Raw genomic sequence first — 115343 nt, 5'->3', positions numbered from 1 at the left:
CGACGACGCTGCTGTGGATCCTGCTCGGCTACTCCCTGCTCACCGCGGTGGTCCTGCTCAACTTCGGTCGGCTCAGCGACATGTTCGGCCGGGTCCGACTCTACGTGCTCGGTTTCGCGATCTTCACGGCCGGCTCATTGGTCTGCGGCCTCTCCCAGACCGGCCTCGAGCTCGTCCTGTTCCGGCTCGTCCAGGCGATCGGCGCGGGCTTCCTGTTCTCGAACTCGGCGGCGATCATCACGGACGCCTTTCCGCCGAACGAGCGGGGCCGCGCGCTCGGCATCAACCAGATCTCGATCGTCGTCGGCGCGGTCGCCGGCCTGGTGCTCGGCGGGGTCATCACCTCCACCATCGGCTGGCGGTGGATCTTCTTCGTCAACGTCCCGATCGGACTGATCGCGACGCTGCGGGCCCGCGTCGACCTGAAGGAGCTCGCTCCCCGCGAGGCGACGCCCCGGATCGATTGGATCGGCAACATCGTCTTCGCCGGCGCGCTCACCCTCCTGCTGCTGGGGGTCACCCTCGGCGCGCTCGCGGATGTCTCGGCTCCCGTCGCGATCGCGCTCGTGGCGGTGGGGGTCGCGCTCCTTCCCGTGTTCGCCTGGGTCGAGTCCCGGGTCGCCTCCCCGATGCTGGACCTGAGCCTCTTCCGCAACCGTATCTTTGCGACGTCCTCGATCGCGACGCTGCTCAATTCTCTCGCGCGCGGCGCGTTCCTCTTCGTGCTCGTCTTCTACCTGCAGGGCCCGCCGCGCTACCTCGATCCGTTCACGGCGGGCCTCTTCCTGATCCCCGTCTCGGCCGCGCTGGCCACGTTCGGCCCCGTGAGCGGGTTCCTCTCCGACCGCTTCGGGCCGAAGTGGTTCCTGATCGCCGGGCTGCTCGTCTCGGCGGGCGGTTTCGTCTGGTTATCGACGATCGGCTCGAACGACTCGTTCGTGCAGCTCGCCGCCCCGCTCGTGCTCGTCGGCACGGGGATGGGACTGTTCGCCGCGCCGAACCGGGCGACGATGATGACCGCCGTCCCTCCGAGCCGCCGGGGCGTGGCCAGCGGCGTCGGCACGACCTTCCTCAACACCGGCGCGACGGTGAGCCTCGGACTCACCCTCCTGATCATGTCGACCGTCGTGCCGCGCAGCGCGCTCGAGGTGATCCTCACCGGCGGCACCGTGATGCACGGTCCGGTCACGGTCGCGAGCGGCTTCCTGCAGTCGATCCACCTGATCTTCCTGGTCTCCGCCGGGCTGATCCTGCTGTCGCTCGTCCCCCTCGCGCTGCAGCGGCCGCGCCGCCGCGCCCCGCCCGCGCCGATCGCCGACGCCGGGGATTGATCGCCGACGCTCAGGCCGTGGGGAGGAGCGTCCGGCGCGCGAGCAGCGTGGCGAGCAGGAAAATAACGACCGTCCAGGCCGCGAGCCCGGCGAGATAGACATACGGTGGGTAGGCGTAGTAGGCGGTCCCGAAGAAGTTCTCGCGCAGCACGTTGATCGCGAGGCTCACCGGGTTGTACGTCGCGACCGTCTGCAGCCAGGCGGGCATCGCGCCCCAGGGGTAGATCGCGTTCGAGGTGAACAGCACCGGCAGGTTGATCGCGTTCACGACCGCGAAGTACGACTGCGGTTGCTGGATGAGGAAGCCGAAGGCGACGAAGAGTCCGGCGAACATCGCGGAGACGAGCACGACCGCCACCACGATCTCGACGGCGCCGATCGCGGTCAGCGACTGGGTCACGTCGAGGCCGTTGAGGCTCGCGATGCCCGTGTGGCCCAGCAGGACGGCGAGCCCGAGGACGAAGAACGAGAGCAGCGTCGGCTGGACCGAGCCCGCCAGGACTCGAGAACCGAAGACGGCCCAGGAAGAGGCGGGCGACGCGGCGATCCGCTTGAAGATGCCGAAGAGCTTGTCGAAGATCACGTTCGCGCCGGTGAACAGCGTGCCGGTGAGTGCGACGAAGCCGGCCATGCCCACCGCGAACGACGAGAAGAAGTTCGGCGAGCTCAGGATGTAGCCCGGCGGCAGCGGATGCCCGCCGCCGGTGATGTTGGCGAACCCCTGGCCGAAGAGGGTCAGGTAGAGAATCGGGATCAGCAGGCTCGTGAAGAGCGCCGCCGGGTTGCGCGCGAGGCGCAGAAGCTCGCGCCGCGTCAGCGCGGTGATGGGGCGCGCCATCAGCGACCTCCCCGGCCCATGCCCTGACGCACCTGGCCGATCCGCACCGCCATGTCGGTCGCGGTCGGCCCCTCCTCCTCCCGGAACTCCCGGCCCGTGAACTCGAGGAACACCTCGTCCAGGCTCGGCCGCTTGAGCGAGACCCCGGTGACAGTCTCGCCGGCGCCGGCCGCGGCCTCCACGACCTGTGGGATCATCGCCTCGCCGTTGGCGCACTTGATGCGGTACGCCCCGTCCTGCGTTTGGACCGAGACCACGCCGGCGAGGCCCGAGAACAGGGCCGTGAGATTGTGGCCGGACTCCTTGAGGCGGATCGTGATGATGTCGCCGCCGAGCCGGTCCTTGAGCTCGGCCGGCGTGCCCGTGGCGACGATCTTGCCGTGGTCGATGATCGCGAGCCGGTCGCAGAGATTGTCCGCCTCGTCCAGGTAGTGCGTCGTGAGGAACACGGTGAGGCCGAGCTCCTTGCGGAGCTCCTGGATGTAGCGCCAGAAGCCGGCGCGGCCCTGCGGGTCGAGTCCGAGCGTGGGCTCGTCGAGGAAGAGGAGCCGCGGCGCGTGGACGATCCCCGCCGCGAGCTCTAAGCGTCGGCGCATGCCGCCCGAGAACGTCTTCACGGGGCGCTCGGCGGCGTCGGCGATCTGCATGCGCTCGAGCAGCGAGTCGATTCGCTGATTCGCTTCCGCGGTCGGGACCGCGTACAGCGCAGCCTGAAGCTCGAGGTTCTCGCGACCGGTCAGATCGCTGTCGGCGGTCGACTCCTGGAACACGAGCCCGATCCGGCGCTTCACCTCGGTCGAGTCCTTGGCGACATCGAGGCCGCCGACGCTCGCGCGGCCCTGGGTCGGGCGCAGGTTCGCGGTGAGCATCCCGACCGTGGTGGTCTTCCCGGCACCATTGGGCCCGAGGAAGCCGAACAGCTCGCCCTCGCGGACCCGGAAGCTCACGCCGTCCACGGCTCGGATCTTGCCGTTGTAGACCTTGACGAGCGCTTCGGCGATGATCGGATCGTCCATGCTGACCGGTCGGTCAAGGGTCGGACCAGATAAGGTTGGAACGCACCCGGAAGGCTCACCTCCGGTGGCCCCGAGACGCTCGGGGGCTTCCGGCGACCGCAATCCCTTTCCCCGCCGTTCGGCTCGACCGGGCGATGCGCGTCGGAATCCTCGGCAGCGGTGCGGTGGGACAGGCGCTCGGGCAAGCGTTCGCCCAGAAGGGTCACGACGTCGTCCTCGGAACGAAGAACCCGGGGAAGCCCGAGCTCGCCGCCTGGCAGCGTTCCGTCGGTCCGAACGCCGCGCTCGGGACGTTCCCCGAGGCCGCGGCGCACGGCGAGCTCGTCGTCCTGTGCTGCCTCGGATCGGCCGCGCTCACCGTGATCGACCTCGCGGGACCCGCTCGGTTCGAAGCCAAGATCCTGATCGACGTCACGAACCCGCTCGATTTCTCGAAGGGCAATCCTCCGGGCCTGTTCGTGGGGACGACCGACTCGCTGGGCGAGCAGGTGCAGCACAAGCTGCCCCGAGCTCGAGTCGTCAAGTGCTTCAACATCGTCCCGAACTCGGTCATGGCGAACCCGAGCGTCGGCGGGGAGATGCCGGACATGATGATCGCCGGCAACGATCCCACGGCGAAGTCGGAGGTGGTCTCGATCCTCCGGCAGTTCGGTTGGCCGGGCGCGATCGACGTCGGAGGAATCGAGGGAGCCCGATGGCTCGAGGCGCTCGTGCCGCTCTGGGTGCGCGTCGCGTCCAGCTTCGCCAACTTCCGCGTCGCCTTCAAGGTCCTTCGTTAGCGTGGCCTTCGCGCGCGGCGCGGACGCCGGCGGCCCGTGGGACCCGGGAGTCGGACGAGCTTCCAGATCGTCTCGATCGGCCAGCGCCGCGCCCAGCGCTGGCCGGCCCGAGAGACGTAGGTGCTCTGGCGGGCCCCGACCGCGGACGGTTCGACGAGCCGCTCGACCGATAGTCCGCTCGCCCGGAAGAGATCGATCCATTCCCCGTAGGTGAGCTGGAACTCCGTGGAGCCGGGGGTGCGCAGCGCGTGGATCCCGAAGTAGGGCCGGACGAGCCTCTGCGTCGGCCGCCCGCTGCGCGGGCTCTCGCAGACGGACCGCCAGGGGCTCGCGTGAGCAAAGACGAGGTGCCCGCCGGGACGAAGCACACGGGCGGCCTCGGGGATTGTCCGCCGCGGATCGGCGAACGTCGTCGCTCCGTAGTCCGAGAGCACGAGGTCGAACGAAGCGTCCGCGCACGGCAACCGCTCGGCCCGCGCGCGCACGAGCGCGACGGATCGCCCGGCGGACCGCACCCGGGCGCTCGCCTGCGAGAGCCGCACGGGGGAGAAGTCGACGCCGATCACCCGCGCGCCACGCCGGGCAAGCGCGATCGACCACCAGGCCGCGCCGCATCCGAGCTCGAGCACGTCGCGCCCTCGGACCGGGCCCACCATCCGCAGGGTGTGCTCGGGGATCCGGAACAGGCCCCAGGCCTCCCCGCCGTCGCGGCCCAGGGCGTGGGCGTGCCGCCGTTCGTAGCGTTCGGCCGTCCGCTCCCAGGACGCGAGGTTGGAGCGCGCCGAGTCGGCGCGAGCTGTGGGGCGGGGGCGATGTGAACGGACCGACATGCCCCCGCGGGCTCTCGCCGCGGCGCCTTTAGGATTCGCCCGGAGCGTCCGGGTTTTCGAGGCGGGCGATGCCCGAGGCTCGTATGATAAGGACAGTGCCCTACCCTGCGCGATGGCGGGCCGTGGCGTGGCGGCGCCCGAGCTCGAGCTCGACCTCGGCGAGGAGGCGCGCGCCTTTCTTCGCACCCGCATCCCGGTGACGGCCACGGGGCTCGGGATCGGAAGCGCCTTCATCGGGATCGGGGGCTACCTCGTCGGCCCGCTCGCCCGGACCGGGCCGCTCGCCGACGAGGTCCTCGCGATCCTCCTGATCGTCCTCGGCATCGGGTTGATCCTCCTCAGCCTGCGCACGGGCCTCATCAACCCGGTCATCGCATTACGCGCGGACGCGCGCGGCTTCACCTACCAGTACCGCTGGGGCGCGCCCACCACGCGCCGCTGGTCCCGCGTGGGCCTCGTGCTGGTGCTGGACGACCTCGGCGCGGACCCGCGTTCGACCGCCGAAGCGCGGCGGCATGTGTTCTTCGCGGGTCCGGGCTCGGTCTACGGAAACCTGCCGGCGCAATCGGTCGGCCCGCTCCTCGACCTCGTCCGAGGTCACGATCTCTCAGTCGCCATGCACGAAGTGGACGAGCGTCGTGGCCGCGCGGTCCACCGCATCCGGAGGATCCGGATCAGCCGGCCCCCGGGGCCGTGAGGCGGCCCTCGGGCCGGCACCGTGCTCGCCACGGGCAGCCGGAGCTTTTTTGGTCGGTGGCTCCGTTCGACCGCCGCCCGGATGCGGAACATCGAGGCGCCGCTCGTCCCCGCCGAGTTCTGGAAGCGCCTGTCGGCCCGCATGGCCTCCCAGTTCCCGGGCTTCCGTAGCGAGCGAGCCGTCGCACCGCCGGGCCGCCGCGCTCCGTCCGGGCCCCCGTCCCTCGTGGGCCCCGCCGCCGGCCGGCTCTGGGAGCTCAGCTTCCTGGAGCCGCGGCTCTTCTCGCCCGAGATGCAGGTCGGGATCACGACCTCGGTGCGGCTCATCGACCCACCGGCGATGCCCCACTACCGGATGCCGTGGCTCTACGCCGGAATCCGGCCCCGGGTCTTCAGCCGCGGCTCGGTCGGCACGGACCGGATCCTCGAGCGGTACCGCCAGGGCCGGGGGAGCGCGAAGGGGACCCGAACCGGAGACGCCGACCTCGACCGGCGCTGGGTGGTCTACACCTACGACGCCGGGATGGCGGCCGTCTACCGGGAGGCCGAGGTCCACCGGTTCCTGCGCGCCGCGGCCGCCCTCTCCCCCCACCCCGAGCGGGACCTGCCGACGCTCGCCGTGTACGGCACGGAGGCGACGCTGACCCTTCCCACCACGAGCGAGCCGGAGCGCGTTGCCGGGATCGTCGCCGCGTTCGAGGGATGCTCCCATGTCCTCGACCGGCTCGAAGCGTCCCGGGGCATGCCACCGGCATCGACCCAGCCGATCCTGATGGACCTGCTCCACGACGACGCGGGAATTCCGTTCCCGCTACCGCGCTTCGAGTGTCCGTGGTGCCACCGGATGACGCACCCGCGCTTTCACCCGAACTTCAACACGGAAGTCTGTGAGAAGTGCGGCCAGGCCCTCTACCAGTGGAAGTGAGGGACCCGTCGGCCCGGGCCCAACCCGAGAGTAGGATCACGCCGTGGCGGCGTCCGCCTCGGGTCGGGCCATCAGGGCCTCGACCTCGGCGAGGTCCTTGGTGCGGTAGCCGCTCATGAGGCCCCAGGCGTAGATGCCCGCGGCGATGATCGCCATCGCGATCGTGTCGTAGGGGAACGGGATGTACGGGTTGCCGTTCAACGGCCCGAACGGGAACGTGCCGAGCACCGAGAACCAGGAGAGCACCATCTCGACCGAGAGCAGGACCAGGACCCAGTAGCCCGCGCGCATCATGCGCCTGCCGTCCGGATGGGCGAGCATCGTCGTCACGAGCGTGGGCACCCAAATCGCGAGGAGGAGCACCACGTAGTAGATCGCGAAGGTCATCGTGAGGGTCGAGTTCGAGACCGTGACGGGCGTCGGGCTGAGCGACACGACGTTGCCGATGTAGAGGTTGATGTAGCCCCAGACGGTGTCGATCACCACCACGGCCAGCTGGACGATCCCGATCGCGAGCGCCGTGGACGGCTTGATCCCCAGGTTCCGCGGTGCGTAGAAGAAGTAGAACAGCGGGAGGACCATGAAGATCACCGAGAAGACGTAGAAGAGCCCGCCGAACTCGGACCAGTAGATCACGAGGGAGCCGCCGACGAAGGCGAGGCCGCCGACGACCAGCGCGCCGGGCAACTGGAACGGCCGCTTGATGTTCGGGGCGTGCCAGCGTAGAACGAAGAGGGTCAGCGGTCCCATGAGGAGCGAGATGGTGAAGGCGTCGGTCACGAACCCGGCAAACAGGTACCAGGACGGCAGCGGTATGATGAAGATCCCGCCGACCACCGTCGTCGCGATGAGCGCGACCCAAGGGATCCGGGTCCGGCGCTGGATGCTCAATAGGCCCCGCGGGAAGAATCCGTCCGCGCCGACTCCGTAGACCGCGCGCGTCGCCTCCCCCAGGAACACCCAACCGGTCCCCGACGGCGAGATGATGGCGTCGATGAGGAGGATCGTCGCGAACCCGCCGAGCAGCGCGACGCTGGCCTGTTGCATGACCGTGTAGAACGGCGCCGAGTACAGCGTCGTCGTGACCGAGCTCAGGCCGGCCCAGTCGCCCGGCGCCAGACCGTTCGCGCCCCAGTTGATGGCGCCGATGAACACGACCTGGAGCAGGACGTAGAGGATCACGGCCGCGGTGATCGACAGGATGATCGCCCTCGGCGCGTCGCGCTGCGGGTTCTTCGCTTCGCCCGAGAACTGCGCCGCGCCCCGGAACCCGAGGTAGGCGAATGCGATGCCGGCCGACGGGATCGCGATGAAGACCCCGGGCCATCCGAACGGGATGAACCCGCCGGACACGGTGAAGTTCGTCGAGTGGAAGATCGTGAACAGGAAGATGATCGTCAACACCGGAATGATGAACTTCCACCACGTCACGACCGTGTTGAAGGCGCCGAGGAAGCGCACGCCGACGTAGTTCAGGAAGAAGAATCCAACCAGGAGCAGAACGGCGAAGACCAGGCCGGTCGGAGTGATCAGCCCGTTCGAACCCAGCCACGTCGGCTCGTAGGTGCTCGCATACGTGATGACGGCCTCGGCCTCGATCGCCGGGACCGTGATCGATCCGAGGATGTAGGCGGCGCCGATGATGTACCCGGTGAAACCACCGTGGGTGTAGAGCGGACCGCGCACGAGCTGGCCCGTCTTGTGCAGGGCCGAAGCCGTCTCGGAGAAGCAGAGGGCGATGGCGATCATGAAGATCCCCGCGATGATCCACGACACCACGGAGGCCGGGCCCGCGAGGTGCGAGGAGGCCGCGACGGCGAAGAGCCAGCCCGAGCCAACGACCCCGCCGAACGAGATCATGAAGAGATCTTGAAACGACAGCGCGCGGCGGAGCTGCTTATCGGAAGCGTCCGCGACGAGGACCTGGTCGACGGCCGCGGTTGCGCCCGCCACGAAGCGGGTGGATGAGTTCTTGCTATGTAAATATTGTCGGGATACGTATATCCACGGAGACGCGGGTCGTCGGTGTCCGGGACCTCGCGCTCGACGGGTCGGTTCGCCACGACGTGGGAGGGAAGGAGTAGCCTACGGCCGTCCGCCGCCGAACACGCTCCCCCCCTTCGGTGGAACCTGCCCCGTCTCCGTTCGCCGCGGGCCCGCCCGGGATCCTCGACCGGGATCCCGCGCTCACGCAGGTTCTGAGGAGGAAGTGCCCGGCTCCGGCGCGGCGTCGACCGGGTTCACCGGCGTCGGGGGCTTGCCGAACCCCACGTCCTCGATGTGTTTCCATCGATAGATCGCGATAGAGACCGCCCAACACCCGCAGAACAGCGCGATGATGAGAATCCCGCACCAGCCCCAGATCTCGATGTCGCCGGGCCCATTCGAGTTGTTCAACCAGTTCATCGTGTTCCAGAACCCGAACGGTCCCCCGCTCAGATTGAGCTCCGAGGCGAGCACTCCGAGCAGTTCGATCGTCCCGATCACGATGGCGACGAGGACCGAAATCACCGTCATCGTGAGGTTGTAGTAGACCTTCCGGATCGGCTTCATGAAGGCCCACCCGTAGGCAAAGCGCATCCCGAATCCGTCGGTGGTGTCCGTGAGGACCATGCCGCAGGTGAACATGAACGGCAGCACCATCACCATCCACAGCGGGAACGCGAGGGCGGCCGTCGTCACCGTGATCGCGATCAGAGCGACCTCGGACGCGGTGTCGAAGCCAAGTCCGAACAGCACCCCGATCGGATAGATCTGCCAGGGCTCGTTGACGAATCGGAACAGCTTGCCGAAGTAGCGATTCATGAAGCCCCGCTTCAGCAGCGTCTCGTCCAGCTTCTTCTGGTCGAGCCGGCCCGTCCGGAGTTCCCGGTAGATGAGATAGACCTGCCAGAAGATCAGGAAGTTGATCAGCGCGATGATGTAGAGGAACGCTCCGGAGATGATCGTGCCCAAGATCGCTCCGTCGGCCTCGAAGGCGGGCAGGTTGCTCTCGATGAATCGGCTGGCCACGACCAGCAGACCCAGCATGGCGACGACGATGGTCGAGTGACCCAGGGAGAACCAGGTCCCGACCGTGGTCGGGCGCTTGTCCTGCTGGATCAGTTTGCGCGTGGTGTTGTCGATGGCACAGATGTGGTCGGCGTCCACGCCGTGCCGTAGACCCAGCGTGTAGGCCAGGATGCCCAGCGGCCAGAAGATCGCGTACTGGGTACCGACCCAGAAGGTAAGATAGATCCCGACGCCGGTCGCGGCGGCGATGCCGGCGTAGATCAAGATGACCTTGACCCACTCCTGTCGGGAAAGGACGATCGGGTTCCGAATCTCGGTCGAGGCAAAAGACACTGAGCGTGCCAACCGCGGCGGTTCTTAACTGCTTCGGTCGTATTTCTTAATCGTAACACGCACGCGTCGCGCCGGGTGGGACCCCATCCGTACCATTATGAACGGAGTCGAGCTCGCCTCCCCGAAAGGAGCGGTACGGTGAGGCACCCGCGACGACGAACGCTAGCGGGAGATGTCGCCGTCCCGGCGGCCCATCTGCGGCAACGAAGGGGCGACTACGTGGTGCGCCTGGGCGTTTCCCTCGAACGGGAGCTCCTCGCCCTTCTGGACAGCTGGGTGAAGGAGCGGAACTGCCGTAGCCGGTCGGATGCGATCCGCGCTCTCATTCGCAAGGAGCTCGCGGAACGCTCGCTGGGCGACCCAGGTTCCGATTCGGTGGCCGGCGTCCTGCTCGTGTACCGACATGACACCCCCAATGTCCTCCAGCGGCTCACCGCCGCCGAGCATCGCTGGGGGACGCACGTCCGGTCCTCCTCCCACGTCCATCTCGAGGGCGGCTCGTGCATGCAGCTGATCGGTCTCGTGGGAAGGAGCGACGAGGTGGTCGCCGCCGCTGAGGACCTGCGGGGTGTCAAGGGCATCGCCTACGGCCGATACACGCTCGGCACCCCGGCCGTCGCCGGGGGAACGACGGGGCACGAGCACCCCCATCGCCACGAAGCCCTGGCGACCGATGCGAGATCCCGGGCCGCTCGCGGTCGGTGACCGTCTGGGTTCCGAGCAGCGGTGCGTCGCGCGAACCTTCGAGCTGCGGACCCGTGCGGCGGCCTCGGGAACGATCGTCCGCGATCGGCCCGGCTCGCGCCGGGTCTTGGTATGCTGGCGGCCTTCCGGGATGGCCGCGATCGCGGCTCGAGTCCGCTTCCGGCGTCAGTTCACTCTCGAACTCCGCGGCCCGGGGATGTAGGGTGGGAGTCCGCCGGCTTGCCGGAGAATCGGTGTCGGTCGCTCGAGGAGCCGCGACGACCCGAACTCTTCGGGCTTGCGCGAGTTCGACGAAGGCGAGCGCGTCCGGGACGCAGCCAGCCATCCGATCTCGCCCCGCGACGATCAGGATGTCCCGCGCGTTGCCGGCATCCACCCCTTGGTTCCGGTCGAGCTCTGACCTAATCTTCGACCCCGCCCCGGAAGTCTTCGCCCGAAGCGTCCCGCATGGCGTGAACGATCGGGACCGAGCCTCCCGAGGAAGACCGGCCTCTCGCGTGGCCAAGTCCTCGCCGTGGCCGCTTCCGCGAACGTGTCGGACAGTCGGTAACGGCGCTGCTTTCCTAGAAAGGAGCGGTGGCCCGTTCGAACCCCCGAACGCGGTCGGACCAGTCGCTACGGCGTGGAAGAGAGGTACGGGCAGGGAGCGAATTTTGGTGGCGTAGCGACGGCCGGGCCGCCGCGATCGTTGTGTTCATGTGGGCACTGGGCAGAAATCGCTCTCGGACCGCCCCGAGCGGATTCGTGGTCGGTTGCCGATCGCGGTGCACACCCCCAGGCCGGTGGCCGAATCCAAGGCGTCCTTCAGCTCGCGGGTTCCCACCTCGGCGTACCGTCCGACCGTGCTGTCGTGCACGCTCGGGTAGCCTAAGACGCCGGTGTCGTGGACCTGTGAAGAACCTCGCCGGGGGGTCCGTCCGCGAGGTCGGCGAGGGAGGTCGAGGTCGTCGATGGAGCGCGTCGAGGGACGTGCTCCGCCATCGACGGGGAACGGAATCGAGCCCGATCCGAATCCTCCTGATGAACTTCGACTCCCGTCGCACGAGAGTCACGTTCTCGTGGGGACCTCGGGACTTCGCCCTCACCAGGCGAACCGGTTTCGTCGGCCGTGTCGAACCTCTTGCTCGGTGCGGCGACGGTACCACCAGTACGACACGAACACCGCGGACACCCGCTTCGAAGCATCCCGCACGAATCTGATGGTCCACGGAAGGCCAAAGAGCCGAATCAAGAATCGATCGGTTCCGCACGGCGCCGCGCGGACGACGTGCGTGTTACCATCGAGCTCCCAGAAACGTAGGGTCAGTTCGCGCCGACCCGCCCTCACGTTGCATTTGAAGCCGTCCCCGCCCCAGTACCACCCCTCGAACTCCGCGAGCGGACCGGCGCGGGAGACCACGGACGGCGTCTCGAAGAACGGGGTCGACATCGGTAACCCGAGCTGTCGATTGATCCCCGCGAACAGGACGTTGAACGACGGGACGCGCTCCACGTTGGCCAGAACCGCCCCGCAGATGCCCTTGCGTGGAACGACCGCGAACTCTGAGGAGACGCCCTTCGTCCCGCCGCCATGGTACGCGACCAAGTGACCATGGTAGGCGGGTCGAACCACGATGCCGTAGCCGTAGAAACGGTCCGTGTCGATGGGGATGGCGGGACGGAGCATCTTGCTCACGCTCTTCGGGGTCAGGATCCGCTCCCGGCCGGCTCTCCCTCCGGTGCGGAATATCTCGAGGTAGCGCAGAAGGTCCTCGATATTGGTCAGCAGTCCACCCGCCGGTCGGAGGATCCCGGCCATGCCGCAGTTCTGGGAGGGGACCATCCGCACGCGGGATCGGATTCGTTGTGGTGAGTACAGGGTGGTGACTTCCGGGTAGCGAAGCATGATCCCGGCATCGCAGGTCGTGTGCCGCATTCCACACGGTCGTAGGATTTGCTCGTCGAGATAGTTCTCGTAGGTGCGGCCGGCGCTGCGCTCGATCACCGCCCCGAGCAGCATGAACCCCTCGTTCGAGTAGCTGAACTGATGGCCCGGCGGAGCGATGGGTTGGTACCGCACCGTAGTGAGGTACTCCAGCAGTTGTTCGAAGCTGTCGAGCGGCCCCGCCTCAAGGTCGATGCCCACCCGCCGGACGGAGCGCGCGTCGAAGGACGGGTCGCGGGCGCGCGAACGAAGCTGGGAGAGGTACGTCCCTGCCAACGGCGGCATTCCGGAGGAGTGGGTGAGGAGGTGGTGGAGCGAGATCTTCGCCGTCCAGCGGGGATTCGGACTCCGAAACTCCGGAAGATGGCGCACGACGGGGTCCGTCACCCGCAGGAGTCCTTCCTCTTCGAGCCGCAGTATGGCGAGCGCGGTGAACGACTTCGTGATCGAGGCGATCCCGTACACCGTCTTCGAGGAGGCGGGCCGTCGAAGTTCGCGGTCGCGCCAGCCGTAGCCCCGGGACAAAATCGGTCGGCCGTTCCTCGAGATTCCGAGCGATAGTCCCGGAATCCGGAAGCGACGCATCAGTCGCGACGCGAACAGGTCCAGCGGGGCCGGTTCCCGCATCGCCATCTGAGGGGGACTAGCGTTCGGCCCAAAAGGCTAGCGCCACGCGGGCCCGCCGGAATGGGTAGCCCCGAGCGGATTCGCTGGTATTTTTCTTCAGAATGGGATACAAGCACGGTGCTGCCACCCCCTTGGGGGAGTGATTGAAGCGCTCGATCCGGTCACGGCGAGATGAAATTGGCTTAGCGGGAACTCGTTGCTAAGGCGGACGGGAAGGTCGGACCACGAAGCGCTTCCTCTTTCGCCGCGGTCCCCCGGAAGCCAGAGGTCCGCTACGGACAGCCACGCCGAACTTCGGGGCGGTTGAAGGCGAGAGAAGAATCCCCTCTGGGGGTCCCACGCCCGACTTGAAGTCTGAGATCGCGTAGTCGAAAAGTTCTCCGAGAAAACGTTCCGCCAGGCCCGGGAAGCAATCCTTCATTGTCCTCGGCTTGCCGTCCTCGAATACCTTCTCTGCGAGATGCTTCATTCCGAACTGCATCATCGAAGCGAGAACCGGTATCGCGTCCCGCCCCTTGTCCGTGAGTCTGTAAAAGTACACACGCTCGTCCCTCGGATGGGCGACCTTCTCGATGAGCTGCGTCGCACGCAGCTCCTTTAGGCGTTCAGAAAGAACCCTGGGCGTCAGGCCCGGATTACGGTGCTGAATCAGGTTGAAGGTCGGAGCGGGAAGGAACGCTACGTCTCGAAGGATAATGAACGACCACTTGTGGCCGAGTACGCCTAGTGACGCGCGGATAGGGCAGCCAATCGAACCCTCGGGGCGTGTGAACAGCAGGTAGGGGGCTGGCTGTCCCTTGTTGTGCGCTTGGGGGCCGACGATCACCGGAGGTCTCCGCACTACCTATGAAATAACAAGTATTTGGTCACGGCCGCGTCCCGTCTCAGAGCCTGTCGAGTACTCAACTCGAGCTCGCTATGGTTTTCCGCCGTAGTCGAATAAAATAGTATGGATTCCATAGCCCGTTCGATGACGGCGAGTACCGAGGTCGAGCACGTGGACGTTGTACCCCCTGCAGGAGTCACACGGACGCTCGAAGTTGACGCTTCGGCGAATGACGTCTTCGAGACCGTCTCGACCGCCGGCGGGTTGCGCGGGTGGTGGTGCAAGAACATCGACGGCTCGGACAAGGAAGGTAGCAAGCTGGTCCTGAAATTCCCGAACGACGTGTGGACGCTCAGCCTAGTGAAGGCGACGCGGCCGGCGAGGGTCGAGTGGAAGGTCGTTGACCAGTCCGAAAAGAAGGAGCTCATTGGGACGAAGATCCTTTTCCAGATCGGCTCCAAAGGCGCCAGCCGCTCCGAACTCCGCTTCCTCCACGCGGGTCTGACACCCAAATGCGCCTGCTTCGGCCCATGCGATGGGGCCTGGACCTACCTAATGGGCAGCATGAAGAACTATCTCGAGACCGGCAAGGGCGGTGCCGTATAGAACCGATGAGAGCAGAGAATGATCTTCCGATGCCCGTTGCGTGGTTCGAGGTAACGGGAAAGAGTGGGCAGCGTCTCAGAACCTTCTACGGCGACCTCTTCGGGTGGAAGGCGGCCGATGTCGCTCCAGGCGCGGACTACGGAGTCACCGAGGCGGCATCCCGCGGGATTGGCGGGGGACTGGGAGCAGATCCGACTGGGAACGGGGGCCATCTGACCTTCTTCGTTGAGGTCCCAGACTTCGAGGCGGCTCTTCGTGAGGTCGAGCGGCTCGGTGGGAAGCGGGTCGGAAACCCAACAGCCTTCCCCGACAAGCGTCCCTCGTCGAAGGGTCGAGGAAAAGTCGCGTTCGCCTACTTCACGGATCCTGAGGGCCACCTTGTGGGGCTCTGTCAAGGAATCATCCGGCGCAAAGCGATTTAGGGCCAGTTGGGCGACGCCCTCAGACCTCTGGCTCGGACGCCCGCGTTTGGGGTCAGCGGTTCGGTCGCGACCCCGGCTGCGCCACTGACTCTGAGATCCTGGGGAACGGGAGGTGACTTTGGTCCCGGGCGAGTGATTGGAGGCGATGTTCGCTACGACTTCGGAAGCGAGGAATAGCCCATGTGTTTCCGTAAGCGGAATCGTGTGAATCGAATGACCTCCCCATCGAACACGTAGGACGCGCGATACTCGCCCACACGTGCTCGAAAGACCTCCTTTCCGCCCTCTCGACCGATGGACTTCACCTCACACCAAGGAGGGAGTCGGTGGGGGTTCTCCCTGAGATGGTCCGCGAGCTCCTTGAACCGGTCGGCGATTTCTGGGGGGAGCAGCAAGAACTGTCGCCTCGCCTCGTGGCTCATGTCCACGACGGGCACGCGTTAACCCCTCCGCCGAACGTGCTCCTGGTACACCTGATCGAACGGGATGCCCGGGCCCTTCTCCGCCTCCCGGATCATCGCGCGGACGAACTCCTTCGGGACATGCTCCTCGATGAAATCGATGAGTACGTCGTCCCAGGTCATGTCCCCCTTCTTGAAGGGCTGGAGCATCCTCAGCGTCGACGCATGGATGGAAATCGAGGTCATCCGGTCGGTTGCCATCGCCGGACCTAGGGCCCCTCAATTATTATAATTATAGCCCCGAGCGGATTCGAACCGCTGTCGCCGGCTCCAAAGGCCAGCATGCTTGGCCGCTACACCACGGGGCTGGGGACGCACACGAGGGGTCCGTACTAAAGCGCGAACACCGGCAGCGCCTCCGAGGCTATGAGGGCGGTGCGCTCTCCGTCGCCGTGCGCAAGACCAAGATCCTCGCTACCGTGGGGCCCGCATCCGATCGGCCGGCTCGGCTGCGGGAACTCCTGCGGGCGGGGACCGACGGCTTTCGGCTCAATTTCTCGCACGGGACCGACGCCGAGCATCGCGCCACGCTGCGGCGGATGCGCGAGGCGGCCCGCCAGGCGGGGCGCGACGTGGCCATCGTCGCGGACGTCCAAGGGCCGAAGATCCGCATCGGGGCGCTCGCCGCTCCGGCGATATCGCTCGAGCCCGGGCAGTCGTTGCGGTTGGACGCCGATTCCCGCCCGGGGGACGGTCGCCGGGTCGGGGTCCAGCTGCCGTCGTTCGTCCGGGCGGCCCGGCCCGGCGATCCCGTGCTCCTCGGCGATGGAGTCGTCGAGCTGCGCGTCGAGCGCGTCCGGCGCGGGGCGATCGAGACCCGGGTCATCAGCGGCGGAACGGTGAGCGGTCACGCCGGCATCTATCTTCCCCGCGCCCATCTTCGCGTCGAAGTCTTCGGGCCGAAGGATCGGCACGACGCACAGATCGGATTGCGCGGCGGCACCGACTTCGTCGCCCTCTCGTTCGTCCGGGACGCCTCCGACGTGGTCCGCGCGCGCCGATGGCTCGACCACCAGGCCGGGGGCCGGGAGGTCGGTCTGATCGCCAAGATCGAGCGGCGCGACGCGCTCGACGAGATCGACGGGATCCTGTCCGCCGCCGACGGGATCATGGTGGCGCGCGGCGACCTTGGCATCGAGGTGCCGCTCGAGCGGCTCGCCCTCGAGCAGAAGCGGCTCGTCCGCAAGGCGAACGTCGCCGGCAAGTTCGTGATCGTGGCGACGCAGATGCTGCTCAGCATGATCCACTCTCCGCGGCCGACGCGCGCAGAGGCGACGGACGTCGCGAACGCCGTCCTCGACGGTGCCGACGCGGTGATGCTGAGCGAGGAGAGCGCGGTCGGGGAATTTCCGGTCGAAGCGGTCCGCTGGCTCGCCCGGATCGCCGAGGCGACCGAGCCGGCCTACGACGCGCGAGGGCTGCGCGAGCTGTTGCGGGCGACGCCCCCGGGCGCGCCGAGCGAGCGCTCGGTGGCGGCGGCGGCGGTCACGCTGGCCGAGGGAGTGCGGGCGCGGGCGATCGCGACGCCGACGCACTCCGGCCGGACCGCGCGGACCGTGGCGGCCCTGCGACCCACCGCGCCGGTGGTCGCGCTCTCGCACTCCGCGCCGGCCCGACGCCGTCTCGCGCTCGTGCGCGGCGTGCGGACCCTCCCGGTGCCCGCGCACCGCAATCTGATCGAGCTCCGGGACCACGTCGCGGCGCTGGTGGACTCGACTTCGTTCGCCGGTCCGGGCCCGATCGTGCTGACCGCGGGCTATCCCGTCGAGGGGCGACCGACCAACCTCGTCACGCTCGTGGACTGACCGGACCGGATCCCTCGCGCTCGCCCGGGACCGTCACCACCCCGCGGGTCTCGAAGTAGCGCAGAAATCCGCGCGCGGCCAGGTCATATCCCGAGACCAGGACCGCGCGGTCGTCGGTCCCCGCGCGCGCCGCGCCCGCCGGCTCGACGCCCCGTCGGTCGAACTCGCGCAGCCGCTCGGCGACGTAGTCCGGGTCGGCCCGCTCCCGCGCCGCGGCGAGCGCCACGTCCCGCCAGGCCTCCACGATGCCGCGATAGCGCGCGAGGTCCGCGGCACCGTCGGGACTCGGTCCGAAGTGACTGTAGAGCACCAGCACCGGGTCGAGGCCCCGCATCGCCTCGACGCTCGCGAAGAGCTGCTCGAGATCGAGATCCGGAGGGGGCACCGCCGGGCGCACGCGCGGGCTGTGCTCCAGGCGCACGCCCGCCCCGTCACCCGTGAACACCCCGCGGATCGCGCTATCGAAGAAGGCGAGGTGATGCCGGGCGTGCCCGGGCGTCGCGAGCACGCGGACCTCCCCGCCCCGGACGGGAAAGCGCTCCCCGCCGCGCAGGGCCTGGATCCTCGGGGCCGCGACCGGGACGATCGGTCCCCACAGGGGGTCCGCCGCCGCGCCCCAGGCCCGCCGGGCGCTCGCGATCAGGCGCGTCGGATCGATCAGGTGCGGGACGCCGAGCTCGTGCGCATAGAACGTCGCGCGCGGGAGCGCGTCGGCCAGCGCCCCGACGCCGCCGGCATGGTCGAGGTGGATGTGGGTGACCAGGACGTGCCGGATCGCCGCGCGCTCGACCCCGGCCCGATCGATGCCGGCGAGCAGCGCCTCCCGGCAGCTCGTGGGGCCGGTCTCGATGAGCATCCAACCCTCCTCCTCCGGCACGAGATAGGCGGCGACGAGCCCCTCGGTGTCGCGGAAGTCAGTGTCGATGAGCTGGCGATCGCGCCCGAGCTCCCGGAGGCGCGGACGGGACACGACCTCCTCCTACAGGACCGGCCGTCCGACCACGACTACGGCGAGATACGAGACGACGGCCGCCGCAACGCCGACGACGAAGGCGACGACCCAGATCGCGCTGCTCCAGCGCAGGACCTTCGCGCCGTCGAGGGGGCCGAAGGGCAGGAGGTTGAACACGCCGAAGAACGAGTTGAACCAGGCCAGCAGCAGCAGCCAGAAGTAGAGCGGGCTCGCGAAGAACCACGCCGCGGTCGCTCCCGCGTAGAACGCGGCCGCGAACGACAGGTTCGTGAGCGGCCCGGCGAGGCTCGTCCGGCCCCAGTCGCGGACGTTGCCCATGCCGCCGATCACGGTCGCTCCCGGCGCGGCGAACAGGAGTCCTAGGTAGGCGGTGACCACCGAGAACGCCAGTCCGATCGGCGACCAGCGGAACTCGGCCCAGTAGCCGTGGCGTTGCGCCGAGATCTTGTGGGCGAGCTCGTGGCAGACGAACGCGGTGAGCGCGACGAGGGCGGCGAACCCGACGAGGTCGAGCGGCACGGCGACGATCGAACTGACGCTGCTCCCGGTGAACACCCCGCCCACGAACAGGATCAGCACGAAGTCGAGCGTGAGGACCGCGAACGCGACGCTGATCTGAAGCACCTCCTGGCGGGAGGTCGTGATCCGCCCCCGGGCCGGCTCGGTCGCCGTCCAACTGTACGTGTAGGGGATCCCCGAGCTCATGCCGCCGCCTCCGGCCCGGCCGCGTACGGCGCCACCGGCATCGGCGGGTCCCAGGGGGCTCGCGCGAGCAGGTGCCGCACGAGCTCGACCCCGTCGGCCAGGCGCGGCCCCGGTCGGGAGAAGTAGGCCTCGTCCGCGATGAACGTCCCGAGCGGGGCCCGCACCCCGGCGACGGCGCGACGCAGCGCGGGGGCCTCGAGCTCGCGACGCGAGCGATCGACCGAGAAACTGCAGGGAGACAGCACGAGGAGGTCGGGGGGATCGGAGGAGAGCCGAGCCCAGCCCGTGCGCTCGCCCGGCCGGCCGGACCGCGGGCCGATCGACTCCCCGCCCGCCGCCCGCACGATGTCCGGTGTCCACAGCCCGGCCACGATCGGGGGGTCGAGCCACTCCACCACCGCGACCCGAGCGACGGCGGGACCCGGGGGCCGGGCGCAGCGCTCCCGCAGGCGTCGGGTCAGCGCTCGCGCCGGTGCGGGATCCTCCAGCGCTCGACCGACCGCCTCGATCGACGCAAAGACGCCCGCGAGCGTCCTCGGGGTGAGCGAGACGATCCTCGGCGCCACGTCCGCCCGCGCGCACGCGCTCGCGACCTCGGCATCGGTCACCGAGCAGACCCGACACAGGTCCTGCGTCAGAATCAGGTCCGGCGCGAGTTCGCTTAGGCGGTCGATGTCGAGATCGTAGAGGCTCTCGTCCCGCCCGCGGACGTCCTGCACGCGTCGGTCGATCTCCGCGGAGGAGCGGTCGAGGTCCAGAGTCCGCGGCCGCATGACGACCGGGAGCGAAGCGACCTCGGGGGGATAGTCGCATTCCGCGCTGCGGCCGACCAGTTCCGCGCCGTGCCCCAGGACGAAGACGATCTCGGTCGCGCTGGGGAGAACGGAGACGATCCGCATGTTCGCCGAGGCCCGGCGCAAATCGGTCGGTGCGTTACTTACCTTTGCGGTGTCGCGCGCGCCGGGGCGAGTCCCCGCCGCGCCGGACCACCGGTCGCCGCGGCCCGGCACGGCGAGTGCGCCGGGGACGGTCCGGAGCGGTGCGTTTCGCGCCGCGTCGCCTCGCCGGGCCCCGGGCGGGGGGTCCCGCGGCCTCACCCGGGAGTGGGGGGAGCGGGATCCCCAGATGCTGGCACAGCGCGCGCTCGCGCTCGACGGTCAGCCCGAGGCGACGCGCCTCGGCGCGCTCGCGCTCCGATGCGTCCGCCGGCCCGGTGCGCTCGAGCGCGATGGCGTGCAGGAACCGCAGCTGCGGCTCCTCGGGCGTCCGTTCGAGCATCGCCTCGATCTCGACGCGGGCGGCCGCCCAGTCTCCGAGATCGACCAGCGCAGCGACCAGGTGCGCCCGGACCTCGACCCGCGCCTCGTCCTCGGCCAGGAGCGCGCGGTAGATCGCGATCTCCTCGCGCGGCTTGGCCCGCGCGCCGAGGACGGCCGCCTGTCCGAGGCGAGCGTCGAGATCGTCGGGGCGCGTCGCGCGGACCTCGGCGAACAGCCGGTCGGCATCGTCGAGCAGACCGAGTCCCAGCAGCGAGCGGCCGATCCCGATGCGGGCCGGCAGGAATCCCGGCTTCATCGCGGCGGCCTGGCGGTAGAAGCGCAACGCGAGCGCGGGGACCCCCCAATCGAGCCAGGTCCTCGCGCGGCCCATGACGGCGTCCAGCAGCTGCGCGCTCGGCAACAGCCGGTTCCGCGGTTCGGGCGGACGGCGCGGTTCTTCGCCCATCAGCGACTCGAGACCGAGCTGGCGCGCGAGCTCGGCGAAGCGAGCGCCCTCGATCACCGTCCCGGACCGCTGGAGCACCTCCGCCGTGATCGCGAGCGGGAGGCGACCAGGGGTCAGCACGACCAGCCGGGCGGGGCCGACGCCCTCCCCGGCGATCCGCCGCACCGACTCGAGGGAGACCTGGTCGGGGTCCTCGAGGAACGCGTAGAGGAACCCGTCCTCCGTCTGGAGCACGAGGCCCTCCGCTAGCGGCTTCGCGGCGTCGAGGCGCTGACCCATCGCCTCCACGAGGCCGCCGGCCAGCTGGACGAACGTCGGCGAGGCCATCGAGGTTCGCAAGGCAGGGTTCATTAAATACGTGGGAGTCCACGCGCAGCCGCCGTGGATCTGAACGGTCTCTACCGGTACCTCCGACCGCTCGAGCGTGAACTCGCGCGATCGTACGCCCGGGCCCGGAGCGCGGCGCCCGAGACGGTACGGCCCTACCTCGACGTGAACCGGGAGTTCACGCTGCGCGGTGGCAAGCGCTTCCGCGCGATCCTGGTGCTCGCCGGCTACCATCTCGCGACGCGCCGCCCGCCGACGCCGGCGCTGCCGGCGGCCGCGGCCCTCGAGCACTTCCAGAGCTGGATGCTGGTGCATGACGACATCATCGACCACGCGGAGCAGCGACGCGGTGGGCCCAGCGTGCACCGGGCGGCCGAGGCGATGCACCGGCGCGAGCACCGTGTCGGATCGAGCGAGGAGTACGGGGTGGGCATCGGCATCACGCTCGGCGACCTCGAGGAGCCGTTCACCGTCGACGCGCTGCTTTCCGTGCGCGCCCCCCTCCCCGCCCGCCTGGCCGCCCTCGGCGAGTACGTTCGCATGACGCGCTGGACCGCGTACGGCCAGCTCCTCGACATCCGCAACGCGACGCTCGACCCGGGGTCCGTGACCGAGGACGATGTGCTGAACGTCCACCGCCTAAAGTCCGCGGTCTACACCGTGGCGGCGCCGCTGAGGATCGGCGCGCTCCTCGGAGGGATGCGGCCGGATCGCCTCGGCGACCTGGAGTCGATCGGGCTCGATCTCGGGATCGCGTTCCAGTTGCGCGACGATGTCCTCGGCGCCGGTTTCGACGCGGAGGAGACCGGCAAGAGCCCGAACGATCTGCCCGAGGGCAAGCGCACGCTGCTGCTCGTCAGGGCCTGGGCCGCGGCGAGCGAGGCGGACCGCGGACGGCTCTCGCGCGTCCTCGGCAACCCCAACGCGACGCCGGAGGACGTCGAGCGGGCGCGCGAGGTGATACGGGCGACCGGGAGTCTGGCCTGCTCCGAGACGCGCATCGCCGCGCTCACCGCCCGCGCCCTCGCCCGGCTCGATCGGACACGGTCGATCCCGCCGTCGGCCAAGCCGCTCGTCCGGGAGATCGCCGACCGCCTCGTGCGCCGGCGGTCCTGAGCGCTACTCGTCGCCGGTGTCGGCGGGGCCCGCCGGAGACACCCCGGCGGCCTGGAGCGCCTGGGAGAGCTCCTGCTGCATCGTCGTGTAGCGCTCGCGCAGGTGGCCCTCCTGCCGCTCGAGCGCCTTGAGGCGGACCTCGAGGGTCTCCTTCTCCTCGGTCAGGAGGTCATCGACCTCCTTCTTGCTCTTCGCCCGGACCAGCAGCCCGCCGATCGGGCGGTAGATGACGCCGTCGTCCGCGACGCCCTTGAGCTCCTCCAGGGTGTGCGTGACCTCGCGCAGCTTGAGGTCGATCTGGAGCCGCTGCTGCTGCGCGTTCCCGAGCTCCTGTTGGAGTCGCTGGAACTGCTTGAGGTCGTTCTGAAGCTTCGCCGGCAGCGCCACGGCCCGGCCACCCGACTCCGAACATAAGCGCTTCGGCGGCCGGCATCGCGCGGACGCGCCGAGCGCGCGGGATCAGGCTCCGGGCTCGACCTCCGGAGCCCGACCGGCCCGCTCGGTCTCGAGGGCGAGATGGATCCAGCCGAGGTAGGTGTTCAGCGCCGCCCGCATCGCGCCGGAATCTCGGGCCCGAACGAGCAGTTCGACTGTTCCCGGCCCCGGCCGGTCGACCGCCGCCGACGCGCGGGGCACCTCCCGCCGGGACTCGGGGCCGAGCGCCTCGGCCAGGCGAGCGGCCCGGCGCGCCTCGCCGAGCGCGACGGTGAGTCGCGCCGTCCAGACGCTGGGCGCCGCGGTCATCCGGTGAGGTCCCGCTCGAGCGAGGCCAGGATCCGGTCCGTGCGGGCGCTCGCCGACCGGACGTAGCTCGACGGATCGAGGATCGTGTCGATCTCGGCGGCCGTGAGGTAGCTCGTCACGGCCGGATCGCTCTTGGCCCGTTCAGCGATCCGCGCGCCGCGCCCCGCGTCCCGGGTCAGGCGACGAAGGGCCTCGTGAGCGTCGGCCCGCGCGAGCCCCTTGGCGGTCAGCGCCAGCACGAGGCTCTCGGTCATCGCGGCGTCCGACGCGGCCACGACGTCGGCCATGCGAGCCGCGTCGACGTGCAGGCCCCGAAACACCTCGGTGAGCTTGACGAGAACGTCGTCGGCGAGCACGATCGCGTGCGGCAGGACGATCCGCTCGTTCGCCGAGTTCGCGAGGTCCCGCTCGTGCCACTGGACCATGTTCTCCAGCGGCGGGAGCGCGAAGGCCCGGATCAGGCGGGCGAGGCTGGTGATGTTCTCCGAGACGATCGGGTTGCGCTTCTGCGCCATCGTCGAGCTGCCGACCTGGCTCGCCTCGTCGAACGGCTCGGAGACCTCCGCGATCTCGGTGCGCTGAAGGTTGCGCACCTCGGTGGACAGCCGTTCGGCGGTGGCGGCGACCAGCGCGAGCCAGTTCGTGAACTCCGCGAGCCGGTCGCGCCCGACCAGCTGGGTCGGGGCTTCGTCGGCGGCGATCCCGAGGCGCTGCATCACGCCGGACTCGACCGCCTCGGCGTGGGTTCCGAACCCGGCGCCGGTGCCGACCGCGCCAGCCATCTTGCCGACGAGCAGGCGCGGCCGCAGCTCGTCGAGGCGCCGCCGGTGCCGCGCGACCTCGGCGGCCGCGACCGCCATCTTGTGGCCGAAGCTGATCGGGATGCCGTGTTGACCGTGGGTGCGGGCGATCTCGGCGGTCGCCCGGTGGCGTCGTGCGAGCTCGGCGAGCGTCCGGGCGAGATCGGTGAGGTCGCTCCGCAGGACCGCGGCACACTCCTTGAGCTCGAGTGCTAGCGCGGTCTCGGTGATGTCCGCGCTGGTCGCTCCGTAGTGGACCCACCGTCCGCCGTCGCCGGCGGCCCGCGCGAGCGCGCGCGTCATCGCCATCACGTCGTGGTGGGTGGAGCGCTCGATCTCGTCGACCGTCTCCACCGACACGTGGGCTAGATCCGCGGCGCGCGCGATCTGGGCCGCGGCCTCCGTCGGGATCATCCCCTGCTCGGCCTCGGCGGCTGCCAGCGCCGCCTCGACCTGGAGGGCCCGCGCGAGCCGCGCGCCCCGCGAGAACAGCTCGCGCACCTCAGCGCGGCCGTAGCGGAACTCGAGTGGACAGAAAAGCGAGGCCGCATCGGCCGTCACGTCCGCGGGACCCGGTGCCGGATATATAGGGATAGTGCGGCGAGACGCTGACGGAGGGGCGGGCGCGCGGACCGGGCTCCCTCAGCCCTCGCCGATCGAGCGGAGGAGGCGGGCGAGCCCGCTGCCGAACTGGAGCGCCCGCTTCGGCCGACGCGCGATCGACTCCGGCAGCCCACGGTGGCGCGCCCACCGTCGGAAGAGACCCTTGGGTTCGGGATCCGGCCGCCGTCGCTCGAGCGGGATCGCTTCGGCGGCGGCGACGAATCGCTCGTTTAGGTATGGCGCGCTGATGCGTCTCCCCCGACCGCTCGCGATCTCCTGGGTGAGCGGCCAGTCGCGGTCGAGGGCCGCACGGAGGTCGTACTGCACCCGTCGTCGGGCGCCGTCCACGGAGAGGCCCTGGAAGTGCGCGTAGCCGAGGAAGAGCTCGTCCGGTCCCTGGCCGCAGAGGACGTGGGACGGCGGAGTTCGGCTCAGCGCGATCGCAAGGGCGACCAGGACCGTTCGGGGCGTCAACGGCAGACGCCGCACCTCCGGTGGCACGGTCGCGAGCACGTCGCGGGCCGCGCGCTCGTCCACTTCCTCCGGCGTCCAGGGCAGTCCGAGGGTCCGGGCCGCTTCGGCCGCCGCGGCAAAGTCGGTGGCCCCCCGCGCGCCGACGGTCAGTAGCTGCACGTCGCGACGGGAGCGCAGTTCCCAGGCGAGCAACCCGGAGTCCACGCCGCCGGAGAAGAGCAGGCAGAGTGGAGCCGCCGGCTCGGCGATCGCCTGAAGGGCCGGCGCGAACGCCCGATCGAGCTCGAGATAGAGCCCCTCCTCGCCCGGCGCGGAGGACGCGCGTCGCCCCGCCGCCATCGCTCGCCGCAGGCCGTCAACGCTTATCGGCCGGCGCTCTAGCGGCGGTACGATGGCAACCTCTCCCCGGCCGGCGTCGGAACCTCCGGTGCGTCGTGCCCTGTTCGTGGATCGGGACGGGACGCTCAATCCCGACCTGCACTACCTCAAGGACGCCGACCGGCTCGAGCTGTTCCGCGGGGTCGGCGACGCGCTGTCCCTCGCCCACGACCACGGGTTCCTGGCGATCTGCGTGACGAATCAATCCGGCGTCGAACGCGGGCTCTACACGCGCGAGGATGTCGAGCAGATCCACGCGAGACTCAACGAGCTCCTGCGAGCGCACCGCGCGCGGATCGATGCGTTCTACTACTGTCCGCACGCCCCCGAGCACGCCTGCGCCTGCCGCAAGCCCGGCACGCTCCTGTTCGAGGAGGCCCGCCGCGACTGGCAGATCGACTTCGCCTCCAGCGCGATCGTCGGCGACCGCGATATCGACATCGAGGCCGGGCGACGTCTCGGGCTGTTGACCGCGCTCGTCCCGCCCGTCTCGGTGAGCCCCCCGCTCGCGGGCGCGCCGGAGCGGGCCGACGCCGCGCCGGAGATCGTCGCGAGCACGTTCGCCAATGCGGTGCAGCGCATCCTCGCGCGCGGCTGACGAGGCTCGGCGCTCGGGAAGGCGTTAAGCGCCGCGCCTGCTCGCCCTCGAGGACCGCCCTTGGTGCTCTCGTTCTGGCCGGCACTCGCGGGGGCGCTCGTCACGGTCGCCCTCGCGCTGGGCGCCGTTGCGGCCCGGGCCCTGACGCCGGTCGCCGGCGGGGTCGCCGCCGCCTTCGGCATCGTGATCGTGGTGTTCGCGGGATTCCCGTTCCTGGCGATGATGATTCTGTTCGTGGTGGCGAGCGTCGCCGTGACGCGGTTCCGCTTCGACGAGAAGCGGCGGGCGCAGGTCCAGGAGGGTGCCTCGGGCGAGCGCGGGGTATCGAACGTCGTCGCGCACATCGTGATCCCCACGGGGCTCGCGCTGGCGGGGGGATGGGGGCCGCCGGCGCTCCCGATGCCGGCCCTCGCGGTGCTCTATGCGAGCGCCCTCGCCTTCGGCGCGGCGGACACCTTCGCGAGCGAGCTCGGTGTCCTCGCCGGTCGCGCGCGCAGCATCCTCACGCTGCGACCGGTCCCGCCCGGGACGAACGGCGGGGTCTCGGGGATCGGCGAGGCCTGGGCGTTCGTCGGCGCCGGGACGACGGCGATCGTGGGGCTCGGGCTGTTCCGACTGTTCGCGACGCCGCTGCCCGACTTCCCGCTGTTCCTGATCACCGTCGTCGTCGCCGGTTTCGTGGGATGTCAGATCGACTCCGTGCTCGGCGAGACCCTGGAGAACCGCGGGTACCTCTCCAAGGGATCGACGAACTTCCTCGGCATGCTCGCCGCCGTTGGGATCGCCGCGCTCGTGGTGGTGGCCGCCGGAGGGGCGCTGTGAATCCGGAGCGGCGCCGTGGGGCGGTGGTCCTCCTGTCCGGCGGCATGGACTCCGCGACCTGCCTCGCGATCGCGCGGCGCGCGCATCGGGAGGTCCATGCGCTCACCGTCCTCTACGGCCAGCGGCACGCGCGCGAAGTCCGCTCCGCGCGCGCTCTCGCCCGCCGATTCCGGACCCGGCGGCACGTCGTGGTCCGGGTCCCGATCGCGTCGCTCGTCGATTCGGCGCTCACGGACCGGAGGAGGGCGCTCCCGCGCGGCGGACCGCGCCCTGGCGCGATCCCGGCGACGTACGTGCCGGCGCGCAACACGGTCCTCCTCGCGCTCGCCCTGGGCTACGCCGAGTCCCACGGCCTCGATCGGATCTACCTCGGCGCGAACGCGATCGATTATTCCGGCTACCCGGACTGCCGGCCGGAGTTCCTCCGTGCGTTCGAGCGCGTGGCCCGGCTCGGAACGAGGCGCGGGGTCGAAGGTCGCGCGCGCCTGCGGGTCCGGGCCCCGCTCCTGCGGTGGACCAAGGCCGAGATCGTGCGCGCCGGCGAGCGGCTCGGCGTTCCGTGGGCGCTCACGTGGAGCTGCTACGCGGGCGGGACGCGGCCCTGCGGCCGCTGTGACGCCTGCCGGCTGAGGGCGCGTGGCTTCGCCGCCGCCGGCGTCGTCGACCCGCTCCTCGTGCGCGCCTAGCTCGGCTTGGCGACCGTGCTCGCGTCCACCGGGCTCACCATCGAGGTGCAGAAGGCGCAGCGCTTCGCCGCGAGGGGGATGTCGGACAGGCACTCCGGGCACGGTCGGGTCGTCGGGGGCGCGGCGGCCTTCTTCGCCGCCTGTCGGTCCTGGTAGCGCTGATAGGGCAGCGCGATCGCGAAGAAGACGACGACCACGATCGTGATGAACGTGATGACCGCGTTGAGGAAGGCGCCCTGCATGAACGTGCTGCCGTTGAGCGTGTAGTTCCAGGACTGAAAGTTGAACTTCCCGGCGACGCCGATGAGCGGCGTGAAGATGTCCACGACCAGCGCCGTGACCAGCGCGGTGAACGCGACGCCCATCACGAACGCGATCGCCAGCTGGATCAGGTTCCCTCGGCTGATGAACTTCTGGAAGTCCTCGCGGATGCTCCCCATGGAAATCTCGAGCGGAACCGCCCCCCCGCTACTTGATGGTTCCGCGACCGACGACTACATCGTCTCCAGGCGCGCGACGCCGAGGAGGTCCAGGGCGTTGCCCAGCGCCTGCCGTACGGCCGCGACCAGCGCGATCCGGCTCGCGCGCTCCTCCCCGCTCCGCAGCACGGGGACCGCGTGGTAGAACCGGTTGAACCGGTCGGCCAGTTCGTGCGCGTAGCCCGCGACGGACTGGACGTGCATGGACCGGGCCGCCCGCGCGACCGTGGAGGGGAACCGCGCGAGGATCCGAACGAGCGCCGCCTCCTCCGGATCGGTCAGGCGGCCGGCATCGAACGGGAACGGGCCCGCGTCCTGCTCCGCCTTTCGGAGCACGCTCGACGCCCGCGCGTAGGCGTACTGGAGGAACGGACCGCTTCGCCCCTCGAAACTGAGGGCGTCCTCCCAGCGAAAGGCGACGGGCTTCTCCGGGGCGACCCGCGCGATGTGGTAGCGGATCGCCCCGGTCGCGACGGCCTCGGCGATCCGCTCGAGGTCCGACTCCAGTAGGTCCTCCCGTCGGGAGCGGACCTCGCGGCGCGCCCGCTCGACGGCCTCCTCGATGAGCTGGTCGAGCCAGACGGCCGATCCCTTGCGCGTCGACATCCGGCCGCCCTCGGGGACCGTGATGTCCTGGTACACGAGGTACGTCGGGCGCCGCGCCTCGCCGACCTCGGCGAGCAACGCGTTCAGCGTGCGGGCGTGGAGCTGGTGGTCCTGGCCGAGCACGTCGATGAGGGACGCGAAGCGGGCGAACTTCGCGAGGTGGTAGGCGACGTCGCGCGTCACGTAGAGGCTCGTGCCGTTCCCGCGCTGGAAGATCACCCGCGAGGTCGCTTTGGGAAGTCCGTAGCCGGCGGCGTCGATCGCCCATGCCCCGTTGTCCTCGCGCACGGCGTGCGGCGCCTGGCGGAGCCGCTCGAGGACGCGCTCGACCGAACCGTCCCGCAGGAAGTCCGACTCCCAGACGAACTCGTCGAAGTGGATGTCGAGCCGCGCGAGTGACGCGAGCATCCCATCGAGGATCTGCTGCGTGATCTGCCGGTGGTCCGGTGGCGGAGCGCCACTCTCGATCTGTTGCACTCGGGCCGCGACCTCGGCCTGCGCGTCCGCGTGCTCCTTGAGATACGCGCTCGCCGCGGGATAGGGCCGCCCCCAGCGCCGGTCCGGCTTCTCGCCGGGTTCCTCATGGCCGTCGACCGCCTCGCGAACCGCGGCCGGCCACTGATCGCGGGGCTTCGACCAGATCCAGCTGATCAGCGCGGCCTGCCGGCCCATGTCGTCGACGTAGTACTGCGTCGTGACCGCCGCTCCGCTCGCCCGCACGATCCGCGCGAGCGTGTCGCCGATGATCGCGTTGCGGACGCGGCCGATGTGGAACGGGCCGGTCGGGTTCGCGCTGGTGTGCTCGACGCACGTGGCCGGTCCGGCACGCTCGCGGCGCCCGTAGCGATCGCGGCGGCCGAGCACGAGGCCGAGGGTGGCCTCCGTGAGACGGCGGGGATCGGCGGCGACGTTGAGGTACGCGCCCTTCGCGCGCGGGGGCAGGAGCTGGGCATCGGCCGGGAACGCCCGCGCGAGCGCGCCGGCGAACTCCTCCGCCGGTCGGTGGGCCTCGGCGGCGGCGCGGTGGACGGGGAAGGCGAAGTCGCCCTCCTCCCCTCCGTCCGTGTCGAGCTGGGCGAGCACCTGGTCCGCGGACCAACCTAAGCCGAGGCTCGCGAGCGCGCTCGCGATCCCCCGGGTGGCGGCCTCGACGAACGGAGCCAGCGGGTCGAACGACTCGGAAGGCGGATCCGAAGCGCTCGACATCTCGGCCCGCCGGGAAGCGCTTTAGCGGCCCTCCCGTCTTAACGATTCGCGTATGACGGCGCAGATCCTCGTTCGCTACGGAGAGCTCGCACTGAAGAGCGCGCCGGTCCGCCGCGAGTTCGAGGGAGCGCTGCGCCGCAACATCCTCGAGCAGTTCGTGGTCGAGGGGATCACCGGACGCCTGCGGGCCGACCACGGTCACCTCTACGTCGAGGTGGAGGACGGCGAGCGCGCGGTCAAGGTCCTGCGTCGGGTCTTCGGGATCACCTCCGTGAGCCAGGTCCACGAGGTGCCGAGCGATCCCCGGGCGATCGCCGAGCGCCTGCTCGCGCTCGCCGAGCCTCGCCTTCCGGTCGGCCGATCCTTCGCCGTGCGGGCGCGGCGGACGGGCGGGCGGCACCCGTTCACGAGCCAGGAACTCGCCCGCGACCTCGGCGCCGCGGTCCTCGAGCGGTTTGAGGACCGCGCTCTGAGGGTCGACCTCGACCGACCGGACGTCGAGCTGTTCGTCGAGGTGCGGGGTCCTCGCACCTACCTCTCCTTCGACCGCGTGCGCGGACCGGGCGGACTCCCGCTCGGGGTCGCCGGGCGACTGGTCGCGCTGGTCGACGGGCCACGGGGCGCGCTCGGCGCCTACCTCATGATGAAACGCGGTTGCCGCGTCGGGCTCGTCGCGCTACCGGACGGCGAGCGTCTCGCACGCGAGGTGCTCGGCCGCTTCGACCCGTCGGTCGAGATCGCGACCAGCCCCGCCGAGCCGGGCGCCTGGTCGCAGGCGATGGCGACGCTCTCGGAAAGGTCCCGCGCCGAGGGGGTCGTCCTCCCGCTGCGGGTCGAGGAGTACCCGACCGCCCGGGAGCAGTGGGGCGAGCGCGTGCTGTTCTCGCCGACCGTCGGATTCACGGACGCGGAGGTGGAGACGCGTTGGAGGAGCGCGAGCGGGCTCACCGAGTGATCCAGCGATCCCTCGAGCCCGACGCATCCGCGAGCCCGGCGGAGTCGGTGCCGGCCGAACCGCCGTCGCCCTCGGCCCCCCCGGAATCGACCCCCTCGCCTCCGCCGAGGGTGCCGTCCGAACCCTCGGACGTCGAGCTGCGGCGACGGCAGGCCGCCTGGTTCGTGGAGCGGGCGCGGCGCGAGGAGCTCCGTCGCCGGACGAAGGGCGATGAAGGGACGAAATAGCCGCGCGGGCTGTGCCGGGAAGTGCCGGCCCCGTCCCCCGGCGTGCTGAGTGCGAGCGCGGACGCGCTGCTCCCCGGCGAGCCGGGCGATCCGAGCCAGCCGCCCGCGAGCGCGCTCGGCGTCGACCGGCACGTCACGGGGCTGATCGCGAGCCTCCCGGCGGCGCAGCGCGCCGAGTTCGACTCGCTGTTTCGCGCGTTCGATGGCACCTTCGCGAACCTCCTGCTGACCGGGCGGCTGCAGCGGTTCTCCCGCTTGGAGCCCCGGGCACGGGAGGCCTACCTCGGACGCTGGTCGACGAGCCGTCTCGCGCTGAAGCGCAAGGGGTTCCAGGCGCTGAAGCGCCTCATCGCCTGGTCGTACTTCACCGCGACCGGGCCGGACGGGACCAACCCGCGCTGGTCCGCGCTGCACTATCGACCCCCCGGACCCGTTTCGGGTCTCGACGACCCCCTCGCGGGAATCCGCCCGCGCGTACCGGACCGGGACGTGGAGGAGATCTGCGACGTCGCCGTCATCGGGTCCGGGGCCGGCGGCTGCGTGGTCGCCGACCGGGCCGCGAGCGCCGGACAGCGCGTCGTGGTGATCGAATCCGGTCCCTGGTTCGCGTCAGCGGAGTACCCGCGCACGGAGCGGGAGGGGTTCGACCGGCTATACCTGGGCCGTGGTCTCGTGACGACCCGCGACAGCGCGATCGCCGTGCTGGCCGGCGTCGGCGCGGGCGGAGGGACCACGGTCAACTGGATGACCTGCCTATCGCCCCGGGCCGAGGCGCGGGCGGAGTGGGCGGAGGCTGGGTCCGGCGGGCCCACCGACGGCGAGTTCGACCGCGCGCTCGCCGCGGTCAGCGCGCGCCTGGACGTGTCGCGCGCCGAGAGCACGATCAATCCGCCGAACGACGTCCTGCGGACGGGCAGCCTCGCGCTCGGCTACCGCGAGGGCGTGGACTGGGAGGTGATCGCCCGCAACGCCGTCGGATGCGCCGGTCGCTGCGGCTTCTGCATGTTCGGCTGCCGCTACGGCGCCCGACGTTCGGCCCTGTCGACCTACCTGGTCGCCGCGCTCCGGCACGGTGCCGCGATCTACTGTGGGACCCGCGCGACCTCGATCGAGATCGAGGGGGGCCGTGCGCGCCGGGTACTCGCCGAGTTCCGAGCGGGGGGCGTCCGCCGCGCGGTTCGCGTGCGGGCGCGCGCGATCGTCGTGGCGGCCGGGGCGCTCCAGACCCCGGGGATCCTCCAGCGCTCGGGCCTGCGCTCGCCCGGGATCGGCCAGGGGCTGCGGCTGGACCCGACGACGGCGATGGTCGGCGAGTTCTCCCGACCGATGCGCACGTGGGAGGGGCCGCCGCAGACGATCGCCGTCCGACGGTTCCAGACGGCGGACGACGGCGCCCACGGCCCGTGGATCGAGGCCGCCCCGGCCCACCCGGGCCTCGCGGCGCTCGCGACCCCCTGGCGCGATGCGGCCGACTACCGACGGCTGGTGGCACGGCTGGAGTACGTGGCGACGCCGATCGTCCTGGTCCGCGATGTGGCCGAAGGACGGGTCGGCGCGGACGCCGAAGGTCGCCCGATCCTGGACTACCGGCTGGGCCGGCGGGATCGCGAGAACCTCGTCCGCGGCATGGTCGAGACCGCCCGCATCCTCGCCGCGGCCGGGGCGACGCGCCTGCTGTCACTCCACACTCCTCCCGTAGAGGTCGGCGACGGTGCGTCGCCCGTCCGACCGGCCGAGGTGGACCGGTTCGTCGAGGCGATCCGGTCCGCGGGCGTGAGGGAGCACTCGCTCGCCCTGTTCTCCGCCCACCCGATGGGCTCGGCCCGGGTCGGCGCGGACCCCCGACGCTCGGCGGCCCGGCCCAGCGGCGCCGTCCACGGGGTCGAGGGACTCTGGATCGCGGACGGCAGCCTGCTGCCGAGCGCGCCGGGGGCGAATCCGATGGTCTCGATCCTGGCGTGGGCCGAGCGGGTCAGCGACCATCTGCTCGCCGAGCTCGCCGGAGCGCCCGCGCTCGCCGGATAGGGTTATCTGGCCCGCCCGAGTGGGCGCGGCCGCGTTCCGAGAGTTCCATGCCGCCGTGGGTGATCGAGGGCTCGTTCAACGCGCGACGCGGCTACTGGCAGCCGTTCCGCAAGCAGGTCGAGGCGGCGGACGAGGCCGCGGCCCGCGAGTGGATCCTCTCCGAGATCGGCAGCTGCCACCACGTCAGCCGCCGCCAGATCCGGATCGACCGGGTCGCCGCCGCCGGGTGAGGGGCCTCTCCGCGAGACCGCTCTTCAAATACTCACGATCGCCGGACCCTCAGGATGGTCGAGCCGATCTGGTGGGTCCTTCTCCTCATCGGCTTCCTTCCGATCGCCTACCTGTTCACGAACGCGGCGTTCTCGCGCCGGCGGGCGCCCCGCCAGGGCCGGATCCGTGCGAGCCCCGCTCAGATCACGATCTTGGTGCCGGTGCATGCCGAGCCCGCCTCGACGTTCGCCGCGTGTCTCGACTCGCTCGCCGCCCAGGGCAGCCCGGTGGTGGTCGTGGGGGACGGGGTCGACGAGCCGTACCGCAGCCTCGCGCGGGAGCGCGGTGCGGAGTTCGTCGCCGGCGCGGCGTCCGGCAAGAAGGCCGCGCTCGCCCGGGGCCTCGCCCGCGTCACCACGCCGTTCGTGCTGTTCGTGGACGCCGACTCCCAGTTGCCCCCCGGCGCGGCGGTCCGGCTCGCGGGCTACTTCACCGCCGGCGTGGGCGGCGTCGGAGCGAACCTGTTCGTGCGCGACACCGGGGGGGCCGTGGCCTCGGCCGCGGAGTTCGTCGAGCGCGCCCGGGAGGTCGTGCTGCGGGCGATGTCGTCGCGCGGCAGCGTGCCGTACCTGGACGGCGCCTGCGTCATGCACCGAACCGAGCTGATCCGCGATTACCTGTCCTCGGCGGAGTTCCAGGAGCTTCGGGTGCTCGGCCGGCGAACCCGCCTGGGCGACGACTGGCAGCTGACCGACTTCCTGCTGCGCCGGGGCTACCGCACCGTCAAGGCCTACGACGTGCGGGTCGAGACCGCTCCTAAGGAGTCGCTCGCCGGCTTCGTACGGCAGAACGTGCGCTGGGCACGCTCGAACTGGATCCGACTCGGCTCGTATCTGCGACACGGTTTCCCGCGCGCCGCCGGGCGTTTCTACACGTTCGAGGTGAGCGCGACCTACCTGCTGCCGATCATCACGCTCGCGACCCTGCTCGGCCGCCTGCCGATCGTGGCCCACGCGGCGGCGCGCTCGTCGGCGACGGCCGGCGGTCTCTTCTCCGCGCTCGTGCGCGCCGCCATCGGCCTCCCGCACGACCCGGTCGTGGCCGCGGCGCACATCGCGTCGATGGTCGCGGGGGCGTTCGCCACCGGAGCCTTCGTCGGCGCGGCCGTCGCGTTCGGCCGTCGCCCGGCGCCGCGGGCGATCGCGTGCGGGGCACTCGCGATGGCCGTGCTGTTCGCCACGTCGATCTACGGCCTCCTGACGTTCTGGGTCGAACCGAGATGGGCGGACCCCGGGTCCGACGCCCGTGCCGGCCGACCCGCGTCCCGTCCCACGCGGGGTCCGGCCGCCTTCGCCGAGCCCGGGCGGCCCCGCGACGGCTAGACGTCGGTCGTCGTCCCCTCGGGTTCGTCGGTGACGCGGAGCTGGCCGAAGTGGAAGCGTCCGCCGCGGGCGCGCCAGGCCCGGGCGACGAACCGTCGCTGGGAGTCGAGCTCGGCGACGGAGAAGCCCAGCGCGACGAACCACGCGGCCGGCGCATACAGGAGGATCGAGGCGAGGAACAGCGCCGGGGCGAAGACGACGCCCGGCAGCACGTCGACCTCGAGGATGCTCACGCCCCCGACGATCAGCAACAGGAGCGCCAGCCACAGGAGCGGGAACGGCAGCGAGTCGGTGATCCGCGTGCGCACCCGGCCGGCGAGGAAGGGAGCCGCCGGCGCGAGCAGGAGCCCGAGGGCGAGACCGGCGAGGAGCTCGTCGAGGAAGATGCGCACCGGCCGGGCGACGGCGAGCGCGGGCTCGAGGTCCCCGCGACGCACGATCAGGATCATGAAGATCAGCTCGAAGCCGAGCGCGATCAGGAGCAGGATCCCGAAGCGCCCCCACACCTCCCGCGATGTGTCGCCCCGGGTCGGCGGGTCGATGACGACGTGGCGGTTGAGCACCGGCAGGCGCGCGATCATGCGCAGCACCCCGTAAGTGACCCAGTCGCCCAGGAACAGCGAGGCGAGGTACGCGCTGAGGAACCAGGCGACCGCGAACACCGCGGTGACCGCGAGCAACAGGACCGTGACCCGGGGCAACAGCTCGCTCGTCCAGCGGGCTTCGCCGTGGAAGAACGCGTAGACGAGCGCCACGTAGGCGAGGACAAAGCCGATCGGGACCCAGCCCAGGGCGAGGACGGAAAGTCGGAGCGAGGGAGCCGGGACGGTCGGCGGGGTGCCGTGGGACGGCGGAGGTTCGACGACCACCGGGCGCTTCCGCTCCGGACTGTGCCGGGCGCGCGTTATAAGGGTGGGGTTCCGCCGGTCGGGGCCCACCGGCACCCTGGCGGGCTACAGGTTGGCGAGGACCTCGTCGATGACGTCGCGCGCGTGGCCGAGGGCGACCTCCCGCAGCGCGAACAGCCCGACCCCCCAGGCCTGACGCACGCCCGTATCGGGCGGCAGGGCGAGCTGATAGGGCGTCGTGACGACGTCCACCAGCGCGGGGCCCGGGTGGGCGAAGGCTCCGGTCAGCGCGCCCGCGACCTCTTCCGAGCGCTCGACGCGGAACGACCGGATCCCGGCGGCCTCCGCGATCCGGTCGAAGCGCACCGGCTTGAAGTCCGTGCCGAAGTTGGGTATGCCGGCGACCTGCATCTCGAGCTTGACCATCCCGAGGGTGCTGTTGTTGAAGACGACGACCTTGACGGGCAGCTCGTGCTCGACCAGCGAGAGGAGGTCCCCGAGGAGCATGCCGAGTCCGCCGTCGCCCGAGAGCGAGACGACCTGGCGGGTCCGATCGGCGGCCTGCGCGCCGATCGCCTGCGGGAGCGCGTTCGCCATCGAGCCGTGGCTGAACGAACCGATGAGGCCCCGGCCCGGCGCCATCTTCAGGTAGCGGGCGGCCCAGACCGTCGTCATGCCGGTATCGACGGTGAACAGCGCCGTGGGAGCGGCCAGCGCGCTGACCTGGCTCGCGACGAACTGGGGATGGATCGCCCCGGGCGATCCGAGGTGCGCGACGTGATCGCCGACCTGGCTGCGCGCCGCCTCCGCCCGACGCCGCGCGCTGGAGAGATGGGTCTCGTCCGCATGGCGGTGGAGGCGCGGCAGCAGCGCGGGCAGGGTCGCCCGGACGTCGCCGACGAGGCCGATGTCCAGTCGCGTGCGCCGTCCCAGGTTCTCCGGGCGGACGTCGATCTGCGCGATCTTCGCCCCCTTCGGATAGAAGGCGTCGTACGGGAAGTCGGTGCCCAGCAGCAGCAGCGCGTCGCACTCCTCGATCGCCTGATAGCCGGCGCGCAGGCCGAGCAGGCCGGTCATGCCGACGTCGAACGGGTTGTCCCACTCGACGTGCTGCTTGCCGCGCAGCGTGTGCACGATCGGCGCGCGCAGCGCGTCCGCGAGCGCGAGCACCTCGGCGTGCGCCCCCGCGCAGCCCGCCCCGCAGAACATCGTGACGCGCTCGGCCGCATTGAGAAGCGACGCCAGCCGGTCCAGCTCCTCGTCGCTGGGCCGGATCTGGGGACGGACCGCGGTCAGCGAGGACGGCGCGCTTGGCCCCGCGCACGCCTCGAGCGCGACGTCCCCCGGCAGCACGATCACCGAAACGCCGCGCTTCTGCAGGGCGGTCTCGATCGCGATGTCGGCCACGCGGGGCATCTGCTCGGGGCCCGCGACCAGCTCGCAGTAGTGGCTGCACTCGCGGAACAGGCGCTCGGGATGAGTCTCCTGGAAGAAGGACGTCCCGAGTTCCGCCGACGGGATCTGCGCGGCGATCGCGACGACGGCGGCGTAGCTGCGGTGACTGTCGAACAGGCCGTTGATGAGGTGGAGGTTGCCCGGCCCGCAACTGCCCGCGCACGCCGCGAGTCCGCCGGTCACCTGGGCCTCCGCCCCGGCCGCGAACGCGGCGACCTCCTCGTGCCGGACCGAGACCCACTCGATCGACGCCGACCGACGCACGGCGTCGACGACGCTGTTGAGCGAGTCCCCGACGATCCCGTAGACGCGCCGGACCCCGGCGCGACCGAGAGCATCGACCAGCTCTTCGGCGACCGTCCCCACGGCGACCCGCCCCGCCTCCGCCGGGCGTGGGCCTGCTCAGCCCGACGGCCCTCAAGAGGATTTCACCGCCGGGCCCCCGCGGGGGTGGAGGCGGGGGGGCGGGGCCGCCCGAGCTCGGCCCACCGACACATCCATAAGGCGCCAGCCGAACGACCGGGTCCATGGCCGCGTCGCCTCCCGCCGGTACGGGCATCCCGCTCAGTCGGGACGAACTGCGGTGGTTGCACGATAAGTACGAGCGCCTCGCGACCGAGGAGGCGCAGCTGGCGGGCAGCCGCACGTCGTACTTCGCGGCGATCGGCACCGTCCTCATCACGGCGCTCGTCGTCGCGACGGCCGACCTGTTCGACCAGCCCGTCCTCTACGCGGTCGCGCTGGCGTTCCTATCGGTGCTCGGGATCCTGATCTCCGTGGTCTGGGCGATCCTGCTCCACCGGACCAACGACGCGCAGAACCTCTGGCGAGAGGCCGCGGCGGACCTCGAGACCCTCGCCCCGCCCGTGGCCTCGAACCTGCCCGGGCCGATCACGCTGCGCTCCGGAGAGGAGCTCTCGCTCGACCTGACCCGGCCGTACCTGATGCACCGCGCGCGCTTCGCGCCGGACCAGCGGATCTCCTGGCAGGATCGGGTCGCGCCGGACCGCCTCACCGAGATCCTGCCGCTGACGTTCCTGGCGATATGGATCGCCGTGCTCGTCCTCAGCGCGATCTGGTTCGCGCTGCACCCCTGACGATGGTCGCGGGTCGGCGCCCCGAGGCGCAATGACGGTCCCCGCCCACGCCGATCTGGACCCGCCTCGCCCGGGGCGGACGCGCGCCCAGCGCTATCGCGCGGGCAAGGCGCTGCGCCAGAAGGCGCCCCGATCCGGGCAGGGGCGATGGGCGCCGGCGTCCGACCGACCGGACGTCCTCGACCTGCTCGCGCTCGCGGACCGAGGTCGGATCCGCCGCCTGGTCCCGATCCGCTACGGGCGCATGTCGCTGTCGCCCGGCGCCTTCCTGCGCGGGGCCGCGAACGTGATGGCGTTCGACCTCGCCTCCACGTCGACGACCGGCCTCAAGGTCCAGCTCGCCGGGGACGCGCACCTGAGCAACTTCGGCGTCTTCGCCACCCCCGAGCGCGACCGGGTCTTCGATGTCAACGACTTCGACGAGACCCTGCCCGGGCCATGGGAGTGGGACCTCAAGCGCCTCGCGACGAGCCTCGTCGTCGCCTCGCGACTCAACCGATTCTCACCGGGCAACGGGCGGCGCGCGGCGCTGCGGGCGATGCGGACCTACCGACGGGCCATGCACCGGTACACCGCGGCGACGTACCTCGACGGGTGGTACAGCCGCATCGACCTCTCGACGCTCGGCGAGGAGGTCGCCGCCGAGGGGCGGCGGGTCGCCCGCAAGGCGATCCGCCGTGCCCGCCGGCGCACGGGGCTCTACGCCTTCCCGCGGATCGTCGAACGGGTGCGCGGCGACTACCGGATCCGAGACGACCCGCCGTTGATCTCTCACCAGCCGGGCGAGTACGATGCCCGGAGCATCGCGGCGGTCCTGCGGGCCTACCGGGAGACGCTCACGGTCGACCGACGTCTGCTGCTCGACCGGTACACGGTCGCCGACGTCGCGCAGAAAGTGGTCGGGGTCGGGAGCGTCGGCACGTCGTGCTGGGTCGTGCTCCTGCTCGGGGACGCCGATGTGGGGGACCCGCTGTTCCTCCAGCTGAAGGAGGCGACGCGCTCCGCGCTCGAGCCGTACCTCGGGGCGAGCCCGTATGCGAACCACGCCGAGCGCGTCGTCGTCGGCCAGCACCTGATCCAGGAAGCGAGCGACATCTTCCTGGGGTGGGGGCGCGGGCGATCGCGCGACTTCTACCTGCGGCAGCTCCGCGATATGAAGTTCTCGAGCGAGGTGGCGACCTTCGGGCCGAAGGCGATGGCCGGCCAGGCCGAGCTGTGCGGCGCGGCCCTCGCGCGCTCCCACGCCCGCACCGGCGATGCGGCCGCGATCAGCGGCTACCTCGGCGAGGGCGACGGGTTCGATCGGGCGATCGCGGCGTTCGCCGAGCGCTACGCCGACCAGACCGAGCGCGACCACCGGACCTTGCGACGGGCCATCCGGGCCGGGCGGATCGCCGCCGAGGTCGACGTCTAGGCGCTTCGCGTTCGAGGCCGCGCGGGCTTAAGGCCCGGCCGACATGGCGTCGGCGATGGGCAAGGTCCCGGCCGTCGAGCAGCAGTACTACTACCGCGCCGCGCCCGCGCGGGTGTTCCGCGCGCTCACGCGGCGGGCCGAGCTCGAGAAGTGGTTCGCCGGCACGGCGGAGGTCGACGGGCGCGAGGGTGGCGTCTACCGGCTGCGCTGGTCCGCGACCGCGGCGATGAACGGGCGCGTCCGCGAGTTCGTCGTCGGACGCCGCCTATCGGTCGACTGGCGCGATCGCGTCGCGGGCCGGGCGTACAACACCCGGGTGACCTTCGAGTTGCGCCGCAAGGGCAAGGGGACCGTGTTGCGGGTGCGACACTCCGGGCTCAAGAGCGGCAAACGCTGGGTCCGCTTCTACGGCGAGGTCCAGGCGGGCTGGGCGTTCTTCCTGCTGAACCTCCGATCGGTGCTCGAGCACGGCACGGACCTGCGCGACCCGTCCGACGTGGGCTAGCGCTCGAGCGGATCGCCGTCCGCCTCCGGGAACGGGGCCACGCTCCCGCGTTCGTTTTGATGGCGGGAGGCGTTCCGGGCGCGTGCCGACCTCCCGCCGCCAGCTGGCCGCGGTGATGCTCACCGACGTCGTAGGCTATTCCTCACTGACGCAACGGGACGAGGCGCTCGCGCTCTCGCTCCTGCGCGAGCACGACCGTCTCCTTCGCCCGATCGTCCGGTCGCACGACGGTCGGACCGTGAAGGGGCTCGGCGATGGGTTCCTGGTCGAGTTCGCGAGCGCCCTCGATGCGGTGCGCTGCGCCATCGGCATCCAGCGCGCGCTCGCCCGCCGCAACGCGAGGGCAGGAGACGAGCCGATCGAGGTACGCATCGGGGTGCACCTCGGGGACGTCGTGCGCCGGGGCGGGGACGTGTTCGGCGACGCGGTCAACCTCGTCGCCCGCATCGAGCCTCTCTCCGATCCCGGCGGTGTCGTCGTCTCGCAGCAGGTCTACGACCAGGTCCGCAACAAGCTGACGGCGCCGTTCGAGCCCCTCGGCGCGCCCCCGCTCAAGCACATCGCCGTCCCGGTCGCGCTCTACCGGATCGGGCTGCCCTCCGCGCGCCCGCTCGCGCCGGCGAGCGAGACCGCACGGCCCCGCGTTGCCGTGCTGCCGCTCGCGAACCTCAGCGGCGCGGCATCGGTCGAGTACTTCGCCGACGGGATCACCGAGGAGCTGATCCAGGTGCTCTCGCGGATCGGCGGGCTCCGCGTCATCGCCCGCACCTCGGTGATGCGGTTCAAGCGCTCGGAGCGCTCGCCCGCGGAGATCGCCCGCGAGCTGGGAGCGTCGGCCGTCGTGGAGGGCGGGCTGAGAACCTCGGCCCGCCGCGTGCGCGTGACCGCCCGCTTGATCGACGCGAGGAGCGCGGAGACGCTCTGGTCCGAGACCTACGACCGGGAGATCGGCGACGTCTTCGAGGTCCAGACCCACATCGCCGAGCGGATCGCCGCCGCCCTCGAGGTCGAGATCCTGCGCTCGGAACGGGGCGCGATCGAGCGGCCGATCACGACCGACCCCGAGGCGCACGCCCGCTTCCTGCAGGCCCGCTTTCTACTGAACCGTCGCACGGAGGAGTCGCTGCGGGGCGCCATCGCGGCGTTCCGCGGGGCGCTCCAGCGGGACCCCCGGCTCGCCCGGGCCCACGCGGGCATCGCCGACGCCTACAGCACGCTCGCCTGGCTCGAGTTCGAACAGCCCCGGGCCGCATTCCCGCGCGCCCGGGCCGCCGCCCGCCGGGCGCTCGCGCTCGACCCGTCGCTCGCCGAGGCCCACGCCTCGCTCGGCTTCGTCCACTTCCTCTACGATCGCTCCTGGATCGATGCCGAGAGCGAGTTCCGGCGCGCGATCGCGCTGAACCCCCAGTCGCCGACGGCCCACCAGTTCTACTCCGACTACCTGAAGGCGATGGGGCGGATGGACGAGGCGCGCGCGGAGATCCGTCGCGCCCTCGAGCTCGATCCGCTCTCCCTCGCCATCAACACCGCCCTCGGCCACGTCCTCTATCTGGCGCGAGAGTACGACGCCGCGATCGAGCAATACCGCCGGGCGCTCGCGCTCGATCCGAGCTTCGTCCAGGCGCACCTTTGGTTCGGTCGTCCGTTCCTGGAGAAGGGGCTCTTCGATGCGGCGATCGCGGAGGTCCGCACGGCGGCCCAGCTCTCGGGCGGCAGCACGATGAGCCTCGCCGTCCTCGCCCACGCGCTCGCCTCCGCCGGCCGGCGCGCCGAGGCCCGCCGGATCCTGGATCGGCTCCGCCAGCGAGGTCGTGCCCGGTACGTCCCCTCCTACTGGATCGCGCTGATCTGGGTCGGGCTCGGGGACCGGAGCCGTGCGTTCGAGTGGCTCGCGCGGGCGGAGCAGGAGCGCTCGGCCTGGCTCGCCTGGGTCGGTGTCGAACCGAGGTTCGCCTCGCTGCGCGAGGACCCGAGGTTCTCTCGACTCCTGCGCCGGCTCCGCCTTGCCTGAGCCCGTCCGGGCCCGACGCGGTCGGCGCTACAGCCCGAAGAACCGCCCGGCACCGTAGAGGATCTGGTGGAACGTAAGTCCGAGCGAGTAGAGGAGGAACGCGCCGATCAGCACGATTCCGGCAGCCAGCACCAGGTCGAGCACCACGCCGCCGCGCGCTCCACCGCGAAGCCTCGAGAGTCGGGCCCGGACCGGCATCGCCCGCGCCGGCCAGGACACCAGGAGTAGATGTAGCCAATGCCCGGCGCGAAACCGGCCGTCGCCTACGGGGGGGGAGGCGGCACAGGGGCGGGCGCCGGCGCGTTGCCAGGCGGGGTAGGCAGCGGCGGCCCGCCACCGGCCGGCCCGGGTCCCGGGACCGGACGCCTCGGCCGGAACCTCACGACGAGCGCGACCACCACGAACACCACCCCCACGAGCCCGGCGATCACCCAGTACCCTTCGACGCCGGGCAGCCCGAGGAACGGGGCGCCGGGACCGGGAGCGGCCCCGCCGGAGGGTGGCGGGGAGCCACCGGCGACGGGTCCGCCACCGATGACGCTGATGTTGTTCGTGTCGAGGTTCGGGACGTACAGATCGTCGTTATCGGGGTCGAACGTGGGCGTCTGGGGGGACCCCCCCACGTCGATCACCGCGACGACGGCATCGCTGGTGGCGTTGATCGCGAGGATCCCGCCGCTGCCGCCGTAGAAGCTGTAGCCGGGCACGTACATCTCGCCGTTGATGGGGTCGTAGGTCATGGCGAGGTTCGCGAAGGAGTTCACGCCGGGGCCGATCGTCGCGACCACGGCGTTCGAGGGGCCGATCACCAGGACCTGGTCGGTCCCCCAGAGTATCTCGAAGACGTCGCCGTTCGCCGGATCCACGGTGGGCGGGGCGAGCAGGTCGGCGGTGTTCGCATCGCCGACGGGAATCGAGGCGACACTCTCCGTGCCCTTGAGCACGGTGATGTTGTCGCCGCCGCCGTCGGGCACGTACACCTCCTGGTTGATCGGGTCGTAGGCCGGGGTGATCGGTGCGCTGAGGCCGCCGATCGTCGCTACGACGGTATTGGTCGCCCCGTCGATGACCGATACGTTCGTCCCGTTCGCGCTGTCGAAGTTCGGCACGTAGAGGTCGCCGTCCGCCGGATCGTACACTCCGGTCACGGGCTCGCCGCCGACCGGGACCTGGGTGACGAGCGTGTTGGACAGGGTGCCGACCACCGAGACGTTCTCGAACGGGTACTCGAGGTAAGCCTCGGTCGTGAGGTCCGCGACGTAGAGCTCCTGGTTCGCGGGGTCATAGACCGCGGTCGTCGGCGAGGACTCGTAGCCGGTAGGAATGTTGGCGACCAGCGCGTTGGTCGGGGAATAGGCGCTCACGTTGTCGATGCCGGTGCTGCCGTTCTGGTCGGCGACGTACATCTCGTGGCTCGACGGCGCATACGTCGGGGTCTGGGGGTTCGCGTACGCCCCGAGGAACGAGGTCGCGACGATCGAGTCCGTGGCCCCCGAGACGATCGTCAGGTTGCTCGAGTTGTCGCCCGCCTCGAACCCGAACGTCGAGTCGGGGAAGTAGAGGTCGCCGTTCGCCGGGTCGAAGGTGCCGGCGATCGGCGAGCTGACGAGTGGAATCGTGGTGATCACCCGATTGCCGGTCTGCGCGGGCACGCTCGCGGTCGCGGAGGCCCCTCGATCCGCACCGGCGACTCCGTCGTGATCGGCACCGCTGCCCGCGAGCCCGAGACCCACGACCAGGGAGCCCAGCAGCACCGCGGCGGCGAGCGAGCGAGCAAGGCCGCAGCCATACGGGCCCCGCCGCGGACCCGCGAGACTCCACGCCGTCACATCGGACAGAGCGGGTCACGGGGGAAAGACTTTGCGAGCCGCATCGACAGCCGCGATCGCCCGGAACCCGCGCGCGCGAGACCGCTCGGCTCGGAGCGGTCGACGCTCGGTACCGAGAGTCGTTCGACGTACCGCCGGTCCTCCCCCGCCGGCCGGCGAAGTTCCAAATAGGTGGGCTCACGTGCGCGCCTTCGCTCGGAGCACTACGATGGCCGCGAAACAGAGCGCCTCTCCGCTGGCGCCGGCCGGGAACGCGCCGACCACGGCGCGCACGGCTCCGCAACTCGCGATCCGTCGGCTGGTGGCCGCCGTGCTGTACGTTGTCGCCGGGATCTGCGCCGGCCTCGCCGCGGCCAGCCCGTGGTGGACGTTCTCGGGCACCGGAGTGTCGGTGGTCTCCGTGAGCTTCTATCCGGGCAGCTCGTACTCGGAGATCGTCGGGGCCCATGGAGCCGCCTCCTTCTACACGTACGCGAGCCACACCGACCTGGCGGGACTGGCGAACCTGTACGAGGGCGCGCTGGCGCTGACGCTCGTCGTCCTGATCCTCGCGCTCGTGCTCGGGGCGCTCGCCGTCATGGCCTCCTTCGGGGGCCTGGTCCGGCTGTCGCGCTCGAACGTGATGCGCAACGTCAGCCTGCTCGCGCTCCTCCTCGCCCTGGTCTCGGTCATCGTCGTCCCGATCCTGCAGCCGGGCCTGATCACCGGCTGCGCGAGCTCCGGCGCGTCGATCTGCGGCGCGTTCTGGGGCTCGACCAACGCCAGCGGCGAGTCCACGACCTGGGGTGGCAGTGGAGGGTGGGAGCTCGCGATCGCCGCGACCGTGCTGCTCGTGGCCGCCTGGGTGGTCTGGCGCTCGAGTCGTCACGAGGTCTGGGGTCGGGAGCCGACGACCTCGACGATGCCCCCGGAAGTTCCACCGGGCGCGGCGTAGCGAGGCGGTCCGATGTTCTGCGCCATGGCGTTCGGAGCGGCCAAGCCCGGACAATCGGAGGCACTCGTCGCCGCCGCACTGGATCACGCCGCCGCGCTCCGCCGGCAGCCCGGATGCGTGGCGGCCTACGTACTCGAGGAACGGGGCACCGGCACCCAGGTCTCGGTGTCGATCTTCCAGAGCGAGGCCGATCTTGCCCGGGCCCTGGAGGCGACGCGGCCGGTGATCGCGAAGCACCGGCTGGACGAGCTCACCACGGGCCCCCACTCGTTCCGCCTGTTCGACGTGCGCGGCAATCCCGATGGCGGTCCCGTCCATCCACCATCGCATTCCTGAAACAGCCGTCCCTGCGGCGGCGCGGTCCAGATCGCGCCTCGGTCCGGGTGCGTGGTCACCGGGCCGACGCTCTTCCGGCGAAGATCCAAGGGCACCTCGGCCCATGCGGCAAATCCGCAGTGTGGACCGCGGCGGGGCGCCTTCGTAGCTATACGGCGGAAACGAAGACTCCGGTGATGGATACAGGTCGGTTCCAACCGGTTGCCTTAAGGAGCGAGACCTCGTAAACCGCGCGAGGTCCTCGCACGGGGGTGCGAAAGGCCGGAGGCGCACGGATGATCGCAGGGCATCCCCCAGCGAGGGTGCGAATCCGGGCGCTCGCCATGCTGATCGCCGCGGCGACGATCGTGTCCGTCGGCGCTAACGTGGTCGCGGCGTCGTCGCCGACCGCGGCCGCGGGCGCGCCGAGTGCGAGCGCCGCGCTCGGGGCGCTCCCGAGCGCGGTGACCGTCCCGGCCCCTGCCGTGGCCCCCAGCGCGACGCCCGTGCCCGCCGCAGGGACGGCGACGGCGAACGCGCCCACGACACCGAGCCGCGCCCCGGTTCCGGCGAGTTCGTCCGGTTCCGGCGGGCCCGGCGTCGGTTACGCGGGCAATGGGCTCGATTACGTCGCGGCCTCCGGGAGCACGATCATCGGCAGCACCGTCGGATCCTTCCCGGCGATCGACGGCCTGACCAGCGAGACGGGCGGGTACGGTGTGCCCCCGTTCGAGCATAACGCGTGTGTCGGCGGAACCGGCAATCTGGCGGACTGCTTCGAGTTGCAGATCAACACCAACGTCTTCTGGACCACGAGCCCGTACACCGGCGGCGACTCGTTCCAGGGGTGGGAGCAGTTCCTCTACGGCAACCCCGGCGGTGGCGGTAGCGGGAACGTCTACATCGAGTTCTGGCTGTACAACTACCTCGATGTCTTCTCCAGCTGTCCGGCCGCGCTGCCCGACGGTTCGACCTGGTTCAATCCGTCGATGACGGAGGACTGCACCGTCAATACGATCGGGACCCCCACACCCAACTATCCGATCACCGATCTCGGCGATCTCACGTTCTCGGCGTATGCGAACTACGAGGGCAGCGGCAAGGATGTCTCGCAGCTGTGCTACTCGGGTCCCACACCACCGGCGGATACGTGCTACACCGATCCCGAACCGGACAACGTGCTGAACCTCGACCAGTACTGGAACCAGTCGGAGTTCAACGTCGTCGGCAACGAAGACGGTTCGCAGGCGGTCTTCAACACGGGGACCTCGATCGAGGTATCGAACGTCATCACCGACGCGAGCGGCAGTGCCATCGCCCCGGCCTGCGTTGTCAACGGGACCACCGGGGAGACGAACAACCTGTTCCTCGGGCCCTGCGGTACCACCAGCTCCGGGATCGGGTTCGCCGAGGCGAGCCAGGTCTACTCGATCGCCTCGTTGCCCTCGAGCGTGACCGCGCTCGCCGGGACCACGGCGAAGTTTCCGCTGACCGTGACCACGACCGGGGGGACCCCGGCTCCGGTGACCCTTAGCGTGATCTCCGGCCTCCCGTCCGGAGCGAGCGCCTCGTTCTCGTCCGATCCGGTCACGCCGACCGCGAGCAGCACCCTGTCGATCGCGACCACGACCTCGGTCACGCTCGGCGACTGGACCCTCCTCGTCCAGGGCCAGTTCGGTGTGTTCGACGAGTACGCGCTCGTCTATCTGCATCTCTACGATTTCACCATCACGTTCGCGCCCCCGAGCCAGACGGTGTTGCGCGGGCAGTCGACCTCGTACTCGGTGACGATGACCCTGGTCGCGGGCTCGTCGACCACCGGCATCCCGTCCGAACTCATGGCCGAGTCCGGCCTCCCCTCGGACGCATCGTACACCTGGGGATCCAGCGATTTCATCCCGAGCTTCGGTGGGACCACATTCTCGTTCACCGTCACCGCGCACGGCCCCCCGTCCGGATCGCTCGGCGACTTCACGTTCAAGATCACGGCGACGGATCCCGAAGCCTCGGGAGGCTCGCGCTCCGGCAGCGCGCACCTGCACATCTTCGACTTCTCCGTCGTGCTCACGCCGATCAGCCGCACGACGCTGCGCGGCACGACGACGGTCTACGCGCTCACGCTCACCCTCACGGGTGGTTCGACCACGGTCGCGATCCCGGACATGTCGATCTCGGTCGCCGGCGGACCGACGGACACGACGTACACGCTCAGCGCGGCGACGATGACGCCGACCCTCGTCGGATGCACATCGTCGACGCTCGAGGACTGCCAGACGGTCACGGCCACGACGGCCGGTCCGCCCAGCGGCTCGCTCGGCAATTACACCTTCACGGTGACCGCGAGCGATCCGTTCGGCGGCGCTCGGTCGACCACGCCGCCCGGTCAGCTGCACATCTTCGACTTCACCGTGAGCCTCGCGCCGACCTCGGTGACGATCCCGCAGGGCGGTAGCGTGACCATGACCGTGCATCTGGGCCTGGTGCCCGGCTCGACGACGATCGGCCTGCCGAGCATCTCGATGTCGCTGGTCGGGCTGCCCAGCGACATCGTCGCGGTCGGCCTCCCCGCCACGATGACGATCGGCGAGACCGCCACCTTCCTCCTCGAGTCGTCCTCGGTCGCGAGCTACGTCAGCTGCCCCCAGGTGCACGACGGCGGCGGGCAGTTCCTGCCGGGGGCGAACCTCGCCCACTGCGACCTCGCCGGCTACGACCTCGTGGGGGATGATCTCCTCGCCGCGAACCTGGAGGAGGCCAACCTCGGGTACGCGGACCTGGCCGGCGCGAACCTGTTGGACGCGAACCTCGCGAGCGCGAACGTGGAGGGGACCGACTTCCAGGGCGCGGACCTCCAGAACGTCGACCTCTCGGCCGCCGGGCCGGTCGGCCTCTTCCCCGTCAGCGCCCTCGGGTCCGTCGACGGGGGCTCGCGCGTCAGCGGCCCGACGTTCGTCCTGGTCCTCGGGGAGCTGATGTCGGGCGACGACTTCCAGGGTGCGGACCTCCAGGGCGCCGACCTCGCCTGGGCGGTGCTCACGGGCTACGTCGGGGACTTCACGAACTTCGATTTCGCCGACCTCGACGACGCCAACCTCACGGCCGCGACGTGCGGCAGCCCGAACAACATCACCGCCGGCGGGGTGCAGACCCAGGGGATTGAGAACGTCCCCGCCGCCTGCAACCCGCCGCTGGGGTCGGCCCTCGGTGTCGCCCTTGGCAGCACGCTCGGGACGCCGGCGGCGATGGGACTGGAGGGGGTCGCCCTCGCCGTCGCCGCGCTCGGAGCGATCGTCGCGCTGGCCAGCCGACGGCGGCCCCGACGGCCGTCCCACTCACCGGGCGCCGCGGGGGGCCGCCGGCCCCGTCCGACTCCTGGATCGGAGGGGGCTCGGGGACGAGCCGGCGCCGTCGGGAGCCCGGAATCCGTGCTGCGTCGCGCACGAGCCGCGCAACACCGGCTCGCGTCCCGGGGAGAGACCGACACGGCCCGAAAGCTGTCCGAAGCGATCCGCCTGCTCGAGGGACTCGTGACGTCAGGTCCGGGGCCACGGGCGCCGCCGGGGCCGCCGCCCGCGCACTAGCGGGCCCGCGCCCGGCGTCGCGTGCGCGCTTCCCGTGCCACTTCGGCCAGGATGCGCTTGGTATCACGGGCGTCGGCGCGGACGAGGGCGTCGAGGTCGGAGATCGGCCTCCGACTACGGTCCACGCGGACGTTGACCCAGTGGTCGGGCCAGATCGGTTTCATCCACCGCTCGCGGTGGGCGACCAGGAGCGCGGCCGACTGCATGCCCCGTCGATCGCCTCCCTCCCGGGCGCCGGCCTCGAGCGCGCGGACCATCCGCGCCGCGAGGGTACCGCGCGACCGCTCGTAGGCACGGGCCATGGCGGGCACCACCGAAGCCGCGCGGAGCATGTTGCCCTGGCAGGAGTAGCCCGATCCGACGACGTGCATCGCGTGCGCGATGCACCGCTTTCCGGTCCAGGCAGAAACGCCGCCGCGCCGGTCGACGACCGCGAGCTGTCGGCGGTCCCGACCCGGGTCGGCGCGCGTCAGGCGCCTCACGACCGTCTCGGCATCGAGCCCCCGGCGCAGGAGGGCGAGCCCCTCCGGACCGAAGCGGTAGTTCGAGTCCGCCTGGGTCGCGACCGCGCCCGTGCGCCACTCCGCCCACGGGACGATCGCGCCGACGCTCGGGGGCCAGGTGGAGACCGCAACCCCCCAGAAGTCGCGAGCCGGGTCGCACGCTACGATCGAGAAGGTCCCCCGCGCCCACGGATCGCGCATCGCCGCTCGCGCGGGTCAGCCGCGCCGACCTATCAAGCATTCCCAACGGAGACCCTGCTCGGGACGCCTTCCCTTCGACCGGCATGCGTCCGGGGGTCGGGGTCGGCTCCCGCAGGGGGGCGCCTCCCGCCTACTTCGCTCGGCGGGCCCTCAGGTCCCGGATGGCGCGGGTGTCGTCCTCGTAGGCTGACTGCAGGAAGCCGAGGAAGATACGCTTCGCCTCGGCGCCGTCGAAGACGCTGGACCGGACGTCCCCGAACACGTCGACGCGGGTCACGTTGCCTTCGGGCCGGTACAGCAGGACGAACTTCGTTCCGGCAAAGTCCCCCTCGATCTCCTCGTTGCAGACACAGAAGGGAGGGAAGTCCGTCGACCGGCTCACGAACGTCGACCAGCGGCCGTGTAGCCGCCGTTCGGCGACAACGACGGCGGTCGAGCCGATCGTCTCGCGCACCCGGAAGTTCCGTGCGCTGCCGGAGTGCGCCGCCCCGTGCCCTTCCGAACCGAGGTACTCCCAGATGAAGTCGATCGGCGCGTCGATCAGCGATCCCGTGTCCTCGATGTAGACCATCGCGACCCCGACGCGCCGAGCCCCGCGCGCTACATCCCGCTTTGCGCCGTGCTCTCGCGGAACGCGATGGCGTCTCCGGCCGGACCCTGCGGCGCAGCCGGGCGGCGGTCCGGCGAGCCAGTTCGACCCTGCCACGACCGGGTTGTAACGGTTTTAACGGCCTCGGGCTGAGGCTCCCTCGTGTCCGCTGCGCAACCGACGACCTCGACCCCACCGCCCCCACCGCCGGGCTGGGCCTCCCTCCCGCCGACGACCCGCGCGTCGCCGAGACCGCTCGACTGGTCGATGCTCGCCTTCGGCGCCAAGGCGCTCGGTCTCCTGCTGGTCTTCGTGGGCACGCTCGTCGGTGTCATCGGGCTGAACCCGTCCACGACCCCGAACGTCGGTATCCTGTACGACGCGGTGCTCGTCACACGGATCCTCTGGACGCTCGGCCTGGCTGCCGTGGCCACCGGTGCGGGGATCAGGCTGCGCTATGTCATCGGTATGCCGGCCGGGGAGCTGTCGGATGGACAGTCTCGCGTCGTGCGCGCGGCCCAGTGGCGTAACTCCGCCACGTTCCTGATCGCGCTGATCCTATTGATCTGGATCCTGACGTTCATTCCCGCCTAGGCCGCGTTCCGACGAGGACCCGGGGCCGGAGGGTCGGACACCGCCCCCCAATGCGGCCGGCTCCGGTGCAAGCGCCACGGCGGGCCGGCCCGGGAGGGCGCGCGCCGCGATGCCAGGGCCTGGCGGCCCCGAGGTGGCCGGAGCGACCACGACGCCGCGCTACGGCTTCTTCTCCTCTTCCGATCCCTTGAAGCCCTTCTTGGCCCCGGAGGCGAGCCCCTTCACTCCGCCGACGATGCCTCGACCTACCTTGCCCGCGACCTCGCCGGTCTTCTCCGCCACGTGCTCGGTCTCCGCCTCGGCCCGTTGACCGAACGAGGTCGGTCGACCGCACGCCGCGCACGTCTTCGCGCCGGCCGCTAGCTCCGCTCCACATCCCTCGCACTTCATGGAGGACCTCAACGGTCCGACAGCGGGCGCGAGTAGTTGACCGTTTGCGCTCCGCGGGCGCGCGCCTCCGTCCGGCCATAGACCCTAAGGGCCCAGCGCACGACGAGCGGGGCCGACCGTGAACTCCCCTGCGCCTCGCACTCGGTGGATCGTCCCTCGCGGGTCACAACCATCAAGACCCGGCGACACCGCTCGTTCGTCCATGACCGGGACCTCCGAGTCCGGCGGGATCCCCCGGCCGCTCCGAGCTCGGTGGCGGATCGCCGCGGCGGCCGTGGCCACCGCCGTCCTGGTCATCGTCGCGGTCGCCGTTCTGCTCCCCGCCGGTAAGCCCGCGAACCGGGGCACCGGTGTCCCCACTCCGAACGGCGAGATCCCGCTACTGCCGTCGCCGGGGACCCAGTCCGCGTGCATCACCGGGACCCCGGGCGTCCCGCGTCCGACGCTTCCCCTCCAGGAAGGCGTGCTCCAGGCCAATACCTACAACGTCCCGAGCGGAACGATCGGGCACGTCGGGATGTGCTACGGCGCGGAATCGGGAGAGATGTACGCCTACGCGAACTGGAGCCACGTCGGATCCGCGGGGGGCTGGTTCTCCTATCCCCAGATCACCTACGGCGTGAACGCCTGGCTGGGCGCCGATTCGACCTACACGAACCAGAGCTCGAGCTGGGAACTGCCGCAGACCGTGGGCGCGGTTACGGGCGAAAACGTCTGGTTCACGACGCACTACTCCTTCTCCGCTCCCGCGACCGCCGACGTCGACGGCTACGACCTATCGCTCGACGAGTTCCTCACCGAGAGCCTGCCGCCGGTCTTCGAGGTCGGTCCGTTCGTGGAGGTCGAGCTGTTCCTTGCCCACAACATCAGCTACCCGTTCCAGTGGATCCACTGGGAGACCCCCACCCTCGTGAACTCGACGCTGGCGCTCGAGCCGTGGGACGTCGGATACTACTGCCACGGCGCGGACAACAGCTCCAACGCGAACATCAGCTTCGACTTCTCCTACGGGGGCCAGGCGACGCACGGGCTCGCCGCGGGGGAGCTCGGGGTCAACCTGAGCGCGGTGCTCTCCGAGGTCGAGTCCCTGATGCCCGGCACCTCCTGCTGGACCGGGCCGACGGACGGTTTCGGTGCGTTCCACTGGGACGAGGCCAACCTCGGCTCGGAGGACGGCGCCCTGGGAAACGCCGACTTCAGCTACGACTGGACGATCGAACAGTACTGCATCCACGTGATCGAGGGCGCGGCCGCTTCGACCGAGCTGGGCTGCACCTGACGGCTCCCTACCGACACCGAGTGGCGGCGCGACCGGGGCCTTGACGGCCAGCTCCTTCCTCGATCCGCCCGGATCGGCCCGACGCGGGCGGCGCGATGCGATCGATCGGCTTCCGGTCCTTTAATCCCCGCGACCCCTCGGTGAGGCCGAGGTGCGCCCGTGGTGGCCCGACGTCCGCGTCACGAGCCGGCGCGTCGAGCCGCGGCACTGGCACGGATCGCGTCCGTGATCGCCTCCGTCCCCCGCGGGCGTGTCATCACCTATGGGCAAGCCGCCGCAGCCGCCGGGTTCCCCGGCGGGGCTCGCCTGACGGTCTGGGCGCTCCACCGGTTCGACGGCCTGCCGTGGCACCGGGTCGTCGCGGCGGGAGGAAGGATCGCGCTATCGGGCGTCGACGGCACGGAGCAGCGTCTTCGCCTGCGGCTGGAAGGAGTCGAGTTTCGGAACGGGCGAGTGCGGTTCGATCGCCACGTCGGGAGTCCCCGCCGGAGGCTCGGGCGCGGCCGCGCTGGCGGCCCACCGACCGGACGGCTCGAGGCTCGCCGGGCTACCAGTCGACGGTGGTCCGATCCGACCACTCGCGGACGATCTCGCGTCCGGCGTCGGTGAGCTCGAGCGAATCGCGAGCACCCGCCGGCCGGAGGTACTCTTTCTCCTGCGCCCACCGCAGGTCCGCTCCGAGCCGGTCCGGCACGTCGGCCCGGGTCCCAAAGATGAACAGCTGGAGCAGCCGCACGGCCGGCTCCGGCGAGGACGACAGGACCACGTGGGAGTGGTGACGGCCGAGGTCGCTCAGGATCTCGGGCGCCGCGTCGATCGGGATGCTCCGGATATCGTACGGACAGATGAATCGAGAGGCGTCGCGGGGCTGGTCATCGAACCAGCTCTCGTACTCGAGGTGGGCGTCGGCCGTGTCCGGAGCGAGGTACATCGATAGCGTGTCCCCGCCCGCCGTCATCCCTTGCGGGTGATGGGAAATGTACTCGCGAACCTCCTTGGCGGGACGCAGCTTACCGTGGTCGGGCTCGACCTGCTCGTGACCCAGGGACACCACGCTGCCGGCACGGTCGGGGACGTCGTGGGCCAGGCGTGCGTTGTACTGCTCGGCGATCTTCGGGTCGTGGACGAAGTAGACGGCCGGGGTTCCGGCCGGGGCTCCCGAGAGGAATCGGACCGCATGGCTCTCCTGCTCGCTCGCGTCGGAGTAGATGCCGAGCGCGTGGCATCCGACCGGGAGACTCGCGGGGTCCGTGAGGACTTGCGCCATGAGGAATGAATTCTCAAGCCACGATATTTGTAACTTGCGAAAACAGCGGGCCCCCGTGGCGGAGCGTGCGAGGGCGTCGCGTACGATGGCCGACGGTCGGGCACCACAGCATCGACTCCGGGGAGGCCCTGACCCTAATACGGACCCTCGCCTCGGGGGCCCGAGCCCGGATGCCCGAGGAGTCTGATGCGACCGTCCTGAGGTCGAGCCGCGCGCCGTCCGATCGTCCGCGCCCCGTCCTGGGCGTCATCGTGGCCGTCGTGGCCGTGCTGGTGGTCGTGAGCTTCCTCTATGCGATCGGGGTGTTCAGCCCAGCCGCCCCGGCCTCGAGCCCCGGGACGGGGCCCGATCGCGTGGTCATCAACTCCATCGAGTGGGACCTGACCGGGTCGCTCTGCTCGGGTGACCCGACGCTGTCGATCGCGGCGGGCACCGACGCGCCGCTCGGGAGCTCCATCAACGTCACCGACGGGCTCGTGAACCAGGCCGCGTACGGCACCTGCACCTTCTCGAGCCCCACGGCGAGCAGCGGCTTTCTGGTGACCTCGTCAAACGCGCCGATCACGGTCGGGGCCGGAGCGAATCAGACGCTGCACGTGCAGCTCCAGGTCCCGGCCGCGTCGTGGTCCGGCGTCCTGATCGTTGCGCTGAGCGTGAGCACCGCGCAGCAGTCGCGCCGGATCCGACCGGACCGATCCTGAAGCGAGCCGGGATCGGGCGCCGCCGCGGCGAGCGCCGGGCCTTCGCGCGGGGCGATGGCGGACCGCGAGGAGGGGGTCGCAGCGGTCACCGGGGGCGCGGCTGCGGAGCCGTTCGCCGCACGAGACGAGCCGCATAGAGCGCGAGGGAACCCCCCGGCGTCCTCCAGGCGCCCTGCGCCTCCGGTGGGTGGTGCTGGACGGACGAAAAGACGAACCGAGGCTCGAAGACGCGCGTCACCTCGTTCAGCGAGGGACGATGGGGTGGCCCGTACGATCGGGTCTCCTCTCTCCCGATCCACGCCAGCACGAACGTGCCGCCCGGACGCAGGACGCGCGCGATTTCCGCTGCGTAGCGCGCCCGAAGACGGAGCGGAAGGGAGTGGAAGCAGCCGAAGTCGATCGTCGCTCCGAAGTGCGCACGAGGGAACGGTAGGCGGGTCGCCTCCCCGACCTGGAAACTCGCCCGCACACCGGCGGCCTCACCCCGCGAGCGGGCCGCGGCGATCGCCCCCGGGGCGATGTCGACCCCGAACGCCCGAAATCCCCGCTGCGCCAACCACAGCACGTTCGTTCCAGCACCGCAACCGACGTCGAGCACGCGGCGCGAGGTCGTGAGCCAGCGCTCCCGGACGGCGCGAACGAGCAGCGGCGATGGCCGGACGGAGAACCAGGGCAGCCTCGAGTAGCGGGTCCGCGCGTAGGTCTGGGCCCAGGCCGCGCGCTCGGTCCGAGAGAGACCGGTACGCACACTCGGCCGGTGCTTCGACCGCTTGGGATCCATGCCGATTCTCCGCGGATGACCTCGCAGGACCTTGAGATAATGAGTTTGACCGCCGGCGGTCTCGGGTTCGCGCGAATCGCGCAGGCTTCCGGTCGTCGGGTCGATGCATGTCGGCCGCGTTGCGTTGGCTCGCCCGAAGGGGGTGAACCCCCCGACCGGGTCGGCGTCGGGGCAGGGGACATCCATATCGCCGGTGGACGCGTGTCGGAGCTGGCATGGCACGAGAAGCGCGGCGCATCAGAATTCGTGGCGCGCGGTTATCCGACGTCGCCCCGATCCTCGCCTGCCTCCGCGATGCGTTCGCGCCCTATCGTCGTCGCTACACCGCGGTGGCGTTCTCGGCCACCGTGCTGGACGCGCGCCGCCTCGCCCGCCGCCTGAGGGTTCAGCACGTGCTCGTCGCGACGGACACCCACTCGCGGATTCTCGGCACCGTGTCGGTCCGCCTGAGCGCCGCGTCCCACGCCCGCCTCCGGGGCATGGCGGTCCCTCGCGAACGGCAGGGGACGGGGGTGGCGAACCGTCTCTTGCGCGCCGCGCTGCGCTTCGCCCATCGTCGGGGGTGTCACCGCGTCACGCTCGAAACCACCCCGCCGCTCCGACGCGCGATGCGATTCTACGAGCGCCAGGGCTTCCGGCGCACCGGCCGGTACCGGAACTGGGGTGGGATGCGGCTCATCGAGTACGCGGCGTCCCTCCCGGAAGCGGCGGCGTTGGCAGACGTGCCTCGCAGGCGCGACGTTCGCAGGAAGAAACTCGGCCGGCGAACCGGACGTCGTGGGTCAACCCCCGCGTCGTCGATGTCACCGCGACCCGGCCGGCCGACGCCGTCCGGCCCGGTCAAGGCGCGGAGTTGACGAGGACGGGCCTCCCCGCCTCCTCCCTTCAGGTGCCCGGCGGAGATCGGAGTTGACCCTGCGGCCGTCCCGGGGGGGCGCGACGCACGGTTCTCCGACATCGACCGGCGAACGGCCCTGCCCCGTAAGGACTCGGGCGCAGTGGTCGTACCGGGGCCGGGCGCAAGGCGGCGCCACGAAGAGATTTAGGGGGTCAGGGGAGTCGACCGTTCGAGGCGGGCGTCGTGATCCACACCGAAGGACTCACCAAGCAGTTCGGGAGCGTGACGGCCGTCGAGAACCTGAACCTCGACATCCACGAAGGGGAGGTCTTTGGCTTTCTCGGACCGAACGGGGCGGGCAAGACGACCACGGTCCGGATGCTGTCCAGCCTCATCTCGAAGACCCGCGGCTCGGGCCAGGTCGCCGGATGCTCCCTCGGGGATCCGGCCGACGAACTCCGACTTCGCTCGCAGATCGGTCTGCTGACGGAGAACGTCGGCCTCTACGAGGGCATGAGCGCCTACGAGAACCTCTCGTACTTCGCCCGACTCTACCGCGTCGATCCGGGCCGGATGCGGGAGAACATCGAGCGCCTGCTGCGGATGCTCGAGCTGTGGGAGCGGCGAGACGCCCCCGTGGCGACCTTCTCGAAGGGGATGAAGCAGAAGGTGGCGATCGCCCGCGCCCTGGTGCACGACCCCCGGCTCCTGTTTCTCGATGAGCCCACCGCGAACCTCGACCCGGAGGCCGCGAAGACCGTCCGCGACTTCATCCTCGAACTGAAGAAGGAGCGGCGCACGATCTTCCTCAACACCCACCACCTGGACGAGGCGGAGCGGATCTGCGACCGTGTCGGGATCCTGCGCACGCAGCTCCTGAGCGTGGGGTCCCCTTCCGAGCTCAAGTCCCAGATCTGGGGGGGCCGCACGAAGGTTCGCATGGCGCCGCTGTCCGAAGCGATCCTCGCGGCCGTGCGCGCTCGATTCCCCGGCCGCGCTCTCGAGGTGGACGGCGACACGATGATCCTGTCGGTCCAGGACCCGGACTCGGAGAACCCGGTGCTCGCGCAGACCGTGGTCGCGGCCGGGGGCAACCTGATCGAGCTCACCCAGGTATCGGCGTCGCTCGAGGACGTCTACCTCCGGCTGGTCCGCGAGTCGGAGCCCGCCACATGAGACTGTCCCAGGCCTGGGCGATCACCCGACACGACCTCACGCTCATTCGGCGACGACGGTCGATCTTCGCCGCGCTTATCGCCCTGCCCGTGGGCGTGGCGCTCGGGTTTCCGGCGCTCGTCCACGTCATCGCGGTCCAGAGCCCGCCGGTGGGTTCGGCGACCATCATCTCGTTCGTGGACGCGTTCAGCTTTTGGTTCGTGATCGGTGGGGCGATGCTGCCGACGTCGATCTCCGCCTACAGCATCGTCGGCGAGAAGGTCGAGAAAAGTCTCGAGCCGCTGCTGGCCACACCGAGCACGGACGGGGAGATCCTCCTCGGAAAGGTCCTGGCCGCGTGGCTGCCGTCGATGATCGCGATCTGGGCCGGCGCGGCCGCGTACATGGGGCTCATCGACGCGATCACCCGCGGTCCCCTGGGGTACTACTACTATCCCAACCTCACGATCGTGGCCCAGGTCTTCGTCCTCGCGCCGCTGGTCGCCATTGTGGCGATCGAGGGGTCGGTCGCGATCTCGTCCCGGGTCCAGGACGTACGATCGGCCCAGCAGATGTCGGGGGTCCTGTTCCTTCCCCTCATCATCCTTTACGTCGCGGCCGAGATCCAGGTCTTCCCGCTCGACGCCCGGAACTCGCTTCTCCTCGCGGGGATCCTCGCCGTGATCGGGCTGCTGTTGTTTTCCTTGGGACGGCGTCTCTTCGACCGCGAGACGATCCTCACTCGCTGGAAGTGACGGTCCGCGCCATCGGGGCACCGCGGTGGGTCCGGGGTCGATCGGGGCCGGCGACCCCGGACCCGCGGCTCGCGACCCGACCGGAGTCCTCATGGTCCGAGCTTCGCTCGCGACCGGCCTCCGCGGGCGGACGATCCTGATCGGCCGGATGCGGCCGTTCGTGTCCGGCCGGGCTCGCCGTCGTGCGGTGGGCGGATCAAGATGCTCCGCCAGCCGCATCGGGAGGACGGCCCGAAGTGCTTTGACACTCCGCCTGATTCGATGGGGGCCGGAGCAGGTGGGCTCCGCCAAAGGCATGCTCGCCCCTTGGCGGGAATCGCCCCCGCCAACGTCACGGACCGTGACCGTCGCGCACTGACCGCCCGGGGGCGGCTCAAGAGACAAGCGCCTCGGCACCATCCTGAGCACCGGTGGTCTCATGGGGTCAGCGAAGACATCGGCCACGGCGAAGCCCAGCGCGAAGCGATCCGGTCCGTCGGAGGTAGGTCCTGGCCTGTTCGTGGGTGGCCGAAAGGACGCCAGCGGATTCCCGGGCGTGAAGTTCTGTGTGCTCGACGAGGCGCCCGAGGACCTGTCGTCCACTGAGCACATCCCGATCTACGATGCCGCGTCGGACCGCGCGATCCTTCGGAACCTCGACCGACTCGCGGTCGCGATCGGCGCGGCGCGCTCCGATCGGCGCCCGGTGCTCGTCTTCTGCGGGCACGGCATTCGCCGGTCGCCGCTGGCGGCGGCGTGGTACCTGCATCGGACGGAGGGGATAACGCTCGACGCGGCCTTCGCGCGCATACGGTCCGCCCGCCCCGGGATCGAGACCGCGAGGGAGTGGATCGGCGACCTGTCCGACCTCGAGGGGCCGTGAGGATGCTCCGGCCATGCAGCCCGAGATAGATCCCGACGGCGGATGGGTCGCGCGACTTTCCGATAGATCCGCAGCGGAGGCAGACTCTGCCATCGCGGAGGCCCGGAACGAAACGCGAATCTACTCCTACCTCGCCCGCCAGCACGCACGCGAGGGCCGGGAGTCCTACATCGAGATTGACGCCCCGCTGGAGCTCTACGCGCTCGTGCGGCTGATGCAGCCGGACCACGTGGTGGAGGTCGGTGTCTCCTCCGGAGTGTCGTCGGCCTACCTGCTGGGCGCCCTCGAACGCAACGGCTCCGGCCGCCTCCATTCCGTCGATCTGCCCTCGCACGAAGCCCCGTCCCGCGCGCACCGGAAGCGGACCCGCTTCTCGTGGAGCCTGCCGCCAGGGCGGGCGACCGGATGGGCCGTTCCCCCCCGGCTTCGCCGGGGCTGGGACCTGCGCCTCGGCGACAAGGCGGACGTGCTTCCGCTGCTGGCCGAGCAGCTACCGAGCATCGGTCTCTTCGTGTACGATGTCCCCCACGAATGCGGCGCCACGTTTCGCGAGCTGGAGCGGCTCGATCCCCTCCTCGGTCCGCACGCCGTCGTGATCATCGATCACGGCCCGGGAGGGAATCTGTGCCCCGCGCTGGCCCGTTGGGCGCGACGGGGGAACTCCGAACCCAGCCGGCGCGAAGGGCTGGGTCTGTTCGGCGCCCGCCGAGCCGGATCCCGTCGATCCGTCTCCTAGCCGTCCGGGGCTCCGGTCGAGCGCGTTCCCCGCAACGGGGCTCTACGACTCGGGCGACGGGACCCGATCCGCGGCAGCAGGACCGGGGTCTCCGCACGACCGCTGCGCGCCTTCAGGGCCGAGTAGCTGTTGGCCAGCAGTCGGAGCTGGGCTTTTCGCAGGTGCTCTCCGAAAGTGGACCACGACAGGCCCTCGTTCCGGGCGACCGCGTCCCAACTCGACCGGGCGGGCACATCGAACAGACCGCCCTCGAACGCGGCGACCAGCGACCGAGCTTGTCGGTCCGTGAGACCCTCGAAGAAGTGCACCGCGGCCGCCGGTAGGTCCCGCACATCACCGATGTCGGCCCGGGTGGAGACCGAGAGGAGTTCGAGGTCGCCGAGCCGCCGCACCCGCTGCAGGAACGCGTTCAGGCGCGAACTCGAGGGAGAGACGAGCCGGTAGGTCTCGGTGCCTCCGAAGTAGACGACCGGGTGCAGGACCCAGACCCCGGATTTCCGGGCGATGCCGGTCACCGAGGGCGGGTCGGCCCACTCGAACTCTGCCAGGCTCACCACGGCGTCCTTGCCGCTCTCGAGCAGCGTTCGGGCACGAAAGGAGGCCCGAAACGCCCGCACCACGCGACGTAGCTCTCCCTCGTCAGGAGAGGACGCGACGAAGACATCGCGACGGTTGTCGCACCATAGCAGCAGGAGCGTGCGCGGGAACTCCCCGGAGAGGTCGCAGTACGGACAGGGGTGATGCACCCGGACGCGAGCGTCCACGACGGCCACGACAGCGCGATCGTCGTCCGCGGATAACTGCGTGCAGCCGCCCACGGACGGCTCCAAGCCTATCTCCCGCGCCGGGCATGCCTCCACGGTCCGCGACCCCATGAAGAGGTCCTGTCGGGTGGATTTCTCTCTGGCGCGAGCTCGCCGCCGCCGCGTCGCTTCGATCGTCCGGATCGGGCGGTGGAAGGAGGACAATCTTCGGACCGAGTTCGCGGAGCTCGTCCGCTGGGCAGCGCACCACCATCTGCGCACCGGCCGCTGGATCTTCGTCGACCGCGGCCGCCACCGCTGGGAGGCGTGTCTCGAGATCGGGGGACACCCCGCCTCCGACGGGCGGATCCGTCTGCGAACCCTGCCGTCCGAGTGGGTAGCTACCGTCACGTTCGACCCCGAGCGGATCTCGCCGCGCCTCGTCTACCACGGGCTGATCGATTGGACCCGCGCCCGTCGAAAGGACGGCACGATTCGATCCGTGGGGGCGGTCCGCGAGGTGTACCTCGGTAGCCCTTGGACGAACCGGAGAGCCTGGGCCCAGTGTCGGGTCGAGTTCGTCGTGCGACGGTAGTCGATCGGTCCCAACTCGTCGGTGACCGGCCTTGCCCGGATCGGTTGCCGCGCGAGCGTGCGTTCATTATGTACGCTCCGGATCTCGCCGGTCGGGCGCATGGTTCGATACGAGCACGACGAAGTGTTTCCGTTCCCCCGAGATCGCGTCTGGCAACTGCTGCGCGACCACACGGACGACACGCGAATCTCGCGCATCCACCCCCTCATCCGACAGCAACGAACGATCGGACAGACCGGCGCGTCCACGACGCTCGAGCGCTCGATCGACGCCCGGGGACGGCTGCTGTCGTCCCAGTGGCGATACACCGCGCGACCGCCGGATATGCTTCGATGGGAGATCGTGGCGGGGACGGGACCCTATGCACTCGGCTCCTGGATGGAGAACACCTACTCGGAGGCCGCGGGAGGTACCCGGATCCAGTCCCGTGGGGAGCTGCGGATCACGGTCGTGCCGTTTTTCCTGCCGCAAGGCACTGTCCTCAAGCGCGTCCTCGAGACGATCGACGCCGAGGACCAGACCTATCTGCGGGGCTGAGGTCCTTCAGACCGCCGCGGAAGTCGTCGGCGACTCCGCGCGCTTCAGGATCCGGCTTCGCGCGAGCAGGATCGCCGCCAGGTAGAGCGCGGCCGCGACCGGGGCGCCTACCGCGAAGTCGAGCGTCGAGACTGCGTGGGCCATCGGCACGATCATCACACCGGTGACAAGCGCGAGCAGCTGGACGTCCCCGAGGGTGTACCGCGAGAAGAAACGCATCGCGAGGCCGGCGCAAGCGAGCGGATAGACCGCTGCGACCACCCCCGAGGCCGCGCCCAGTCGGTAGAGTCCGTCCGCGAGCACCGGGGTCGCGACGAACGCGATGGGGAAGAATCCGAGGATCGGGAGGAACATGACCACAAAGAACCCCAGCCCCGCCAGCCCGAGGGGCACGGGGCGGCCGAAGCCTCCCTCGAGAGTCCGGCGCGAATCGGGCCGCGGCATCCGGCGCGCGAGATAGATCCCGCCCAGGACGACCGCGATCGGGAGCGGGTAAAGGGGCAGCAGACTGCGATAGTCGCCCACGATCGACTGGAGCGCGATGATCGCGGTGATCTCTACGAGCAGGAAGGCAATCATCCACCGGATCGCGCCGCGGCTCAAGAAACGCACCGCGCGGGTCTCGGGGAAGATCAGGAAGCCGAGCACGACCGGCACCGAGATGCTGACGACCATGTGGAAGAGCGAGATCTCGGTCACCCAAGGCCAGTTCACGCCAAGCCACCGGCCCAGCCCACCCCCGGGTCCGAGCGGCGGGGAGAGCGGGTTCACTACGAAGTAGGTCTTGGCGAGGAGGCCTTCGTTCACGGCCCCGTAGGCGATGCCGAGGCCGAGCAACGAGGCCCATCCCTTGGACCACGCGACGAGCGCGTCCCGGATCAGCAGGACGGGGAAAATGTAACCGGGCAGCGTGATCGCGACGAAGGGGATCGCCGACATCGGCAGTGCGGCGAACAGCCCCAGGAACGAAGTGGAGCCGGTCAAGAACTCGACGCATGGCGTCAGGGCCGCCAGGAAAAAGATGGGCCAGAGATTCCGCACGAGAACCCGTTGGAGCTACGGGAGCTCGGTCGTATGGACCCATCGGCCGAGGGAGTTCCTCCCGAGGCCACCTACCGGCCCACGGGTCCCTGGTCGGGGACGCCACGTCGGTCGCGCGCGATCACGCGGCCGACGAAGTAGACCGCGAGCAACACGGCTTCGAGGGCGAGGATCGCCGCGGCGCCCGCGTGAGTGAACGGGGCCAGGAGGAGCGGGAGGATCCCCATGAAACCGAAGACGCTGAGAAAGAATAGGCTCGTGGCGAGGCGGTCGACGAAGCTGAAGGTTGGAGCGAGACCGCCCGCTACCTCGAGGAACGCGATCATCCCGACGCTGCTAAGGGCGCCCACGGCCGCCACGTACGTGGTCACGAGCTCGAAGTACTGCTGGCCCGAAAGGTCGCCGATCGGCGCATGGAACGGACCGGGCGAGTCGAGGATCAGGACCAGAGAGGTCAGGACGAGGCCCGTGAAGAACCCCATCACCGTGAGCGCCTGCTGGTGCAGGATGCTTCCCTTCGCGTCCGTCACTCGCCCGCCCTGCCTGGCGCAGCGCCGTCGGAAGATAACGGTCGGGGGCGCGCGTGACCCGTCCCTCCGCGCTCGGTCCTTTGCCCGGCGGCGACAAGGTCGACGAGTTCAACCGCTAGGTTACGGCGTGGCGCCAAACCACCTGGCGAGATCAGGCGCTACTCGCCCGGTCGCCGCGGCGTGAGGGGCCGTGCGGCGGTTCCTAGCGGCGCTGCCCGACCGCGTCGGAGCCGCGCCGGGAGGGACCCTCCGCGGTGTCGGCGAACCCGATCCTGGGGAGGCGGATGGCCAAGAAGTCCCACCCGCCGAGTCCGGCCGAGCGGCCGGTCGCCTTCGCTCCCGCGAGCTGCCGACTCTCGGAGGGCTGGCCGCGGCGTGGGCGCGGCCCGACGCCGGTCACCCGTCGCGTGTCCCGGTGGAACCCATTTCCTTGGCGTACGCTCTTCGGATCGCGGAGGCGTCGTCCCGGAATTCCGTCTCGAGGAACTCGCGGGCGGCGGCCTCGACCTCGGATGCGGGCAGCGTCTTCGACCGGAAGTCACCGTAGACATCGATGCGAGTCTGGTCGCCCGCGGGCGAGTACACGTACACCAGCTTCGAGTCCGCCAGGACCCCCTCCAGCCATTCGGTCGCGACGGCCACCGGCGGGAACATGGAGATGCGCAGCTTATCCGGCGCCCACACGCCACGTAGGTGCCGCTCCGAGCCATACGTGAAGGTGATCTCCGACACCTTGCCGAACGTCGGGCTCCGGGTCGTCGTGTGGGCCGAATCGTGGTCCGCTCCGCCGAAGATGTACTTCCAGACGAAGTCGATCGGCGCGTCGAACAGGCTCCCTTCGTCCTTCACATACACCATCGTCGCGCGCCTCCGCGAACCGTATACCGCACGGACCTACTTGTTCGCGCCGGCGCGGCCGAGCGCTCGGACCGCCCTCCGCGGCCCGGCGGCCGCCCTCGCTCGGGCGAGGGGCGGCGGCGAGCGATGACCGCACCCTTATCTCATGGATGTCATCCAATTCACGTGGCGACCGGGCGCCGTCTCGCGGCCGTAATGTTCACCGACACCGTGGGCTACACCGCGTCCACGCAGGCCAACGAGGGCCGGGCGCTCGACTCGTTACGACAGCAAGCCGAGCTGGTCCGCCCGCTCTTGGCGCTCCACCAGGGGCACGAGATCAAGTCCACGGGCGATGGGTTCCTCGTCGAGTTCGACAGCGCCCTGCGGGCCGTGCAGTGCGCGGTCAACATCCAGCGTCGCCTCTTCGAACAGAACTCCGAGGGCGGTCACGCCCCGATCCGGATCCGGATCGGGGTCCATCTCGGCGACGTCGTGCGCAACGGCGCGGACATCCTCGGCGATGCGGTGAACATCGCGGCCCGCCTCGAACCGCTCGCAGAACCGGGCGGCATCTGCGTCTCGGGGGCCGTCTACGACCAGGTCCGCACCAAGGTGCCGGACAAGTTCTCTAAGCTCCCCGCCCAGGAGCTCAAGGGGCTCCAGTCGCCGATCGACGTCTACCGGGTGGTGCTGCCGTGGAGCGACAATGGTCACCCCGCCGCGGCCGAGGACTCGAGCCCTCCGGATCCCAGCCGGCTCGCGGTGCTGCCCTTCGCGAACATCAGCCCGGACCCCAGCGACGAGTACTTCGCGGACGGGATGACGGAGGAGCTGATCGCGAACCTCTCGCTCGTCCCGGGCCTCAAGGTGATCGCCCGGACGTCCGTGATCGGCTACAAGAAGACCGACAAGTCGGTCGCGACGATCGGCAAGGAGCTCGGGGTCGGCACGATCGTCGAGGGCAGCGTCCGGCGCGCCGCGAACCGGATCCGGGTCACCGTCCAGGTCATCGATGTCGGGACCGAGGAGCACCTGTGGACATCGAAGTACGATGACGACCTCAACGACATCTTCGCGGTCCAGAGCGACATCGCGACGAAGGTCGCCACCTCGCTGCCCCGCAGCCTGGAGAAGGCCCGAGCCCCGGTTCCCACCCTCGAGAAGCCGACCGCGACGGAGGCCTACCTGGACTACCTCCAGGGAACGGCGCTGATGTGGCACCAGGACGAGGACTCGCTGCGGCAGTCGGTGGCGTTCTTCCAGAAGTCGATCCGGACCGACCCGACCTTCGCCCGGGCGTACGCCGGCCTCGCCCGCGCCTACATCGGCCTCGGCGCCGAGGGGTTCACGCCCTGGATGGAAGCCATCAAGCTCGGCCGGGCGGCCGCCGAGAAGGCCTGCGCTGTCGACCCCGACCTCGCCGAGGCGCACGCCGCGCGGGGCGAGCTCGCCTTCATGGCCGACGAGCCGTCCGACGTGCTGAACCGGGAGGTGCGACGGGCCCTCGAGCTGAACCCGAACCTGGCCCAGGGTCACTCGATCCTCACGGCGATGGCGGCGACCTTCGGCGTACGAGAGTCCTACATCCTCCAGGCGGAGGAAGCCTACCACCTCGACCCCCTCTCGACGGAGACGATCCGCCGGCTCGGCGACGCGTACTTCTCCTCGGGTCGCCTCGACGACGCCCTCGCGCACTGGAAGAGGCATGCGGAGCAGAGTCCGATCAACGCCTATCGCGGGCTCGTGGAGTACTACATCTACACCGGGGATCTCGAGCAGGCGGAGCGCAGCGTCCGGGAGCTCGAGCGCATCGCGCCCACGAGCGACAACGCGCTGCTCTGCCGAGGCTACCTCGCCGGGGTCCAGGGCGACCGGGCCACCGCCATGAAGGTGATCGCCCGGATGAGCGAGGCGCGGTACCAGGGCAGCGCGCGCTCGCACAACTCCATCGGGTTCATCTACTACGCGCTCGGGGACCTGGACCGGTTCTTCGAGTGCATGCACCTCGCCGTCAAGGAGCACACGCTGCAGCTCGCGCGAATCCGCCTCTCTCCACTGTTCGCCGGGGCGAGGAGGGACCTGAGGTTCCTCGAGCTCCTGTCGCGGTACTACCTGCCCGACCCCACGACCAAGTGAGCCGGCGCTTCGGCGGACCGGGGCCCGGCGGGACGACCGGCCTCCGGCCGGCCGAGGCGAGGCCCGTGCGCGCCGCTCCATGAGTATATAGGGCGGGTCACCGGTAGAGGAGCGAACGCCGGTGCTGCTGGAGCCCAGCCCGCTGGATTTTACCGAGCTGAGCCGCCCTCCGGGCGCGACCGTCCTGTGGGGCGAGCACCGGGCCGTGGTCAACCGGCTCCTGTTCGCCATGGTGCGGGCGAACGACCCCGAGCCGTTCTGGGTGCAGGTGGTCGCGCCGGGCGGAGCCGAGGGCGCCCCGACCCCCGTCGACCTCGGGTGGATCGCCAAGGAGCGCGCCTACCTCGTGGGCGATCCGATGGAGCTCCAGCCGCACGAGGCGATCGCCAACATGGCCCTCACCTCGCTCTTGAGCGCCGGGGAACGGCAGTCGTCGCTGCTCGCGGACTTTCTCCGGCTCCCCGACGTCACCCAGGAGCTGATCGGCTACCAGCAGGGCAAGAGCGCGGCGCGGGCCCTCGGGATCGCCAACGTCGATCTGGTCCGGCGGTACTATCCCAGCACGCCCGAAGAGGTGGCGCCGTTCCTCCAGGCGATGGTGAAGGGCGGCCTGCTGCCGTTCTTCGGGATCACCACTCGGCCCGGGCGCGGGCAGTGGGCGTTCGACCATTCCTTCGAGGTCCGCGCGCCGAGCCTCGAGCGTTGGGAGGAGGGCGCGCTGATCTGCGAGAAATCCCCCTCGTCGAGCCCGTGGCGAGTCGGCGCCGCAGTCCGACTGCGGGACCTCCCGGCCGCCGCGCGCGCGCTGGGGGGTGCGAGCCCCGGGTGACGGTCGGATCCTCCGACCGCAACTCCCCTGACCGGTGACACGGAGCTCGCCGGGCGTTCCCTGGCGCCCGTCGGAAGGGGGGCGCGCGAAAGCTCGACGCGTTGCCGACGATACTGGCCGATCTCGTTCCCGCGACGGATCCTCGGCCTCACCGGCGGGGCCCCACTCCGATAGGAGTCGCCGCCGCGCGCGACGAGAACGCGTCTCCGTGCCCTGTCCGCCCGCCGGGACCCGCGGGCCGCACTCAGCGAGCCCGTCGGTACTGGTGCAGGACCACGCCGTTATCGAACGTCCAGGTTCGTACGTGCTCGAGGTTGCGCGGACCGGCGAGGCGGCCGAACAGTCGGTTCCGACCCTCGCCGACGATAACCGGTACCACCGAGAGAAGGTACTCGTCGATGAGATCCCGCTCGATGAGGGACCTCGGGAACTCCACGCCACCAGGAACGAGCAGGTTCTGGCCCGGTTGCCGTTGGAGCCGCGCGATCTCTCGCCCCACGTCGCCGCGCACGATCCTCGAGCGGTTCCAGTCCGCCTTCGCCAGCGACCTCGAAAACACGATCTTCGGGATCTCGTGAAGACGGCGTGCCTGTTCCTTCCAGTCCTTGGGCGCGTTCGGGTCCGTGGCCACCTGGGGCCAGAACGCGGCGAACTGCCGGTAAGTTCCCCGGCCCATCAACAGGGCGTCGACGCTCGAGGCAGCGGTCTGCGCGAGGGCCCGATCCAGCGCCTTCCAGTACGTTCGGTCCTGGATGGGAACGAACCCCTGGCGGCTGTCCGCGAGGCCGTCGAGGGTCGTATGCAGTTGAAGGACCACTCGGCGCACCGCGTCCCCCCGCCCTCACCCGTCGACCCCGGGGCCGACCCTCGGCGCTGGCCGTCCGTCAGCTCCAGTACACGACCACGACGACGCTGTGGCTCGTCAGGACGACCACCCCCGAGGCCGGGGTCGGCGTGTAGCTCGAGGTCGTGGCGACCGCGAACGGATACGATCCCGTCGGATCCTCGAAGACGAGCGTGCGCCCGGTCGTCGACTGCGTAAAGCCGTTCATGGTCACCGACCACTCGGTCCCATGGGGGAGCCCGTGTTCGATGAACACGATGTCGTAGAGCGGGTAGGGGACGACGGGGAAGTAATCCCCGCCGTAGGCGATCGCCCCGCTGTCGTTGTAGGGGAGCTCGCCGTACGGGTCCGCGCCCGAGCCGTAGTTCGACCAGAAGTTGCCGGCCACGTACGGGAGGCCGAGGATGCTCCCGGTGAGCCGCCAGCCGTTGACGTACGACAGCAGGAACGCGGGCTGGGGGATGACGTCCCAGCTGTCCGTCCAGGTCTCAGGGACACCGTAGAAGGAGTAGATGCTGTAGGGCGGGCTCACCGCGGTCTGGGGAGTGTCGAACGCGTTGTTGTAGATCAGGTCCCCCGATTCCCACTCCTGGAGGGCCTGGGGGATGCCGTAGTTGAGGATGAACCCCGGGTACGGCGCGGCCGGATCGAGGTAGGTCTCGAAGACGTTGCCCCACAGCACGTTGCCGGCGCCGCCAAAGGTGAACATGGAGATGCTCGAGTCCTGGAACGTGTTCCCCGCGACCAGCGTGTCGGTAGCGTTCCAGAGCACCAGGTTCGCCTCCGACTCGCCGACGTCCGAGACGAACCACCAACCGCCGATGTCCGAGCAGTCGACCACGGACGCGTGGTCGGTGGCGTACAGGTAGATCGTCAGCTGAGTCGTCGGCGGGAGGTAAGCGCTGTAGCTGTAGGCGACCTCCCACGACAGCGAGAGCGGCGCGGTGAACGACGGCGCCTGGTACAGCGCGACGTAGGCCGTGGTGCCCGAGAGGAAGACGCCGGGGAACTGCCAGAAGATGTAGTCGTTGAAGGTGCTGAACAGCGGGTCGAGCTGCGCGACGCCGTTGTTGTCGAGGAGGTAGGGGTTCCGCTGCGAGCCGGAGCCTCCGGGGAGCGAGATTGCCGCCAGCTGCGCGTTATCGAAGGCCCAGAGCGGCGTGTAGACCCCTTGCGACCAGTCCGTCCGCAGGCGGATCACCGCCGATCCGGACCCCGAGATGGTCACGAGCACCGGATCGTGATCGCTCAGCATCACGTCGTAGCTGTAGGTCCCCGGGGGCAGCAGATAGGTCGCCCGTCCGGACGTCGGCACCGGACCCCACGCGGCCGTGTTCGCGTTGAAGGTGCTGCCGAGCGAGCCGAAGATGAACGCGTTCGTCGGCTGGACGTTGAGCGTCTGCGTGACATAGCCGGTCGGTGGAGCACCGAGGACCCCGAACAGCGGACCGAGGTTCGCGGGACCCGGCCCGAGATGGACCACGGGGTCCGGGCCGCCGGACGCCCATTCGGCAACTCCGGACACGGTCTCTCCGGTCTCGCTGCCAAACGAGTATCCCGCTGGGATCGGGCTGTAACTGCTCGCGCCGGCCGCCTCGAGGAACAGTTGGACCTCGGCGTTGATGTCGAAGATCGACGCCGTCGAGCCGCCCCCGTCCCCTCCGAGAATCATCTCGGCGTCGTAGGGGATGAAGCCGGTCCCGGTGAGCTGATAGCCGTTGATCTCGAACAACGGCGACACCGAGGTGATCGCCGGCCCGCTGAGCGGCTGAGAGTTGAACACCACCAGGTCGAAGGACCCCGACTGGATTCCGTCCGGCGAGCTGACGGAGTAGTTGAAGTAGATCGCCGAGTCGCCGTCCTGTACGGTCAGGTTGTTGTAGAAGTTGATCGTGAATGGCTCGGGCACCGTCAGATCGGGTCCGTACGGATAGAAGTAGCCGAACCCGGGATAGTAGAACCCGTTTCCCTCGATGATTGTGTTCGGTGAGAAGTTGAAGTCGCTGTTGGTGAAGTTGACGATCGCGTCCAAGAGATGCAGGCTGTGCGTACTCTGGAAGTAGTAGACGACGTTCTGCGTCCAGAACTGGTAGCTCGAATTGCCGAAGAGCGTGACGTTGGAGGCCACCGTGTTGAGTTGCAGGGAGAACTCATCCGGGCCGGCACTGTTGGGGTAGTTCAGGCCGATCTCGTTCATCGTGAATCGCCCCGCGATGCTCTGATAGAAGTTCAGCGTCGGAACGTTCACGCCGCCCACCTCCTGGATGCCGTAATCCGCGACTCCCATCGGCGAAGGCACTGTCGCGGGCGCCGGTACGATCTGCCCGTCCTTCACGCTCGTCTGAGACATGAGGTTCGGGAGGAGCTGTTCAGCTGCCGGGATGCCGTCGCGGGCCAGGGACGATGTCATGCGCGCTTCGATATCTTGCGCTCGGACTTGGGCCGTGGCGGGCGCCGGCGCCGCCGGATGCGCCGGCTCCGCCGCGACTGGCCCGGCGGCCGAAGAGCTCGGTAACGCGGCGAGCGTAGCCCCTCGGGGGGCAGCCGGCGAGGCGAGGCCCGCCGGAGAGGGCACGACCATGATCGCAGCAATCGCGGCTACCAGCACCAGGAGCGGCCAACGGAGCGCACCCATCGTGGGTTGCGAGAGCGACCCGGTAGTTAACGTGCCGGAGAAACAGCTTTACGCTGCACGGCGCGACGTTCGGCGACGGCGGCTCCGCGACCTCGTCGGTTCTAGGACCCGCTCTATCGCACGGGCAGCGAACCAGCCAAATCGCGCCGTCGGTCGCGACGAACGGCAGGCCGATCCACGCAGGCGCCGGCGCGTGAGTCGGCCGAACCGACGCGGGCTAGCGAGGTTCCGGACCGGGCCGAGGAGCCGCTGCGGACCGTCGCGCCATCAGGGCGCGCGGGGTGGCGCGGCTCGGGGCGGACGCTTGCGAGCGCGAACGGCACGTTGAAGAGCACCGTCCCGAGTCCTCCCCACCGAGCCGATGGAACCTCCCCCCGACGTACTGGCCACCGCAGCGGCGCCCGCGACCCTTCGATTCGAGTACGCGAACGAGAATCGCCAAGCGACGATCAGCCTGGGGGGGACGGGGGTCGCGATCCTGACCTTCCTGCTCATCTTTCTCTACGGGCGCTTCTCCTCGGGGGGTCCGGATGCCCTGCTCTTTCGAGTCACCCTTGCCGTCGTAGTGATCAGCATTTTCCTGCTGGGGATCGCCGGCAGCTACTACTACTTCCTCATCGAAGCGCTGGAGCGCAAGCAGCCCGGCTCCGCGCCCCTGCTGTCTCGCGCGGATGCCTGTTTCGCCGGCGGTATCGTCCTGCTGTTCCTGGAGCCGGCGCTCATCCTGTTCACCCTGCAGATCGACGACATCGGGCTGCTCGCGGCCGGGCTTTGGGTGGTCAGCGTCGTGATCATCACGACCCAGCGTCGAGCGATGAGTCGGTCGGCCAATCGCGGCGTTCGCTGAAACGAAACTCCTGGAATTCGCCGCCCGTCCCTCGGCAGAACACCCCCGTCGGAAACGCGCTGGGGGATTTCCTCCCGGGTGATCGCCACGGGTTGGCCGGAGCGGGGGCTTGGCGTAGTCTTCGCGCGGGCGTCGCCGGCCGACGGGGAATCGATACTTCGACCGGTCGCGAGCTCCCACCCTCGCGACGGCCACGGCCGAGTGGAGCCGCGGCCGAAGCGAGCCCATCGTGCTGACCACGCTTGGGAACCCTGTTGGTCATCGAGGGAATCGTGCTCTCCTGGCTCGCGGTTGAGTTTCTCTTCGACTTCGCTCCCGCCGAGGTCGTCGCTACAATCTCCCTCCTCGCCGGCGCCGTGCCGATCGTTTTCGCGAGCGTCTACCGAGTGGTCCCGGAGATCCGAGGGACCAGCGGGACCGTTTCTGTCGTGGTCGGCGCGGCCAGCGTCTGGGTCAGGGGAGGCTTCTATGTCGGGCGATCCTCGGGCTCGTAGGGGGGCGTGCTCATGATGCTCCTGCCGTCCTGGTCGGGCGGCCTGGCACCCGCGTTCGTTTCGAGCGGCCCACGACCGGTTGCGCCTCGATGGCAACTGCCGTGGCCTCGAGCGTCGCGCGCGGATCGTGGCGGACCGCGGCCAGCGTTATCACAACTCCCGGACATGGTCGGAGGTACATGGCGGCCAAGGCGCTCGTCGTTCGAACTCGAAGTCGCTTTCCCGTGCCACCGAGCGAGGTGTGGCCGCTGCTGTGCAGCTCGCGGATGGACGGTTCCACGAGCTTTCTCTTCCGGCTGGGCGTGCCGCGGCCGATCGAATGCCGACTCCCGGCCGGACCGGGAGGCGTCGGGCGCGAGCGCGAGTGCGTCTCGGATCGCGGCGTGGTCCGCCAGCGCATCCTGGAGTGGGTGCCCGAGCGGAGGTTGTCGTTCCGCATGGTGAGCAGCGACCTGGCACTGATCACCGAGGTCTCCGATCTGCGCGATACCTTCGAATTGGCGACGGAGAACGGGGGCGCCGCGGTGACCCGGACGACCGAACTCGTGCCGAAACGCGAGTTGAGCTCTCTGCGACGAGCGGAGCTGTTCCTGGGAGTAAAGCAGGTCCACCGATACGTGTTCCGAAACTGGAAGCGCCTCGCACGCGCGTCGAGCTAGTCGCCGGAGCTTGGCGGGCCCAGCCGCTGGCTCGGGGCCCGGAGGCGCAGGTCGTAACGACCGAGGACCGAGAGAGCGGTCGCCGCGTGGGCTGGCAAGAGGCAACCCTCGAATACTGCAGCTCGCATCCGGCCTCCTGCGGCCACGCTGCGTGGAGCCTGGATGCCCGAGTCCGAACTTCCTGCTCGACGGATACGGATCCCCGAGATTCGGCCCGGTCAGTTCAAGGAGCGATACCCCGTCCCGGACGAGTTCCTCCCGCAGGCCGACGCGACCGCCGGCCGGCACCCCCTCCTGGATGTCTTCGAGGGCCTCGAACGCACCGTTCCCTTCCACAAGTACCCGGGGGACGACGCCCGGATCCTCCAAGCCGCGCGCGAGACGTGGGCCGAGGTGATGCCGGGGCCCGGCTACATGTACGTCGCACCCCCCCGGACTCCCGCGGAGATCCGGGCGGCCGGATTCCGGATGGTCGAGACGACCGACGACGTGATCGTGATCGGGCAGTCGCACCTCCGGAACAGCCCGAGGATGGATGTGTACCTCGACATCATCCACGAGTTTCTCCACATCCTGCAACGGAGGCAGGGCCGAGCGATCTGGCCCCGGGCCCGCATCGCGTACGTCGACCGGCCGACCGAGATCGAAGCCTACTCCTTCTCGGTCGCCGAGGCTCGCCGTCTCGGAGTGCCCGATTCCTACCTCCGCCGATACCTCCGCGCCCCGTGGGCGAGCAAGGCCGACAACGCGCGGTTGCTGCGCAACGTGGGGGTCTCCGCCCCCTGACGCGCGCTACCCCTGGACCGGTTTCGGAGCGGCCTCGACGTGCCGGATCACGAACTGGTTCCCGTCCGGATCCGCGAAGACTCCCAAGGTCACGGTTCCGATCGCGGCCGGGAACGTATGCGGCTCGTCGACGATCGACCCCCCACGACTCCGGATCTCGGCGCACGCCGCCCGCGGATCCCGATGCGAGAACACGATGCCCGACACGGTGCCTGGCTCCCGGCCCCCTTCGCCTTCCCCCATGGTGTGCATCGTCAGCAGGGTCGTGGTCCCTGGGATCTCGTAGGCGGCCCGGGAGGCGGACGGAAGGAAGGAGACCTCGCGGAGCCCCAGGACCTCCGAGTAAAACTTCCGTGCACGCTGGATGTCGGTAATGTGCACGGACACCGCCTCCATACCCTGGATCACATCGGACATTTCTCGCCTCGGCCGACCGGAGCCCTCGGGCCCTTTAGACGTCGACGGGCCGGGCGGTACGAGACGGGCGCCCCGTGCCTCCGAGCGAGAGACACGCGGGCATCGCGCGCAGCGGCCGTCGGACCCAGCGGTGTCGGAGGCGGAATTCGTCTTCGCGGCGGCGTAAGACTCCGCGCGATGGCGATCTCCATCGCACCGGCCGCACCCCGCGGCCGCGTCCCGTGTCGCGAGCGAGGCCAGTAGCTGGTGCCGGTCGAGATCGGTGACGTTCCGCTACTACGGGATTAACTCCCCGAGAGCGATGGGTCGCCGGCTATGGAGCCGGTGAACGTGCCGACGCCGAACGGAGACGTCGTCGTGACGGCGAGTGAGTGGGGTTCGGGCCGCCCGTTCGTGATCCTGCATGGGGGTGCCGGGCCCGCCTCTACCCACCGTTTCGCCGAGATGCTGGGAGGGAGCGGCGGCGCTCGGGCGATCGTGCCGGTGCACCCCGGATTCAACGGAACACCGCGTCCGGAGCACCTCCGTAGCGTGGCGGGGCTCGCCGAGCTGTACCTCGCCTGGATGGATCAGCTCGAACTCCGCGATGTCGTCCTGGTTGGAAACTCGATCGGCGGGTGGATCGCGGCAGAACTCGCGCTCCGCGGCGGCTCGCGACTTGGGCGTCTCGTTCTTGTGGATGCCGGCGGACTCACGATCGACGCGCATCCCGCCCCGGACGTGTTCTCCCTCTCGCTCGATCAGATCGGTCAGATGAGCTATCGGGATCCGCAGAGATTCCGGATCGATCCCAGCAAGATGTCGGATCCGCAGCGGGCGGCGGTCGCCGGCAATCGGGCCGCCCTGAAGCTCTACGGCGGGCCGTCCATGGCCGATCCGACGCTGCTCGGCCGCCTTCCCGCCATCCACCTCCCGACACTGGTGGTGTGGGGCGCCGCGGACCGAATGATCCCACGGCAGCACGGAGAAGCCTTCGCGTCGTCGATCCCGAATGCCCGACTCGAGATCATCGAGGAGGCCGGCCATCTGCCCCAGCTGGAGGCTCCCGAGAGCCTGCTGCGCGTCGTGAAGGAGTTCGCGGGTTCGCGCTAGCGGCCGGCGATGGCCGTCGGCGCATCGTCCTGCCGGCCGGGCCCCGTCGACCTACCTGCGGCAGAAAGATTCATCCCCGCGAGGGCCGTTCCGCGTCCGTCCAAGGCTCTGGTATGTCGCGGACCGACCGGCCGCATGGGCCCGGACTGTACTCCGGGCCGCATCGGGCGCGAGAGATCGACTACATCTCGCACATGGTCGCGGTCGAGGGACAGATCCTCGAAGCGCTCGGACCGATCTCGAAGTCCCTGAAGGAGCACGCGGGGGCCACGGCGCTGCTCGGCCGTCTCAAGACCATGGCCGCAGACCACCTCGAAGGCTGGAGGGTCCGGATGCTGGGCATCGGGGGTCCCGATCCGAGGACGACCGTCCGCGTGGGTTCTCCGCCGGTGGTCCCGGTGGCCCTGAGCGACAAGCTGGCCCCGACGGTAGCGCTCCAGGTGCTGTATTCGCTCATCGCCGAGGCCACGTTCGGCTACTCGGTCCTCCACGTCGTCGCGCACCGCCAGTGCGACAGCTACTGGGGCGGCATGGACGAGGGCAACTCCGCCGACATCGCCGAAGAGTGCCTGAAGGACTACGCTCAGAGCGTCGAGATCCTGCACACGCTGGTGTCGGACGTGACCGTGTGGGAGCTGAGCCGGGAGGGACTCGAATGTCGGTGCGTGTGTCCCTCGTGTGGGCTCGGCATCTGCATGTGCGGGACCCACGGCACCGCGATGCTGATGGATCTCTGGCGGGCCGCGATGGACCCCAAGGTGCCGCCCACCGCCGGTATCGGGATGCTGAGTCCGGCCCGCCCGGCCAGCATGGCGCTACGGGCGGGCTTGGACCGAGGGGATTCGGTGGTCGCGCTCGACGGGCTTCGGGTCGGCAACGGGACGAACATGTCCGAGAACGTCAGCGACTGGAGCGAGCGGCTCGGCAAGGCGCTCTCCGGCCCCGAAGCCGAGCCGAAGGTCCGCCTGAGTGTTCGCCGGCCCTCGGGACGGGTCCAGGACGTGCTCGTCACGACCGAAGCTCACGACCGACCGATCACGGAGCGCCGTCTCGCCGCCATCATGTTCACCGACATGGTCGGCTTCACGACGCTGGCGCAAAAGGACGAGGCGCGCGCGCTCAAGCTCCTGGAGGAGCATCGACTCCTGGTGCGCGCGGCGTACCCCCGCCACAAGGGGCGCGAGATCAAGACCATGGGGGACGCCTTCCTCCTCGAGTTCTCGAGCGCGCTCGATGCCGCGAAGTGCGCGATCGAGATCCAGCGCCGATTGCGCAAGCGGAACGAAGGGCGTCGTCGAGATCCGATCCAGCTGCGGATCGGTCTGCACGTGGGGGACCTGGTCTCGGTCGGCGGCGATATCCTCGGGGACGCGGTGAACATCGCCTCGCGGATCGAGCCGATGGCCGAGCCCGGCGGGATCTGCGCGACGCAGCAGGTCTACGACCAGGTGTGGAACAAGGTCCCGGTCAAGATGGACGAGCTGGCCCAGACGCGGCTGAAGAACGTGAGCAACCCGGTCAGCGTCTATCGGTTCGCGCTTCCGAAGTGAGGGCCGGGGTCGAGCCGACCCCGATGGGCGCACGACTCCCCCTCTCGGTCCGCGGGGGCGGCGAGCCGGGTGGGATCAACGCTCCGCCGCGCGCTGGCAGCGCCCTACCGAGCGAACCTCCGGAAGAAGCTATCCGGATTCCACTGAGGGCGCCCGGGGTCGTTCGCGACCTGCAGGATCACGCGACGCAGGAGGTCGGTGAACTGTGCGGCCGCCGTGAGGTTCACGGGCTGGTCGGCGTCGTCCGCGGGCGCGTGGTAGCGATCGCGCAGGAACGCGACCACCGCCTGTTCCTCGGGCGAGCCCCGGGCGTAGCCGATGGACACCATCAGGGCGGGAACCCCGGTCTTCACGAAGCTGTACTGGTCGCTGCGAATGAACAGTTTGCGATCGGGAAGGTACTCGGCATCGGCCGTCACGCCCACCTGGTGCGCGGCGGCCCGAAGCGTCGGGCCGAGCGTCGACTCGTCGAGACCCTGTACCTCGACGAACCGGAGGGGAAATAGCGGGAGGAACATGTCCATGTTCAGGTCCGCGACGATCGGCCCCGAGACGGTGGGATGGTTCGCGAAGTGCTCCGAGCCGAGGAGACCCTGCTCTTCGGCCGTCACCGCGGCGAACAGGATCGATCGCCGGGGACGCTCCGCGGCGTCCTTCATCGCACGCGCGATCTCGATCAGGGCGGCGACGCCGGAGGCGTTGTCCATGGCTCCGCTGTAGATCGAGTCACCGTGGATCGGCTCGCCGATCCCGAGGTGGTCGAGATGGGCGGTTCCCACGACGTACTCGTGGCGCAGGGTCGGGTCGCTCCCCGGCAGGACGCCGACGACGTTGGTGCACCGCGCCGTCGAGCGTCGAACTTCGACATGCGCGCGCAATCGTACCGCAAGGGGAAAGCGCGGCAGCGGGCCAGGTTTCCCCAGGCTCGCCAGCACCTCGGACGCGCGGTGCCCGCTCCCCTCGAAAAGGAGGTCCAGATGCTCGTGGTCGAACGCGGCCGTCAACGGAAGGGGACGCCGCTCTCCTCGGTCGGAGCCCAGCAGCTCCATCCGGGGAAAGAGCTGCCCGCTCGCGAACCGGGACCATGGAGCCTCGGGCACGCTCGGATTCTGCACCAGGACGAAGCCGGCGGCCCCGGCCCTCCTCAGCGCCCGATAGACCTCCGACCGGGATTGGTGGTGAGCTCGGACGGGCCCGGGCAGGTCCGCGGGCCCGCCCAGGACGAACACGGCGATCTTCTCGCGTAGGTCCAGTCCGGCCAGATCGCTGTAGCCGTGCTCCGGGATCTCGAGCGCATATCCCACGAAGACTGCGTCGGCCTCGATGTCCGACACCGTGGCCGACGTGACGATGAACTGAGCCTCCTCTGGGATGCGTACGGACCGGGTCGCCCCGTCGCGAACGATGGTCAACGAACTCGCGCCCTGATCCAACGTGGAGACCGCAAGGTCGACCGGCTGACGGTACCCCTCTACGCCCGCAGGCTCGAGTCCCGCGATCCGAAACTGCTCCGTGACGTACGCCGCCGCTCGTTCGTATCCCGGGGAGCCGGTCTCACGGCCCTCCATCTGATCGTCAGCGAGGACGCGCACGTGGGACCACCAGGAACGGCCCCGGCGCTCCCAGGCAGCGTCGTTCGTCGTCGAGTCCATGGAAACCACACCCGCTCGCGCGGGTGACGCGTCGGCTCTCTTAGCCGTGCTGGGCCCGAGCTCCTTCAAGGTGCCGTAGCGCTGGAGATCCGGCCGCGTCGCGTCGCTCCGCCCCTTCCGCCGTTCGAGATTCAGCGCCGGCGGATCGCGCCGCTCCGACCGAGGTTAAGAGGGGTGACGGGGTCCGGCGGAGCGTGCGGGCGGACGAGGTCCTCGACTGGCTGCTCGAGCCGCAGCAGCCGTCGATGCGGTATCTTACCCTCACCCGTCTTCTTGGCAAGTCCGGCTCCGTCTCCGGCGTCCGGGAATCTCGAGAGAATCTGCGGACGGATCCCTGGGTGAGGGAGATCCTTTCCCGGCGGAATCCGGCCGGATGGTGGGAGCGGGACCACAACTGGCTCGAGCCTAGATTTCTCGGGACCAACTGGAGCATGCTCGCTCTCGCCGATCTCGGGGCGACGCGGGACATCCCGGAGATCGAGGTCTCCTGCGAGTTCTGGATGGGGAGCTCGCCCCTCCAGGGCGGTGGAGTGGGAGGGTTCGGCCAGGGAAAGGGGCACTTCTGCTACACCGCCAACATGGCCCGAGCCCTGATCCAGCTCGGCTACGGCGACGATCCGCGGGTCCGCAAAACGCTGGACTGGCTGGTGAGGGTGGCGCATCCGAAGGGAGGATGGTCCTGCCGGATGGACCGCGACGGCGTCTCGGCGGGTCGTACGCTCGACGCCTGGGAGGGCCTCGCCGCCTTTGCAGCGTACCCGCGGTCGAAGTGGACCCCCGCGATGCAGCGATGCGTCGAGCGCGGGGCCGAGTTCTTCCTGGAGCGTGAGCTGCATCGGCAAGGCGAGCCGTACGCGCCCTGGTTCCGCTTCCACTGGCCGGTCCACTACTACTACGACCTCTTGGTCGGTCTGGAATGCCTCACAAACCTCGGCTACGGGAGCGATCCGAGACTCCGCTACGCGCTGGATTTTCTACGAAAGCAGCAGCGACTCGACGGACGCTGGGCGATCGGCCCGCCCCAGACGGACCCGGACGCCGACGGCGCAAAGTGGTTCGCACAGCATCCGACGAAGCGGCCGACGCCGCTTACGTTCGAGAAGGCCGGGGAACCAAGCAAGATGATCACGCTGCGGGCCCTCACGGTGCTCGCGCGCGCATCTGAGGCACCCTCCCGGCCAAGCTGACCCCGACGTGCCGCGCGATCCGGGCCGTTCGAACGACGCCGCTGAGGGCGGAGGTCCACTCCGGAAATCGTGGTCATCGTGACGAGGTCGGAATCGGGCCGGAACGACTCGGACACTCCGCCCGACGGCGGAAGCGCGCCACGGGAACCGCTTCGACCCCGGGCGGAGACCCGGGAGAGAGCCTCGAACCGGTGGAGGGACCGCGGTGGCCCACCACCGTGTGCTGGGCTAGGCGCGGAACCCCCGAACGGTCTCGTAGTGCAGGAGGAGCTCGCCGTCTTCCATCGTGATCGAGGAGAGGAGCTTGAGGGTCGCTTGCTTCTTCATCGGACCCCAGTACTCCGGACCCTTGCCGTAGACCACGGGCTGTACCACCGCCCAGTAGTCGTCCGCGAGACCCCGTCGCAGGAACTCGAGGATCAGCTGTGGGCCGCCTTCGGCGATGATGTTACCGCCTTTCTCCCGCTTCAGCTTCGCCACGATCTTGGAAAGGTCGCCCTTCATGATCCGGGCGTTCTGCCAGCCCGGCGACTTCAACGTCCGCGAAAGGCAGACCTTGTCCACGTGGTCCAGCCACCGCGAGTAATCGACCAGGTACTTCGGGTCGCTGGGTTTTCTCGCCTTCTCCGTCCAGACCCGCCGGTGACCCAGGTACGACCTCCGTCCCATGATCACGGTGGTGACGTCGTCGAACCGATTCAACCACATCTCGCGCCACATCTCGTTCGCCTCCGTCGTTTGCCGGTCCCAACCCGGGTACTTCGGGAACGCGCCCCGGCCGTCCAGCGTCATGTAGAGGCTGGCGGTGACTTTTCGCGCCACGTTCCCTCCTCTAGAGCGTCGTCCCGACGGGCGTCCGCGATCGGGTTGTGGCAGAATTGTTGCGGGGGCCTTGCGTCGTCCGCATCGTGCTCAGAACTGCCTGCATCTCAGGTTCCTCACCCTCTGGGCTGCGCGGGAGATCGAGCCGGCGAGATATGAGTCGGTAGGGGAATGAAAGAATACCGGGTTCTTATGAGCGCTCCTCGAGAATTTTCGGGCCAGCGGACGCGTCCCGACTGTCCCACTTTCGTTCCCCTTCCGGATTAAATCCTGGGGATTCGTCAGGCTAGCGGGATCGGGGGAACATGACGAGCAAAGGTGAACGAGCGGTGGACCACCAGTACTTCATCCGAGCGCCTCCCGACGTGGTTTTTCGCGCCATCTCCGATCCCCGCATGTTGACGCGGTGGCTCTGTGACGAGGCGACGCTATCGCCCAAGAAGGGGGGCCGATACTCGCTCTCATGGACCGGCGGTCCAACGCATACCGGCACCGTCGTCGAGTTCCGCGATGGCGAAAGAGTCTCACTTTCGTGGACGTGGCCGGGGGTGACGCTCCGTGGGACCGTGTTCTCGCTGTCGGTCGAGGCCAAGGACGACGGATCCCTGTTTCGGATTGGACATGCCGGTTTTCCCCGCCTCGAGGAGTGGGCGGACCTCTACGGCGGTGCCGAGTGGGGGTGGACGTACTTCGCGTTGAATCTGAAGTCGGTCCTGGAGAACGGGCACGACCTTCGCTCGAGGTATGACGGCTGAGTTCGAGCGGGCCAATCGCTGAAAAGACTAGCTCGAGCCGATCCCCGTCCCGAGAGAGTGGCCGGAACATCCGCGGGCATCTGGCGACTCCGGGAGGTCGAGTGACGTCGGCACTCGAGCGGACAGCCGAGTGTCCCCCGCACCGCCTTCGCTACCCACCGGGGGAGTGGGAGCGGCGCCCAACCACGTCAGGGGAAGGATCCGGGAACGCCGGCAACGTGTCGACGCCGTGGGTCCGCTACGAAGTCGGGTGTCCGATCCGATCCAGCGCGTGCGCTCGGTCGATCCAAGAGTACACCGGTGCCTCCACGTCTATCTGCCAGAGCAGCGCGTTGATCTCGCCCCGGTGCTGGAGCTCTTCCTCAACGAGATGCCACAGCACATCCCGGATCGGTATGTCGCAGTCGTGCGACGATCCGACGTCCTTCTCCCGATGGACCGTACGCGTCAGGTCGGCCTCGGTCAGCTCCGACATCACGCGCCGGATCTGGGCTTGGATGTACTGCTCGTCCTTCCGCACGTCTGCGAGGCTCGGCGGGTTGCTGGAGTCGGGTTGCTGGGCGGGAAACTCGAAGCGCGCGCAGTCCTTCATCCAGAAGTAGAGCGCACCTTGAGAATGGCCGAAGATGTCGAGGAGCGTCGGGTACGACGCGCCGCGGTCGCGAGACAGCTCGGTCGCCGGGAGCCGCGAGAAAGCTTCGAGATACCCGCGACGCGCTTCCGCGATGTAGTCAAACCAGCCACGGATCGTTTCCAGCTCCGAAACCACGGGGAACACCCACCTCGTCCGCGAATACCGGTCGGCTTATCCCTGTTCGCGACGGCGAGCACGCGGGAGGGTTCCAAATGGAACCAGGCGATCGAACCCGATCGCGGGTTGGGTCCGGTCGCGTTGGGCCGCGCCCGGATGCCCCACCCCATCCAGCCGGGAGCGACAGGATGGCCCGGAGTGCCTCCAACGGCCCCGAGCACCCCTTTTGTACGCGCTCAACTACGAGACCCGACCACCAGACATGAAGCCGCAGTTCATCGGCGCGGTCGGTGTGATCGCGGAGAGCCTCTCCGAGGGAAGCGCGCTCTTCGTCGACTCGATCGGTCTGCCCTTGGAACGATCCAAAGGAACGAACTTCTTGCACAGCGACCGGTTGGACGGTAGCAGATATTTTGGAGTGTGGCCCCTCTCCGAAGCGGCCAAAGCATGTTTCGGCCGCGAGAGCTGGCCGGAGGATCGCCCGATCCCTCAGATGTTCATCGAATTCGAGTTGGACAGCCCTGCGGCCGTCACCGAGGCCGCGGCGGAGCTCGAGTCGAAAGGATATCGTCTCCTTCATCGGCCACGGACCGACGCGTGGGGCCAGACCGTGACGCGGCTGCAAACGAAGGAGGGACTGGTGGTGGGGATCTCGTACGTCCCGTGGATGCACCCTAGGTCGAGCCGCAAGAGCGCTCGCGGGGGGAGCGCACGATCCCGACGCGGCGCCGTGAGCGCTCGACCGGGATCCCGACGACGAAGAGGTCGCTAACGCGGATCACCCCCGGCGGGAATCGAGTCGGGGTCGTCCGGCGACATGCACGATCGATCGGGCTCGAAGGACCCGACGGAGCACGCAGGTTGACGGCGGAGGCTCCGAAATGCCCGCGGGGGGGAGCGAAGGCCGGGCAACGGGATTCTATCGGGCGGGAGCGAACTCCGGGGTTTCGCGCGGACAACGAGAGGTAGGGGGACCCAGTCCCGCCGGCTCGCCCATCCCCGACCGACGACAAGCGGGTCGCTCTCTCCTGCGCCGGATCACCCACCGCCAAGACAAAGAATATCCGACAGGCCGGCATGGCCCGAGCCTAGGCGCAGAACGATGGCGAAGTCCGTGGAATTTGTGACCCTGATTCCGATCCGGAACATGAGCCGAGCGATTCGGTTTTACACGAAGCAGCTCGGCGGCCGTGTGACCATGCGCGGCACCGGCGAAATGAGGAACTCCTGGACGGCGATGAGCATCGCCGATCACAACGTCTGGCTCGTTTCGCCGGACAAGCGTGAGAAGCGGAGCCTATCCTACATGACCCTGATCGTCAAGAACGCGAAACGGTACGTGAAATCGCTTCAACGCCGCGGCGTGAGCTTCCAGCGAGGTGAGTCCATGGGGCCCGGCTCGAAGGTCGAAGGGCCGGTCGTGTCGACTCCGTACGGAACCTCGGCCTTTTTCAAGGATCCGGAAGGGAATCTCTGGATGGTGTTTCAGGTTCCGGCCGGGATGTAGCCTCGCGGCGAAGCGCCGGTCCAGTGAACATCGCTCATTGCACTCGACCTTGCGCGTGGCGTCCCCCATCCCCGACTCGCGCGGGAGCAGCGTACGGTCCGTCGATCGCGTATGGATGTCGCCGAGCCACCCAAGTCCTTCGCCGAGATGTGTGGCCCTTGCACCCCAGGTGGCTCGGTTCCGATCGGACGCAGGTGGCCGGCAACTGCCGGTGTGCCCAGGCGACCGGAAATCGCGCCTGCGTTGACCGGGGTGAGCCGCGAGACGCACGGCTCAAGAACCCCCTGCCGAGTGTGGAACCGAGGTCGGTAGCATGGTCTCGGTCTCGGATGTCGTCACGTGGCTCGCCGCGGTGAGCTCGCTCGCCGTCATCGTCGGTGTCGGATTCGTCGTGCTTCAACTTCGGCAGAACGCCCGGTTGCTCGAGGCGACCCTGCGGCAGCAGCGTTCCGACGTGACCCTCTCGATCCTCGAGCGGATCACCGACGAGTCGTTCCCGCGCCGCCGCTCGGAGATGCACCGCATCTTGCATCACTTCGCGGAAACGGACTGGAAGGACGCCTTTGGCTCCCCCGAGGGCTTTGAGGTCCGCAACTTCGCCCAGATCTACGACCTCATCGCGGTCATGGCCAAGCACCAGTTCATCGACCTCGCCCTGCTGTCGGACATCATGCAGGGCGTCATCATCCGGGACTGGGAGGTCTTCGCCCCGTACGCGAAGAGGATCCGGGCCGAGTACGGGTTCTCCCGGGCCTACGCGAACTTCGAATGGCTGGCGGGAGAGATTCAACACCGCCTCGGCCTCGTCGTGGTACCCCCGTCGGGGGCGGCGGTCGGGCCATCCGCCTCTTCCGCCCCACCGCCTCGCTAACCCGGCGTCGTGGAGCCGCCAGACTCTTCTCCAAAGCCCACGATCAAGCGGAGCGGTCGCGACGGCTTCTACGTCTGGCACGCGGGCATCTCCGGAGGGCTTCTCGGGCTCACGATCACGACGGCGGCTTGCCCAGCGCTCGGATAAGCGGCTGCGGGACGAGCCGAGGCCGATGCGACCGGAGGAGCGTGGTCGCGGAGTTGGCGCTGCCTCCGGAGGATCGCCCCGCGAACGCTCGGCGTCGAGCGACGGCGACGCCCGGCCGCGGCTAGACCGGTCTTCCCGCGCGCACGAGCGGGGCCCCATCGACCGAGATATCGGCGCCAGCGAGCGTGACCCAGCTCATGAAGTTCGAGCGGTTCGTGCCGTGGAGGTGCCCGTTCCGTCCGATCGAGAGGGAAACGTTGCCCCGCTCGACGCTCTCGAGGATGGGAACATCATCGACGGCCGGGTTCAATCCGATCGTGAGGGCGCCGGTGCGGTCCTTGCCCGGGGTGCCTCTCTCGAACAGGGTGCTGAAGTCCTTCGCCCCTTCCTCGAAGGAGTACGACGTGAGCCGGCCGTCCGAGAACTCGAGCGTTCCCCCGGAGTCCCATCTCCACCAGATGTTGGTCCGCCGGTTCGCGTGGATACGTCCGTCCGCCGTCTTGGAATCGAGCGCCACCTCGACGCGTCCGGCGGGGATCTGCGCGAGCATGTCGCTCGGTCCGTAACGCTTGTCCCGGGGGTGGGGTGTGCCGTCGTGCAACCGCGGAGCCTTCCCGGCGAGGCCCACTTCAAGGTCCGTCCCATTCGAGTGGGTGATGCGCACCCTCTTTCCGCGGGCGAGCGCCGCGATTAGACGAGACGCGCTCTCGGCCGTCTCCACGGGGTCCGTGAGGCACGCGCGCAGCATGCTGTCCTCCCATCGCGCGCGGTCCAGGCCCCACTGGCGGGCCCGTCCTTCGGTCGCGAATCCAACGGCGACTCGCGCGCCGCGAAGACCCGAACGCCGGGCCACGTCATACCACGGCTCGAACCAGTCCAGGGCATGGTCGAAGGTCTTCTCGGGTATCACGTCCAGGCGGTCGGTGTCGGCCGGACCCCAGAAGTGTACGTACACGTCCGCAGCCTTCAGCGCCGCCCACTCCGGCACGCTCGTGTTCCCGAGGAGTTTGCTTTGCTTCCGATCGATCGCGCGCCACCAGGCATCTTCGTCCTCGTGGATATGAAGGGTCCGGGCGCCCGCGCGGCGGGCCTCGTCGACCATCGCGGCTGCGATCGGCATCGTGTGGTCCCAGGACTCGACGATCACGTTCTCTCCGGGTCGGATCTTGAGGTACTTGGTGACGATGTTCCGAGCGGCGTCACGGTGCAGCGGGGACGGGGCTTGCGGCATCTTCCGACTCGGAGAGGCAGTCCCGACATCCCGAGACGGTTAAGAGAGGATAGGGGAACGAAAGTAGGACGCACGCGTACCCGCGATTCCCTGGGGAAATGGGAGCGCCCCGTCGGGCGCGCCCTCCGGCGTGCCGGCGCTCACGACCGGGGCCGGGCGGGGCGTGCGCGCGCTGACGTGGTCTCCCTCGCTTCCGGCTCCCGCCCGATCGCGTCGCGGCGTGAGCGTCGCCGCTTCCCGTGAAGGCGACCGTCAAGCCTTCCGGCCGCGGGTCCGCGGACTCGGAGCCCGGGCCGGGAAGGTCGGCAAAACACTCGAGCTCGGGAGCGCACGACCCACGCCCGTCCGAGATCTCGTTGGGCACACGCCGGAGATTCCCGGTGGGCTCGAACCGGATCTCGACCGCCGGGCGCCGATAAGACCGCCCCTGCTCGAGTCGGTCTTATCGGCGCCCCCGGCCCGACGCGAGTACCCGGTCACCACCCCGAGCGCGGTGCGAGAGGCGTTCCCTCGCACGTGCGGTCCCCCGGAGCACGGTGGTCCACATCGATCAGCTATTCATGCGGCCCACGGCTGGCCGACGACGATGGTCCAGCGACGGAGCGCCCCCCGCCCCCGGGTCGGCATGCCCGCGGCGGATCGGGCGATGTGGACCCGCCTGTATGCGAACTCGCCACTGCAACATCTACCCTGGTTCACCCGAGCACCGTACCCGCCGCTCGTGCGGGCGGTGGAGCGAGGAGACCTGGTAGGTCCCGGGCCCGTGCTCGATGTCGGATGCGGGCTCGGCACGAACGCCCTATGGATGGCATCGCGAGGGTTTCGCGTGACCGGGATCGACCTCGCGCCCGGCGCCATCTCGGCCGCCGCGGCCCGAGGGACGCCGAGCGGGCGGAACGTCCGGTTCGTCGTCGACGACATCCTGGCGAGCGCGCTGCCGGGTCGCTCGTTCCGTGGCGCCATCGACGTCGGATGCTTTCAGACTCTGCCGCCGAGGACGCGAGCGGAGTACGCGCAGGGACTCGCCCGCGTGTTGCGCCCCGGCGGGGTGCTGATCCTGTTCTGGGTGGGCCGGGAGGAATCGGGATCGTGGGGGCCACCGCACCGGCTCTCCGTGGGCGAGGTGGTCGAGCCGCTCGAGTCGAGGTTCGTGGTGGACCGGATCGAACACCGGCCCCGTGCGGTCCGTCTCACGGCCCAGGTGAAGCGCTCGAACCGGCCGCTCGCGGCCCTGTCGGGGTACACGGCACGACTGGTCCGTCGCGTCGGCCGGCAACCTCCTCCTCGGTGAGCGGCGTCGGTCCTGCCGCCGCCGGGTGGGTGACGGCGCGGCCGGTGCGCGCGAGGGCGGGCGCCGTCCGGCGGGCGCGGGTGGAAACGACATGACGCCGTCGGGGTTGGCGGCTCGAGGACACGCTATGAAGGCCGAAATGAGCGCCATGTTCAACGTTCGAGACGTGGACCGGTCGGTGCGCTTCTACGAGCAGTTGGGGTTCGACCTCCGCTGGGAGTGGAAGGGCGACGATGGCAAGCGGACCTACGCGGGCGTCGGCATCGGAGACGCCGTGATCGCGCTGGGGCGGATCCCCGAGGATCGCATGCGGGGACGCGACGACGACTACGCCCGCTGGGTCAGCACTCCCCTCGGCGCCGGGGTCATCGTGACGGTGGAGTTGCGCGCGGTCGAGAGGATCTACGCGAAGGCACGGAAGGCCAAATTCACGATCGAATCCCGCCTGTCGAAGCGGCCGTACGGCACCGCGTTCATGGTGAACGACCCGGATGGGTACGTGCTTCGGTTCCTGCGGCCGGTCGGCGAGTTCGCCTGACGAGGGGCCGGAGGCGGCGGCCCGCGGGAGGGGTCCGATCGTTCCCGCGGCCGACCGGGGCGGCGGGCACGGCCTCCGGCCGGTTTGTCGTCTTCGGAGCCGGTCAAGTGGAATCGCCCCGCGCGTGAGCCGACGGCGCGGTCGGTCGGCGGCGGCGCCGAGCCAGGTGGCACTCGAAGAACAACGCCCCGGCCGCCGGATGTGGCCAGTAGGCGTCGATGGCGCGGAAACCGAGGTCCTGATAGAACTGGATCGCGGCCTCCATCGTGGGCAGGGTGTCGACGCGAACGCGCTCCCAACCGAGTTCCCCGGCGCGCTCGAGCAGCGCGCGCGTGAGGATCGGGCCGAATTCCGGTCCCCGATGGTCCGCGCGTACGTGGATGCGCTTGATCTCCCCCAGCTTCGGCGCTAGCTCCCGGAGCGCGCCCAGGGCCACGATATCGTTCTCGGCAGCGGCAAGGATGACGTCCCCCCGCGGCGGCTCGAACTCTCCGGGAAGCTGGGAAATCTGCCGGTCGATCTCGGCGAGACCGGCGGCGACCCGCGATCTCGCCGAGCGCGCCGGATCCTGGTGGTCCGCGAGCCAGCGGCGGTAGTTCACGAACAGTGGCCGGACGGCTTCGAGGTCCCGGGACCAGATCACGCGTCGCAGGGTGGTCCCGCGATAGCCGTCCATGCAGGGCTCGACGCGGAAGGACCCGGTTCCTACGTTCGGCCCTTGCGCGAGCGCGGACGTGCCGAGGGGCCGGCCGGGACGGAACGGTCCACGGCCAACTGTCCGTCCTTCCAGACCTTCAGGATGCGCTCGGGCTCGCCCAGCACCTCGATGCGCCGGAGGGGATCTTCCTCAACGGCGATGACGTCGGCCGCAAACCCGGCCTTGAGCTGGCCCGATTTCGGGGCCTGCGGGCCCAGCGTCATCGGGGCGATCGCCGTCGCCGAGCGGATCGCTTCGAAGGGCGTCATGCCCATCTCGTGTACCATCAGGGCCAGCTCCCGGCCGTGGGCCCCCCAGTACACCGGCGCGGCCTCGCTCGAGCCGAGGATGTCCGACCCCATCGCGATCGGGACCTTACGACGGACCGCCAACCGCAGGGCGACCCGGATCTGGTCCTTGAGCCCTCGCGCCTTCTGCAACAGGAAGTCGGGAAGCCCGGACTTCTCACCGGCCGCCAGCGTGTTCACGACGATCGAGAGGGTCGGGACCAGGATGGCCCCCTTCTCGATCATGAGATCGGCCGCCTCGTCGTCCAGGTGGTGACCGTGCTCGATCGTCTTGACGCCCGCCCTCAACGCCGCCATGATCCCCGCCTTCCCGATCGCGTGCGCCGCGACGATGCGCTCCGCCCGGGCCGCCTCCTCGACGATCGCCCGCAACTCCTCGTCCGAGAACTGCTGGTGTCGGGGGTCGTCCACGTCGCTCAGTACGCCGCCGGACGCGCAGATCTTCACCACGGACGCCCCCAGCCGCAGCACCTTGCGCACGGCCCGCAGGCACTCGGGGACTCCGTCGCAGGGGCCCGGGACCTCGCGCAGGTTGGCCCAGTAGTGGACGAACTCGATGGGCATCGCGTGCGCGTCCCCGTGCCCGCCGGTGGGACTGAGGAGGGTGCCCGAGGCATAGATGTGCGGGCCGGGGATCGTCCCTTCGTCGACCGCGCGACGGAGGTGGATCCCGGTCCCCGCGAGCTCCCGCACGGACGTGACGCCCGCCCGCAGGGCCTTCTCGGCATCCTTGACCGTGCGGGCGAGGGCCACGCTGTACGGTGTGTAGACCTGCTCCTGCGTGGATAAGTTGCGAACTCCCAGGAAATGCGTGTGGCAATCCCAAAGGCCCGGGAGCACCGCGGGCACGGAGACGGTGGTATCCGACGAGCCGGCCCGTGGCGAGCCCTCCACAGGGCCGGCATAGACGATGCTCGACCCTTCCATCACGACGCAGCCGTTCCGGATCGGATCTCCCGCTCCGGGAATCAGGACATCGGCCTCGATCCTGGTCGCCATGTCGGCGCGACGGCCCCGATTCGATTATAGTTTCTGGAGATCGGGCGCCCGGGTCGATGACGGCTCGCGCGGCCGCCAGGCTCCAGTCCACCCCACCGCGACGAGGTGGTGCCGGAGATGGGGGCCCGCCCTTAGGGTGCCGTGGTTCGGATCGCCGGCGGCGTCCGCGGTGGAAAGTCCGGTGGCCCCTCGCAGCCCCGGGGGTCCGTCAGCACCAACCGCTAAATCGCTCGCGGGCTCGCTCGGCCGTGGACCGAGCGACGTCCCCGCGGAACTCGACCCCGCTCCGGACGGACTTCCACTCCCATTCGTACCTTTCGGACGGCGCCAGCTCCGCGACCGACATGTGGAACGAGGCGGAGGCGCTCGCCCATCGCGCGCTCGCGCTCACCGATCACATCTCGCTCGAAGATCCCCGGTCGCTCCTCGACCGGCTCCACCAGGAGGCCCGTGCCTGGGAGGACCGGGCGTTCGTGCCCGTGGTCGGCGTGGAGCTGACGAAGGTACCGCCCCGGCGCATCGCCGAGGCCGCCCGGGCGGCCCGGGCCAGCGGCGCCGAGATCGTGATCGTTCATGGAGAGTCGATCGCCGAGCACGTGCCGCCGGGGACCAACCGCGCGGCCCTCGAATCCGGCGAGGTCGACGTGCTCGCCCACCCCGGTCTGCTCGAGCCCCGCGACGCCGCTCTCGCGAGGGCCAACGGGGTGGTGCTCGAGATCTCCGCCCGCCGGGGGCACGCGCTGACCAACGGGCACGTCGTGCGCGTGGCCCTAGAGGCCGGTGCTGAGCTCGTGGTGGACTCGGACGCCCACGCGCCGGATCAACTCGTTCCGTGGAACTTCGCCCGACGCATCGCGCTCGGCGCTGGCGTGCCGGAGTCGAAGATCACGAGGGTGCTCTCCGGCACCCCGGCCTCGCTGATGAAGCGGATCCGTCGGTCCTAGCGCGACGGGGTGGAATGCGGGGTCGGGCGTCCTCGCCCGGGCGCGGGCGATAGGACCCCGCGCCGTCCGACCCGGACCTCAGGGGTCGGTGCCGCGGTAGGCCTCAGGGATCTTCGTGAGTTTGAGCAACGCGGCGAACCGAGAGTCCGCGCGCAACGCCTTGAGGCTCGGATCAAGTCGGACTCGTTGGAGCGGCATTCCGTGGCCGATGTCGTACTGCTCGTTCAGCAGCCGAAAGCACTCGTCGAGGTCGCCCAAGTACCCATAGGTGATCGCCCGATCCATGAGAGGGTGGGCCAGCTCGGGCGCGGGCGGAATCTCCGCGATCAGGGCGCGAGCCCGGTCCTTCTGGCCGGTCAGGGCGTACAGCTGGGCCCGCTCGTACGAGGCCCCGACCCGGCCGCCGGGCCGATCGGCGGGACAGGACTCGCCCAGGGCGATCTCCCGGAACGCGCCGTCGACATCGCCCCGAAGGTAGAGCGTCCAGCCCCGGAACATGTGGTATTCGTGGCCGGTCGGGTCGAGGCTCCGGAGCTTCTCCAGGACGGGCTCGACTTCGGCGGTCCTCTCGAGCACCAGCAACAGGAAGGTGTACAGACCGCAGATCTGCCGGGACTGCGGATCCAACGCGTACGCCTCTCGCATCTGGGAGAGGGCGTCGTCGACCCGGCCCTCCTCTTGGAGCAGGAGGGAATACCACAGGCGCGCGGTCGAGTAGCTCGGGTTCAGCCCCAGCGCGACCAGCGCCTCCTGCTCCGCCCCGTCCCACTCCAGGTCGTCGTAGAGGACCAGCCCGAGGGCGCTGTGACCCTCGGCCAGGCCCGGATCCAGTTCGATGGCCCGCTCGGCGAATTGACGCGCCGCGCGGAGGTTCTCCGACTTCGATCGGCGGCCGTAGAAGAGGCCCAAGAGGTGCGTGGCCTCGGATAGCCCGGCGTAGGCTCGGGCGTTGCTGGGGTCGAGCGACACCGCCCGTTCGAACTGCCACTGGGCCTCCTTGAGGTTCGGTTCCGAGAAGGACTCCAGGAACAGGGCGCGGCCCCGGAGATACGCGAGATACGACTCCGACTGCACCGGACGATTGCCCTCCGGGCCCCGGGCGTCGGGGCTCCGGATCCGGACCTTGAGCGCCTTCGCGACCTCCTTCGCCACGTCCGACTGGACCTCGAGAACGTCGGAGAGGTTCCGGTCGTAGGACTCCGCCCAGGTGTGATCCTGCGTGCGCACGTCGATGAGCTGCGCGGTCACCCGGATGCGCCCGTCCGACTTGCGCACGCTGCCTTCCAGCACGGACGCGACGTCGAGCTCGGAGCCGATCTGGGCGACGGTCTTCGTGGTCCCCTTGTACTGGAAGACCGACGTGCGCGCGACGACGCGGACGCTCTGCAGCTGGGCCAGCACGGTGATCAGCTCGTCCGTGAGCCCGTCCGCGAAGTACTCGTCGTGGGGATCGGGGCTGAAGTTCGCGAACGGCAGCACGGCCAGGCGCTGGGAGTCGCCAGGGCTCGCCGGGCCATCGGGAGCGGTCCACGGCATCCGCACCCGATACACCGTGACCGGGAACCGGACGCCCTTGAGGTCCTGGGCGGGAAGCTTTTCCATCGTGACGGGAATCTTGTTGCGGACCTGGGAGAAGACCTCCTCCGAGAGGCAGACTCCGCCGGGCTCGGCCAGCGGTTCGACCCGCGCCGCGAGGTTCACGGCGTCGCCGAAGATGTCGCCGTCCTGCACCTCCACGTCGCCCAGATGGATGCCGATCCGCATCTCGATCGGGGTCTGGCCAGAGCGGGCGTTACGCTCCCGCACCCGGCGCTGGATCTCGATCGCGCACTGCGTCGCCTTGAGCGCGCTACCGAACTCGAGCAGGACGCCGTCGCCGGTGGACTTCACCTTGCGGCCGCCATGCTCCCCCACGACCGGCAGCAATAGGGTCTCCTGCTCGGCGCGCCGGCGCAGCGCTCCCGTCTCGTCCGACTGGGTCGCGGCGGTGTAGCCGACCATGTCGGTGAACATGATGGCGGCGAGACGACGGGTACCCGTCACGCTCGGGAATCGCCGTCGCCTAATTTAACTGCCCGACCCGCCGACGGAAGGTGTCGAGACGTGACCGGGGCCCAACACGGCCCAGGTCCGTCGGCCGCCGAGAGCCGCCCCGGCTGGCACCGATCGTGCTCACCGACGGCGGACCGGGTCGTACGGAGGGTCGGGCGGCGGGGACCCCCGACGCATAAGAACGAGGGCGATGCCGAGGATCACCGCCACGACCATGGCTCCGAGGGCGGTGTACATCCAGTAGTTCGTCGGCGGGCTGCTCGCGGGGGCCGGACCCGCCAGGACGGGTGGCGTCACGGCGGGCGAATTGCCCGAGATCGTGACGCTGCCCGACGCACTGTAGCTGGGATCGGACGCCACGAGCACGGTGTAGGAGTAGGTACCGTTCGGTTCCTCGAACGAGATCGTGGGAAGCGTCGAGCTCCGGCTGAGCGACGCGGCCGGCGCGCGCGCGATCGTGAGGAGGCCCGAGCCGGACAGGATCACCGACCACTCCGACCCCGACGGGACTCCCCCGGGCCGATCGAAAAGGACTTCGTAGGCGTAGACGAAGGCGATCGCGACCGTCGCTCCCGGGCCCGAGACGTTCAGATTGCCCTGAGCGGGCTGCGGGAGCCAGCGGCCGAACGACGCGATCGAGTACGGGTAGTCGCCGGCCGGGACGCTGAAGCCGACCAGGTCGATGGTCGAGGAGTTCAGCGAGCCGTTCAGTGAGACGGACCATTCCGTGCCGACGGGCAGGCCCGACTCGCGGAACGAAGCGGAATACAGGCGCGAGAACGTGATCCTCTCGATCGCCGCTGCGCTGTCCACGACGACGGTTCCGGTCGCGGGCGAGACCTCGTAGCCGGCGATGCTCGTCACGGTGAAGGCGTACGATCCGTCGCCTTCCGCGAACGTGACGCTGGCCGTCGTCGAGAAGTTGGTCTCGATCGAGAGCATCACCGACCACATGGTTCCGGCCTGGAGACCGGTCTCGGTGAAGGTCACGGTGTAGAGAACGATCGACGTCGAGGAGAACGTGATCGATTGGGAAACGGGCGCCCCCTCCACCACGACGTCGCCGCTCGAGGGACTACGGGTGAACCCGGGCACCGAGCTGACGGAGAACGCGTACGATCCGTTGATCAGTTCGAAGTCGACCGTGGACGTGGTGGTCGAGATCGTTTCGACCCCCACCGTGACGTTCCAGGCCGTCCCGCCGGGGAGGTTCGACTCGACGAAGGCCACGCCGTACTCGGCCTCGGAGGCGTTGCGCGTGAACGCGACCATCTGCGACATCGCGGACCCCTCGATGGCGAGAGTCCCACTGGCCGGCGAACGGTCGTAGGCCGAGACGAGTCCCACGACGAAGGGGAACGAGCCGTTCGGCAGGAGGAAACCGATGCTCGAACCGCTCGAGGAGTTCACCAGGAGGAGCGACTCGCTGTTCCCGACGATCCACGGGGTTCCGCTCGGGAGCCCGGTCTCCGTGAACGTCACCGCGTACAGGGCCTGCGGGGTGAAGGGCACGCTCACGGGAACGGGGGATCCGGCGACCGTCACGTGCTGGTACGCCGCGCTCGTGTTGTAGTTGGGGGCGAACGCGCCTCCCAGGTAGTCGTACGTCCCGTTCCCGGCGCTGACGTTGACGGTGGTCTTGGTGGAGAAGCTCGACACGAGGAAGTCCGGCCCGATCGCCTCGACCCCCCAACAGGTCCCCGCGGGAAGACCGGTCTCGGTGAACGAGATCGTGTAGGACGCGAGCGCGGTGAAATCTACCGGGACCGACGCCGGTTCTCCGGAGACCGTCACGTTGCCGTTCGTCGGGCTCAGCAGGTAACCGGTCGCCGGGCCGTACACCGTGAAGGCGTAGATTCCGGCGGGCTCGGAGAACGAGATCGAGTTGGTCGAGGAGACTTCGAAGGTGTCGTTCAGCTCGACCAGCCAGCCAGCGTTCGCGAGGAGCCCGGATTCGGTGAAGGTCACCGGCTCGGTGGTCGCCGGAGCGAACGCGATCGTGACGCGGATCGCCGCGCCGTTCACATCGACCATCCCGTAGGCCGGCGACGCGGAGTACCCCGGGACACCGACGATCCCGTAGGTTATGGTCCCGTTCTCCCAGGCAAAGCCGATCGTGTCCGTCGCGGAGGAGTTGGTCTGGTCGGGAGTCTGAACGCTCCAGACGGTCCCGCTCGGCAGCCCGGTCTCGACGAACGTGACGGGCAGCTCGAGCCCGCAGGCGCCGGAATAAGTCGACAGAACGGCACCCGTCAGCGCGTCGATCTCTGCCTCGAACTCGAGCCCGCCTCCGGGAGCGTTGAAGATCCCGCAGGTGCCTCCCGTCTCGTACTCGATCACCCAGGCGGCGGGCTGCTTGTAGAGCGTGCCGGCGACGAATGCCGGCTCGACCGGGACGAACTCCCACAGCTCGCTCGCTCCCGGGTGGGAGGCGAGGAACGCGCTCCCGCCGACCGAGTTCGCCATCGTCACCGCGGCGGGCGAATCGATGACCGTCGACGAGCCCCACGGCGTGCCGAAGAGGGTGCCGCAGGTGGTGTCGTCGATCTGCAGGTTCGGCGTCCAGTAGATCATCTCGGCCGTGTCGTTGTCCACGATGCCGAACAACGTGGTCGCGGGGACGTTCGAGGAGGTCAGGAAGAACTCGAAGAACGCGGACGTACCCAGTGCGGCGGATGCCGGTGTTCCCCAGATGGTGAGGGCGGAGGGCACGGGCACGATCAGATGGTCGGGACAGAGCCCGAACGTCGTGTTGGTGATCGTGCCCACCAAGTTCAGCGGCTCGTCGATCGCGACGCCGAGGGAGACCAACCAGTCCTCAGGGTCGTAGCTGTTCGCGGCGGAGGTTGCCAGCGAGGCCGCCGCGAGATACGTGACGGCTCGGACCTCGCTTCCGGCACCCTGGGCGGGCGCGGGCGCGAGATGCAGCGCGGCGAGCGGAGGGATCGAGGGTACCGCGCCCCGCCCGTCGGCGCCCGCGGCCGCCGCGTTCGGCGCAGCGGTACCGACCCGAGGGGAGGGGGTGGCCCGCGGGGATGTGTCCGCACGCTCCGAGGAGACCGTCGAGGGGCCCGGCGCCGCGGCCGAACCCATGAGAGGACCCGCGGACGCTGACAGCAGCATCGCGAGCGCTACGGCGACCGCGATCGCGGCGCCGGTGAGGCTCTCCCTACGCTGCATCGGCAGGCCGCTCGGGGACCGCGAGCCAACTATTCAATCTATTCTCGCCCGACGCGCGTGGGCAGCGCGGTCGACCGGAGGCAGCGGCCGCTGCCTCCTCGACCGGTGGGGCAGGGCAGCGGTGCGCTGACTCCGCCGAGCCCGTCGGAGACGCCTTCGCCAGCCCTCACGAGAGGGAATGTCTCGCCCCCGCTCGTCGCGCACCGCTTCAGTGCGGGGGTTCGACCGGGCCGAGTGGTGCCCGCGGGTGCGACCACGGGCCCGGTCTATTGGAACCGATGGTGGTGGGTCGCCCTGCGGTCCACCACGCGGCCGCGCAGGTCACGGGGGTTAAGGCGGTGTTGGCCATCCCGGTCCCCACCAGGAGGGCTAGGGCCGATGAACTGTCCCCGCTGCGGGAACCCGCTCGCGCCGAACGCAACCACCTGCGGCCGCTGCGGGCTCGCACGTCCGATGCCGCCCGGGGCCGCGGGGTCTCCGGCCGACATCATCGCCGAGGCGCAACGTCAGTACAACGCACGCATGGCCCAGCTCACCCCCGCCCAGCGGGCCTACGTGGAAGCCAACATGGGGGCCGCCGGCGTCGGTAATCCGTTCGAACGAGCCACCGGCTCACGCAGTCCCTCGTCGGCGCGGGCGTCGGCCGTCACGTGTCCGAAGTACCAGTATCCGATTCCCCCCGGGGCTAGGTTGTGCTCCGGGTGCGGCGCACCGGCGGGGTAACGCGCGGCGACCTACGAGCTCGCCTCCCGCGGGCGCAACCCGGCTTCACCATCGGCGCCGGCGCTCGGGACCACGATGTCCCGGCGAGAGATCCTCGTGGCCTTCCGCGCAGCAAGGTGGATCGCCGAAACCGGCACCCCCGGGATGGTCCCCCCACCACGCGCGGGGCGCGAGTGAACGAGGCCACGGACCGGATCGTCCCTCGGAGGGTAACCCGCTCGGCCGGCCGGGCGCTGTCCTACAACGAGCCGGTGGGCGACACGTACCAGATGTAGTAAGTGAGCAGTCCCATCGCGAGGACCAGCCACCAGAGTCCGATCACGGTCCTCATCCACAGCTTGTACCGACGGAACCGGAACCGCTCGGGGACGAGATTGGTGCCTGCGACGAGCAGCACGTAGATCCCCAGCGCTTCGGCGGCGGCGCCGATCGCGAGCATGATCGTGGGGAGCAGATAGAACGCCTGGCCGAGCTTCGAGGGTACCCCGGGGAGGACGTAGTCGAGGTACGACGGTACCATCCAGATCAGGACGACCGGCAGATTGACGAGGACCACCGAGCTCTGGAGGTACGCGTGCAAGCGCACGTGGCCGGCCCGGACAAGGAACAGCCCGACGATCAGCGCGACCCCCGCGGCGACCTCGAACAGAAGGACCGCGTCCGAGAAGACCGGCGCTCCGGTGCCGAGCAGGCTCGACACGTCGACCTCGGCTAGAAGTCTGTCGGGGGCGTCAGGTCGAGGACGGTCTTCTTGTCGGACTTGGCACGATACTCTTCCCACAGCCGGCGAATCTCGTCCTCGCCGAATCCCTCGGTATAGGCCGGCGAGACCAGCGGGCTCGCCCGCGCGACCTCGATCACGACCACGGAGCGGACCCGGCGGACGTCGGCGCCCTCGGCCTTGTAGCGCTCGAGGACCTTGAAGTAGAGATCCCCTGCGTGCAGCACCGTCGCCGTTCCCGAGAACCGGTAGCCTTTGCGGACGAACGGGTCCACGACGTTCACCTCGGTTCGCGGGTTCTTCGACAGATTCCGGACGGTGTTCGGAGACTCGATATCGGCGAAGACCAGGTGGCTATCGTCCCAGACCGTCAGCGAGCCCTTCGGCGAAACCATGGGGTAGCCGTCGGGGGAGATCGACGCGACGTAGCCGAGCCGTTCTCGGCGGACCAGCGCCATCATGGGCTCGGTGAGTACCGCCATCGGAGGGTTCCCACGGGCTCCTACCTCATCTTCGTTTCGCCGGTCCTCACGATGAGATCGCCGGCACGCCGGGACCGCGGCGCCTTCCCCGGCGACGTACCGGAGCCGCGCGGCGGTCGTGGGCCCATCCGAGGCCGCGTCGCCCGGTCGTAGCCGACGCGCCCCGGGGCGCTCTTCGACGGGCGTCCCGCCGTGGTCCGGATCGTGTTCCGAACTCCATCGCGAGGGCCTCGGGCGCCGGAATGTCTCCGCCGCGAGCGCGCTCGGGACCGCCAGGCTCGGCACGCTCTGGCGGCCCGAACCGATCGAAGATGGCGGGATGGAATCCGTCGGCGTTCAGGGCTGGAACGTGGCCGCCGAGCGCCGTTCGGCCGCCGTAACGGGAGTTCGACGCCGTGGACGGTGGAAGAGGCCCCCGGTCGCCGAAATCCGGCGCCTCGGCTCGCCGGGACCGAGACGATTCGCGTGCGGTCGATGGCCGTGCCGCGGAGGAGACCGCGCCGGCGCCCGGTCAGCGAGGGCCCGAGTGCGTGCGGGCGTGCCGGGGAGTCTGGGCCGTGAGAGTTCGACCGCCCACCAGCGCGCTCCTCGGAGGCGGCCACTTCCCGCGGAGCACCTTCCGGTCGATCCAGAACGTGGTGGGAGGCTCGATGTCCCGCTGCCAGAGCATCGCTTCCACCTCGCCCAAGTGCAGCAGATGCTCGGTCAGGCACTGCGCCAGCGCGGAATCCCGGCTGAGCCGGATCGGGTACTTCCGGGCGGCGACCCACACGGCCGGCTTCGACAGCTCGGCGGGGGTGTTCCAGTCCTTGAACCGCGAGTCGCCCATGGCCCGGACCTGCTGGAGCCGCCGTCGTACCTCCGGAATGCTCCGAAAGCGGTCCCGGGGGATCTTCATGACTTCCCGCATCCAGGGAGTCGGCCGATTCTCGCAGAACTCCGTCACGTGCTGCTCCTCGACGTAGGCGAGGTGCAGGAAGATGTCCCGGAACGAGAGCATGCTGACGCCTCGGTCCTTGCAGAACTCCTCCCAGCCGAGCTTCGCGGCGCACTCGAAGAAATCCTCGCGAAGCTCGTGGACGAACTGCATCAGGTCGATCGTGCTCACCACGGAGTCCGGACCAATCCGTGGGGGCAGATAAACAGCGTATCGTCCGACCGCCGGTCCTTCAGGCGGCGGACGCTCCGCCCGGTCCGAGCGGGCGTTCCGTCCTCATCGGGAGCGGCTCCGTACGGCTCGAGTGCCGAGTCGGGTTCGGGCCGCGAGTCCTTCACGCCGGCGGCCAGCCGGCCGGCGGCTGACTAAGCGAGAAGAGATTGCCGTCCGGATCGCGGAACGTCGCCGCGATCCCCCACGGGTACTCCTTCGGGACCTGCACGAACTCGACCCCGCGCCCGCGGAGCTCCTCGTAGACCTTCCGGCAGTCGGAGACTCGTAGCACGATGGGCGGCGCCTTCGCCGGCCCCCAGTTCTTCGACCAGGCCCGCTGCTCAGGATCCGTGGCCGAGCCCTCCTGCCAGAGCGCGAGCTCGAGGTCCTGTCCGCGGGGCCCCACCGTCACCCAGCGGTAGCCGGCCGGCGTCGCGACGTCGGTCTTCTTCTCGAAGCCCACCTGGTCGACGTAGAAGGCAAGGGACCGCGCGGCGTCGGTCACGACGAGGGTCACCTGAGATATCCTGCCGTCCATGGTGCGCTCCGGTCCGATCGTCCCGCCGGCACCGGGCGGGCCGCGATATTACCCCTCCGCGACCCGCCGCAGGACCGACATCGCCTTCAGGGTGATCCACTTGCTCGGCGCCCCGGGCCTCTCGATCACGAGGGGCGTCACGCCCTTGCGGTACTGCGCCGCCTTGGGGCCCGAGACGTCCGGATGCGCCCGGTCGATGCACCAGGTGCCGTCGGGCCGCCGCTTGTCCTCGAGCCGCCGGAGCGCGGGCCGTAGCCGCGGGTCGCCGCCGTAGCCGAGCCGCGTGAGCAGGTCGAGCCCGACCAGGATGTCGTAGTAGTAGTGGTTCGGATAGTGGAGCCGGAACCAGGGGGCGTACGGGGCGCCTTCTCGGAACAGGCGCCGCGCGAGGTAGAACTCCGCGCCCCTCGAGACGGCGGCCGTCACTCTCGGGGAACGCTTTGCCTTGGGCAGCGCTGCGAACGCCGCGAGCGGCTCCCATACATCGAGCGTGCCCGGCGTGCCCTGGGAGCAGTTCCATCCGCCGTCGGCCCGCTGATCCTCGATCAGCCAGTCGTAGAGCTTGCGGACGCGGCCGTCGTCGGCGTAGCCGAACCGGGTCAGCATCCGCGCCGTGTTGGCCGAAACGCACGCCTCCTCGTGGAAGAAGTTGTACGGAGAACCGAGTCGGAGCTTGTACTCGAAGATGGTGTTCACGAGACGGCGAATCTGAGGGTGGCGCGCATCCAGGCCCCAATCGGAGAGCACCAGCGCCCTCCAGTTCGTGGAGAGGTACTTGGGATAGTAGAGGAAGTCGATCCATCGCCGCAGGTTCCGCGGCGCCCGGGCCTCCCAGAATCCGTCGGGGCCCTGCTGGCGAAGCTGATCGTGGGCCCAGCCAACGCGGGGGATCCTCCGCCGGGCTCTGCGGACGAGAGGATCCTCCTCCCGCCGACCTTGCAGATCGACGAGCGCTCGGTACTGCACCGCCGGCTGATCGTCCTCGAGAAGCCAGCGGATCACCTTCGCGTCGGAGGACGAGGCTCTCGCCGGACCAAAGTCGGAACGTGCGCGCGAGCGTCCCGTCACATCGGGGCGAGGCCCCCGGCGCGCATTATGCACACCGCCCGTGGGCGTCCGCTCCGCTCGCGTGCGCGCAGCGAGGCTCAGCCGCGGGGCATCGCGGGAACGCGCGATGCGGGCGGCACTACGCGTGGGCCAGCGCGCCGGCAGGAACGGTGCTGCCGGCGGCCGACGTTGTTGGGTCAACGCAATGCGCGACGCCACGCGCCGGGCACGCGGGAGCCGATCTCGGTGTCGGCGGCACCGAGAAAGTGCGCCAACCGTCGAATGGCCTCCGCCGCCGGTCCGCCCGCGTCGGGATCGTCCGCCGCCCCCGGCTCGGCATGGACGGAGCGGATGATCAGGCGCCGGTGCTCCCGGTCCATCTTGGGGTCGAGCCGACCGATGAAGCGGTCGCCGTGCAGGATCGGCAGTACGTACGCCCCGAACTTTCGCTTCTCGGGCGGAAGGAAGTTCTCGTGCACGTAGTCGAAGCCGAACAGCCGGTGGCACCACGTCCGGCAGGTCGTCAGGTTGTCGAACGGCGAGAGCAACGATGTTCGCGGCATGAACCCGTCGTCGGCGATCGTCTCGAGGACGGCGAGATCCTCGGCGTGGAGGTATCGCGGCTCCCGACCCTCGAGATCCGTGACGATCCCGCGCACCAGCACGCCGTCGTCGAGCAGCCGCTGGATCGTGGAGCGGAGGTCGACGTAGCGGCCCCGGGGAAAGTAGAAGTTGATGTCCGATCGGGTCATCCAGGGCAGCGAGCGGACCGCCCGCTGCACGGCGCGGTACTCGGCTTCCTTCGGGGTCAGCTCCCGGCGATCCGCAGACGCCGGAAGTTGAGTCCGCGTCAAGCCCCACAGGTTCTCTCGGCCCTCGTGGCCGACGATCATCACTTCGCCGCCCAGCCACAGGTGGAACAGCATGATCGAAACGTCGCTCTCGGAACTCCAGCCCCGACCGGAGCGCCGCGTGGCCGCATGGTCTGGAAACCGGGCGGTCGTCCGGGGGCCCTTGGCGAGCTCGCGCAGCACCGCCCGGCGAAGAGCGCGGTGCCGGGGGATCCACCGGCGGGCTTCCGCCCTCCAGTTGCCCCAGGACTTGGAGAGCGACTCGGGGTAGCGCCGCATGATCGAGCGGTGGATGGGATAGTCCTCGATCGGCAGGATCGAGGCCGAGTGGCCCCACCCTTGGAAGAGGTGCTTGTCCCGCCACAGCAGGTGCTCGAGGTCCGAGGCCCGGAATTCGCCGATGCGGTTCCACAGCGTGATCTCGTGCGCCGGGGCGACGACGTTGACCGGATCCCACTGGATGTAGGCAAGATCGCGCACCACCGCACGGATGGCCCCCCTGTCCGGCCGGCGGGGCAGGGGACCGGCGAGGTGCTGCTTCGAGAGGGCAAGCCGCCGGGCCTCGCGCGAGGTCACGGCGATCGGGGCTGGGCTCACGTTCCCTCGTCGGACATCCGCCGGAATGGCGGCCCGCCGCACGGCCACGCGACGCGGGCGGAGCGGCAGGCTCCGCTCATCGCCGCCGCGCCCCGCCGTTGCGCCCGGCGAGCCGCCAGATCTTCCCTCCCGAGCCCGGGGTCCGAACGAGACCGATCTCCGCCTCGAGACGGCGGGTCCAGCTCGGGCAGGGCGCGCGGTACGGAAGACCTAGGTCGGAACGCATCGACCTCCACAAGGAACCGCTCGGCCGCTGTCGAAGGTAGGAGCGGACGGCGTCGCGAAATTCGGCGTAGCGCATCTCCGTCCGCCTGCCGGGTGCGGTACCAGGCCCTTGGCCTTAACCCGGCGCCGGAGGTCCCGGAACGGTTCGTCCGCTCCGGCCCTCGGGGCGCCGTGACCGAGGCTCGAGCGCGACCCGGAGGGTCCCGCCTTGGCTCGGAACGTCGGGCCGAATGCCGGCCGGCCCACCGTCGCGGCCGATGAGGCAGCGGCTAGAGCAGGTCTCGAACCTCGGGGCTCGTCAAGAACGCTCGCCTCGATTCGGCCTCTGGGATCGACTCGGCGAGCTCCCGAACGATCGAGCCGGCGGCGAGACGCGCCTCCTGGGCCGCGGGCGCATCGTGCGCCGCAGCGAGCGCCGTAGCGCGCAGCGCGAAGGCGCGCCACGCCCGCGACCGGGCCTGTCGAGCGGAGAGGTCTCGGGCGAGCCGCTCGGCGAGCGCCGCCGCGTCGTGCGCGCGCCCGAGGCCGAGCAGCGCGCGGATCTCAACCTCGCGCGCGGACATCAGGTCCCGGATCTCCTCCTCCGCCTCGGCCCTCGATGCCACCTGGCGGGCAACCCCCAACGCCGTTTCGGTGTCGCCCCGGGCGAGCGCGACCTCGGCGCGGACCGCATCCGACGCGAAGTTGGCCAGCGGGGCCATCTCCTGCTCGAGCGCCTCCCAGTCCGACGGATCGAGACGGCCCTCGCGAAGACGCGCGCGGGCGATGTACTCCAGTGACCAGCGCGCCATCCAGGCCCGGCGCAGCCGCTTCGCACGCTCGAGCTGATCCCGGAACGTTTGCTCGGCGCGCCCGAAGTCCCGGAGCTCGAAGAAGTACATGCCGAGCCCGAGCAGCTGCATCGCCTGTCCGAAGGGATGTTCGGCGTCCGCCACCTCCTGGCGCAGGGACTCGCGGGCTTCGGCGAAGCGACCGAGCTCGATCAGCGCGAAGGCCCGGAGCGTCGGGTACTGCACGGGCGGAACGCCGATCTCCTCCGCGAGGCGGATGCCCGCGTCGCACGCCTCGATCGCCTTGGCGAACTCGGCCCATTCCAGGTAGGCCCACATCATCGAGAAGTAGAGCAGGTTCAGCCGTCCGAAGTCCCGGCGGTCGCGCAGCTGTCGGACCAAGCGCGTCGCCCGGGCCTCGGCCTCGAGCCGATCGCCTTGTCCCCAGAGCGCGAGCTCGCTCGCCAGCGTCAGATCCGGATCGCCGAGGCGCCGGCTGACCTCCAGCGCGGTGCGCAGGTTTTCCTGAACCTTGGGGCGGTACTCGGGGAAGAAGTCGGCCATCCACCGCGACTTCAGCAGCGCTTCGACCTTGGCGGGCTCGTTGCCGAGCTCGTCCGCGAGCGTCTGCGCGCGCTCGCTGTTGAGCCTCCAGGCGGCTAGGAGCTCGGGGGTCGTGGCGTCGAGCGCGACGATGTACGACGCCTCGGACACCAGCAACAGCGCCCGCAGCTCGAGGGCCCGGTCCCCGCGCTGGCGCGCGAGCTCGAGCAGGCGCGTGCTGTCGGCGAGCCCGGGGGGGCCGCGGAACGTGTCGAGGTACAGCCGCGCGCGGCGTCCGAGCGCGTCGGCCTCCCCGTCGGCTCGATGGGTCCGCTCCGCGATCTCGAGGGCGATCGTGTACTGGCGCTCCGCCGGCCCGCTCGCAAAGACCGAGCGGGCGAGGTCTCCGGCCGCGAGCGCGAAGGGGATGGCCCGCTCCTCCTGCGCGGCCTCGAGGAAGTGCCCCGCGAGCTCCGCGCTGCGGGGGGCCCGCTCGGCCGCCGGCAGGCGCTCGAGCGCTTCCGCGGCGGCCAGATGGAGGGCGCGACGTCGACGCGGCGAGAGCTCCCCGTACAGGGCCTGCTGCGTCAGGGCGTGGTCGAACGCATACAAATCCGGTCGCCGTTCCTCGAGCAGGCCGGTCGCCTGGGCCTCTTCCAGGCTGCGCTCGACCTCCGCCTCCGGGCGTCCGCTCAGCCCGACCAGGGCCGAGAAGGAGAACGTCTGCCCGAGCACCGCCGCCTCCCGAAGGATCTGCGGCGCGGGTTCGCTGAGCCGCTCCATGCGCTGACCGATGACCGAGCGAACGCTATCGGGGACCTCGAGCCGGCGGAGCGGGCGTTCCACCCACACGCCGTCCCGGCGGTACAGGTCGCCGCGTTCCACCAGGAATCGCAGCAGCTGCTGCGTGAAGAACGGGTTCCCGTCGGCATGCTGGTGCAGGAGTTCCACGAGCTCCGGCGAGGCGTCCGATTCGCCCAGGGTCAGCGCGACCAGGCGCGCCGTGCCGGTCGGTTCGAGGCGCCGCACCGTGATGCGCTCGACCAGGTCCTCGCGCGTGAGGTCACGCAGCGCGGCATCGAGCGGGTGATGGCGACCCACCTCGACGTCGCGGAAGGTGGCGACGAGCAGGATCCGGCTCGCGCGCGTGTGGCGCGCGATGTGCTGGAGCAATTCGAGCGTGGCGGAGTCCGCCCAGTGGAGGTCGTCGATCAGGATCGCGACCGGTGTCTCCGCCGCGACCGCCTCGAGGAATGCCGTCACCTCGCGGAACAACAACTGCTGCTCCTCCGGGGTGCTGGACAGAGGAGGAGCGACCTCGGCCTTGAGCTCGGGCAGGAGACGGCTGAGGTGGCGCCAGCGCTCCAGGACGAGGGCACGGACGGAGGGCGGGGCGAGGCGATAGGCGCTCGTGAGCGCGTCAAGGAACGGGTAGAACGGCACGGGTTGGTGGGTCTGGTAGCAACGTCCGGTGGCGACCAGGAATCGCCGGTTGCGGATCGTGAGCATGATCTCCTGGGCAAGGCGGGTCTTGCCGACGCCGGGCTCGCCCGCGAGGAGCACGAAGCGCCCGGCGCCGCCGATCGCGGAGTCCGCCGCGACGAGCGCCCGGCCCAGCTCCGGCTCCCGGGCCACCAGTTCCGTGGCCGGCAGCGCCCCCAGGAAGCCCCCGATCGGCGGCGGTGGCTCGGGCGGAACATGGCCCGCCTCGAGGCGACCCGTCTCGGCGGCCGGGCCGAGGGGGCGGACCTCGTCCAGGACCTTGAAGACCCGAACCGGGTCCCGGAAGCCCTTGAGCTGCGCCAGCCCTCGCTCGACGTAACCGATCCCGTCGATCTTCGACGCGACGTGGACGACCGCTTCGCTGGCGAGCACCTCGCTCGGTCCGGCCAGCTTGCACAGGCGGGCGGCGAGGTTCAGCGCGGCGCCGACGTAGTTTCCACCGGCCGGCACGGCCTCGCCGGTGTCGAGACCGATTCCCACGAGGAGCGGGACGTCCGGATCGCGTGCCGTCGCGTCCGCGACCCGGCGCTGGAAGTCGAGCGCCGACCGGAGCGCGTCGCGGGCGGAGGCGAAGACGGCCACGGCTTCGTCGCCGGCCAGCCCGATGATCTCGCCGCGGTGCGGCCCGACGGCCTCGCGGGCCGCCGCCCCGAACCGGTCGACCATGCGAACCCCGGCGGCATCGCCCTGCTCGACGATGAAGCGGGTGTAGCCGCGGATGTCCGCGAATAGGAAAGTTCGGATGCCGGGCCCCGGGTCGCTCTTCGACCGTTCGTCACCGCTCGTCAAGGGCCGCGCGAGCGACGCGCTCGGGAGGTATGTACTTACCCACGCCCTGGCGGGCGCGTGGCTGCGGAGGGGTCCGCGACCGGCGCCGGGCGGTCGCCGGCGCGTTCAGTCTTCCTCGATCGAAGCCTCGACCGCGTCCGCGAACAGGTCGTTGCGCCAGTCGCGCGCCCAGTTCGCCGTCGTGATGTCGGCGTCGGTCGCGAAGATCGGGGTTGAGGAGAGGAAGGCCACGACGAGCTCCCGCGCGGGATCCGCCCAGAGGTGCGTTCCACCATTGCCGATGTGGCCGAACGTTGTCGGCGAGCACAGCGCGCCGTTCCATCCGGGACCGGCGGCCTCGATACCCCATCCGAGGCCCCAAGACGATTCCGGGAAGTGCTGGTCGAAGAACACCGCGGGGATCCCACGGGTCTGGTTTCGCACCATCGCGCGGACCGCCGCCGAGGAGAGGACCCGCTCGTCGCGGTACTCCCCTCCGTCGAGGAACATCTGGGCGAAGATCGCCAGGTCCCGCGCACTCGAGAGCGCCCCCCAGCTCCCGGCCCAGTAGCGCTCGGTCTCCCGGGCGACGTCGGACGCGTCGGGCACGTAATCTGCGGGCAGCTGGAACCCCACCCGTCGCGTCGGCGGGATGTCGACCAGACAGTACGAAGAGTCGCGCATGCCGAGGGGGCGGAAGATCCGCTCGGTCGCGAACCGGTCGAGTGGCATTCCCGAGACGCGGCGCACGATCTCCGCCGCGAGGGTGAAGTTGAACCCGCAGTAGGCCATCTCGACCCCCGGCGGCGTCGCCAGCGGTGCCGCGAGACCGCTGTTCAGGGCGGCCCACCAGACCGGGTGCGCATTGTCCGGCACGGGCGGCTGCTGAATTTCGCGGGAATGCTCGCGCGCGAACGTCTGCACCGTCGGGTCCCGCAGGCCCGAGGTGTGGGTGAGCAGATCCCGCACCCGGACGCCATGCTTTCCCTCGCCCGCGAACTCGGGAATGTAGGAGTCCACGGGTCGGTTCAGCCCGACGCGCCCGTCGTCCACGAGCGTCATCAGCGCCGTGGCCGTGAGGGGCTTGGTCACCGACATCAGCTCGAAGACGGCGTCGAGGGGCGTCGGGTCCCCTCCGGCCGCCACCGGCATCCTCCCGAACGCCTCGTGCCACACGATGATCCCTCGGCGGGCGACGAGCACGACCAGCGGACGCCCCTGCGCTCCGTCGACCCAGCGCCGAACGACGGCGGCGAGCCGCCGCAGACGGGCGGAGGACATCCCCGCCTCTTCGGGCTGCCCCGATCGCAGGGTCGGGACCATGAGAGGGCCAGCCGCCTCGCCGATAAAACCGAGTCAATCCGGGCCGTGGGCGGGTCGAGGAGGCCGGAGGGGCACACCTCGCCAAGCTTATGCGGATTCGTCCCCCCCTCGCGCGGCGCCGTCGCGATGCCGGCCCGACGGCCCGCGCGAGAGGAACCCAGTGATGCACGGACCTCGCATGATCCGAACCCTCCCGGTCGATCCGGCGCGGCGGGAGGTCAGATGAGCGGCCTCTCCACCGCGGACACCTCCGCGATCGTGTTCCTCGCCTTGATCGTGCTCATCATGGCGCGCCGCACCTACCTGCTCAGCCAGGGCGCCCCCTACAGCACCGGCCGAGTCTTCGGCTACGGTGGCTTCTCGATGGTCCTCTTCGGGTATCTCGCCGCGTCGACCCTGTACGTCGCCTGGACCGTGTGGGGGGACGTCGCCTTCGCCCTGATCGCGCCCTACGCCGGCGTGGTCGTCGGCGCCGCCCTGTTCGCGGCGCCCCACGTTCGTCGCCGAGTGACCTTCGAGTCCCGCGGCGACGGTCGGATCTACTATCGGCTGCCCCTCCTGCTGCCCTTGCTCTCGCTCGTCCTGTTCGTTGCGCGCGTCGCCGCCGAGATCGCGATGTTCGGGCTCGCCTCCCTGGCGAGCTTCGCGGTCCCGACCTCGGTGTCGGTGACCCAGCTCTCGGTGCTGATCGCCTTCGATCTGCTCTACGGCTCGAGCATCGGCCTGTTGATCGGGCGGGGCCTTGGCGTCCGCAGTGCCTTCCGGGCGCGCGGGAAGCCCGAGGATCAGCCGCTCGCCTCCTGAAGCGCGGGGGCCCTCGTCCTCGCATCGGGGCCGGGGACGGCGGCGTTATCGCACGCCCGGCCTGCCTCGACGCGTGCCCAAGGACGGCCGGCCTCGCTGCGCGTGGGCTTCGCTCGCCGATCCGGTCATGCGCCGCTACCACGACACCGAATGGGGAACGCCCGTCCACGATGACCGGCGGCACTTCGAGTTCCTCCTGCTCGAAGGGGCCCAGGCCGGACTGAGCTGGTCGACGATCCTGCACCGCCGTCCCGGGTACGACCGGGCGTTCGACGGTTTCGATCCGGCGAAGATCGCCCGCTACTCGCCGGCGCGGCGGCGCGCCCTCGCGCGGGACCCCGGCATCATCCGGAACAAAAGGAAGATCGAGTCGGCGGTATCGAACGCCCGGGCCTTCCTCGCGGTCCAGCGAGAGTTCGGCACCTTCGACGACTACTGCTGGAGGTTCGTGGGCGGACGCCCCCGCCACAATCGATGGGCGAACTACCGCCAGGTGCCCGCGACCTCGGCGGAATCCGACCGGTTCAGCGCCGACCTGCGGGCGCGGGGTTTCAGCTTCGTGGGCTCGACGATCGTCTACGCCCACATGCAGGCCGTCGGGATGGTCAACGACCACACGGTCGATTGCTTCCGCCACCGCCAGCTTCGAGCGTCCGCGCGCAAGACCGCCTCTCGCCGGTAGCGGCCACGGCCCGGGTCGCGTGGGGGCCGTTGCAATCCTTAACCTCCCATGCCCGTTGGCGGCGCGTGCCCGGCACCCGTCGCCTGGCGGCCATCGTCTTCACCGACCTGGTGGGCTCGACCGAGCTGGCTCAGGCCGACGAGCGGGGGGCGCTCGAGCTGATCCAGCAACAAGAGAAGCTCGCCCGCCCGCTCGTCGCCGAGCACCACGGTCGGATCGTGAAGTCGACGGGCGACGGCCTCCTCCTGGAGTTCCCGAGCGCGCTCGATGCGGTGGAGTGCGCGGTCGCCTTCCAGTTGCGACTGCGGGAGCGCGCCGGGCGCGGTGGGCGCGCCTTCCCCCCGGTTCGCGTCGGGGTTCACCTCGGGGACGTGCAGCGCCGCGGCGGCGACATCTTCGGCGACGCCGTGAACGTCGCTGCGCGCGTCGAGTCCGCGGCCGAGCCCGGCGGCGTGTGCATCTCGGAGTCCGTGTTCCGTCAGGTCAAGAACAAGGTCCGCTTCCGGATCGAGCCGCTCGGCGTCCGCGCTCTCAAGGGCGTGGTCGAGCCGGTCGAGCTGTTCCGAGTGGTCCCTCCCGGGGACGAGCACGCGCCGGCGGCCGCCGCCCCCTCGCCTCCGCGCCTCGCGGTGTTGCCGCTCGCGAACATCAGCCCGGATCCGAAGGACGAGTACTTCGCCGATGGCCTCACGGAAGAGCTGATCTCGGTCCTCTCCAAGATCCGGGGGCTGCGGGTCATCGCGCGCACGTCGGTCACGCCCTACAAGTCGACCTCGAAGTCGGTCGTCCAGATCGGCTCGGAGCTGGGCGTCACCTCGATCCTCGAAGGGAGCGTTCGCAAGGCGAACGACCGCCTGCGGATCTCGCTCCAACTGATCGACGTCGGGACCCAGGAGCACGTCTGGTCCGAGAGCTACGATCGGCAGCTCGCCGACATCTTCGCCATCCAGACGGAGGTGGCCGAGAGTACGGCGAAGGCGATCCGCGTCGAGCTGTCGGAGCCGGCGCGTGAGTTCATCCGGCGGGCACCGACGAAGGATCTGCAGGCCTACGAGCTGTACCTGCGGGCGATCCAGCAACCGGCGGGGTACGCTCCGGAGGGGTTCCGCCAAGCGATCGCGTGGCTCGAGGAGGCGATCGCACGAGACCCCGCGTTCGCGCTCGCCCAGGCCTACCTCGGCTACCTCTACGTACAGGGCGCGGGCGACTACCTTCCGCATCGCGAGGGGTTCCGCAGGGCGCGCCCCTTCGTGACGCGAGCCCTCGAGCTCGACCCGAACCTCTCGGAGGCGCATGCCGCGCTGGCCGAGCTCGTCATGCAGCAGGACCACGAGTGGCCACGCGCGGAGGAGGAGTTCCGTCGAGCCCTCGCGCTCAACCCCAGCAACGCCCTCGCCCGGCTGAGCTACTCGACCCTGCTCCGCGTGCTCGGCCGCGACTCGGAGGCCGAGGTCGAGCTCCACGCGGCGATCGAGATCAATCCGAGCTGGCAGGCCCCACGACGCCTCCTCGTGGACCTCGCGCTCCTGCGCGGCGATCTCGAGGGGGCCCGCGATCGCTTGGCCAAGTGGCTGACCCCCGACCCCGATCCGAGTTGGACCCACCTCAGCTTCGGCGTCGCCTACAGCGTCCTCAACGACCCAGAAGCCGCCCGGCGGGAACTCGTGGCAGCGGGGCCCCCCCGGAGCGTGGTCCAGCGCCTCGCTCGCGCGATGATCCTGGTCCCCCTCGGCGAGCCCGAGGAGGCCCGTCAGCTGCTCAAGGAACTGACCGAAGCTCGACCCGAGGAGCTCCTCGGATCCGACTTCTCGGCCGCACTGCACGCGCTGCTGGGCGAGAAGGAGGCGGCACTCGACATCCTCGAACGCTCGGCTCGCGAGGGGACGAGCGGTCTGTGGCTGCGCGCCGGCCTCCCCGCGTACGACTCGCTACGCGAGGAGCCGCGATTCCGCGCGGCCCTCCGCGCGGCGCACCTTCCCGAGGACGCGGGCGGCGCCCGCGCCCGGTCCCAGTAACGATCGCGCTCCGCCGTGACGACGGTGCGAGCGTCGATCGGCGGACGGGCCGTCCCATAAGAGTCCGGGTGCGCTCACCTTCCCGTGACCGGCGGGAGCTCGCTCGCGCAGATGCCGGCGCCCGCCCCGGACCGGCCCGCCGCCCTGGGCACGGGCCCACAGCGCGCGGGCCGAGACCCGGTGGCCCTGAGCACCGCGGCTTGCTACGCCCTGTTCCTCGTTCTCTTCCTGGCGATCGTCGCCGTGATCTGGGGGAGCGGGACCCTGTTGATCGCGCCGCCGTACGCCGTGACGGCCTACCTCGTGGTCTTCGATCGAAAAAGCCGCTACGCGGCACCGAGCAGCATCCTCGCGTCGTACCTGGTCGTCATCGGGAGCTCGGAGCTGTTCGAGTTCTTCCTCGGCATCTCCCTCCTCGCGCTCGTCCTCAACGTCGTCCTGGTCTCCCTGTTCATCGCCTTCACGCGCTTCTCCCATCCTCCGGCGCTGGCGCTCACGATCTTCTCCTACATCGTCCACGACTCCCCGGTCTTCGTCCTGAGTTCCCTTGTGGTGCTCGCGATGGTCACCGTGGCGGACACCCTGATCGAGCGGACCTGGCCGACCCGCTCCACCTCGCCCGGATCGACGTGACAGACACGGCGGTGATGACCCGGAGCCAGCGGCGCGCGTGGCGCAGAGCTCGCGGCCCTTCGCCTAGCTCGAGTTGGTCGGCCGGGTCCGAAGCGCGTGGACCAGGGCGGCGCCCGCGACGACGGCACCCGCGAGCAGCAGTCCCAGACCGGGGAATAGGAACAGGAACGCGACGGGCGCGGCGCTGCAGCCGGAGCACGAGCCACCCGACAGCGACAGCGCACCGGTCAACAACGAGTCGAGCGCGAGCAGGAACGCTCCCAGCGTCGCGAGACCGACACCGAGGACGACAAGGACCCATCGCGCGTCGCGATAGGGCGGCGGATCCCCGGGATCTACCTGGAAGCGCAGCCCACTGTACCGGCCCAGGAACCAGGGATCGGCTTCGCGCGCGGTCGGCTCGGCGGCGACCGGCCGGCCGCAGGCGCCGCAGAACCGGCTGGTCGGCGGGTTCGGCCGCCCGCAGTACGGACAGGTCCGCGCGTCCACGGGCGACTAGGAGGCGCCGACCCGCCTCTTGTAGCCATAGGGCCGGTCCGGAGGCGCGGTCCTACGGATCCGGGCGCTTAGCGAACCGGACCTCGAGGCCGATGCCCTCGACGCGAACGGCACAGCTACCGAAGGGACTGCGCTCGGCCAACCGGACGAACTCCTCGGACGTGTAGGCGCGCCGCCGCAGCGAGAAGAGGGCCCGGCGGGTGAAGTAGGCGCGAACCGGCCCGAGGCCCATCCCCCGGACCTCGGCGTGGATCCCGGCGTCCGGGGCGTCGCGGCGCATATCCTCGACGATCGCGACGCCCCCGGGGCGCAGCACGCGGTGCATCTCGTTGATCGCGGCTTGGGGCCGACCGAAGTTCTTGAAGGCGGCCTGGCAGACGATCCGGTCGAACGAGGCGGCCCCGAACGGCATCCGGGAGGCGTCGCCCTGGCGGACCGCGACCGGCACACCCGCCTCGCGCGCGTGGGCGTTCGCGATCTGGACAAAGGTCCGACTGATCTCGAGCGCGGTGACGCGTGCCCGACCGGTGCGGGCGAGCTCGACCGCGAAGTAGCCCGGGCCCGGAGCGACCTCGAGGAGGTCGGTTCCGGCCGGTAGGTCGGCCACGAGCTCTTTCGCCTGCTGCCTCCATGCGGCGATCTGGCTGGGCGTGCCGCGGGTGCGGGCGTACCAGCGGGCGATCGAGCCTTCCATCGCGACGCCGCGATAGGCCCTGCCTTCCGGATCCGATTCCTCGGGTCCCATCAGCGACGGGTCGATCGAAACGGCGGCCGTTTCCCCCGACATCGCATTCCCTACGGCTCGCGACGGCCCGGCGCGCCGATAAGTCGAGCGCACCCACGGTGAGGCGCGCCCGTGAGTCCCTGCCGGCCGCCCTCGCCCCGGTCCGCGTGGCCCCTGGGTAGGAGCGAGCCGTCAGGGCAGGACGGGCCCCGGCGGTTACGGTCGACCTGGGGTCCAATTCCGGGGGCTCGACCGTACGGTGGTATGCGAGCGGGGTCGTGCTCGAAGGGGCCATCGGTCTTGTTATACCCGGAGACCTTTCCCCCCGCATGCAGGGATCGAACACGGGCACGATCCAGTGCAACACCTGTGGGACCCAATTCCCGGCCTCCGACACGGAGGAGATGGCCAACCACCAGGGCCACGACACCATTCACATCGATCCTGGCGGCTGAGCCGCCGCAGCGCGCTCCGGGCCGGTCGAATCGCGCGACAGTGTCCGCCCCCGGGCGCGGCGCGACCCTGAGCCCCCGCGTGGGCGCGAGAGTCCTCCCCGACTTCGCGAGCAGGCCGTCCCACCGGCCCCGAGGGCCGAACGTCCTCAGGAACTCCCCGCGTCGGCGTCCGCGAGCCGGGGAGGTCTTCGGCCGTTCCGGCCAGCGTCCGCGTCGGTGAGCCGCACCCGGACCCCGACGCCCTACGACCGAGCGCCGAAGTGTCGGCGCAGCGGATCCCAGTAGTAGCGCGTCCACTCCGCTCGCGTGACGCCGCTCTCGATGCCGTCCGGGATACCGCGTTGATCGAAGATCAGCCTCGTTCCCTTGCCGCGCGGTCGGAACACAAAGCTGACCAAGGAGAAGGCCCCCTTCGGCCAATCCGAGCCGCGCCAGGCCTGGACGATTCGCTTACCGGGCACCAGGTCGAGGTTGAAGCCCGAGATGTAGCCTCCGGCCGAGAATTTCCCTCCTACGACGGGGTCGATGCGCGCCGGAGCGCCGGTGAACCTCGCATGCGCGCGGCTATCCATCATCGTTCGGTAGGCCAGCCGGGGGGTCGCCTTCAGGTCGATCTCATCGTGGACGCTTCTGCACATGGCTCTCCCGTTCCGCCGTGGCTCGGCGGTCGACCGGAGGCCGTCGCAATACTTAACTGTTTAGTTTAATATAGCGTTCGAGACCGATGCGGGGCCGAGGACGTTCGAGGTCGGAGGCCGATCGAGCCCTCGCGCTCGACCGACTGTTCGGCGCGCTCGCGGATCCGACCCGACGCAGCCTGTTGGCTCGGCTCGCCCTCGGACCGGCCCGGGTGACCGACCTCGCCCGACCCTACCGGATGAGCCTGCCGGCCGTCTCCAAGCACCTGCGGATCCTGGAGGACGCCGGCCTGGTGGCCCGCAAAGTGGACGGTCGCGTCCACCGTCTGAGGCTCACGGGCGGCCCGCTCGAGGCGGTCGAAGTGTGGCTGGACCCCTTCCGTTCCTACTGGGCGAGCACGCTGGGCGCCCTGCAGCAGCGCCTGGGCGGACCGCCGGCTCCGCGCCCCGCACGACGACGCGTTCGCTAGCCGAGTCGTACGGGGGACTGCGCCCCGCCCCGGAGTTCAGTCGCGTCCCTGTAACGGATGCCAGCCGCGCGCCGGCGGCGGGGAGCCCTCTCGGACGGCCGCCGATGCCGGCGGCCCGGTTCGGGCCGAGGCGAGCAGGCGTCGGATGACGTCATCGTAGCTCTCGCCCATCCGTCCGAGCGCCCGAAGCCGGTCGCGGACTTCCACGTCGACCTGGATGGTCGTGGTCTGCGCTGCCATGCGTATCCTATAGTATCCATGGATATTATTATTGCCACAGAATTGTTTCTGGCTATTAATACGACCACCGACCTGGGTTCGGGCGATCGGTCGATCCGGTCCCAAGGTGGAAACAATGCACGGAACCTCGAATCGGCGCGGCGTGACGACCGGCGTGGGTGCGCTCCTGTTGGTCGTCGTCGTCGTGCTCGCCGGCGGCCTCACGGCCGTGGGTCTGAACAGCGTGAGCGGCTCGGGCACCTCCTCGCGCTCGAGCACCTCCACGAACTGCATCCCGCCGACGAGCGCCGCGTGCCGCGCCTCGTCCGACGTGCACGATGTGTCGCTCCTCGTGCCCGTGCAGACCAGTTTCATCCAATCGCCCGTACCCTTCACCGCGAACCTCCCGACGGGGGAGGTCGCTTCGAGCTTCACGTTCAACTTCGGTGACGGCTCGGCGCCGGTCACGGTGGCCGGGTCCGCCAACTCCGCCACCGACGACTACGCGTACGCGTCGCCCGGCACCTACCTGGTGACCGTTACGGCGAACGTCAACGGCGCCACCCACGACAACCTCCACGACATCGGCTTCCTCGTCGTACAGACGAGCTACTCGGTGTCCGCCGCCGAGGCGATCCCGGCGGTCTCCGCTTCGATCACCTCCAACGGGACGAGCTCGAGCTCCCCGACCGGCGTGGTCGCCACGGGCGCCACCGTCAGCTTCGCGGGTAGCTACACCGCCGTGCCCGTGAACCCTCTGTACTCAGAGACGGCTCCCTCCCTCAAGGTCCTGAGCGGTCCGGCCGGGGGTGCGACCTTCACGGCGAGCGCCGCGGGCCCAAGCTCGGCCACCGCCTCGATCCAGTTCACCATCGCCGGGACGTACACGGTCGGGTTCGTCGCGAACGCGACGGGAACTCCCGGTCCGGCGAGCCAGAACACGATCTTCACAATCGTTGTGGGCAGCGGCGGAGCGGCCAAGGTCCCGCCCGTCTCGGTCGCGCCGTCCGCGCTCGACGGGACGATCATCTCCTACACCGACACCGGTGGCTCGGGCGCCGAGACCCTCGACCCGGCGATCGACTACGAGACGATCGGCGAGGAGCCCACCCAGAACGTCTACCAGAACCTGGTGATGTACAACCAGTCGTCGGTCACGAACTTCATCCCGATCGGCGCCGCCTGCGTGCCGGGCAGCGCCCAGTGCTCCTCGCTGTTCGGCCAGTCCCTCGTCAGCGGTGAGAACGTCACGTTCGTGATCAGCGGCGCGTCGAATTTCTACGATCCGAACACGCACGCGACCTGGGGCGTCTATCCCTCGGACTGGGTCTTCTCGTTCGCCCGCCTCGCCTCGTTCGCCGTACTGCCCTCGTGGGGCGGTAACAACGGGTGGGTCGAGTCGCAGGCGTTCCTGCCGCTCGGCAACGCCTCGTGGGACACGGCCGCCTCGCCGACCGGGGCCGCGCTGCACTACCCGGGCAACAACACCCCGTACCAGATCTTCACCCACCTCTTGGTGAACGACTCGGCGTTCTGTCCGGCGAAGGCCTACGCGAACGGCTACCACGGCTGCTTCACGATCGTCGCCGACGGGCTGGGGCAGACCTGGTCGCTCTCCGCCCTCTACCAGCTGCTCTCGTTCCCCTGGGCGGTCGCGACCCCCGCGGCCTGGATCAGCCAGCAGGGCTCGCCGCTCCCCGGCTGGACCGATTCCGGGATCACCGGCGCCGGCGACTACCCGATCGGGCTCCCCGGAGACCTCGATACCACGAACGCCTCCTCGCAGAACCCGGCCGTCTGGGCCTGGGTCAACGCCTCGGAAGCGACCCCGACGATGTGGGACACGATGCAGATCGACGGCTCGGGAATCTTCGGGTTCCCCGCGGGCAGCGTGACGGCCAAGAACGTCATGGCCGGCAGCGGCCCGTACTACCTCGCGTACTTTGACAACGCGGTCGAGTACATCCTGGAGGCGAACCCCGGCTACCACCCCAACCCGAACTGCCTCGGGTCGAGCTCGTGCCAGCCGGCGGTCGGCAAGTACGTGCCCAAGGTCATCCAGAACTGGGAGAACGGCTACACCCCCGGCGAGGCCGCGCTCGAGTCGGGGACGGCCGACGTCGCGACGATCGCGTCGACCCAGAGCAGCCTGTTGCTGCAGCTCCTGTCGCAGGGCAAGGTGAAGTTCACCCAGTTCCCGTCGCTCTCGGTCTATTTCTACCCGTTCGACTGGAACTACAACCTGGCCGCCGCGCAGGCGCTGACGCCGACGACGATCACCGCGCCGACGGACTTCTTCAGCTCCGAGGCGATGCGGATGCTGTTCACCACGGCCTACCCGTACCAGTCGGTCTACAACGCGATCCTGGACGTCGATGGGATCACGACGGGCGTCAACTACGGCGGCGCGATCGCGCCGGGCTTCGAGTACTTCCCGACCAACGTCAGCTGGCCGGACACCAACCCCAGCGCGACCCCGACCCCCGATGTGCCGGGCACCGCGTGGTGGTGGTGGGCGCAGGTCTCGACCCCCGGGAGCCCGTACTACGACGCGGAGATCGCCAGCGACTGCACGACCAGCCACCCGTGCACGATCCCGCTGTTCGGCGAGACCGGCTTCCCGCAGGGCGACATCCAGAA

General features: G+C 69.9%; 110 protein-coding genes and 1 tRNA gene (1 of these 111 running past the window's edge). 56 read left to right on the top strand and 55 right to left on the bottom strand.

The features are described from left to right. On the top strand, nt 1-1331 hold the 3' portion of the coding sequence (locus VEL82_05970) for an MFS transporter (protein HXW67403.1). 121 nt of this gene lie to the left of the window's left edge; the window shows 1331 of its 1452 coding nt (coding positions 122-1452); the start codon falls outside the window, past its left edge; the stop codon is at nt 1329-1331. A 10-nt stretch (nt 1332-1341) separates the two neighbouring features. On the opposite strand, the gene VEL82_05965 is transcribed toward VEL82_05970, so the two are convergent. Both VEL82_05965 and VEL82_05960 read right to left on the bottom strand, forming a co-directional pair. Beyond that, a complete protein-coding gene (locus VEL82_05965) occupies nt 1342-2169 on the bottom strand; it encodes an ABC transporter permease (protein ID HXW67402.1) in 828 nt (275 codons plus the stop codon). Beyond that, entirely contained in the window at nt 2169-3185 is a 1017-nt protein-coding gene (locus VEL82_05960) for an ATP-binding cassette domain-containing protein (protein HXW67401.1), read from the bottom strand. Before VEL82_05960 ends, VEL82_05965 begins: the two co-directional genes overlap by 1 nt. 134 nt (nt 3186-3319) lie before the next feature. Here VEL82_05960 and VEL82_05955 point away from each other — a divergent pair, with 134 nt between their 5' ends. Beyond that, the gene (locus VEL82_05955) at nt 3320-3964 is read left to right on the top strand and encodes an NAD(P)-binding domain-containing protein (GenBank protein HXW67400.1); all 645 of its coding nucleotides are present in this window, start codon (nt 3320-3322) and stop codon (nt 3962-3964) included. On the opposite strand, the gene VEL82_05950 is transcribed toward VEL82_05955, so the two are convergent. After that, complete coding sequence (locus VEL82_05950) at nt 3961-4794, bottom strand: class I SAM-dependent methyltransferase (protein ID HXW67399.1); 834 nt, start codon at nt 4792-4794, stop codon at nt 3961-3963. The genes VEL82_05955 and VEL82_05950 overlap by 4 nt on opposite strands. Before the next feature lie 112 nt (nt 4795-4906). On the opposite strand from VEL82_05950, the gene VEL82_05945 reads away from it, so the two are divergent. Both VEL82_05945 and VEL82_05940 read left to right on the top strand, forming a co-directional pair. After that, nucleotides 4907-5491: a hypothetical protein gene (locus tag VEL82_05945; GenBank protein HXW67398.1), complete on the top strand. Its 585-nt coding sequence runs from the start codon at nt 4907-4909 to the stop codon at nt 5489-5491. Nucleotides 5492-5572: 81 nt separating this feature from the next. Continuing rightward, nucleotides 5573-6415 carry a hypothetical protein gene (locus tag VEL82_05940; GenBank protein ID HXW67397.1) on the top strand — a complete coding sequence of 281 codons (843 nt, stop codon included), beginning with the start codon at nt 5573-5575 and terminating at the stop codon, nt 6413-6415. Between the two features lie 36 nt (nt 6416-6451). Here VEL82_05940 and VEL82_05935 read toward each other — a convergent pair whose 3' ends face one another. Continuing rightward, a complete protein-coding gene (locus VEL82_05935; GenBank protein HXW67396.1) occupies nt 6452-8368 on the bottom strand; it encodes an APC family permease in 1917 nt (638 codons plus the stop codon). 234 nt (nt 8369-8602) lie between these two features. Continuing rightward, nucleotides 8603-9760 carry a HoxN/HupN/NixA family nickel/cobalt transporter gene (locus VEL82_05930; protein HXW67395.1) on the bottom strand — a complete coding sequence of 386 codons (1158 nt, stop codon included), beginning with the start codon at nt 9758-9760 and terminating at the stop codon, nt 8603-8605. A gap of 219 nt (nt 9761-9979) precedes the next feature. On the opposite strand from VEL82_05930, the gene VEL82_05925 reads away from it, so the two are divergent. Beyond that, nucleotides 9980-10465 carry a CopG family ribbon-helix-helix protein gene (locus tag VEL82_05925; protein ID HXW67394.1) on the top strand — a complete coding sequence of 162 codons (486 nt, stop codon included), beginning with the start codon at nt 9980-9982 and terminating at the stop codon, nt 10463-10465. A 1081-nt stretch (nt 10466-11546) separates the two neighbouring features. Here the strand turns inward: VEL82_05925 and VEL82_05920 are convergent. Continuing rightward, complete coding sequence (locus VEL82_05920; GenBank protein HXW67393.1) at nt 11547-13022, bottom strand: serine hydrolase domain-containing protein; 1476 nt, start codon at nt 13020-13022, stop codon at nt 11547-11549. A 193-nt stretch (nt 13023-13215) separates the two neighbouring features. Continuing rightward, nucleotides 13216-13842 carry a helix-turn-helix domain-containing protein gene (locus VEL82_05915; protein HXW67392.1) on the bottom strand — a complete coding sequence of 209 codons (627 nt, stop codon included), beginning with the start codon at nt 13840-13842 and terminating at the stop codon, nt 13216-13218. A 144-nt stretch (nt 13843-13986) separates the two neighbouring features. On the opposite strand from VEL82_05915, the gene VEL82_05910 reads away from it, so the two are divergent. Then, complete coding sequence (locus tag VEL82_05910) at nt 13987-14448, top strand: hypothetical protein (GenBank protein ID HXW67391.1); 462 nt, start codon at nt 13987-13989, stop codon at nt 14446-14448. 29 nt (nt 14449-14477) lie between these two features. Further along, complete coding sequence (locus VEL82_05905) at nt 14478-14870, top strand: VOC family protein (protein HXW67390.1); 393 nt, start codon at nt 14478-14480, stop codon at nt 14868-14870. A gap of 440 nt (nt 14871-15310) precedes the next feature. Here the strand turns inward: VEL82_05905 and VEL82_05900 are convergent, their stop codons facing one another. Continuing rightward, nucleotides 15311-15517, bottom strand: a complete 207-nt coding sequence (locus VEL82_05900; protein HXW67389.1) for a hypothetical protein — start codon at nt 15515-15517, stop codon at nt 15311-15313. Nucleotides 15518-15566: 49 nt separating this feature from the next. Then, nucleotides 15567-15639 (bottom strand) — tRNA-Gln (locus tag VEL82_05895). 84 nt (nt 15640-15723) lie between these two features. Between VEL82_05895 and pyk the strand changes: the two genes are divergently transcribed. Then, a complete protein-coding gene (gene pyk / locus VEL82_05890) occupies nt 15724-17136 on the top strand; it encodes a pyruvate kinase (protein ID HXW67388.1) in 1413 nt (470 codons plus the stop codon). Here pyk and VEL82_05885 read toward each other — a convergent pair. The 4 genes from VEL82_05885 to VEL82_05870 are packed head-to-tail and all read right to left on the bottom strand — an operon-like array spanning nt 17120 to nt 20866. Further along, nucleotides 17120-18106, bottom strand: coding sequence for an MBL fold metallo-hydrolase (locus VEL82_05885; GenBank protein ID HXW67387.1), 987 nt, complete (start codon nt 18104-18106; stop codon nt 17120-17122). The genes pyk and VEL82_05885 overlap by 17 nt on opposite strands. Nucleotides 18107-18115: 9 nt before the next feature. Further along, entirely contained in the window at nt 18116-18814 is a 699-nt protein-coding gene (locus VEL82_05880; protein ID HXW67386.1) for a site-2 protease family protein, read from the bottom strand. Beyond that, nucleotides 18811-19713: a cobalamin-binding protein gene (locus tag VEL82_05875; protein HXW67385.1), complete on the bottom strand. Its 903-nt coding sequence runs from the start codon at nt 19711-19713 to the stop codon at nt 18811-18813. The genes VEL82_05880 and VEL82_05875 overlap by 4 nt, the downstream gene beginning before the upstream one ends. 34 nt (nt 19714-19747) lie before the next feature. After that, nucleotides 19748-20866: a tetratricopeptide repeat protein gene (locus VEL82_05870; GenBank protein ID HXW67384.1), complete on the bottom strand. Its 1119-nt coding sequence runs from the start codon at nt 20864-20866 to the stop codon at nt 19748-19750. 54 nt (nt 20867-20920) lie between these two features. Between VEL82_05870 and VEL82_05865 the strand changes: the two genes are divergently transcribed. Beyond that, a complete protein-coding gene (locus VEL82_05865; GenBank protein ID HXW67383.1) occupies nt 20921-21982 on the top strand; it encodes a polyprenyl synthetase family protein in 1062 nt (353 codons plus the stop codon). A 3-nt stretch (nt 21983-21985) separates the two neighbouring features. Here the strand turns inward: VEL82_05865 and VEL82_05860 are convergent, their stop codons facing one another. From VEL82_05860 to VEL82_05845, 4 genes are all read right to left on the bottom strand, one after another. Continuing rightward, the gene (locus tag VEL82_05860) at nt 21986-22369 is read right to left on the bottom strand and encodes a prefoldin subunit beta (GenBank protein ID HXW67382.1); all 384 of its coding nucleotides are present in this window, start codon (nt 22367-22369) and stop codon (nt 21986-21988) included. A gap of 72 nt (nt 22370-22441) precedes the next feature. Further along, nucleotides 22442-22726, bottom strand: coding sequence for a KEOPS complex subunit Pcc1 (locus tag VEL82_05855; protein HXW67381.1), 285 nt, complete (start codon nt 22724-22726; stop codon nt 22442-22444). Then, nucleotides 22723-24087: an adenylosuccinate lyase gene (gene purB, locus VEL82_05850; protein ID HXW67380.1), complete on the bottom strand. Its 1365-nt coding sequence runs from the start codon at nt 24085-24087 to the stop codon at nt 22723-22725. Before purB ends, VEL82_05855 begins: the two co-directional genes overlap by 4 nt. Nucleotides 24088-24168: 81 nt before the next feature. Then, nucleotides 24169-24942 (bottom strand): asparagine synthase-related protein, encoded by a 774-nt coding sequence (locus VEL82_05845; protein ID HXW67379.1) that lies wholly within the window; start codon nt 24940-24942, stop codon nt 24169-24171. 52 nt (nt 24943-24994) lie between these two features. On the opposite strand from VEL82_05845, the gene VEL82_05840 reads away from it, so the two are divergent. The 3 genes from VEL82_05840 (at nt 24995) to queC (ending at nt 27087) form a co-directional block, all read left to right on the top strand. Then, nucleotides 24995-25579 carry an HAD family hydrolase gene (locus tag VEL82_05840; protein ID HXW67378.1) on the top strand — a complete coding sequence of 195 codons (585 nt, stop codon included), beginning with the start codon at nt 24995-24997 and terminating at the stop codon, nt 25577-25579. 63 nt (nt 25580-25642) lie between these two features. After that, nucleotides 25643-26401, top strand: coding sequence for a DUF92 domain-containing protein (locus VEL82_05835; GenBank protein HXW67377.1), 759 nt, complete (start codon nt 25643-25645; stop codon nt 26399-26401). Next, nucleotides 26398-27087 carry a 7-cyano-7-deazaguanine synthase QueC gene (gene queC / locus VEL82_05830; GenBank protein HXW67376.1) on the top strand — a complete coding sequence of 230 codons (690 nt, stop codon included), beginning with the start codon at nt 26398-26400 and terminating at the stop codon, nt 27085-27087. Before VEL82_05835 ends, queC begins: the two co-directional genes overlap by 4 nt. Here the strand turns inward: queC and VEL82_05825 are convergent. Next, nucleotides 27084-27527, bottom strand: coding sequence for an MscL family protein (locus VEL82_05825; protein HXW67375.1), 444 nt, complete (start codon nt 27525-27527; stop codon nt 27084-27086). The genes queC and VEL82_05825 overlap by 4 nt on opposite strands. Before the next feature lie 54 nt (nt 27528-27581). Further along, on the bottom strand, nt 27582-29378 hold the full coding sequence (gene argS, locus VEL82_05820; GenBank protein ID HXW67374.1) for an arginine--tRNA ligase: 1797 nt from the start codon (nt 29376-29378) through the stop codon (nt 27582-27584). Nucleotides 29379-29430: 52 nt separating this feature from the next. Between argS and VEL82_05815 the strand changes: the two genes are divergently transcribed. The 4 genes from VEL82_05815 (at nt 29431) to VEL82_05800 (ending at nt 34177) form a co-directional block, all read left to right on the top strand. Then, nucleotides 29431-30333: a THUMP domain-containing protein gene (locus tag VEL82_05815; protein HXW67373.1), complete on the top strand. Its 903-nt coding sequence runs from the start codon at nt 29431-29433 to the stop codon at nt 30331-30333. Between the two features lie 248 nt (nt 30334-30581). Next, the gene (locus VEL82_05810; protein ID HXW67372.1) at nt 30582-32585 is read left to right on the top strand and encodes an FAD-dependent oxidoreductase; all 2004 of its coding nucleotides are present in this window, start codon (nt 30582-30584) and stop codon (nt 32583-32585) included. 47 nt (nt 32586-32632) lie between these two features. Next, nucleotides 32633-32815, top strand: coding sequence for a 50S ribosomal protein L18Ae (rpl18a, locus tag VEL82_05805; protein ID HXW67371.1), 183 nt, complete (start codon nt 32633-32635; stop codon nt 32813-32815). Between the two features lie 54 nt (nt 32816-32869). Beyond that, on the top strand, nt 32870-34177 hold the full coding sequence (locus VEL82_05800; protein ID HXW67370.1) for a glycosyltransferase: 1308 nt from the start codon (nt 32870-32872) through the stop codon (nt 34175-34177). Here VEL82_05800 and VEL82_05795 read toward each other — a convergent pair. Both VEL82_05795 and poxB read right to left on the bottom strand, forming a co-directional pair. After that, on the bottom strand, nt 34174-35046 hold the full coding sequence (locus VEL82_05795) for a hypothetical protein (GenBank protein HXW67369.1): 873 nt from the start codon (nt 35044-35046) through the stop codon (nt 34174-34176). The two genes, VEL82_05800 and VEL82_05795, sit on opposite strands and share 4 nt — an antisense overlap. A gap of 84 nt (nt 35047-35130) precedes the next feature. Further along, nucleotides 35131-36846 carry a ubiquinone-dependent pyruvate dehydrogenase gene (gene poxB / locus VEL82_05790; protein ID HXW67368.1) on the bottom strand — a complete coding sequence of 572 codons (1716 nt, stop codon included), beginning with the start codon at nt 36844-36846 and terminating at the stop codon, nt 35131-35133. Between the two features lie 161 nt (nt 36847-37007). On the opposite strand from poxB, the gene VEL82_05785 reads away from it, so the two are divergent. The 4 genes from VEL82_05785 to VEL82_05770 all read left to right on the top strand — a co-directional run bounded on the left by VEL82_05785 (nt 37008) and on the right by VEL82_05770 (nt 41507). After that, on the top strand, nt 37008-37577 hold the full coding sequence (locus tag VEL82_05785) for a hypothetical protein (GenBank protein ID HXW67367.1): 570 nt from the start codon (nt 37008-37010) through the stop codon (nt 37575-37577). Nucleotides 37578-37608: 31 nt separating this feature from the next. Beyond that, nucleotides 37609-38991, top strand: coding sequence for a DUF2252 domain-containing protein (locus VEL82_05780; protein HXW67366.1), 1383 nt, complete (start codon nt 37609-37611; stop codon nt 38989-38991). 43 nt (nt 38992-39034) lie between these two features. Then, complete coding sequence (locus VEL82_05775) at nt 39035-39496, top strand: SRPBCC domain-containing protein (GenBank protein ID HXW67365.1); 462 nt, start codon at nt 39035-39037, stop codon at nt 39494-39496. Between the two features lie 82 nt (nt 39497-39578). Continuing rightward, nucleotides 39579-41507: a tetratricopeptide repeat protein gene (locus VEL82_05770; protein ID HXW67364.1), complete on the top strand. Its 1929-nt coding sequence runs from the start codon at nt 39579-39581 to the stop codon at nt 41505-41507. A 263-nt stretch (nt 41508-41770) separates the two neighbouring features. Here VEL82_05770 and VEL82_05765 read toward each other — a convergent pair whose 3' ends face one another. Beyond that, entirely contained in the window at nt 41771-43261 is a 1491-nt protein-coding gene (locus VEL82_05765) for a hypothetical protein (protein ID HXW67363.1), read from the bottom strand. Nucleotides 43262-43544: 283 nt separating this feature from the next. Between VEL82_05765 and VEL82_05760 the strand changes: the two genes are divergently transcribed. The 3 genes from VEL82_05760 (at nt 43545) to VEL82_05750 (ending at nt 48166) form a co-directional block, all read left to right on the top strand. Continuing rightward, on the top strand, nt 43545-44270 hold the full coding sequence (locus VEL82_05760; protein HXW67362.1) for a hypothetical protein: 726 nt from the start codon (nt 43545-43547) through the stop codon (nt 44268-44270). Nucleotides 44271-44282: 12 nt separating this feature from the next. Beyond that, on the top strand, nt 44283-44606 hold the full coding sequence (locus VEL82_05755; GenBank protein ID HXW67361.1) for an antibiotic biosynthesis monooxygenase: 324 nt from the start codon (nt 44283-44285) through the stop codon (nt 44604-44606). 275 nt (nt 44607-44881) lie between these two features. Next, a complete protein-coding gene (locus VEL82_05750; protein ID HXW67360.1) occupies nt 44882-48166 on the top strand; it encodes a pentapeptide repeat-containing protein in 3285 nt (1094 codons plus the stop codon). Here the strand turns inward: VEL82_05750 and VEL82_05745 are convergent. Both VEL82_05745 and VEL82_05740 read right to left on the bottom strand, forming a co-directional pair. Then, entirely contained in the window at nt 48163-48870 is a 708-nt protein-coding gene (locus VEL82_05745) for a DUF1028 domain-containing protein (GenBank protein HXW67359.1), read from the bottom strand. The genes VEL82_05750 and VEL82_05745 overlap by 4 nt on opposite strands. Before the next feature lie 130 nt (nt 48871-49000). Beyond that, on the bottom strand, nt 49001-49441 hold the full coding sequence (locus VEL82_05740) for a hypothetical protein (GenBank protein ID HXW67358.1): 441 nt from the start codon (nt 49439-49441) through the stop codon (nt 49001-49003). Between the two features lie 180 nt (nt 49442-49621). On the opposite strand from VEL82_05740, the gene VEL82_05735 reads away from it, so the two are divergent. Beyond that, entirely contained in the window at nt 49622-50053 is a 432-nt protein-coding gene (locus VEL82_05735) for a hypothetical protein (GenBank protein HXW67357.1), read from the top strand. Between the two features lie 159 nt (nt 50054-50212). Here VEL82_05735 and VEL82_05730 read toward each other — a convergent pair whose 3' ends face one another. Next, nucleotides 50213-50443 carry a hypothetical protein gene (locus VEL82_05730; GenBank protein HXW67356.1) on the bottom strand — a complete coding sequence of 77 codons (231 nt, stop codon included), beginning with the start codon at nt 50441-50443 and terminating at the stop codon, nt 50213-50215. Nucleotides 50444-50645: 202 nt separating this feature from the next. Here VEL82_05730 and VEL82_05725 point away from each other — a divergent pair, with 202 nt between their 5' ends. Next, nucleotides 50646-51722: a hypothetical protein gene (locus VEL82_05725; GenBank protein HXW67355.1), complete on the top strand. Its 1077-nt coding sequence runs from the start codon at nt 50646-50648 to the stop codon at nt 51720-51722. Between the two features lie 159 nt (nt 51723-51881). Further along, nucleotides 51882-52331 carry an MGMT family protein gene (locus VEL82_05720; protein ID HXW67354.1) on the top strand — a complete coding sequence of 150 codons (450 nt, stop codon included), beginning with the start codon at nt 51882-51884 and terminating at the stop codon, nt 52329-52331. On the opposite strand, the gene VEL82_05715 is transcribed toward VEL82_05720, so the two are convergent. Next, nucleotides 52270-52989: a hypothetical protein gene (locus tag VEL82_05715; protein ID HXW67353.1), complete on the bottom strand. Its 720-nt coding sequence runs from the start codon at nt 52987-52989 to the stop codon at nt 52270-52272. The two genes, VEL82_05720 and VEL82_05715, sit on opposite strands and share 62 nt — an antisense overlap. A 170-nt stretch (nt 52990-53159) precedes the next feature. Between VEL82_05715 and VEL82_05710 the strand changes: the two genes are divergently transcribed. Continuing rightward, on the top strand, nt 53160-53690 hold the full coding sequence (locus VEL82_05710) for a hypothetical protein (protein HXW67352.1): 531 nt from the start codon (nt 53160-53162) through the stop codon (nt 53688-53690). Nucleotides 53691-53775: 85 nt separating this feature from the next. Here VEL82_05710 and VEL82_05705 read toward each other — a convergent pair whose 3' ends face one another. Further along, on the bottom strand, nt 53776-54471 hold the full coding sequence (locus VEL82_05705) for a class I SAM-dependent methyltransferase (protein ID HXW67351.1): 696 nt from the start codon (nt 54469-54471) through the stop codon (nt 53776-53778). 215 nt (nt 54472-54686) lie between these two features. Here VEL82_05705 and VEL82_05700 point away from each other — a divergent pair, with 215 nt between their 5' ends. The 5 genes from VEL82_05700 (at nt 54687) to VEL82_05680 (ending at nt 58817) form a co-directional block, all read left to right on the top strand. Further along, nucleotides 54687-55328, top strand: a complete 642-nt coding sequence (locus tag VEL82_05700; GenBank protein ID HXW67350.1) for a GNAT family N-acetyltransferase — start codon at nt 54687-54689, stop codon at nt 55326-55328. A gap of 224 nt (nt 55329-55552) precedes the next feature. Further along, complete coding sequence (locus VEL82_05695; protein ID HXW67349.1) at nt 55553-56485, top strand: ABC transporter ATP-binding protein; 933 nt, start codon at nt 55553-55555, stop codon at nt 56483-56485. Then, on the top strand, nt 56482-57219 hold the full coding sequence (locus tag VEL82_05690) for an ABC transporter permease subunit (GenBank protein HXW67348.1): 738 nt from the start codon (nt 56482-56484) through the stop codon (nt 57217-57219). Before VEL82_05695 ends, VEL82_05690 begins: the two co-directional genes overlap by 4 nt. Nucleotides 57220-57754: 535 nt before the next feature. Continuing rightward, nucleotides 57755-58081, top strand: coding sequence for a dual specificity protein phosphatase (locus VEL82_05685; GenBank protein ID HXW67347.1), 327 nt, complete (start codon nt 57755-57757; stop codon nt 58079-58081). 13 nt (nt 58082-58094) lie between these two features. Further along, nucleotides 58095-58817: a class I SAM-dependent methyltransferase gene (locus tag VEL82_05680; GenBank protein ID HXW67346.1), complete on the top strand. Its 723-nt coding sequence runs from the start codon at nt 58095-58097 to the stop codon at nt 58815-58817. On the opposite strand, the gene VEL82_05675 is transcribed toward VEL82_05680, so the two are convergent. Further along, nucleotides 58814-59635: a helix-turn-helix domain-containing protein gene (locus VEL82_05675; GenBank protein ID HXW67345.1), complete on the bottom strand. Its 822-nt coding sequence runs from the start codon at nt 59633-59635 to the stop codon at nt 58814-58816. The two genes, VEL82_05680 and VEL82_05675, sit on opposite strands and share 4 nt — an antisense overlap. Nucleotides 59636-59708: 73 nt before the next feature. Between VEL82_05675 and VEL82_05670 the strand changes: the two genes are divergently transcribed. Then, nucleotides 59709-60155, top strand: coding sequence for a hypothetical protein (locus VEL82_05670; protein ID HXW67344.1), 447 nt, complete (start codon nt 59709-59711; stop codon nt 60153-60155). Nucleotides 60156-60254: 99 nt separating this feature from the next. Next, nucleotides 60255-60692 (top strand): SRPBCC family protein, encoded by a 438-nt coding sequence (locus VEL82_05665; GenBank protein ID HXW67343.1) that lies wholly within the window; start codon nt 60255-60257, stop codon nt 60690-60692. Between the two features lie 6 nt (nt 60693-60698). On the opposite strand, the gene VEL82_05660 is transcribed toward VEL82_05665, so the two are convergent. The 3 genes from VEL82_05660 to VEL82_05650 all read right to left on the bottom strand — a co-directional run bounded on the left by VEL82_05660 (nt 60699) and on the right by VEL82_05650 (nt 63121). After that, nucleotides 60699-61676, bottom strand: a complete 978-nt coding sequence (locus VEL82_05660) for a hypothetical protein (GenBank protein ID HXW67342.1) — start codon at nt 61674-61676, stop codon at nt 60699-60701. A 128-nt stretch (nt 61677-61804) separates the two neighbouring features. Beyond that, entirely contained in the window at nt 61805-62263 is a 459-nt protein-coding gene (locus VEL82_05655; protein HXW67341.1) for a hypothetical protein, read from the bottom strand. Nucleotides 62264-62659: 396 nt separating this feature from the next. Continuing rightward, a complete protein-coding gene (locus VEL82_05650; GenBank protein ID HXW67340.1) occupies nt 62660-63121 on the bottom strand; it encodes a hypothetical protein in 462 nt (153 codons plus the stop codon). Nucleotides 63122-63286: 165 nt separating this feature from the next. Here VEL82_05650 and VEL82_05645 point away from each other — a divergent pair, with 165 nt between their 5' ends. Both VEL82_05645 and VEL82_05640 read left to right on the top strand, forming a co-directional pair. Beyond that, nucleotides 63287-65239: an adenylate/guanylate cyclase domain-containing protein gene (locus VEL82_05645; GenBank protein HXW67339.1), complete on the top strand. Its 1953-nt coding sequence runs from the start codon at nt 63287-63289 to the stop codon at nt 65237-65239. Between the two features lie 121 nt (nt 65240-65360). After that, nucleotides 65361-66068: a hypothetical protein gene (locus VEL82_05640; protein ID HXW67338.1), complete on the top strand. Its 708-nt coding sequence runs from the start codon at nt 65361-65363 to the stop codon at nt 66066-66068. Between the two features lie 244 nt (nt 66069-66312). Here the strand turns inward: VEL82_05640 and VEL82_05635 are convergent, their stop codons facing one another. Then, the gene (locus VEL82_05635; protein HXW67337.1) at nt 66313-66894 is read right to left on the bottom strand and encodes a dihydrofolate reductase family protein; all 582 of its coding nucleotides are present in this window, start codon (nt 66892-66894) and stop codon (nt 66313-66315) included. Between the two features lie 58 nt (nt 66895-66952). Beyond that, a complete protein-coding gene (locus tag VEL82_05630; GenBank protein HXW67336.1) occupies nt 66953-69322 on the bottom strand; it encodes a thermopsin family protease in 2370 nt (789 codons plus the stop codon). Between the two features lie 586 nt (nt 69323-69908). Between VEL82_05630 and VEL82_05625 the strand changes: the two genes are divergently transcribed. From VEL82_05625 to VEL82_05610, 4 genes are all read left to right on the top strand, one after another. After that, nucleotides 69909-70394, top strand: coding sequence for a hypothetical protein (locus VEL82_05625; protein HXW67335.1), 486 nt, complete (start codon nt 69909-69911; stop codon nt 70392-70394). 242 nt (nt 70395-70636) lie between these two features. After that, the gene (locus tag VEL82_05620; protein ID HXW67334.1) at nt 70637-70888 is read left to right on the top strand and encodes a hypothetical protein; all 252 of its coding nucleotides are present in this window, start codon (nt 70637-70639) and stop codon (nt 70886-70888) included. 179 nt (nt 70889-71067) lie between these two features. Next, complete coding sequence (locus VEL82_05615; GenBank protein ID HXW67333.1) at nt 71068-71547, top strand: hypothetical protein; 480 nt, start codon at nt 71068-71070, stop codon at nt 71545-71547. A gap of 162 nt (nt 71548-71709) precedes the next feature. After that, nucleotides 71710-72333: a hypothetical protein gene (locus VEL82_05610; protein HXW67332.1), complete on the top strand. Its 624-nt coding sequence runs from the start codon at nt 71710-71712 to the stop codon at nt 72331-72333. Nucleotides 72334-72339: 6 nt separating this feature from the next. On the opposite strand, the gene VEL82_05605 is transcribed toward VEL82_05610, so the two are convergent. Then, nucleotides 72340-72720 carry a VOC family protein gene (locus tag VEL82_05605; GenBank protein ID HXW67331.1) on the bottom strand — a complete coding sequence of 127 codons (381 nt, stop codon included), beginning with the start codon at nt 72718-72720 and terminating at the stop codon, nt 72340-72342. A 387-nt stretch (nt 72721-73107) separates the two neighbouring features. Between VEL82_05605 and VEL82_05600 the strand changes: the two genes are divergently transcribed. Beyond that, nucleotides 73108-73842 (top strand): alpha/beta hydrolase, encoded by a 735-nt coding sequence (locus VEL82_05600; protein HXW67330.1) that lies wholly within the window; start codon nt 73108-73110, stop codon nt 73840-73842. Between the two features lie 113 nt (nt 73843-73955). Further along, complete coding sequence (locus VEL82_05595; protein HXW67329.1) at nt 73956-75392, top strand: adenylate/guanylate cyclase domain-containing protein; 1437 nt, start codon at nt 73956-73958, stop codon at nt 75390-75392. A 104-nt stretch (nt 75393-75496) separates the two neighbouring features. Here the strand turns inward: VEL82_05595 and VEL82_05590 are convergent, their stop codons facing one another. Next, on the bottom strand, nt 75497-77044 hold the full coding sequence (locus VEL82_05590) for a M20/M25/M40 family metallo-hydrolase (GenBank protein ID HXW67328.1): 1548 nt from the start codon (nt 77042-77044) through the stop codon (nt 75497-75499). Between the two features lie 194 nt (nt 77045-77238). On the opposite strand from VEL82_05590, the gene VEL82_05585 reads away from it, so the two are divergent. Beyond that, complete coding sequence (locus VEL82_05585) at nt 77239-78231, top strand: hypothetical protein (GenBank protein ID HXW67327.1); 993 nt, start codon at nt 77239-77241, stop codon at nt 78229-78231. A 228-nt stretch (nt 78232-78459) separates the two neighbouring features. On the opposite strand, the gene VEL82_05580 is transcribed toward VEL82_05585, so the two are convergent. Continuing rightward, on the bottom strand, nt 78460-79053 hold the full coding sequence (locus VEL82_05580; GenBank protein ID HXW67326.1) for a dihydrofolate reductase family protein: 594 nt from the start codon (nt 79051-79053) through the stop codon (nt 78460-78462). A gap of 305 nt (nt 79054-79358) precedes the next feature. Between VEL82_05580 and VEL82_05575 the strand changes: the two genes are divergently transcribed. Further along, nucleotides 79359-79808, top strand: a complete 450-nt coding sequence (locus tag VEL82_05575; protein HXW67325.1) for an SRPBCC domain-containing protein — start codon at nt 79359-79361, stop codon at nt 79806-79808. A gap of 238 nt (nt 79809-80046) precedes the next feature. Here VEL82_05575 and VEL82_05570 read toward each other — a convergent pair whose 3' ends face one another. After that, nucleotides 80047-80577 carry a DinB family protein gene (locus VEL82_05570; protein ID HXW67324.1) on the bottom strand — a complete coding sequence of 177 codons (531 nt, stop codon included), beginning with the start codon at nt 80575-80577 and terminating at the stop codon, nt 80047-80049. A gap of 244 nt (nt 80578-80821) precedes the next feature. On the opposite strand from VEL82_05570, the gene VEL82_05565 reads away from it, so the two are divergent. From VEL82_05565 to VEL82_05555, 3 genes are all read left to right on the top strand, one after another. After that, nucleotides 80822-81331: a glyoxalase gene (locus VEL82_05565; protein HXW67323.1), complete on the top strand. Its 510-nt coding sequence runs from the start codon at nt 80822-80824 to the stop codon at nt 81329-81331. 330 nt (nt 81332-81661) lie between these two features. Then, nucleotides 81662-82066, top strand: coding sequence for a VOC family protein (locus VEL82_05560; GenBank protein ID HXW67322.1), 405 nt, complete (start codon nt 81662-81664; stop codon nt 82064-82066). 313 nt (nt 82067-82379) lie between these two features. Next, complete coding sequence (locus VEL82_05555) at nt 82380-82937, top strand: DUF4760 domain-containing protein (GenBank protein ID HXW67321.1); 558 nt, start codon at nt 82380-82382, stop codon at nt 82935-82937. Between the two features lie 268 nt (nt 82938-83205). Here VEL82_05555 and VEL82_05550 read toward each other — a convergent pair whose 3' ends face one another. Then, nucleotides 83206-84315, bottom strand: a complete 1110-nt coding sequence (locus VEL82_05550; GenBank protein HXW67320.1) for an aminopeptidase — start codon at nt 84313-84315, stop codon at nt 83206-83208. A 586-nt stretch (nt 84316-84901) separates the two neighbouring features. Here VEL82_05550 and VEL82_05545 point away from each other — a divergent pair. Then, complete coding sequence (locus VEL82_05545) at nt 84902-85606, top strand: methyltransferase domain-containing protein (protein HXW67319.1); 705 nt, start codon at nt 84902-84904, stop codon at nt 85604-85606. A 127-nt stretch (nt 85607-85733) separates the two neighbouring features. Beyond that, nucleotides 85734-86144: a VOC family protein gene (locus VEL82_05540; GenBank protein HXW67318.1), complete on the top strand. Its 411-nt coding sequence runs from the start codon at nt 85734-85736 to the stop codon at nt 86142-86144. 103 nt (nt 86145-86247) lie between these two features. Here the strand turns inward: VEL82_05540 and VEL82_05535 are convergent, their stop codons facing one another. Together VEL82_05535 and VEL82_05530 are read right to left on the bottom strand one after the other, a co-directional pair. Beyond that, on the bottom strand, nt 86248-86820 hold the full coding sequence (locus VEL82_05535; protein ID HXW67317.1) for a GNAT family N-acetyltransferase: 573 nt from the start codon (nt 86818-86820) through the stop codon (nt 86248-86250). Between the two features lie 29 nt (nt 86821-86849). Next, nucleotides 86850-88148 carry an amidohydrolase family protein gene (locus VEL82_05530; GenBank protein HXW67316.1) on the bottom strand — a complete coding sequence of 433 codons (1299 nt, stop codon included), beginning with the start codon at nt 88146-88148 and terminating at the stop codon, nt 86850-86852. Nucleotides 88149-88396: 248 nt separating this feature from the next. Here VEL82_05530 and VEL82_05525 point away from each other — a divergent pair, with 248 nt between their 5' ends. Further along, nucleotides 88397-89092 (top strand): histidinol phosphate phosphatase domain-containing protein, encoded by a 696-nt coding sequence (locus VEL82_05525; GenBank protein ID HXW67315.1) that lies wholly within the window; start codon nt 88397-88399, stop codon nt 89090-89092. A 78-nt stretch (nt 89093-89170) separates the two neighbouring features. Here the strand turns inward: VEL82_05525 and VEL82_05520 are convergent, their stop codons facing one another. The 11 genes from VEL82_05520 to VEL82_05470 all read right to left on the bottom strand — a co-directional run bounded on the left by VEL82_05520 (nt 89171) and on the right by VEL82_05470 (nt 105565). Next, nucleotides 89171-91135, bottom strand: coding sequence for a tetratricopeptide repeat protein (locus tag VEL82_05520; protein ID HXW67314.1), 1965 nt, complete (start codon nt 91133-91135; stop codon nt 89171-89173). 129 nt (nt 91136-91264) lie between these two features. Next, complete coding sequence (locus VEL82_05515; protein ID HXW67313.1) at nt 91265-94324, bottom strand: hypothetical protein; 3060 nt, start codon at nt 94322-94324, stop codon at nt 91265-91267. A 961-nt stretch (nt 94325-95285) separates the two neighbouring features. Continuing rightward, nucleotides 95286-95747 carry a hypothetical protein gene (locus VEL82_05510; protein HXW67312.1) on the bottom strand — a complete coding sequence of 154 codons (462 nt, stop codon included), beginning with the start codon at nt 95745-95747 and terminating at the stop codon, nt 95286-95288. Nucleotides 95748-95758: 11 nt separating this feature from the next. Further along, nucleotides 95759-96250 (bottom strand): pyridoxamine 5'-phosphate oxidase family protein, encoded by a 492-nt coding sequence (locus VEL82_05505; protein HXW67311.1) that lies wholly within the window; start codon nt 96248-96250, stop codon nt 95759-95761. A 511-nt stretch (nt 96251-96761) separates the two neighbouring features. Then, complete coding sequence (locus VEL82_05500) at nt 96762-97361, bottom strand: hypothetical protein (GenBank protein HXW67310.1); 600 nt, start codon at nt 97359-97361, stop codon at nt 96762-96764. Nucleotides 97362-97521: 160 nt separating this feature from the next. After that, nucleotides 97522-97938 carry a VOC family protein gene (locus VEL82_05495; GenBank protein ID HXW67309.1) on the bottom strand — a complete coding sequence of 139 codons (417 nt, stop codon included), beginning with the start codon at nt 97936-97938 and terminating at the stop codon, nt 97522-97524. Nucleotides 97939-97986: 48 nt separating this feature from the next. Beyond that, entirely contained in the window at nt 97987-98940 is a 954-nt protein-coding gene (locus tag VEL82_05490) for a hypothetical protein (GenBank protein HXW67308.1), read from the bottom strand. A 242-nt stretch (nt 98941-99182) separates the two neighbouring features. Further along, nucleotides 99183-100433 carry a crosslink repair DNA glycosylase YcaQ family protein gene (locus tag VEL82_05485; protein ID HXW67307.1) on the bottom strand — a complete coding sequence of 417 codons (1251 nt, stop codon included), beginning with the start codon at nt 100431-100433 and terminating at the stop codon, nt 99183-99185. A gap of 76 nt (nt 100434-100509) precedes the next feature. Then, nucleotides 100510-100659, bottom strand: coding sequence for a hypothetical protein (locus VEL82_05480; GenBank protein ID HXW67306.1), 150 nt, complete (start codon nt 100657-100659; stop codon nt 100510-100512). Between the two features lie 268 nt (nt 100660-100927). Next, nucleotides 100928-104263 carry an AAA family ATPase gene (locus VEL82_05475; GenBank protein HXW67305.1) on the bottom strand — a complete coding sequence of 1112 codons (3336 nt, stop codon included), beginning with the start codon at nt 104261-104263 and terminating at the stop codon, nt 100928-100930. Nucleotides 104264-104368: 105 nt separating this feature from the next. Beyond that, nucleotides 104369-105565 carry a serine hydrolase domain-containing protein gene (locus tag VEL82_05470; GenBank protein ID HXW67304.1) on the bottom strand — a complete coding sequence of 399 codons (1197 nt, stop codon included), beginning with the start codon at nt 105563-105565 and terminating at the stop codon, nt 104369-104371. 222 nt (nt 105566-105787) lie between these two features. Between VEL82_05470 and VEL82_05465 the strand changes: the two genes are divergently transcribed. The 4 genes from VEL82_05465 (at nt 105788) to VEL82_05450 (ending at nt 109699) form a co-directional block, all read left to right on the top strand. Beyond that, complete coding sequence (locus VEL82_05465; protein HXW67303.1) at nt 105788-106369, top strand: hypothetical protein; 582 nt, start codon at nt 105788-105790, stop codon at nt 106367-106369. Nucleotides 106370-106442: 73 nt separating this feature from the next. Continuing rightward, the gene (locus VEL82_05460) at nt 106443-107051 is read left to right on the top strand and encodes a DNA-3-methyladenine glycosylase I (GenBank protein HXW67302.1); all 609 of its coding nucleotides are present in this window, start codon (nt 106443-106445) and stop codon (nt 107049-107051) included. A gap of 65 nt (nt 107052-107116) precedes the next feature. After that, complete coding sequence (locus tag VEL82_05455) at nt 107117-109066, top strand: adenylate/guanylate cyclase domain-containing protein (GenBank protein HXW67301.1); 1950 nt, start codon at nt 107117-107119, stop codon at nt 109064-109066. Between the two features lie 84 nt (nt 109067-109150). Further along, nucleotides 109151-109699: an HPP family protein gene (locus VEL82_05450; protein ID HXW67300.1), complete on the top strand. Its 549-nt coding sequence runs from the start codon at nt 109151-109153 to the stop codon at nt 109697-109699. A 63-nt stretch (nt 109700-109762) separates the two neighbouring features. Here VEL82_05450 and VEL82_05445 read toward each other — a convergent pair whose 3' ends face one another. The 3 genes from VEL82_05445 to VEL82_05435 form a co-directional block, all read right to left on the bottom strand. Continuing rightward, complete coding sequence (locus VEL82_05445) at nt 109763-110188, bottom strand: zinc ribbon domain-containing protein (GenBank protein ID HXW67299.1); 426 nt, start codon at nt 110186-110188, stop codon at nt 109763-109765. A gap of 61 nt (nt 110189-110249) precedes the next feature. Further along, nucleotides 110250-110984 carry a class I SAM-dependent methyltransferase gene (locus tag VEL82_05440; protein ID HXW67298.1) on the bottom strand — a complete coding sequence of 245 codons (735 nt, stop codon included), beginning with the start codon at nt 110982-110984 and terminating at the stop codon, nt 110250-110252. 634 nt (nt 110985-111618) lie between these two features. Next, the gene (locus VEL82_05435; GenBank protein ID HXW67297.1) at nt 111619-112014 is read right to left on the bottom strand and encodes an SRPBCC family protein; all 396 of its coding nucleotides are present in this window, start codon (nt 112012-112014) and stop codon (nt 111619-111621) included. Between the two features lie 86 nt (nt 112015-112100). On the opposite strand from VEL82_05435, the gene VEL82_05430 reads away from it, so the two are divergent. Next, the gene (locus VEL82_05430; GenBank protein HXW67296.1) at nt 112101-112484 is read left to right on the top strand and encodes a metalloregulator ArsR/SmtB family transcription factor; all 384 of its coding nucleotides are present in this window, start codon (nt 112101-112103) and stop codon (nt 112482-112484) included. A 36-nt stretch (nt 112485-112520) separates the two neighbouring features. Here VEL82_05430 and VEL82_05425 read toward each other — a convergent pair whose 3' ends face one another. Further along, nucleotides 112521-112724, bottom strand: coding sequence for a hypothetical protein (locus VEL82_05425; GenBank protein ID HXW67295.1), 204 nt, complete (start codon nt 112722-112724; stop codon nt 112521-112523). A 142-nt stretch (nt 112725-112866) separates the two neighbouring features. Between VEL82_05425 and VEL82_05420 the strand changes: the two genes are divergently transcribed. Then, nucleotides 112867-115343, top strand: a 2477-nt coding sequence (locus VEL82_05420) for a PKD domain-containing protein (protein HXW67294.1), incomplete at its 3' end; no start/stop codon positions are given.

Source organism: Thermoplasmata archaeon, assembly GCA_035622275.1.
GTDB lineage: Archaea > Thermoplasmatota > Thermoplasmata > Lutacidiplasmatales > UBA184 > Lutacidiplasma.
This window is presented reverse-complemented; position numbering and strand designations above follow the sequence as displayed.

Bases quoted from the DNA above. Each gene is read 5' to 3' on its own strand.
- VEL82_05545 (HXW67319.1), top strand. From the start codon at position 84,902: ATGGTCCAGCGACGGAGCGCCCCCCGCCCCCGGGTCGGCATGCCCGCG.
- VEL82_05425 (HXW67295.1), bottom strand. From the start codon at position 112,724: ATGGCAGCGCAGACCACGACCATCCAGGTCGACGTGGAAGTCCGCGAC.
- VEL82_05540 (HXW67318.1), top strand. From the start codon at position 85,734: ATGAAGGCCGAAATGAGCGCCATGTTCAACGTTCGAGACGTGGACCGG.
- VEL82_05800 (HXW67370.1), top strand. From the start codon at position 32,870: ATGGTCGAGCCGATCTGGTGGGTCCTTCTCCTCATCGGCTTCCTTCCG.
- VEL82_05815 (HXW67373.1), top strand. From the start codon at position 29,431: ATGACGGCGCAGATCCTCGTTCGCTACGGAGAGCTCGCACTGAAGAGC.
- VEL82_05480 (HXW67306.1), bottom strand. From the start codon at position 100,659: ATGCGTTCCGACCTAGGTCTTCCGTACCGCGCGCCCTGCCCGAGCTGG.
- VEL82_05785 (HXW67367.1), top strand. From the start codon at position 37,008: ATGGCCGCGTCGCCTCCCGCCGGTACGGGCATCCCGCTCAGTCGGGAC.
- VEL82_05700 (HXW67350.1), top strand. From the start codon at position 54,687: ATGGCACGAGAAGCGCGGCGCATCAGAATTCGTGGCGCGCGGTTATCC.
- VEL82_05755 (HXW67361.1), top strand. From the start codon at position 44,283: ATGTTCTGCGCCATGGCGTTCGGAGCGGCCAAGCCCGGACAATCGGAG.
- VEL82_05440 (HXW67298.1), bottom strand. From the start codon at position 110,984: ATGTCGGGGGAAACGGCCGCCGTTTCGATCGACCCGTCGCTGATGGGA.
- VEL82_05825 (HXW67375.1), bottom strand. From the start codon at position 27,527: ATGGGGAGCATCCGCGAGGACTTCCAGAAGTTCATCAGCCGAGGGAAC.
- VEL82_05530 (HXW67316.1), bottom strand. From the start codon at position 88,148: ATGGCGACCAGGATCGAGGCCGATGTCCTGATTCCCGGAGCGGGAGAT.
- VEL82_05875 (HXW67385.1), bottom strand. From the start codon at position 19,713: ATGCGGATCGTCTCCGTTCTCCCCAGCGCGACCGAGATCGTCTTCGTC.
- VEL82_05430 (HXW67296.1), top strand. From the start codon at position 112,101: ATGCGGGGCCGAGGACGTTCGAGGTCGGAGGCCGATCGAGCCCTCGCG.
- VEL82_05905 (HXW67390.1), top strand. From the start codon at position 14,478: ATGCCCGTTGCGTGGTTCGAGGTAACGGGAAAGAGTGGGCAGCGTCTC.
- VEL82_05630 (HXW67336.1), bottom strand. From the start codon at position 69,322: ATGACATCGTCCCTGGCCCGCGACGGCATCCCGGCAGCTGAACAGCTC.
- VEL82_05725 (HXW67355.1), top strand. From the start codon at position 50,646: ATGACCGGGACCTCCGAGTCCGGCGGGATCCCCCGGCCGCTCCGAGCT.
- VEL82_05560 (HXW67322.1), top strand. From the start codon at position 81,662: ATGGCGAAGTCCGTGGAATTTGTGACCCTGATTCCGATCCGGAACATG.
- VEL82_05910 (HXW67391.1), top strand. From the start codon at position 13,987: ATGACGGCGAGTACCGAGGTCGAGCACGTGGACGTTGTACCCCCTGCA.
- VEL82_05710 (HXW67352.1), top strand. From the start codon at position 53,160: ATGCCCGAGGAGTCTGATGCGACCGTCCTGAGGTCGAGCCGCGCGCCG.
- VEL82_05950 (HXW67399.1), bottom strand. From the start codon at position 4,794: ATGTCGGTCCGTTCACATCGCCCCCGCCCCACAGCTCGCGCCGACTCG.
- VEL82_05775 (HXW67365.1), top strand. From the start codon at position 39,035: ATGGCGTCGGCGATGGGCAAGGTCCCGGCCGTCGAGCAGCAGTACTAC.
- VEL82_05515 (HXW67313.1), bottom strand. From the start codon at position 94,324: ATGCAGCGTAGGGAGAGCCTCACCGGCGCCGCGATCGCGGTCGCCGTA.
- VEL82_05535 (HXW67317.1), bottom strand. From the start codon at position 86,820: ATGGACGGCTATCGCGGGACCACCCTGCGACGCGTGATCTGGTCCCGG.
- VEL82_05595 (HXW67329.1), top strand. From the start codon at position 73,956: ATGTCGCGGACCGACCGGCCGCATGGGCCCGGACTGTACTCCGGGCCG.
- VEL82_05845 (HXW67379.1), bottom strand. From the start codon at position 24,942: ATGGCGGCGGGGCGACGCGCGTCCTCCGCGCCGGGCGAGGAGGGGCTC.
- VEL82_05615 (HXW67333.1), top strand. From the start codon at position 71,068: ATGGCGGCCAAGGCGCTCGTCGTTCGAACTCGAAGTCGCTTTCCCGTG.
- VEL82_05495 (HXW67309.1), bottom strand. From the start codon at position 97,938: ATGGACGGCAGGATATCTCAGGTGACCCTCGTCGTGACCGACGCCGCG.
- VEL82_05680 (HXW67346.1), top strand. From the start codon at position 58,095: ATGCAGCCCGAGATAGATCCCGACGGCGGATGGGTCGCGCGACTTTCC.
- VEL82_05965 (HXW67402.1), bottom strand. From the start codon at position 2,169: ATGGCGCGCCCCATCACCGCGCTGACGCGGCGCGAGCTTCTGCGCCTC.
- VEL82_05665 (HXW67343.1), top strand. From the start codon at position 60,255: ATGGTTCGATACGAGCACGACGAAGTGTTTCCGTTCCCCCGAGATCGC.
- VEL82_05505 (HXW67311.1), bottom strand. From the start codon at position 96,250: ATGGCGGTACTCACCGAGCCCATGATGGCGCTGGTCCGCCGAGAACGG.
- VEL82_05900 (HXW67389.1), bottom strand. From the start codon at position 15,517: ATGACCTCGATTTCCATCCATGCGTCGACGCTGAGGATGCTCCAGCCC.
- VEL82_05715 (HXW67353.1), bottom strand. From the start codon at position 52,989: ATGGCGCAAGTCCTCACGGACCCCGCGAGTCTCCCGGTCGGATGCCAC.
- VEL82_05920 (HXW67393.1), bottom strand. From the start codon at position 13,022: ATGGCGATGCGGGAACCGGCCCCGCTGGACCTGTTCGCGTCGCGACTG.
- VEL82_05960 (HXW67401.1), bottom strand. From the start codon at position 3,185: ATGGACGATCCGATCATCGCCGAAGCGCTCGTCAAGGTCTACAACGGC.
- VEL82_05550 (HXW67320.1), bottom strand. From the start codon at position 84,315: ATGCCGCAAGCCCCGTCCCCGCTGCACCGTGACGCCGCTCGGAACATC.
- VEL82_05745 (HXW67359.1), bottom strand. From the start codon at position 48,870: ATGCGCGATCCGTGGGCGCGGGGGACCTTCTCGATCGTAGCGTGCGAC.
- VEL82_05955 (HXW67400.1), top strand. From the start codon at position 3,320: ATGCGCGTCGGAATCCTCGGCAGCGGTGCGGTGGGACAGGCGCTCGGG.
- rpl18a (HXW67371.1), top strand. From the start codon at position 32,633: ATGCCGCCGTGGGTGATCGAGGGCTCGTTCAACGCGCGACGCGGCTAC.
- VEL82_05780 (HXW67366.1), top strand. From the start codon at position 37,609: ATGACGGTCCCCGCCCACGCCGATCTGGACCCGCCTCGCCCGGGGCGG.
- VEL82_05565 (HXW67323.1), top strand. From the start codon at position 80,822: ATGAAGCCGCAGTTCATCGGCGCGGTCGGTGTGATCGCGGAGAGCCTC.
- VEL82_05690 (HXW67348.1), top strand. From the start codon at position 56,482: ATGAGACTGTCCCAGGCCTGGGCGATCACCCGACACGACCTCACGCTC.
- VEL82_05555 (HXW67321.1), top strand. From the start codon at position 82,380: ATGGTCTCGGTCTCGGATGTCGTCACGTGGCTCGCCGCGGTGAGCTCG.
- VEL82_05610 (HXW67332.1), top strand. From the start codon at position 71,710: ATGCCCGAGTCCGAACTTCCTGCTCGACGGATACGGATCCCCGAGATT.
- VEL82_05750 (HXW67360.1), top strand. From the start codon at position 44,882: ATGATCGCAGGGCATCCCCCAGCGAGGGTGCGAATCCGGGCGCTCGCC.
- VEL82_05590 (HXW67328.1), bottom strand. From the start codon at position 77,044: ATGGACTCGACGACGAACGACGCTGCCTGGGAGCGCCGGGGCCGTTCC.
- VEL82_05705 (HXW67351.1), bottom strand. From the start codon at position 54,471: ATGGATCCCAAGCGGTCGAAGCACCGGCCGAGTGTGCGTACCGGTCTC.
- VEL82_05470 (HXW67304.1), bottom strand. From the start codon at position 105,565: ATGGTCCCGACCCTGCGATCGGGGCAGCCCGAAGAGGCGGGGATGTCC.
- VEL82_05650 (HXW67340.1), bottom strand. From the start codon at position 63,121: ATGGTGTATGTGAAGGACGAAGGGAGCCTGTTCGACGCGCCGATCGAC.
- argS (HXW67374.1), bottom strand. From the start codon at position 29,378: ATGTCGAGCGCTTCGGATCCGCCTTCCGAGTCGTTCGACCCGCTGGCT.
- VEL82_05880 (HXW67386.1), bottom strand. From the start codon at position 18,814: ATGAGCTCGGGGATCCCCTACACGTACAGTTGGACGGCGACCGAGCCG.
- VEL82_05730 (HXW67356.1), bottom strand. From the start codon at position 50,443: ATGAAGTGCGAGGGATGTGGAGCGGAGCTAGCGGCCGGCGCGAAGACG.
- VEL82_05940 (HXW67397.1), top strand. From the start codon at position 5,573: ATGCGGAACATCGAGGCGCCGCTCGTCCCCGCCGAGTTCTGGAAGCGC.
- VEL82_05870 (HXW67384.1), bottom strand. From the start codon at position 20,866: ATGGCCTCGCCGACGTTCGTCCAGCTGGCCGGCGGCCTCGTGGAGGCG.
- VEL82_05840 (HXW67378.1), top strand. From the start codon at position 24,995: ATGGCAACCTCTCCCCGGCCGGCGTCGGAACCTCCGGTGCGTCGTGCC.
- VEL82_05625 (HXW67335.1), top strand. From the start codon at position 69,909: ATGGAACCTCCCCCCGACGTACTGGCCACCGCAGCGGCGCCCGCGACC.
- VEL82_05760 (HXW67362.1), top strand. From the start codon at position 43,545: ATGGCCGCGAAACAGAGCGCCTCTCCGCTGGCGCCGGCCGGGAACGCG.
- VEL82_05855 (HXW67381.1), bottom strand. From the start codon at position 22,726: ATGACCGCGGCGCCCAGCGTCTGGACGGCGCGACTCACCGTCGCGCTC.
- VEL82_05435 (HXW67297.1), bottom strand. From the start codon at position 112,014: ATGTGCAGAAGCGTCCACGATGAGATCGACCTGAAGGCGACCCCCCGG.
- VEL82_05740 (HXW67358.1), bottom strand. From the start codon at position 49,441: ATGGTCTACATCGAGGACACGGGATCGCTGATCGACGCGCCGATCGAC.
- VEL82_05945 (HXW67398.1), top strand. From the start codon at position 4,907: ATGGCGGGCCGTGGCGTGGCGGCGCCCGAGCTCGAGCTCGACCTCGGC.
- VEL82_05575 (HXW67325.1), top strand. From the start codon at position 79,359: ATGACGAGCAAAGGTGAACGAGCGGTGGACCACCAGTACTTCATCCGA.
- VEL82_05465 (HXW67303.1), top strand. From the start codon at position 105,788: ATGAGCGGCCTCTCCACCGCGGACACCTCCGCGATCGTGTTCCTCGCC.